Annotated in this window: 105 protein-coding genes (2 of these 105 running past the window's edge); 51 read left to right on the plus strand and 54 right to left on the minus strand. The window is 66.6% G+C overall.

Features of this window, described 5'->3' with window-relative positions:
- From AC3WMA_RS00270 to AC3WMA_RS00305, 8 genes are all read left to right on the plus strand, one after another.
- Nucleotides 1-583, plus strand: partial view of a DUF2232 domain-containing protein gene (locus AC3WMA_RS00270; protein WP_492283427.1) — the 3' portion only. The gene continues 365 nt to the left of window position 1, outside the view; only the last 583 of its 948 coding nucleotides appear in the window; the start codon falls outside the window, past its left edge; it ends in the stop codon at nt 581-583.
- 35 nt (nt 584-618) lie between these two features.
- A complete protein-coding gene (gene rplI, locus AC3WMA_RS00275; RefSeq protein WP_492283428.1) occupies nt 619-1,182 on the plus strand; it encodes a 50S ribosomal protein L9 in 564 nt (187 codons plus the stop codon).
- Nucleotides 1,183-1,399: 217 nt separating this feature from the next.
- Nucleotides 1,400-2,887, plus strand: a complete 1,488-nt coding sequence (locus AC3WMA_RS00280; protein WP_492283429.1) for a replicative DNA helicase — start codon at nt 1,400-1,402, stop codon at nt 2,885-2,887.
- A complete protein-coding gene (gene alr / locus AC3WMA_RS00285) occupies nt 2,887-4,014 on the plus strand; it encodes an alanine racemase (RefSeq protein ID WP_492284718.1) in 1,128 nt (375 codons plus the stop codon). Before AC3WMA_RS00280 ends, alr begins: the two co-directional genes overlap by 1 nt.
- The gene (gene radA, locus AC3WMA_RS00290) at nt 4,014-5,414 is read left to right on the plus strand and encodes a DNA repair protein RadA (RefSeq protein ID WP_492283430.1); all 1,401 of its coding nucleotides are present in this window, start codon (nt 4,014-4,016) and stop codon (nt 5,412-5,414) included. The genes alr and radA overlap by 1 nt, the downstream gene beginning before the upstream one ends.
- 107 nt (nt 5,415-5,521) lie before the next feature.
- A complete protein-coding gene (locus tag AC3WMA_RS00295; protein WP_492283431.1) occupies nt 5,522-6,136 on the plus strand; it encodes a CvpA family protein in 615 nt (204 codons plus the stop codon).
- Between the two features lie 45 nt (nt 6,137-6,181).
- On the plus strand, nt 6,182-7,654 hold the full coding sequence (gene purF / locus AC3WMA_RS00300) for an amidophosphoribosyltransferase (RefSeq protein WP_492283432.1): 1,473 nt from the start codon (nt 6,182-6,184) through the stop codon (nt 7,652-7,654).
- A gap of 159 nt (nt 7,655-7,813) precedes the next feature.
- Complete coding sequence (locus AC3WMA_RS00305) at nt 7,814-8,554, plus strand: SDR family NAD(P)-dependent oxidoreductase (RefSeq protein ID WP_492283433.1); 741 nt, start codon at nt 7,814-7,816, stop codon at nt 8,552-8,554.
- Nucleotides 8,555-8,560: 6 nt separating this feature from the next.
- On the opposite strand, the gene AC3WMA_RS00310 is transcribed toward AC3WMA_RS00305, so the two are convergent.
- The 30 genes from AC3WMA_RS00310 to AC3WMA_RS00455 all read right to left on the minus strand — a co-directional run bounded on the left by AC3WMA_RS00310 (nt 8,561) and on the right by AC3WMA_RS00455 (nt 36,664).
- Nucleotides 8,561-8,971 carry an NUDIX hydrolase gene (locus AC3WMA_RS00310; protein WP_492283434.1) on the minus strand — a complete coding sequence of 137 codons (411 nt, stop codon included), beginning with the start codon at nt 8,969-8,971 and terminating at the stop codon, nt 8,561-8,563.
- Nucleotides 8,972-8,988: 17 nt separating this feature from the next.
- On the minus strand, nt 8,989-10,086 hold the full coding sequence (locus tag AC3WMA_RS00315) for an NAD(P)/FAD-dependent oxidoreductase (protein WP_492283435.1): 1,098 nt from the start codon (nt 10,084-10,086) through the stop codon (nt 8,989-8,991).
- A gap of 13 nt (nt 10,087-10,099) precedes the next feature.
- Complete coding sequence (der, locus tag AC3WMA_RS00320; protein WP_492283436.1) at nt 10,100-11,500, minus strand: ribosome biogenesis GTPase Der; 1,401 nt, start codon at nt 11,498-11,500, stop codon at nt 10,100-10,102.
- 83 nt (nt 11,501-11,583) lie between these two features.
- A complete protein-coding gene (locus AC3WMA_RS00325; RefSeq protein WP_492283437.1) occupies nt 11,584-12,246 on the minus strand; it encodes a tetratricopeptide repeat protein in 663 nt (220 codons plus the stop codon).
- Nucleotides 12,247-12,316: 70 nt separating this feature from the next.
- Nucleotides 12,317-13,414, minus strand: coding sequence for a tRNA preQ1(34) S-adenosylmethionine ribosyltransferase-isomerase QueA (gene queA, locus AC3WMA_RS00330; protein ID WP_492283438.1), 1,098 nt, complete (start codon nt 13,412-13,414; stop codon nt 12,317-12,319).
- A gap of 101 nt (nt 13,415-13,515) precedes the next feature.
- Nucleotides 13,516-13,986: a peptidylprolyl isomerase gene (locus AC3WMA_RS00335; protein WP_293806363.1), complete on the minus strand. Its 471-nt coding sequence runs from the start codon at nt 13,984-13,986 to the stop codon at nt 13,516-13,518.
- Entirely contained in the window at nt 13,986-14,630 is a 645-nt protein-coding gene (locus AC3WMA_RS00340; protein ID WP_492283439.1) for a UCP034077 family protein, read from the minus strand. Before AC3WMA_RS00340 ends, AC3WMA_RS00335 begins: the two co-directional genes overlap by 1 nt.
- A 45-nt stretch (nt 14,631-14,675) precedes the next feature.
- Complete coding sequence (locus AC3WMA_RS00345; protein WP_492283440.1) at nt 14,676-15,227, minus strand: peptidylprolyl isomerase; 552 nt, start codon at nt 15,225-15,227, stop codon at nt 14,676-14,678.
- Nucleotides 15,228-15,686: 459 nt separating this feature from the next.
- Nucleotides 15,687-16,322, minus strand: a complete 636-nt coding sequence (locus AC3WMA_RS00350) for a DUF1062 domain-containing protein (protein ID WP_492283441.1) — start codon at nt 16,320-16,322, stop codon at nt 15,687-15,689.
- Nucleotides 16,323-16,709: 387 nt separating this feature from the next.
- Nucleotides 16,710-16,940 carry a DUF1467 family protein gene (locus tag AC3WMA_RS00355; protein WP_492283442.1) on the minus strand — a complete coding sequence of 77 codons (231 nt, stop codon included), beginning with the start codon at nt 16,938-16,940 and terminating at the stop codon, nt 16,710-16,712.
- Nucleotides 16,937-17,329, minus strand: coding sequence for a RidA family protein (locus AC3WMA_RS00360; protein ID WP_492283443.1), 393 nt, complete (start codon nt 17,327-17,329; stop codon nt 16,937-16,939). Before AC3WMA_RS00360 ends, AC3WMA_RS00355 begins: the two co-directional genes overlap by 4 nt.
- Before the next feature lie 5 nt (nt 17,330-17,334).
- The gene (mce, locus tag AC3WMA_RS00365; RefSeq protein WP_047575196.1) at nt 17,335-17,739 is read right to left on the minus strand and encodes a methylmalonyl-CoA epimerase; all 405 of its coding nucleotides are present in this window, start codon (nt 17,737-17,739) and stop codon (nt 17,335-17,337) included.
- Nucleotides 17,740-17,772: 33 nt separating this feature from the next.
- Entirely contained in the window at nt 17,773-19,443 is a 1,671-nt protein-coding gene (locus tag AC3WMA_RS00370; RefSeq protein ID WP_492283444.1) for a ribonuclease J, read from the minus strand.
- Nucleotides 19,444-19,554: 111 nt separating this feature from the next.
- On the minus strand, nt 19,555-20,313 hold the full coding sequence (locus AC3WMA_RS00375) for a biotin--[acetyl-CoA-carboxylase] ligase (RefSeq protein ID WP_492283445.1): 759 nt from the start codon (nt 20,311-20,313) through the stop codon (nt 19,555-19,557).
- A 112-nt stretch (nt 20,314-20,425) separates the two neighbouring features.
- Nucleotides 20,426-21,853 carry an NADH-quinone oxidoreductase subunit NuoN gene (gene nuoN / locus AC3WMA_RS00380; protein ID WP_492283446.1) on the minus strand — a complete coding sequence of 476 codons (1,428 nt, stop codon included), beginning with the start codon at nt 21,851-21,853 and terminating at the stop codon, nt 20,426-20,428.
- A gap of 9 nt (nt 21,854-21,862) precedes the next feature.
- A complete protein-coding gene (locus tag AC3WMA_RS00385; RefSeq protein ID WP_492284719.1) occupies nt 21,863-23,374 on the minus strand; it encodes an NADH-quinone oxidoreductase subunit M in 1,512 nt (503 codons plus the stop codon).
- Nucleotides 23,375-23,378: 4 nt separating this feature from the next.
- Nucleotides 23,379-25,409, minus strand: a complete 2,031-nt coding sequence (gene nuoL, locus AC3WMA_RS00390; protein WP_492283447.1) for an NADH-quinone oxidoreductase subunit L — start codon at nt 25,407-25,409, stop codon at nt 23,379-23,381.
- Between the two features lie 29 nt (nt 25,410-25,438).
- A complete protein-coding gene (gene nuoK / locus AC3WMA_RS00395) occupies nt 25,439-25,747 on the minus strand; it encodes an NADH-quinone oxidoreductase subunit NuoK (protein ID WP_336812933.1) in 309 nt (102 codons plus the stop codon).
- Entirely contained in the window at nt 25,747-26,370 is a 624-nt protein-coding gene (locus AC3WMA_RS00400; RefSeq protein ID WP_047575213.1) for an NADH-quinone oxidoreductase subunit J, read from the minus strand. Before AC3WMA_RS00400 ends, nuoK begins: the two co-directional genes overlap by 1 nt.
- 233 nt (nt 26,371-26,603) lie before the next feature.
- On the minus strand, nt 26,604-27,092 hold the full coding sequence (gene nuoI, locus AC3WMA_RS00405) for an NADH-quinone oxidoreductase subunit NuoI (RefSeq protein WP_038367698.1): 489 nt from the start codon (nt 27,090-27,092) through the stop codon (nt 26,604-26,606).
- Nucleotides 27,093-27,112: 20 nt separating this feature from the next.
- A complete protein-coding gene (locus AC3WMA_RS00410) occupies nt 27,113-27,349 on the minus strand; it encodes a hypothetical protein (RefSeq protein WP_492283448.1) in 237 nt (78 codons plus the stop codon).
- A complete protein-coding gene (nuoH, locus tag AC3WMA_RS00415) occupies nt 27,346-28,398 on the minus strand; it encodes an NADH-quinone oxidoreductase subunit NuoH (protein ID WP_454032797.1) in 1,053 nt (350 codons plus the stop codon). Before nuoH ends, AC3WMA_RS00410 begins: the two co-directional genes overlap by 4 nt.
- 6 nt (nt 28,399-28,404) lie before the next feature.
- Nucleotides 28,405-30,468, minus strand: coding sequence for an NADH-quinone oxidoreductase subunit NuoG (nuoG, locus tag AC3WMA_RS00420; RefSeq protein WP_492283449.1), 2,064 nt, complete (start codon nt 30,466-30,468; stop codon nt 28,405-28,407).
- A gap of 4 nt (nt 30,469-30,472) precedes the next feature.
- Nucleotides 30,473-31,777: an NADH-quinone oxidoreductase subunit NuoF gene (gene nuoF / locus AC3WMA_RS00425; protein WP_492283450.1), complete on the minus strand. Its 1,305-nt coding sequence runs from the start codon at nt 31,775-31,777 to the stop codon at nt 30,473-30,475.
- 11 nt (nt 31,778-31,788) lie between these two features.
- Complete coding sequence (gene nuoE, locus AC3WMA_RS00430; RefSeq protein ID WP_492283451.1) at nt 31,789-33,024, minus strand: NADH-quinone oxidoreductase subunit NuoE; 1,236 nt, start codon at nt 33,022-33,024, stop codon at nt 31,789-31,791.
- Between the two features lie 328 nt (nt 33,025-33,352).
- A complete protein-coding gene (locus AC3WMA_RS00435; protein WP_199092713.1) occupies nt 33,353-34,543 on the minus strand; it encodes an NADH-quinone oxidoreductase subunit D in 1,191 nt (396 codons plus the stop codon).
- A 2-nt stretch (nt 34,544-34,545) separates the two neighbouring features.
- Nucleotides 34,546-34,983, minus strand: coding sequence for a GFA family protein (locus AC3WMA_RS00440; protein ID WP_492283452.1), 438 nt, complete (start codon nt 34,981-34,983; stop codon nt 34,546-34,548).
- A 3-nt stretch (nt 34,984-34,986) separates the two neighbouring features.
- Nucleotides 34,987-35,592: an NADH-quinone oxidoreductase subunit C gene (locus AC3WMA_RS00445; RefSeq protein ID WP_492283453.1), complete on the minus strand. Its 606-nt coding sequence runs from the start codon at nt 35,590-35,592 to the stop codon at nt 34,987-34,989.
- A gap of 41 nt (nt 35,593-35,633) precedes the next feature.
- Nucleotides 35,634-36,218 carry a NuoB/complex I 20 kDa subunit family protein gene (locus AC3WMA_RS00450; RefSeq protein WP_173046135.1) on the minus strand — a complete coding sequence of 195 codons (585 nt, stop codon included), beginning with the start codon at nt 36,216-36,218 and terminating at the stop codon, nt 35,634-35,636.
- Between the two features lie 65 nt (nt 36,219-36,283).
- A complete protein-coding gene (locus AC3WMA_RS00455; RefSeq protein WP_374678812.1) occupies nt 36,284-36,664 on the minus strand; it encodes an NADH-quinone oxidoreductase subunit A in 381 nt (126 codons plus the stop codon).
- Nucleotides 36,665-37,005: 341 nt separating this feature from the next.
- Between AC3WMA_RS00455 and AC3WMA_RS00460 the strand changes: the two genes are divergently transcribed.
- The 9 genes from AC3WMA_RS00460 to AC3WMA_RS00500 all read left to right on the plus strand — a co-directional run bounded on the left by AC3WMA_RS00460 (nt 37,006) and on the right by AC3WMA_RS00500 (nt 44,764).
- Nucleotides 37,006-37,698 (plus strand): YcbK family protein, encoded by a 693-nt coding sequence (locus tag AC3WMA_RS00460; RefSeq protein ID WP_492283454.1) that lies wholly within the window; start codon nt 37,006-37,008, stop codon nt 37,696-37,698.
- Nucleotides 37,699-37,829: 131 nt separating this feature from the next.
- Nucleotides 37,830-38,483 (plus strand): TetR/AcrR family transcriptional regulator, encoded by a 654-nt coding sequence (locus AC3WMA_RS00465; RefSeq protein WP_492283455.1) that lies wholly within the window; start codon nt 37,830-37,832, stop codon nt 38,481-38,483.
- Nucleotides 38,480-39,244, plus strand: coding sequence for an ABC transporter ATP-binding protein (locus AC3WMA_RS00470; protein ID WP_492283456.1), 765 nt, complete (start codon nt 38,480-38,482; stop codon nt 39,242-39,244). Before AC3WMA_RS00465 ends, AC3WMA_RS00470 begins: the two co-directional genes overlap by 4 nt.
- On the plus strand, nt 39,241-39,963 hold the full coding sequence (locus AC3WMA_RS00475; RefSeq protein ID WP_492283457.1) for an ABC transporter ATP-binding protein: 723 nt from the start codon (nt 39,241-39,243) through the stop codon (nt 39,961-39,963). Before AC3WMA_RS00470 ends, AC3WMA_RS00475 begins: the two co-directional genes overlap by 4 nt.
- 44 nt (nt 39,964-40,007) lie before the next feature.
- Entirely contained in the window at nt 40,008-41,213 is a 1,206-nt protein-coding gene (locus AC3WMA_RS00480) for an ABC transporter substrate-binding protein (RefSeq protein WP_492283458.1), read from the plus strand.
- The gene (locus AC3WMA_RS00485) at nt 41,210-42,073 is read left to right on the plus strand and encodes a branched-chain amino acid ABC transporter permease (protein ID WP_492283459.1); all 864 of its coding nucleotides are present in this window, start codon (nt 41,210-41,212) and stop codon (nt 42,071-42,073) included. The genes AC3WMA_RS00480 and AC3WMA_RS00485 overlap by 4 nt, the downstream gene beginning before the upstream one ends.
- Nucleotides 42,073-42,984 carry a branched-chain amino acid ABC transporter permease gene (locus AC3WMA_RS00490; RefSeq protein WP_492283460.1) on the plus strand — a complete coding sequence of 304 codons (912 nt, stop codon included), beginning with the start codon at nt 42,073-42,075 and terminating at the stop codon, nt 42,982-42,984. Before AC3WMA_RS00485 ends, AC3WMA_RS00490 begins: the two co-directional genes overlap by 1 nt.
- Before the next feature lie 15 nt (nt 42,985-42,999).
- Nucleotides 43,000-43,488 (plus strand): GAF domain-containing protein, encoded by a 489-nt coding sequence (locus AC3WMA_RS00495; protein WP_492283461.1) that lies wholly within the window; start codon nt 43,000-43,002, stop codon nt 43,486-43,488.
- A gap of 40 nt (nt 43,489-43,528) precedes the next feature.
- Nucleotides 43,529-44,764 carry a metal-dependent hydrolase family protein gene (locus AC3WMA_RS00500; protein WP_492283462.1) on the plus strand — a complete coding sequence of 412 codons (1,236 nt, stop codon included), beginning with the start codon at nt 43,529-43,531 and terminating at the stop codon, nt 44,762-44,764.
- A 34-nt stretch (nt 44,765-44,798) separates the two neighbouring features.
- On the opposite strand, the gene AC3WMA_RS00505 is transcribed toward AC3WMA_RS00500, so the two are convergent.
- Nucleotides 44,799-45,707 (minus strand): LysR substrate-binding domain-containing protein, encoded by a 909-nt coding sequence (locus tag AC3WMA_RS00505; RefSeq protein WP_492283463.1) that lies wholly within the window; start codon nt 45,705-45,707, stop codon nt 44,799-44,801.
- A gap of 125 nt (nt 45,708-45,832) precedes the next feature.
- Between AC3WMA_RS00505 and AC3WMA_RS00510 the strand changes: the two genes are divergently transcribed.
- The 5 genes from AC3WMA_RS00510 (at nt 45,833) to AC3WMA_RS00530 (ending at nt 50,720) form a co-directional block, all read left to right on the plus strand.
- Nucleotides 45,833-46,927 (plus strand): ABC transporter ATP-binding protein, encoded by a 1,095-nt coding sequence (locus AC3WMA_RS00510; RefSeq protein ID WP_492283464.1) that lies wholly within the window; start codon nt 45,833-45,835, stop codon nt 46,925-46,927.
- A complete protein-coding gene (locus AC3WMA_RS00515) occupies nt 46,924-47,778 on the plus strand; it encodes an ABC transporter permease (RefSeq protein WP_492283465.1) in 855 nt (284 codons plus the stop codon). The genes AC3WMA_RS00510 and AC3WMA_RS00515 overlap by 4 nt, the downstream gene beginning before the upstream one ends.
- A gap of 2 nt (nt 47,779-47,780) precedes the next feature.
- Nucleotides 47,781-48,584, plus strand: coding sequence for an ABC transporter permease (locus AC3WMA_RS00520; RefSeq protein WP_492283466.1), 804 nt, complete (start codon nt 47,781-47,783; stop codon nt 48,582-48,584).
- Between the two features lie 19 nt (nt 48,585-48,603).
- Nucleotides 48,604-49,722, plus strand: a complete 1,119-nt coding sequence (locus AC3WMA_RS00525; RefSeq protein ID WP_492283467.1) for an ABC transporter substrate-binding protein — start codon at nt 48,604-48,606, stop codon at nt 49,720-49,722.
- 68 nt (nt 49,723-49,790) lie between these two features.
- On the plus strand, nt 49,791-50,720 hold the full coding sequence (locus AC3WMA_RS00530; protein ID WP_492283468.1) for an arginase family protein: 930 nt from the start codon (nt 49,791-49,793) through the stop codon (nt 50,718-50,720).
- A gap of 20 nt (nt 50,721-50,740) precedes the next feature.
- Here the strand turns inward: AC3WMA_RS00530 and AC3WMA_RS00535 are convergent, their stop codons facing one another.
- The 6 genes from AC3WMA_RS00535 to AC3WMA_RS00560 all read right to left on the minus strand — a co-directional run bounded on the left by AC3WMA_RS00535 (nt 50,741) and on the right by AC3WMA_RS00560 (nt 58,124).
- Complete coding sequence (locus tag AC3WMA_RS00535) at nt 50,741-51,823, minus strand: hypothetical protein (RefSeq protein ID WP_492283469.1); 1,083 nt, start codon at nt 51,821-51,823, stop codon at nt 50,741-50,743.
- Nucleotide 51,824: 1 nt separating this feature from the next.
- Entirely contained in the window at nt 51,825-53,354 is a 1,530-nt protein-coding gene (locus AC3WMA_RS00540; RefSeq protein ID WP_492283470.1) for a class I adenylate-forming enzyme family protein, read from the minus strand.
- A gap of 22 nt (nt 53,355-53,376) precedes the next feature.
- Nucleotides 53,377-55,137 carry an ABC transporter permease subunit gene (locus AC3WMA_RS00545; protein WP_492283471.1) on the minus strand — a complete coding sequence of 587 codons (1,761 nt, stop codon included), beginning with the start codon at nt 55,135-55,137 and terminating at the stop codon, nt 53,377-53,379.
- The gene (locus AC3WMA_RS00550) at nt 55,134-56,192 is read right to left on the minus strand and encodes an ABC transporter ATP-binding protein (protein ID WP_492283472.1); all 1,059 of its coding nucleotides are present in this window, start codon (nt 56,190-56,192) and stop codon (nt 55,134-55,136) included. The genes AC3WMA_RS00545 and AC3WMA_RS00550 overlap by 4 nt, the downstream gene beginning before the upstream one ends.
- A gap of 23 nt (nt 56,193-56,215) precedes the next feature.
- The gene (locus AC3WMA_RS00555) at nt 56,216-57,283 is read right to left on the minus strand and encodes an ABC transporter substrate-binding protein (protein ID WP_492283473.1); all 1,068 of its coding nucleotides are present in this window, start codon (nt 57,281-57,283) and stop codon (nt 56,216-56,218) included.
- 67 nt (nt 57,284-57,350) lie between these two features.
- A complete protein-coding gene (locus AC3WMA_RS00560) occupies nt 57,351-58,124 on the minus strand; it encodes an enoyl-CoA hydratase/isomerase family protein (RefSeq protein ID WP_492283474.1) in 774 nt (257 codons plus the stop codon).
- 120 nt (nt 58,125-58,244) lie between these two features.
- Between AC3WMA_RS00560 and AC3WMA_RS00565 the strand changes: the two genes are divergently transcribed.
- The 10 genes from AC3WMA_RS00565 (at nt 58,245) to AC3WMA_RS00610 (ending at nt 71,222) form a co-directional block, all read left to right on the plus strand.
- A complete protein-coding gene (locus AC3WMA_RS00565; RefSeq protein WP_492283475.1) occupies nt 58,245-59,069 on the plus strand; it encodes an IclR family transcriptional regulator in 825 nt (274 codons plus the stop codon).
- A 142-nt stretch (nt 59,070-59,211) separates the two neighbouring features.
- Nucleotides 59,212-59,472 (plus strand): (2Fe-2S)-binding protein, encoded by a 261-nt coding sequence (locus AC3WMA_RS00570; protein ID WP_492283476.1) that lies wholly within the window; start codon nt 59,212-59,214, stop codon nt 59,470-59,472.
- Nucleotides 59,465-60,829: an FAD/NAD(P)-dependent oxidoreductase gene (locus AC3WMA_RS00575; protein ID WP_492283477.1), complete on the plus strand. Its 1,365-nt coding sequence runs from the start codon at nt 59,465-59,467 to the stop codon at nt 60,827-60,829. Before AC3WMA_RS00570 ends, AC3WMA_RS00575 begins: the two co-directional genes overlap by 8 nt.
- Entirely contained in the window at nt 60,826-61,980 is a 1,155-nt protein-coding gene (locus tag AC3WMA_RS00580) for an NAD(P)/FAD-dependent oxidoreductase (protein ID WP_492283478.1), read from the plus strand. The genes AC3WMA_RS00575 and AC3WMA_RS00580 overlap by 4 nt, the downstream gene beginning before the upstream one ends.
- 47 nt (nt 61,981-62,027) lie before the next feature.
- Nucleotides 62,028-63,404, plus strand: a complete 1,377-nt coding sequence (locus AC3WMA_RS00585) for an ABC transporter substrate-binding protein (protein ID WP_492283479.1) — start codon at nt 62,028-62,030, stop codon at nt 63,402-63,404.
- Nucleotides 63,401-65,341, plus strand: a complete 1,941-nt coding sequence (locus AC3WMA_RS00590) for an ATP-binding protein (RefSeq protein WP_492283480.1) — start codon at nt 63,401-63,403, stop codon at nt 65,339-65,341. Before AC3WMA_RS00585 ends, AC3WMA_RS00590 begins: the two co-directional genes overlap by 4 nt.
- Nucleotides 65,338-66,693, plus strand: coding sequence for a sigma-54-dependent transcriptional regulator (locus tag AC3WMA_RS00595; RefSeq protein ID WP_492283481.1), 1,356 nt, complete (start codon nt 65,338-65,340; stop codon nt 66,691-66,693). The genes AC3WMA_RS00590 and AC3WMA_RS00595 overlap by 4 nt, the downstream gene beginning before the upstream one ends.
- 193 nt (nt 66,694-66,886) lie before the next feature.
- On the plus strand, nt 66,887-68,224 hold the full coding sequence (locus AC3WMA_RS00600) for an ABC transporter substrate-binding protein (protein ID WP_492283482.1): 1,338 nt from the start codon (nt 66,887-66,889) through the stop codon (nt 68,222-68,224).
- A 182-nt stretch (nt 68,225-68,406) separates the two neighbouring features.
- Nucleotides 68,407-70,122, plus strand: a complete 1,716-nt coding sequence (locus tag AC3WMA_RS00605; RefSeq protein WP_492283483.1) for an ABC transporter permease — start codon at nt 68,407-68,409, stop codon at nt 70,120-70,122.
- Between the two features lie 2 nt (nt 70,123-70,124).
- Complete coding sequence (locus tag AC3WMA_RS00610) at nt 70,125-71,222, plus strand: ABC transporter ATP-binding protein (protein ID WP_492283484.1); 1,098 nt, start codon at nt 70,125-70,127, stop codon at nt 71,220-71,222.
- Between the two features lie 175 nt (nt 71,223-71,397).
- Here AC3WMA_RS00610 and AC3WMA_RS00615 read toward each other — a convergent pair whose 3' ends face one another.
- From AC3WMA_RS00615 to AC3WMA_RS00630, 4 genes are read right to left on the minus strand one after another with little or no spacing between them, the layout of a single operon-like run.
- A complete protein-coding gene (locus AC3WMA_RS00615) occupies nt 71,398-73,002 on the minus strand; it encodes a hydantoinase B/oxoprolinase family protein (RefSeq protein ID WP_492283485.1) in 1,605 nt (534 codons plus the stop codon).
- Nucleotides 73,002-75,053, minus strand: a complete 2,052-nt coding sequence (locus AC3WMA_RS00620) for a hydantoinase/oxoprolinase family protein (protein ID WP_492283486.1) — start codon at nt 75,051-75,053, stop codon at nt 73,002-73,004. The genes AC3WMA_RS00615 and AC3WMA_RS00620 overlap by 1 nt, the downstream gene beginning before the upstream one ends.
- A gap of 15 nt (nt 75,054-75,068) precedes the next feature.
- Nucleotides 75,069-75,905 carry a PfkB family carbohydrate kinase gene (locus AC3WMA_RS00625; protein WP_492283487.1) on the minus strand — a complete coding sequence of 279 codons (837 nt, stop codon included), beginning with the start codon at nt 75,903-75,905 and terminating at the stop codon, nt 75,069-75,071.
- 17 nt (nt 75,906-75,922) lie between these two features.
- Entirely contained in the window at nt 75,923-76,936 is a 1,014-nt protein-coding gene (locus AC3WMA_RS00630; protein WP_492283488.1) for an SIS domain-containing protein, read from the minus strand.
- A 213-nt stretch (nt 76,937-77,149) separates the two neighbouring features.
- Here AC3WMA_RS00630 and AC3WMA_RS00635 point away from each other — a divergent pair, with 213 nt between their 5' ends.
- Nucleotides 77,150-77,896 (plus strand): GntR family transcriptional regulator, encoded by a 747-nt coding sequence (locus tag AC3WMA_RS00635; RefSeq protein WP_492283489.1) that lies wholly within the window; start codon nt 77,150-77,152, stop codon nt 77,894-77,896.
- Nucleotides 77,897-77,945: 49 nt separating this feature from the next.
- Entirely contained in the window at nt 77,946-79,271 is a 1,326-nt protein-coding gene (locus tag AC3WMA_RS00640; RefSeq protein ID WP_492284720.1) for an NAD(P)/FAD-dependent oxidoreductase, read from the plus strand.
- 143 nt (nt 79,272-79,414) lie between these two features.
- On the opposite strand, the gene AC3WMA_RS00645 is transcribed toward AC3WMA_RS00640, so the two are convergent.
- Entirely contained in the window at nt 79,415-80,941 is a 1,527-nt protein-coding gene (locus AC3WMA_RS00645; RefSeq protein WP_492283490.1) for an ABC transporter substrate-binding protein, read from the minus strand.
- 467 nt (nt 80,942-81,408) lie between these two features.
- On the opposite strand from AC3WMA_RS00645, the gene AC3WMA_RS00650 reads away from it, so the two are divergent.
- The 11 genes from AC3WMA_RS00650 to AC3WMA_RS00700 all read left to right on the plus strand — a co-directional run bounded on the left by AC3WMA_RS00650 (nt 81,409) and on the right by AC3WMA_RS00700 (nt 91,789).
- Nucleotides 81,409-82,281, plus strand: a complete 873-nt coding sequence (locus tag AC3WMA_RS00650; RefSeq protein WP_492283491.1) for a transporter substrate-binding domain-containing protein — start codon at nt 81,409-81,411, stop codon at nt 82,279-82,281.
- A gap of 75 nt (nt 82,282-82,356) precedes the next feature.
- Nucleotides 82,357-83,025, plus strand: a complete 669-nt coding sequence (locus AC3WMA_RS00655; protein WP_293806435.1) for an amino acid ABC transporter permease — start codon at nt 82,357-82,359, stop codon at nt 83,023-83,025.
- 4 nt (nt 83,026-83,029) lie between these two features.
- Complete coding sequence (locus AC3WMA_RS00660) at nt 83,030-83,665, plus strand: amino acid ABC transporter permease (RefSeq protein WP_492283492.1); 636 nt, start codon at nt 83,030-83,032, stop codon at nt 83,663-83,665.
- Nucleotides 83,666-83,677: 12 nt separating this feature from the next.
- Nucleotides 83,678-84,490 (plus strand): amino acid ABC transporter ATP-binding protein, encoded by an 813-nt coding sequence (locus AC3WMA_RS00665; RefSeq protein ID WP_492283493.1) that lies wholly within the window; start codon nt 83,678-83,680, stop codon nt 84,488-84,490.
- Between the two features lie 7 nt (nt 84,491-84,497).
- The gene (locus AC3WMA_RS00670) at nt 84,498-84,986 is read left to right on the plus strand and encodes a RidA family protein (protein ID WP_257731863.1); all 489 of its coding nucleotides are present in this window, start codon (nt 84,498-84,500) and stop codon (nt 84,984-84,986) included.
- A gap of 41 nt (nt 84,987-85,027) precedes the next feature.
- Nucleotides 85,028-86,227 (plus strand): aminotransferase class V-fold PLP-dependent enzyme, encoded by a 1,200-nt coding sequence (locus AC3WMA_RS00675; RefSeq protein ID WP_492283494.1) that lies wholly within the window; start codon nt 85,028-85,030, stop codon nt 86,225-86,227.
- An 83-nt stretch (nt 86,228-86,310) separates the two neighbouring features.
- Entirely contained in the window at nt 86,311-87,834 is a 1,524-nt protein-coding gene (locus AC3WMA_RS00680; RefSeq protein WP_492283495.1) for an ABC transporter substrate-binding protein, read from the plus strand.
- Between the two features lie 60 nt (nt 87,835-87,894).
- On the plus strand, nt 87,895-88,836 hold the full coding sequence (locus tag AC3WMA_RS00685) for an ABC transporter permease (protein WP_492283496.1): 942 nt from the start codon (nt 87,895-87,897) through the stop codon (nt 88,834-88,836).
- Entirely contained in the window at nt 88,836-89,708 is an 873-nt protein-coding gene (locus tag AC3WMA_RS00690; RefSeq protein ID WP_492283497.1) for an ABC transporter permease, read from the plus strand. Before AC3WMA_RS00685 ends, AC3WMA_RS00690 begins: the two co-directional genes overlap by 1 nt.
- A 1-nt stretch (nt 89,709) precedes the next feature.
- Entirely contained in the window at nt 89,710-90,915 is a 1,206-nt protein-coding gene (locus AC3WMA_RS00695) for an amidohydrolase/deacetylase family metallohydrolase (RefSeq protein WP_492283498.1), read from the plus strand.
- Nucleotides 90,916-90,946: 31 nt separating this feature from the next.
- Nucleotides 90,947-91,789 carry an IclR family transcriptional regulator gene (locus AC3WMA_RS00700; RefSeq protein WP_492283499.1) on the plus strand — a complete coding sequence of 281 codons (843 nt, stop codon included), beginning with the start codon at nt 90,947-90,949 and terminating at the stop codon, nt 91,787-91,789.
- A gap of 16 nt (nt 91,790-91,805) precedes the next feature.
- Here the strand turns inward: AC3WMA_RS00700 and urtE are convergent, their stop codons facing one another.
- The 10 genes from urtE to AC3WMA_RS00750 form a co-directional block, all read right to left on the minus strand.
- A complete protein-coding gene (urtE, locus tag AC3WMA_RS00705) occupies nt 91,806-92,501 on the minus strand; it encodes an urea ABC transporter ATP-binding subunit UrtE (RefSeq protein WP_492283500.1) in 696 nt (231 codons plus the stop codon).
- Between the two features lie 4 nt (nt 92,502-92,505).
- On the minus strand, nt 92,506-93,270 hold the full coding sequence (gene urtD, locus AC3WMA_RS00710; protein ID WP_492283501.1) for an urea ABC transporter ATP-binding protein UrtD: 765 nt from the start codon (nt 93,268-93,270) through the stop codon (nt 92,506-92,508).
- A 5-nt stretch (nt 93,271-93,275) separates the two neighbouring features.
- Complete coding sequence (gene urtC / locus AC3WMA_RS00715; RefSeq protein ID WP_492283502.1) at nt 93,276-94,415, minus strand: urea ABC transporter permease subunit UrtC; 1,140 nt, start codon at nt 94,413-94,415, stop codon at nt 93,276-93,278.
- Entirely contained in the window at nt 94,412-96,013 is a 1,602-nt protein-coding gene (gene urtB / locus AC3WMA_RS00720) for an urea ABC transporter permease subunit UrtB (protein ID WP_492283503.1), read from the minus strand. The genes urtC and urtB overlap by 4 nt, the downstream gene beginning before the upstream one ends.
- A gap of 109 nt (nt 96,014-96,122) precedes the next feature.
- The gene (urtA, locus tag AC3WMA_RS00725) at nt 96,123-97,418 is read right to left on the minus strand and encodes an urea ABC transporter substrate-binding protein (protein WP_492283504.1); all 1,296 of its coding nucleotides are present in this window, start codon (nt 97,416-97,418) and stop codon (nt 96,123-96,125) included.
- A 451-nt stretch (nt 97,419-97,869) separates the two neighbouring features.
- Nucleotides 97,870-99,210 carry an HlyD family type I secretion periplasmic adaptor subunit gene (locus AC3WMA_RS00730; protein WP_492283505.1) on the minus strand — a complete coding sequence of 447 codons (1,341 nt, stop codon included), beginning with the start codon at nt 99,208-99,210 and terminating at the stop codon, nt 97,870-97,872.
- Between the two features lie 22 nt (nt 99,211-99,232).
- Nucleotides 99,233-101,317, minus strand: a complete 2,085-nt coding sequence (locus tag AC3WMA_RS00735) for a type I secretion system permease/ATPase (protein WP_492283506.1) — start codon at nt 101,315-101,317, stop codon at nt 99,233-99,235.
- A 27-nt stretch (nt 101,318-101,344) separates the two neighbouring features.
- The gene (locus AC3WMA_RS00740) at nt 101,345-102,451 is read right to left on the minus strand and encodes a hypothetical protein (RefSeq protein WP_492283507.1); all 1,107 of its coding nucleotides are present in this window, start codon (nt 102,449-102,451) and stop codon (nt 101,345-101,347) included.
- Nucleotides 102,432-103,349: a hypothetical protein gene (locus AC3WMA_RS00745; protein WP_492283508.1), complete on the minus strand. Its 918-nt coding sequence runs from the start codon at nt 103,347-103,349 to the stop codon at nt 102,432-102,434. The genes AC3WMA_RS00740 and AC3WMA_RS00745 overlap by 20 nt, the downstream gene beginning before the upstream one ends.
- A gap of 133 nt (nt 103,350-103,482) precedes the next feature.
- The gene (locus AC3WMA_RS00750) at nt 103,483-104,316 is read right to left on the minus strand and encodes a hypothetical protein (protein ID WP_492283509.1); all 834 of its coding nucleotides are present in this window, start codon (nt 104,314-104,316) and stop codon (nt 103,483-103,485) included.
- 581 nt (nt 104,317-104,897) lie between these two features.
- On the opposite strand from AC3WMA_RS00750, the gene AC3WMA_RS00755 reads away from it, so the two are divergent.
- Nucleotides 104,898-105,584 carry a transposase gene (locus AC3WMA_RS00755; RefSeq protein WP_492283510.1) on the plus strand — a complete coding sequence of 229 codons (687 nt, stop codon included), beginning with the start codon at nt 104,898-104,900 and terminating at the stop codon, nt 105,582-105,584.
- A 79-nt stretch (nt 105,585-105,663) separates the two neighbouring features.
- Here the strand turns inward: AC3WMA_RS00755 and AC3WMA_RS00760 are convergent, their stop codons facing one another.
- Nucleotides 105,664-106,113, minus strand: a complete 450-nt coding sequence (locus tag AC3WMA_RS00760; protein WP_492283511.1) for a hypothetical protein — start codon at nt 106,111-106,113, stop codon at nt 105,664-105,666.
- Between AC3WMA_RS00760 and AC3WMA_RS00765 the strand changes: the two genes are divergently transcribed.
- Nucleotides 106,112-106,741, plus strand: a complete 630-nt coding sequence (locus tag AC3WMA_RS00765; RefSeq protein WP_492283512.1) for a hypothetical protein — start codon at nt 106,112-106,114, stop codon at nt 106,739-106,741. The genes AC3WMA_RS00760 and AC3WMA_RS00765 overlap by 2 nt on opposite strands.
- A gap of 21 nt (nt 106,742-106,762) precedes the next feature.
- Here AC3WMA_RS00765 and AC3WMA_RS00770 read toward each other — a convergent pair whose 3' ends face one another.
- Entirely contained in the window at nt 106,763-107,713 is a 951-nt protein-coding gene (locus AC3WMA_RS00770) for a carbohydrate kinase family protein (RefSeq protein ID WP_492283513.1), read from the minus strand.
- Between the two features lie 195 nt (nt 107,714-107,908).
- On the opposite strand from AC3WMA_RS00770, the gene AC3WMA_RS00775 reads away from it, so the two are divergent.
- The 4 genes from AC3WMA_RS00775 to purU all read left to right on the plus strand — a co-directional run.
- Entirely contained in the window at nt 107,909-109,369 is a 1,461-nt protein-coding gene (locus AC3WMA_RS00775) for an NAD-dependent succinate-semialdehyde dehydrogenase (protein WP_492283514.1), read from the plus strand.
- Between the two features lie 14 nt (nt 109,370-109,383).
- Complete coding sequence (locus tag AC3WMA_RS00780; protein ID WP_492283515.1) at nt 109,384-110,151, plus strand: DeoR/GlpR family DNA-binding transcription regulator; 768 nt, start codon at nt 109,384-109,386, stop codon at nt 110,149-110,151.
- A gap of 77 nt (nt 110,152-110,228) precedes the next feature.
- Complete coding sequence (locus tag AC3WMA_RS00785) at nt 110,229-112,649, plus strand: GcvT family protein (RefSeq protein ID WP_492283516.1); 2,421 nt, start codon at nt 110,229-110,231, stop codon at nt 112,647-112,649.
- Between the two features lie 115 nt (nt 112,650-112,764).
- A protein-coding gene (gene purU / locus AC3WMA_RS00790; RefSeq protein ID WP_492283517.1) for a formyltetrahydrofolate deformylase crosses the window boundary here: on the plus strand, nt 112,765-112,928 show its start. Its footprint extends 742 nt past the window's final position; the window shows 164 of its 906 coding nt (coding positions 1-164); the start codon lies at nt 112,765-112,767; the stop codon falls past the right edge of the window.

Raw genomic sequence — 112,928 nt, forward strand, 5'->3', positions numbered from 1 at the left:
CGCGCTGGTCATGACCACCGATTACGAGACCTATCGCTCAGTGATCGCGCGCATGATCGAGAACCTGCTGAACGAGATGGTGCGCGGCAAGCTGATCGCCCTGCCCGGCGACGTCCAGGTCAAGGAACTGGCGCAGAGCCTTGCTCCGGCCGTGCCGCTCGGCATCGGCGCCTCCTTCGTCACCACCATCACCGCCAATCTCTGGCTCGCGGCCCGCACCGTGAAGATGTCGGATCGTCTGCCGCGGCCCTGGCCCTTCATCCCGTCGACCACGCTGCCGCGCCAGGCGCTGCTGCTGCTGGTCGCCACGGGCTTCGTCGCAACGACGGGCGGCTTCATCGGCGTCGCCGCCATGGCCATGGCTGGCGCGCTGCTCGCCGCCTTCATGTTCAGCGGGCTCGCAACCCTGCACGACATCTCGCGTGGCCGCGCCTGGCGGCTGCCGATGCTGATCTCGATCTATGTCGCCCTCGTCGTGATGCAGGCCGTGCTGACGCCGCTGCTCGCGATCGCGGGTGTCATCGACACGCTGCTCGGCCTGCGCAAGCGGGCCGCGCTGCCGCCTCCGCCTAACCGTTCCTGACAACCTCGTCTGAAGACATAACAAGGAGAAGACCCATGGAAGTGATCCTGCTCGAACGCGTCGCCAAGCTCGGCCAGATGGGCGACATCGTGAAGGTTCGCGACGGCTTCGGCCGCAACTACCTGCTCGCCCGCGGCAAGGCGCTGCGCGCCACCGAGGACAACAAGAAGCGCTTCGAGAGCCAGAAGCTCGAGCTCGAGACCCGCAACCTCGAGCTGAAGTCGGAAGCCGACGCCGTCGCCGAGCGCCTGAACGGCCAGAGCGTCACCATCCTGCGCCAGTCGGGCGAGTCCGGCGTGCTCTACGGTTCGGTCTCGACCCGCGACATCGCCGAGGCCCTGACCAAGGACGGCTTCAACGTCTCGCGCGGCCAGGTGACGCTGAACACCCCGATCAAGACGCTCGGCCTGCACACCGTTCCGGTCGTGCTGCACCCGGAAGTCTCGGTCACGATCACCGTCAACATCGCCCGCTCGGCTGAAGAGGCTCATCGCCAGGCCGCCGGCGAGAACGTCACGGCCCAGGAGAAGTTCGATCTCGACGATCTCGGCCTCGAGGTCGGTGCGGCGCTGGCCGAGGCCGGCGACGTCGAGCTCTGAGCCTTATCGCTCCCGAATCGAGTCAAGGGCGCCGTGGCAACACGGCGCCTTTTTCATTTTGGAGCCTGTGCAAAGGCGTGGATGGAACCGGGAGATGCTGGCACCGATTGTCAGAATGTTAAGGTAGTTCTCTGCCCGAATCAGCTTCGCCAAGCCGCAAGCCTGCGCGGCTGATTGTCGGCTTGAATTCACCCAGCATTGATTTATCGGGACGGCCATGGCCACCGCTACAGCTCTCGTCGCCCGCCTCGACAACCGCGAGGCGGAATTCCGCGTCCAGCCTCACAATATCGAGGCCGAGCAGGCACTGCTGGGCGCGATCCTGGTCAATAACGACGCGTTCTATCGCGTCTCCGACTTCCTGCAGCCGGACCATTTCTTCGAGCCGATCCATCAGCGCATCTACGAGCTGGCGTCGAGCATGATCCGGGCCGGCAAGATCGCGACGCCGATCACGCTCAAGACCTTCGTCAACGACCTCGATCTCGGCGACATCACGCCGAGCCAATACCTCGCCCGCCTCGCGGCCGAGGCGACGACCGTCATCAACGCCGCCGATTACGGCCGGACGGTCTACGATCTCGCGATCCGCCGTCAGCTCATCGGCGTCGGCGAGGACCTCGTCAACGTCGCCTATGACGCGCCGGTCGAGATGGCGCCGCGCGAGCAGATCGAGGATGCCGAGCGCAAGCTCTACGAACTCGCGGAAAAGGGCCGCTACGAGGGCGGCTTCCAGAAATTCGACGGGGCGCTGCGCCTCGCCATCGACATGGCGGCGAGCGCCTATCAGCGTGCCGGTGGCCTCTCCGGCATCTCGACCGGCCTGCGCGACGTCGACCAGCGCATGGGCGGCCTGCAGCGCTCGGACCTGCTCGTGCTCGCCGGGCGCCCCGCCATGGGCAAGACCTCGCTTGCCACCAACATCGCCTTCAACATCGCCAAGGCCTGGCGCGGCGAGCGGCAGGAAGACGGCTCGATCAAGAGCGTCGATGGCGGCATCGTCGGGTTCTTCTCACTCGAAATGTCGGCCGACCAGCTCGCGACCCGTATCGTCGCCGAGCAGTCGAGCATCTCCTCCTACAAGATCAGGCAGGGCCGCATCACCGAAGGCGATTTCGCCCGATTGACCGATGTCGCCGCCCAGATCGAGAAATTGCCGCTCTATATCGACCAGACCGGCGGCATCTCGATCGCGCAATTGATGGCCCGCGCGCGCCGCCTGAAGCGCCAGAAGGGTCTCGACGTCCTGTTCATCGACTACCTCCAGCTGCTCTCCGGCTCGTCCAAGAACAGCCAGAACCGCGTGCAGGAGCTGACCGAGATCACGACCAGCCTGAAGGCGCTGGCCAAGGAGCTCAACGTCCCGATCATCGCGCTCTCGCAGCTCTCGCGTCAGGTCGAGAATCGCGACGACAAGCGCCCGCAGCTCTCGGACCTGCGCGAATCCGGCTCGATCGAGCAGGACGCCGACGTAGTGATGTTCGTCTATCGCGAGGAATATTACCTCAAGGGCAAGGAACCGCGCCCCGGCACCGAAGAGCACAACAAGTGGCAGATCGAGATGGAGGCCATGCACGGCGTCGCCGAACTGATCATCGGCAAGCAGCGCCACGGCCCCACCGGCGCGGTGGCCTTGCAGTTCGACGCGGATGTGACACGCTTCTCCGACCGCGCCGATGAGATGCGCCTGCCGGACCGTGAATGATGCCTGCCGACCTGCCAGATTCCGCCGCTTACGGCGCGACGCTCACCATCGACCTCGACGCGCTGGTCTCGAACTGGCGCCTGCTCGGCAAGCGCGCCGGCACTGAAGCCGGGGCCGTGGTTAAGGCGGACGCCTATGGCATCGGCATCGAGCCGGCCGTCACCGCGCTCGCCAAGGCCGGCTGCAAGAGCTTCTTCGTCGCGCATGTCTCGGAGGCCATCCGCGCCCGCAAGGTCGCGCCCGATGCGACGATCTACGTGCTGAACGGCCTGCTGCCCGGCGCCGCCGAAACCTTCGCCGCGCATGGCCTGTCGCCGGTGCTGGGCTCGCATGAGGAATTGCTGGAATGGGCCTCGTTCCGGCAGACGGGCGCGCAGGTCCGGCCGGCGGCGCTGCATGTCGACACGGCGATGAACCGGCTCGGCCTCTGGCCCGGCGAGGGTCTCAACCTCGCCCGCGAGCGCTCGGGCGTGATCGCGGCGGCGGGAATCGGGCTGGTGATGAGCCATTTCGCTTCGTCGGAGGACGAGACCGACCCGGCCAATGCCCGCCAGATCGCAGCCTTTGCCGAGATCGCGGCGGCCCTGCCCGAAGTGCCGGCCTCGCTCAAGAATTCGTCCGGGCATTTCCTCAAGGGCTGCCCGTCCTACCAGCTCACCCGGCCGGGCTATGCGCTCTATGGCGGCAACCCGACGCCGGGGCAGCCGAACCCGATGAAGCCGGTCGTGGGCCTGGAGGCGACGATCATCCAGACCCGCGAGGTCGAGGACGGCACGCAGGTCGGCTATAACGGGCGCTGGACCGCCAAGGGCAAGCGCAAGCTCGCGACGATCTGCCTCGGTTATGCCGACGGCTATCCACGCAACGGAAGCTGGACCGACAGCACGACCGGCGGCTCCGTGTTGATCGAGGGCGTCTCCTGCCCCTTCGTCGGCTCCGTCTCGATGGACCTGATCATCATCGACGTGACCAATGCCCCGGCCGATGCGGCCAAGCGTGGCGCGAGCGTCACCCTGATCGGCGGCCCACTCGATCTGGAGACCGTCGGCGGCGGCGCCAAGACGATCGGCTACGAGATCCTGACCAGCCTCGGCCGCCGCTATCACCGGCGTTATATCGGCGGCTGATGGCCAAACGCGGTCCGACCTATCACTGCCAAGCCTGCGGCGCGGTCTATCACCGCTGGCAGGGCAAGTGCGACGCCTGCGGGACATGGTCCTCGCTGGTCGAGGATGCGCAGGCTGCGCCCGTTCCCGGCGGCGGCCGGCCCGCATCCGGTGGACGCCCGCGCGGCCGTGTCTTCGCGCTGGAGACGCTGAAGGGCGACACACAGGATGCCCCTCGCATCGTCTCCGGCATCGGGGAACTGGACCGCGTCACCGGCGGCGGCTTCGTGCCGGGCTCGGTGCTGCTGATCGGCGGCGATCCCGGCATCGGCAAGTCGACGCTGCTGATGCAGGCCTGCGCGGCGCTGGCGATGGGCGGTCGCCGCGTCGTCTATGTCTCGGGCGAGGAATCGACGGGCCAAGTGCGGCTCCGGGCCGAGCGCATGGGATTGGCCGAGGCGCCGGTCGATCTCGCGGCCGAAACCAATGTCGAGGACATCGTCGCGACGCTGGGCCAGGGCGAGCGCCCTGCCCTCGTCGTGATCGATTCGATCCAGACGATGTGGTCGGGCGAGGTCGAGAGCGCGCCGGGCACGGTGACACAGGTGCGCGGCTCGGCCCAGGCGCTGATCCGCTATGCCAAGACATCAGGCGTCTGCCTGATCCTCGTCGGGCACGTCACCAAGGACGGGCAGATCGCCGGCCCGCGCGTGGTCGAGCACATGGTCGATGCCGTGCTCTCCTTCGAAGGCGAAGGCGCGCATTCCTTCCGCATCCTGCGCGGCCAGAAGAACCGCTTCGGCGCGACCGACGAGATCGGCGTGTTCGAGATGACCGGCAAGGGCCTGTCGGAGGTCACCAACCCCTCGGCGCTCTTCCTCGCCGGCCGCGACCAGCCGGCGCCGGGCGCGGCCGTCTTCGCGGGCATGGAAGGTACGCGGCCGGTTCTGGTCGAGATCCAGGCATTGGTCGCGCCTACAGCGCTCGGCACGCCGCGGCGCGCCGTCGTCGGCTGGGAGAACAGCCGGCTCGCGATGGTGCTGGCCGTGCTTGAAACGCATGGCGGCCTCAGGCTCGGCCAGCATGACGTGTATCTCAATGTCGCCGGTGGCCTGCGCGTCAACGAGCCTGCGGCCGATGTCGCGGTCGCCGCGGCACTGGTCTCGTCGCTGAGCGGGGCGACCTTGCCGCAGGAAGCGGTCTATTTCGGCGAGATCGCCCTGTCCGGCGCGATTCGGCCGGTTGCGGTCGCGGCAGCGCGCCTCCGGGAAGCGGCCAAGCTCGGCTTCGAGGCCGCGCTGATGCCGGCCGGCGGTGCCGATCATGGCGATGGCAACGGCCTGAACCTGCGCCGTTTCGGCCATGTCACGGAACTCGTTGCCGATATCGCCGCGCGGGCACCTCGCAGAGATGTGAAATGACTTCGCCCGAAGGGTGACTGAAAGCCCCGGAACGCGTATAGCAAAGCCGAAACGGCCGCCCTGCCTCCGGCCGGTCGGCACCTGACCACAGCAAAGCGGCCCTCCCAATGCCTGTTACCATTCTCGATCTCGTCGTCATCGGCGTGGTTCTGATCTCGGCTTTGCTCGCAGCCGTGCGCGGCTTCACGCGCGAAGTGCTGGCGATCGCCTCGTGGATCGCCGCGGCGGCCGTGGCCTGGGTGTTCCACCCGCAGCTCGTGCCCTTCATCAAGCAGTATGTTCCGGCAAGCTCGGCGCAGGACACGATCGCGCTGGTCGCTGCTATCGCGGCGCTTTTCCTGGGCACTTTGATCGTCGTCTCGCTGATCACGGCCCGTATCTCCGATTTCGTGCTGGATTCGCGCATCGGCGCGCTGGATCGCACGCTCGGCTTCGTCTTCGGCGCGGCGCGCGGCCTTTTGCTGGCGGTGATCGGCTATCTGTTCTTCACCGCGCTGGTCGGCAACGAGAAGCTGCCGGCCTGGGCCAAGGACGCCAAGGCCACACCGATCCTCGAAGAAACCGGCCGCTCGCTGCAAGCGATGCTGCCGCAGGACTTGAATGTCATCGTCAACAACGTGCTCAAGAAGCGGAAGCCGGAGGAAGGCACTGAGGCCCCGGCGGAGGAGCCGCGCAGCCCCGCGACGCCGGCACCGGTTGCACCTGCCCCAGCCCGTCCCTAATTAGCGCGTAGAACGACAGCTCAAGCCCCGTGTGTGGAGCGCGACATGATCTCGCAAACCGGACGTGACGACGCCTTCGACCCCAATGCCGACCGGCTGCGGGAGGAATGCGGCGTCTTCGGCATCTACGGCCATGCCGATGCCGCGGCGCTGACCGCGCTCGGCCTGCATGCGCTGCAGCATCGCGGCCAGGAGGCGGCGGGCATCGTCTCCTTCGACGGCAAGCGCTTCCATTCGGAGCGCCGGCTCGGGCTCGTCGGCGACGCCTTCTCGGAAGCGAGCGTCATCGACAAGCTCAAGGGCAAGCAGTCGATCGGCCATGTCCGCTATTCGACGACCGGCGAGACGATCCTGCGCAATGTCCAGCCGCTCTTCGCCGAATTGCATGGCGGCGGCTTCGCCGTCGCCCATAACGGCAACCTGACCAACGGGCTGACGCTGCGCCGCAACCTCGTCCGCGACGGTGCGATCTACCAGTCGACTTCGGATACCGAGGTGCTGCTGCATCTCGTCGCCCGCAGCCGCAAGCAGAACTTCGTCGATCGCTTCATCGAGGCGATCCGCCAGATCGAGGGCGCCTATGCCTTCGTCGGCATCACCAACAAGAAGCTGATCGGCGCCCGCGACCCGCTCGGCATCCGCCCGCTCGTGCTCGGCGAGCTCGATGGCTGCCCGATCCTGACCTCCGAGACCTGCGCGCTCGACATCATCGGTGCCAAGTTCATCCGCGAGGTCGAGAACGGCGAGGTCGTGATCATCTCCGAAGCCGGGATCGAGAGCCACAAGCCGTTCCCGCCAGTGGCCGAACGGCCCTGCATCTTCGAGTACATCTATTTCGCCCGCCCCGATTCCATCGTGAAGGGCCGCAGCATCTATGAGCGCCGCAAGGCGATGGGCGCGGTGCTGGCTCAGGAAGCGCCGACAGAGGCCGACGTCGTCGTGCCCGTGCCGGATTCCGGCGTGCCGGCGGCGCTGGGCTATGCTCAGGCCAGCGGCATACCGTTCGAGCTCGGCATCATCCGCAACCACTATGTCGGCCGCACCTTCATCGAGCCGACGCAGAAGGTCCGCGAGCTCGGCGTCAAGCTGAAGCACTCGGCCAACCGCTCGGTGGTCGAGGGCAAGCGCATCATCCTGGTCGACGATTCGATCGTGCGCGGCACGACCTCGTTCAAGATCGTGAAGATGATGCGGGAAGCCGGCGCCAAGGAGGTGCATTTCCGCATCTCCTCGCCGCCGATCACCCATCCCGACTATTACGGCATCGACACGCCCGACCGCGAGAAGCTGCTCGCCGCGACCCATTCGCTGGAGGAGATGCGCCAGTTCGTCGGTGCGGATTCGCTGGCCTTCATCTCGGTGGACGGGCTCTACCGCGCCATGGGGCATGAGCGACGCGACCCGGCCCGGCCGCAGTTCACCGACCATTGCTTCACCGGCGACTACCCGACCTCGCTGACCGACATGGTCGGCGAGAGTGCCAAGCAGCAGATTTCGCTGCTGGCCGAAGCCGGCTGATCTTTTCACGAACGGGCTGTCATCCCGGGCAAGCGCAGCGCCGACCCGGGATCCATGCCTGAACCTTCATCGGCAGCGCTCCGGAATGGATCCCGGATCGGCGCCGCTATCGCGGCTTGTCCGGGATGACGGCGTAGGGGAAGCGGGGCAACTCTCACCATGACCCAACTGCTCAAGGGGCGCGTCGCGCTCGTCACCGGCGCGTCGCGCGGCATCGGCCGTGCTGCGGCGCTGGCCTTCGCCGAAGCGGGCGCGCATGTCATTGCGCTTGCCCGCACCGCCGGCGCGCTGGAGGAACTCGACGACGAGATCGTCGCGATCGGCGGCAGCGCGACCCTCGTTCCGCTCGACCTCGCCGATGCCGGCGGGCTGGAGAAGCTCGGCCATGCCGTGACGGAGCGCTGGGGCAAGCTCGACATCCTGCTCGCCAATGCGGGCGTGCTCGGCTCGCTGAGCCCGCTTGACCATGTCACCGAGAAGGACTGGGCCCGGGTCTTCGACATCAACGTCACCGCCAACTGGCGCCTGCTCAAGGCGCTCGATCCGGCGCTGCGCGCCTCCGATGCCGGCCGCGTGCTGCTGATGACCTCGGGCGCCGCGCATAAGTGCACGGCCTATTGGGGCCCCTACTCGGTCTCCAAGGCCGCCGTGGAGGCTCTGGGACGCACCTATGCGGCCGAGACGGCGACGACGCCGGTCAAGCTCATGCTGGTCAATCCGGGGCCGCTGCGCACCAAGATGCGGGCTGAGGCGATGCCGGGCGAAGACCCGGAGACGCTGAAGACACCGGAGGAGCTGGCGCCGCATCTGGTGAAGCTCGCCTCGCCGGACTGGAGCGAGAGCGGCAAGATCTTCGACTTCCCGCAGGGCAAGGTGCTGACCCCGCAATTGCCGATCTGAGGCCATTCAGCCACGCGCCAGCGCGGCCTGCACCAGCGTGATCAGATCGGGAATGGTGAGGTTCGGCAGGGCCGCCATCTCGTCCAGGCAGAACCAGCGGATCTCGTCGTGTTCGTCGACGAGATTGACGGCCGCTCCGCCTTCCCAGGCGCTGACGACATAGATGTGATGCAGCGCAGCGCCGTAGCGTTCGGGAAAGCGCTCGGCTTCCGACAGCACCAGCTCATAGCGTGTCGGCACCAGCCCGACCTCTTCGCGGCATTCGCGCAGCAGGGCCTGTTCCAGCGCCTCGCCGGGCTCGACCCGGCCGCCGATCGCGTCCCAATGGCCGGGCCAGGCCTGCTTCCAGACGGCGCGCAGGCCGAGCAGAACCTTTTGATCGGCATCGACGAAGAGCGCGCTGACGGTTTCGAGCATGCGCGCGCCCGCGATCGCTATTCGGCCCTGAGCCAGCGCAGCAGGCCGGCCTGATCGCCGCTCTCGACCGCAGCCGCCACGCGCCGGCCGACGGCCGCGCCGAATTTATAGCCATGGCCGGAGCAGGCCGAGACCGCCGTTACGCGCCCGATCTCCCGCGACAGGAACTTGCGGTCCGCCGTGAAGGTATAGGCGCAGGTAACGACGCGCTCGACGCGGTACTCGCCGATGCGCGCGAAGGGCGGCGCAAAATAATCGCGGATCTGCTCGCCCTCGCCCGCCCGCGGCTCGCGCTCCTCGTCGGGCTGGCGCGGACGCTTGTGCACGCCGGCGCCGACCTTGAGGCCGGTGCCATCGACCGGCGGCAGGACATAGCCATCGACCGAGCCGCCGACATCGACGATGACCGGGGCGGCCTCCCAGGCGGCCTTCAAGTCCGAAGGCGGATCAAGATAAGCGACGGCCGTGCGATAGGTCGTCAGGACGTCCGCAAGCTCCGGCAGGAGCTTCAGAACCCAGGCGCCGGAGCTGACGACGATACGGTCGAAGCTCGCCGCCTCGCCATCGGCCAGGGCAACGCGGCCGCTCTCGGCGTCGATCGCAGTGACCGCCGCGCCCTCGCGCAAGGTGACGCCGCGCTCGCGCAGCAGGCGCACCATGTCGGCGGCGATGCGGGCCGGGAAGAGCGCGCCGCCCTCGGGGCTGAGATAGGCGTAGCGGATCGTGGCCGCATCGATGAAGGGGTAGCGCTTGGCAGTCTCGGCAGCGTCGTAGAGCTCGTAGGGCGAGGCCATGCGGTCGAGGCCTTCGCGGTAGTCCTCGCCCTCGTCGCCCTCGGTCTGGGAGATGCCGAGCACGCCGCAAGGCGCGTAATGCTGCTTGCCGAGATCGGCCCAGAGTTCGCCCCAGGCCTCGAAGGCCTCGGTGATGGTGCGGGCATAGCCGTCAGCGCCGCCATAGGCCCGGCGGATGATCCGGTGCTGGTCACCCGAGGCCGCATAGGGGTTGGGGATCTGCGGTGCCTGCTCGAACAGCGTCACCTCATGCCCGCGCTTGTTCAGCGACCAGGCGGCGGAAAGCCCGGCGATACCGGCGCCGACGACCGCAATCCTCATGCCCCTTGCCTCATCAACCCTTGCGCTCCTTGTCATAGGGATTGGCGCCGCCGCGGCGATGCAGGCGGATCGGCGTGCCCGGAAGCTCGAAAGCGTCCCGGAGATTGTTTACGAGATAGCGGGTGTAGGAGACCGGCAGATGATCGAGCTGGTTGCCGAACAGCGCGAAGGTCGGCGGCCGGGCCTTGGCCTGCGTCATGTAGCGGATCTTGATGCGTCGGCCGGCCACGGCCGGGGGCGGATGGGCCGAGAGCACGCCTTCGAGCCAGCGGTTGATCCGCGCGGTCGAGACGCGGCGGTTCCAGACGCCGTAAGCCGAGAACACGCCCTGCATCAGCTTGTCGATACCCTCGCCGGCCAGCCCCGAGAGCGGGATGATCGGCACGCCGCGCACCTGCGCCAGCAAGTGGTTGGCCTTCTCCTTGAGCTCGGCCAGGAGGCCCTGCTTGTCGGCGACGAGGTCCCATTTGTTGAGGCCGATCACGACGGAGCGTCCCTCGCGCTCGGTCAGGTCGACCAGCGTCAGGTCCTGCTTCTCGAAGGGGATGGTCGCGTCGAGCAGCACGACCACGACCTCGGCGAAGCGGATCGCGCGCAGCGAATCGGCAACCGAGAGCTTCTCCAGCTTCTCCTCGATGCGGGCGCGCTTGCGCATGCCAGCGGTGTCGAAGAGCTTGACCTTGCGGCCGCGCCATTCCCAGTCGACCGAGATGGTGTCGCGGGTGATGCCGGCCTCCGGGCCGGTCAGCATCCGCTCCTCGCCGATCATGCGGTTGACCAGCGTCGACTTGCCGGCGTTCGGGCGGCCGATGATCGTGACGCGCAAGGGCCGATCGGGATCGATCTCCTCCTCGTCATCCGAATCGGCGGCGGGAACGTCGGCCCAGGCCGTCTCGTCCTCGTCTTCATCCTCGGATTCGTCGGGGATGAAGGGCATCAGCGCCTCGAGCAAATCAGACGTGCCCTCGCCATGCTCAGCCGAGAACGGCACGGGATCGCCGAGGCCGAGCCCATAGGACTCGATGATGCCGTCGGTGCCCTTCTTCCCCTCGGCCTTGTTGGCGAGCAGGATCACCGGCTTGCCGGAGCGGCGCACCAGATCGGCAAAGGGCTGGTCCATCGGCGTAATGCCGAGGCGAGCGTCGATCATGAAGAGCACGACATCGGCCTGCGCGATGGCGGTCTCGGTCTGGGCGCGCATGCGGCCGGCGAGCGAATCCTTGTCGGCCTCTTCGAGGCCGGCGGTGTCGATCACCTTGAAGCGGAGATGGCCGAGGGTGGCGTCACCCTCGCGGCGGTCACGCGTCACGCCGGGCCGGTCATCGACCAGCGCGAGCTTCTTGCCAACCAGCCGGTTGAACAGCGTCGACTTGCCGACATTGGGGCGCCCGATCAGGGCGACGATGGCTGTCATCAGATTTCACACATTTTCGCCGTCGTCCCGGTTCGCCGAAGCGAGGAGCCGGGGCGGCGGCGCCATTGGAGCGAGGCTCCGGTTCAGTTCTTCACCGTGACGGGGCCGCCACGGACCAGAGCGAGATAGAGTTCGACGCGCTGGCGCAGGGCCTGCGGCGCCTGCGGATCGGTGATCGCGGCATCGAACCAGCGTCCGGCATCCTCGAAGAGATTGGCCTTGAGCGCGGCGATGCCAAGGAATTCACGCGCCGTGTGGCGCCAGACGCCCTGCGCGGTCGCGAGCGGCTCCAGCGCCGCCTTGACCTCCGCATAGGGGGAAAGATCGACGCGCAGGATGCCGGCACGCAGCTTGGCGAGGTCGCGAGAGGTCTGGTCGAGCGAGGCGTCCTTGGCGAGCGCATCGAAGGCGGCAACGCCGGCGGCCGGATCGCGCTTGGCGATCTCGGCGGCGAGGCGGAAGCGGGCGATCAGGCGATAGCCGGCAGGCGCCGTAGCCGAGAGCTCCTTCAGGATGGTCTCGGCCTGGGTCGCGTCACCATCGCGCGAGGATTTCAGCGCGGCTTCAAGACGCGCGCCAACAGCCTGCGAGGCCTGATTCTCGCGATGCAGCCAGTACTGCCAGCCCGCAACAGCGAGCACCGCCAGCACGGCGAGGCTGGAAATCACCCAGCCATATTTCTTCCAGAGTTCCGCTGCCTTGTCGCGGCGGACTTCCTCATCGATCTCGCGAAAAATATCGGCCATTTGACTGTCAAAATCCCTGTTGGGAGCCCGGTAGCATTTTCAAGCCGGGAATGCGAGCCGGATCGGCATCTCAGGCCTTCGCCGGAGCCGCCCGAAACAGCAAGCTGCCGTCGCCATAGGAATAAAAGCGGTAATTCGCCGCGATCGCATGGACATAGGCCCGTTTCATCATGTCGAGCCCGCAGAAGGCGGAGACGAGCATGAACAGCGTCGAACGCGGCAGGTGGAAATTCGTCATCAGGAGGTCGACCGCGCGGAAACGATAGCCCGGCGTGATGAAGATCGCGGTGTCGCCCGAGAAGGGCCGGATCGTGCCATCCTCGACTGCTGCGCTCTCGATCAGGCGCAGCGAGGTCGTGCCGACGCAGACGATGCGCCCGCCCTTCGCCTTGACGGCGTTGAGCGCGGCAGCGGTCTCGGGCGAGACCGTGCCCCATTCCGCGTGCATGCGGTGGTCGTCGGTATCATCAGCCTTCACCGGCAGGAAGGTGCCCGCGCCGACATGGAGCGTGACGAAATGCCGGCTGACGCCGCGCGCGTCCAATGCCGCCAACAGCTCCGGCGTGAAGTGCAGCCCTGCGGTCGGGGCGGCGACGGCGCCGTCCTTCCGGGCGAAATTGGTCTGGTAGTCGGCGGTGTCGGCGCTATCGGTCGGGCGCTTGCCGGCGATATAGGGCGGCAGCGGCAATTCTCCGAGCCGCGCGATCGCCTCGTCGAGATAGGCGCCCGTCAGGCTGAACTGTAGCTCGACCTCGCCGCCCTCGCCCTTGGCGATGACCTCGGCCTGCAGGCGGCCAAGCTCGCAGGCATTGCTGGCGGCTTCCGAATCGAAAACCACGCGCTCGCCAAGTGCCAGCTTCTTGGCTGGCCGGGCGAAGGCGAGCCAGCGATCCTCGCTCTCGCGCTTGTGCAGCATGATCTCGACGCGGGCCGAATCCGCGCCGCGATAGCGCCGCCCGCGCAGGCGGGACGGGATGACGCGGGTATCGTTGAGGACGAGCGCGTCACCGGGCTGAAGCAGCGAGACGAGGTCGCGGATGCCGCGATCTTCCAGCGGCTCGGTCGCGTCCGGGCGCACCACGAGCAACCGCGCCGCATCGCGCGGGCTCGCGGGCCGCAGCGCGATACGATCCTCGGGCAGGTCGAAATCGAAGAGATCGACATCCACGGCCGGAACGTCCTTCCCGCAAAACGCAACGAGCCCTCACCCGACGGGCCGCGAGCGCCGCTCGCGTCCCGGGATGAGGGCTCGCCTCAAACTATCGAAGGTCAGGCCGCGTCGGCCATCACCTTCATCGAGACGATCGAGTCGGGGTCGCGCACCGGCTCGCCGCGCTTGATCTTGTCGACATTGTCCATGCCTTCAACGACCTCGCCCCAGACGGTGTACTGCTTGTCGAGGAAGCGGGCATCGTCGAACACGATGAAGAACTGGCTATTGGCCGAGTTCGGGTTCTGGGCGCGGGCCATCGAGCAGATGCCGCGGACATGCGGCTCGGCGTTGAATTCCTGCTTCAGGTCCGGATAGCTTGAGCCGCCGGTGCCGGTGCCGTGCGGGCAGCCGACCTGGGCCATGAAGCCGTCGATGACGCGGTGGAAGACGATGCCGTCATAGAAGCCCTCGCGGGCGAGCAGCTTGATGCGCTCGACATGGCCCGGCGCAAGATCGGGACGCAGCTTGATCACCACCTTGCCCTTGGTGGTTTCCATGACGATGGTGTTCTCGGGATCCAGCGACATCAGGTCTGCCTTTCATTGAGCCGCGTGCGGCCGTGGAAGCGTATGGTGAAGGGTCGCCCCGCGATACTCGCTCCGAGGCCCGCCGACAACCTCATCGGCGTGCAGGAGCGGATGGCGGCGACGGCGGAGTCGCTGAAGCGCTGCTGGAACTCGGCATCGCCGCGCTTGGTCTCCCAGGTGACGCGGGGCTGGCCGAAGAGGCTGCCGTCGCGGCGCAGGCTGAAGCGGAGCGAGACCATCGCGCCCGTCAGGTCGCCAGGCAATGGCGGCGGGTTCCAGCAGCGCTGGATGGCCGGGGCGATCTCGTCGAGCCGATCGACCGTTTCGGTTCCGTCTCGCGGGCTATCGGGCGTGATCGACCCGATCAGGCCGATCTCGCCGCCACCGCGCAGCGGGCGCGGCGCACCGAGCCCACGCTGATCGAGGCCGGGAATGTCGCCGCCCGTGAAGGGGCCGCCAATCCCGGGATTGTAGCGCTGGCCGCTCTGCGGCGGCAGGATCGGGTTCTGCGAGCCCGAAGGCGGGGGCAGGACCGGATTCTGCGAGCCGGAGGGCGGCGGCAGGCCGAGATCGCGCGTATCCTGCGCGAGCGCTCCGGTGAGTCCTAGCGCCAGGGCGATCCCGATCAGGGCCGTCCGAACCATCGCCCCACCCTCCCCGGCTCGCCCCGCGCGCAAGCGCGCCGGCTCTTACTTTGCGTCGGCCTGCATGCGCATGCGGACGATCTTGTCGGGGCCGCTGACCTGGCCGTTATTGGCGCTGGAGCCCTTCTTGATCTTGCGCACGGCGTCCATGCCCGAGACGACCTCGCCGAACAGCGTGTACTGGCCGGTCAGGGAGCCGCAGCCCTCGTAGCAGATGAAGAACTGCGAATTGGCCGAATCCGGCGAGGACGAACGGGCCATGCCGAGCGAGCCGGCCTTGTAGGGCGTCGGGGTGAATTCGGCCGGCAGGTTCGGCAGGTCGGACTTGCCGGTGCCGGTGCCGGTCGGATCGCCGGTCTGCGCCATGAAGCCGTCGATGACGCGGTGGAAGACGATGCCGTCATAGAAGCCGCGCTTCACCAGCGCCTTGATCTGGGCGACATGCTTCGGCGCCAGATCCGGCCGCAGGCGGATCGTCACCGGGCCGTCCTTGGTCTCGAGGATGACGGTGTTCTCGGGATCGGGCTTCGGCGTCTGGGCCTGGGCGAAACCGAGCGAGGCAACGACGGCAAGGGCGGCGAGCGAGCTGCGCAGCATGAAAATCTCCATGGCCGCCGGCGAGCCCGGCGGATGCCGGTCGATAGCCCTATCCTTTGGCCGGAACAAGGCACCAAGTCGGCCAGCCTGCTGCCCTTGCTGCACTGCACAAGTGCAATGGAGACTAATCTTGCAAAAATTCCAGGCTGACGCTGCCTAAACTGATGACAGCGCCGTCACAATCGGCTAATCCTTCCGGCGCTGGGAGCGCCTCGCCAGTCGAAGCGCTGCGGACCAGGTCTTGGGAGGAACAAACGCCCGCCTTGCAAAATGAGTCGCACGCTTTCTGAGACGTGTGCCGGTGCAGCGGTAAAAGCGGACTACCAAAGGCAAGGCATCGGCCTTGCCTTTTTTCTTGGGCGGTACCTTGAGCCGCTACTTTGAACACTCCCCGCTGTAAGCCGAGATGAAGCTCGGCCATGGAACCACGGAGGCGCGAACCAGCCCCCGTGATCATCTTCAACATGCAATCCCTGCTGCCCTAGACCGCCAGAGTTGCTCCCTTCCGGCCTCCGCCGTCAGGTCGAGCACGACAAGGCTGCCGGCTTTGACCCGTCGCCGCAGGCTGTCGGCGTGCCCCGAAGCAATGCGAAGCCCGCCCTGCTCGTGGAGCACGCGAAGCTGCGTGCGCGACAATTCCAGTTCGGAGGCCAGCAAGCGGTCGAGGCGCACGCTCGACGGAAGCGGAACCTTCAGTTCGATCTCCAGATGCGTCCAGTCGCGCGTTTCGCAGAGGATATCCTTGGCGATATCGCATTCCCGGAACTCGTCGATCCGCTGCGCCTTGCGCCGCAAGGCGTCGAGATTGAACGCCTCCGCCTGCAGCCAGAGCGGGTCGTTGGACTGAAGCGCCGCGAGAATGCGGGGCTCGATGTCGCGGATGTTCCGCCGCTCGAAGATCGGACGGTTCCAGGTCTTGTCGCAATCGATGCATTTGTAGATCAGCCAGGCATCGAGACTGCGGCCATTGGCGTTGAGCCTCGCCTTTCCGCTGGCGCGGAAGGCTCTCGGCCCGCCGCAGCCATTACAGGTGATCCAGGGTTGGGGAGGGATTTGCGGCGTGATGGTCCATCGGACCCGAAGTTTCGCGCACATAGCAGTCTTGGTCTTCCATGCGGAAGTTCACCAAGATGGCGCGTGAGAACCCCTTGTCGGGCGCGGTGTGGCGGTGCTTCAGGTGGTCGAAGAGCAGAGACAGCGGAGGCTGCACTGGCACGGTGGAACAATGCCAAACCGGTCTCTCGCCACCACCCGACGAACGTATTGATACGCCGACGGCAGGCCGCCATCGGCAGTACGGGTGAACTGGATTGAGACCGGACTTACTTAGGCAAAGCCTACCTCGACGCGCCAATGCTCTTCGACGCCAGCCATAGCAGGCGATCCGCTTCGGCGGGAGCCCTGCGCGGCCCGAAGGGGGAAGAACCGCGACATGGGATAATTCTGCAACGTCGCGCTGAACCAACCCTGCGTGAGGCGGCTTCAGATGTCGTAGGTCACCCAGACATACCAGACGCCGGCGAAGATCACCGCCGCGATCAGCGAGGTGATGACGGCCTTCTTCAGCAGGCCCGGCAGCACGGGCGCGCCCGGCTCCGTGCCGGCCACGACATCACCCGCCTCCTCCTGGCTGCGGATGCCGAACGGCAGCACCGCGAAGAGCGTGATCCACCAGATCACGAAATAGAGGGCGAGGCCACCGACGACGTTCATGCCGCCTTCCCTGCGAGCGCAATGCAGGAGAAGGCAACCTTCGCCTCGGTCGGCACGCCGAAGCGCGCGGTATGGCGGGCCGGCAGGCCGCCGGGGAAATGCTTCACGTATTCGGCGTTGCAGGCGGCGTAGTCGGCGGGGTCAGTGATCAGCATCGTCATCTGGACGACGCGATCGAGCGAACTCCCGGCCTCGGCCAGAATCTCGGCAACACGCCCGAGCGCATTGCGGACTTCCTCGGCGGGCGTCTCGCCACGATGGATGCCGCGCGCCGGGTCATGCGGCGCCGAATGGCCGGAGACGAAGACGAGCCCGCCCGCGACGGTGGCGGCGCTGAAGGGACGCGGCGAGCCGGCTTCCGGCTGGCCGAGAAATGCGATGTCGGTCATCGTCGTCAGGCCTGTTCAAGCTCGACCAGCGTGCCCAGGAAATCCTTGGGGTGCAGGAACAGCACCGGCTTGCCATGGGCGCCGATGCGCGGCTCGCCGGAGCCGAGCACGCGCGCGCCTTGCGCCTTCAGACGATCACGCGCCGCGAGGATATCGTCGACCTCGTAGCAGATGTGGTGGATGCCACCGTCGGCATTGCGTTCCAGGAACTTCGCGATCGGCGAGTCGGCGCCGAGCGGCTCCAGCAACTCGATCTTGGTGTTGGGCAGTTCGACGAAGACGACGGTGACGCCGTGCTCCGGCTCGGCCTGCGGCTGGGAAACGCGTGCGCCCAGCGTGTCGCGATAGAGCGCCGTCGAGGCTTCCAAGTCCTTCACCGCAATGGCGACGTGGTTCAGGCGTCCGATCATCTTCATCCTCTCCGGCGTGGCCGTATGGCCGTTCTACACCTCGACCACCAGCGCATGCACCAGCGGCTTCTTGCCCCACTCCTCGTTGACCGCACTGCGGACGCCGCGCTCCAGCGCATTGCGCAGCGCCTCGGGGTCGCGGCGGCGGGCCTTGGGGATATTGTCGAGGAGGTCTCCGACCGTATCGGCGACGAATTCGTCGAAATCGATGCCGCCGAGGGTACGCGGCGGCAGGCCGAGCACGGCGATCTCCGGCTCGCCGGCAATGCCGCCCTTCTCGTCGATGGCAACCGCGATCGAGACGATGCCGGCGAAGGACAGGCGGCGGCGCTCCTGGATCGTCTTCTCCAGCGCGTTCACCAGCAGGGAGCCGTCCTGGTAGAGCCGGCCATGCTGGACCTCGTCGACCTTGCGGGCGCCCTCGGCCGAAATCGCGACGACGTCGCCATTGCCGGCGCGCAGGACATGTTTCACGCCGAGGCTGCGGGCGAAGGTTTCGTGCTCGGCCAGATGCAGGTCCTCGCCATGGGCGGGGATCGCGATCTGCGGCTTCAGCCAGCCATAGAGCCGGGCCATCTCCTCGCGGCGCGGATGGCCGGAGACATGGACCAGATGGGTCCGGTCCGTGATGATCTCGATCTTATCGCGGGCCAGCGCGTTCAGGATGTTGCCGACAGCCTTCTCGTTGCCGGGAATGGTGCGCGACGAGAAAATCACGCGGTCGCCGGGCGAGAGCGCGATCTCGGGATGGTCGTCCGAGGCGATGCGTGACAGCGCGGCGCGCGGCTCGCCCTGGCTGCCGGTGACCAGCGCGACAACCTTGTCGCGCGGCAGGTAGCCATAGGCATCGACCGGGCGGAAACCGGGAATGCCGTCGAGATAGCCGCATTCGCGCGCGACATCGATGACGCGGTCCATGGCGCGGCCGACGACCACGACCTCGCGGTCGTTGGCCATCGCGGCTTCCGCGACGGCGCGCAGGCGCGCAACATTGGAGGCGAAGGTGGTGACGGCGACGCGCCCCGGCGCCGAGGCGACCAGTTCCTTCATCTTGGCGGCGACATCGGCCTCGCTCGGACTCGTGCCGTCGCGCATGACATTGGTCGAATCGCAGACCAGCGCCAGCACTCCCTCGTCGCCGAGTTCACGCAGGCGCTTCTCGTCGGTGGGGAGACCGACGCGCGGGGTCGGGTCGATCTTCCAGTCGCCGGTATGGACGACGAGACCGGCCGGCGTACGGATCGCGAGCGCGTTCGATTCCGGGATCGAATGCGCCACCGGCACGAACTCGATGTCGAAGGGGCCGAGCGTGATCGCCCCGCCCTGCGGCACGACATTGAGCTCGACACTCGGCGCGCCGGGTTCGGAGAGGCGGCGCGTCGCGAGGAGGCCAGCGGCGAAGCGTGTGCAGTAGACCGGCGCGCGCAGGGACGGCCAGAGCGCGGCGAGCGCGCCGATATGGTCCTCATGGGCATGGGTGATGACGATGCCCAGCAGGTTCGCCCGCTCCTCGATGATGTAGCGCAGGTCGGGCAGGACGATATCGACGCCCGGCGCCTCCGGCCCGGCAAAGGACAGGCCGCAATCGACCAGGATCCACTTTCGTCGCCCCTCGGGCCCGAAGCCATAGAGAGCGGCGTTCATGCCGATCTCGCCGAGGCCGCCGAGGGGAACGAAGACGAGCTGGTCGCTGGAGCGGGTCACTGGCAATCCTGATTCTGGCAATGGCTTGATCTATGCCGCGTGATGGCAACGAGCCCTAGCATGCCCAAAGGGCCGCCTCCAGATCGACGGAGGTCGAGCGGGGTCGCACGATCAGGCGGGCGGGCCGAAGAAGAGGTCGCCGGCATCGATGATGCGGCGGCCGGCTTCTGTTTCGAGTTCGAGGCGCCCGGTCGGGTCGAGACCGATGAAGATGCCGGTGAGCGGCCCTTCGGGCAGGCGGATGGTGATGGTCTCGCCAAGGAAGGCGGCGCGTTCCAGCCAGGCGGCGCGGGTCGGGCCGAAGCCGCCGGGCTGCGACCAGACGGCGAAGCGCTGGGCGAAGGCGTCGCTCAGGCCCGTCAGCATGGCCTCGACATTGGCCTGCGGCGCCACAGCCTTCAGGAAGGTCGCCGGATAGGGCGTATCCGTCGGACAGGAGGCGATGTTGACCCCGCAGCCGACGATGACGTTGAAGCGCCCTGCCCGGCTCTCGCCCTCCAGCAGCAGGCCCGAGGTCTTGGCGCGGTCGAGCAGCAGGTCGTTCGGCCATTTCAGCCTGAGGCCGGAGGCGGCCGGGCCGAGCAGCTTCGCGGCGGCATCGTGCAGGGCGAGCCCCACGACGAAGCCGAGCTGCGGCGCCAGGGCCGGCTCGCACGGATCGGTGAGCAACAGGCTGGCGTAGAGATTGCCGGGCGGCGAGCCCCATTGCCGGCCGTGGCGGCCGCGGCCGGAATTCTGGCTGCGGGCGACGATCCAGAGCCTGCCCGGCTCGCCCTGATCGAGCGCGCGACGGGCCTCCTCCATGGTGGAGCCGACCTCGTCGCGGACGATCAGACGATAGCCCGCGGCGCGGGCGGCCTCACCGAGCATGGTAACACCCAGTCGGACGCAAGCCGTCATTCTCGGGCGGAGCGCAGCGCAGACCCAAGAATCTCTGGCAGGAGATGCTCGGGTCAAGCCCGGGCATGACGGAGCTTTTCACTTAGAACAGCGACTTCGCCGCGGCGGCCGCCGAGTCGAACAGCGGGGCCGGCACCAGCGAGAGCACCAGCACGAAGAGCGCCGAGATCAGCAGCACGGTGCGCACGCCGAGATCGGCCTTCTCAAAAGCCGGCTTCGGCTCGTCGAAATACATCACCTTGACGAGGCGCAGATAATAGTAGGCGCCGACCACGCTGGTCAGGACGCCGATGACGGCGAGCACATAGAGCTTCGCGTTGATCGCGGCGAGGAAGACGTACCACTTGGCCCAGAATCCGGCGAGCGGCGGGATGCCGGCGAGCGAGAACATCATCATCGCCATCGCGAAGGCCATCCAGCCATTGGTGCGGGACAGGCCGGCCAGCTCCGAGATGTCCTCGACCAGCTTGCCGTCGCGACGCATCATCAGCACGCAGGCGAAGGCGGCGAGCGTCGTGGCGAGATAGATCGCCATATAGGTCATCACGCCCTGCACGCCCTCGGCCGTGCCGGCCGCGAGGCCGACCAGCGCATAGCCCATATTCGCGATCGAGGAATAGGCGAGCAGGCGCTTGATGTTGGTCTGGCCGATCGCGGCGAAGGCGCCAAGGCCCATCGAGGCGATCGAGATGAAGACGATGATCTGGCGCCAGTCATGGATCGCGCCCGGGAAGGCGCCGATGAAGACGCGGATCACCATCGCCATGGCGGCCATCTTCGGCGCCGAGGCGAAGAAGGCGGCGACCGGGGTCGGCGCGCCCTCGTAGACGTCCGGCGTCCACATGTGGAACGGCACGGCCGAGATCTTGAAGGCGACGCCGGCCGCGATGAAGACGATGCCGAAGATCAGGCCGATGCCGGCATGGCCGCCGGCCGTCGCGGCCGCGATGCCCGGGAAGGTGACGGTGCCGGTGAAGCCATAGACCAGCGAGCCGCCATAGAGCAGCATGCCCGACGAGAGCGCGCCGAGCACGAAGTACTTCAGGCCGGCCTCGGTCGACTTGGCGTTGTCGCGGTCGAAGGCAGCGACGACGTAGAGCGCCAGCGACTGCAGCTCCAGACCGACATAGAGGCTGATGAGATCGTTGGCCGAGATCATCATCATCATGCCGATGGTCGAGAGCACGACGAGGATCGGGAACTCGAAACGCATCGTGCCCTGGCGGCGAAGCGTATCGGCCGAGAGCAGAATGGCCGCACCGGCGCCAAGCAGCGTCAGAACCTTCATGAAGCGGGCGAAGCCGTCGACGATGAAGCCGTTATTGAAGGTCAGCATCTTGCCGGTGCCCGACACGACCAGCACCAGCGCGACCGCGAGCAGTGCCAGCGCCAGCCCTTCGAGCAGGCGCGTCGAGCGCTCGCCCTGGATCGCGCCGACCAGCACCATCGCGATGGCGCCGAGGGCGAGGATGATTTCCGGCAGGGCCGGGCCGAGAGCGGGCAGAGCCATGACGAGACCTTACTGCGCGGCCGCCAGAGCCGTCTTCGCGACGGCGAGGGCTGCCTGATAGTTCTTGATGAGCGCTTCGGTCGGCGCCGCGAAGGCGTCGAGGATCGTATGCGGCTGGATGCCGTACCAGATCGTCAGCAGCACGAGCGGGACCAGCGTCACGTACTCGCGGACGTTCAGGTCCTTGATGTCCTTCAGCTCGGGCTTGACCAGCTCGCCGAACACGACCCGGCGATAGAGCCAGAGCGCGTAGGCCGCCGAGAGGATGACGCCGGAGGTCGCGAAGAACGCCACCCAGGGATTGGCGCGGAAGGCGCCGAGCAGCGTCAGGAACTCGCCGACGAAGCCGGCCGTGCCGGGCAGCCCGACATTGGCCATGGTGAAGACCATGAAGACGACGGCATAGGCAGGCATCCGGTTCACGAGGCCGCCATAGGCCGCGATCTCGCGGGTATGCATGCGATCGTAGATCACGCCGACGCAGAGGAAGAGCGCGCCCGAGACCAGCCCGTGGCTGACCATCTGGAACATCGCGCCCTGGATGCCCTGCGGCGTCAGGGTGAAGAGGCCCATCGTCACGAAGCCCATATGGGCGACCGAGGAATAGGCGATCAGCTTCTTCATGTCCTCCTGCATCAGCGCCACCAGCGAGGTGTAGACGATGGCGACGACCGAGAGGGCGAAGACCAGCGGCGCGAACAGCGCCGAGGCTTCCGGGAACATCGGGATCGAGAAGCGGATGAAGCCGTAGCCGCCCATCTTCAGCAGGATCGCCGCCAGGACGACGGAGCCGGCCGTCGGCGCCTCGACGTGCGCGTCGGGCAGCCAGGTGTGGACCGGCCACATCGGCATCTTCACGGCGAAGGAGGCGAAGAAGGCCAGCCACAGCCAGGGCTGCATCTGCGACGGGAACTTGTGCGCCAGCAGCGTCGGGATGTCGGTGGTGCCGGCGTTCCAGTACATCGCCATCACGGCCAGCAGCATCAGCACCGAGCCGAGCAGCGTGTAGAGGAAGAACTTGTAGGAGGCGTAGACGCGCCGCTTGCCGCCCCAGATGCCGATGATCAGGAACATCGGGATCAGGCCTGCCTCGAAGAACAGGTAGAACAGCACGAGGTCGAGCGCCGCGAAGACGCCGATCATCAGCGCTTCCAGCACGAGGAACGCGATCATGTATTCGCGCACCCGCTTCTCGACCGAAGTCCAGGACGCGACGATGCAGAACGGCATCAGGAAGGCCGTCAGCACGATGAAGGGGAAGGAGAAGCCGTCGACGCCGAGCTTGAACTTGATGGCGTCCGAGACCCAAGCGTGGGTCTCGACCAGCTGGAAGCCGGGATTGGCGATGTCGAAGCGATACCAGGCGACACAGGCGAGCAGGAAGGTCAGGCCCGTGGTGAACAGGGCGATCCAGCGCGCATTGGAATCGACGGCCGACTGATCGCCACGCTGCACCAGGATCAGGGCAGCGCCGACCAGCGGCAGGATCAAAAGACCGGTGAGGATACCGAAACCCAACATCATCTCACCCGCGCGCCACGAGATACCAGGTCACGAGCCCAGCGACGCCGATCAGCATGGCGAAGGCATAGTGATAGAGATAGCCGGTCTGCAGCCGGACCACCCGATTGGTGACGTCGACCACACGGGCCGAGACGCCGTCCGGGCCGAAGCCGTCGATGACCAGGCCATCGCCCTTCTTCCAGAGGAAGCGGCCGAGCCATTTCGACGGACGCACGAACAGGAAGTCGTAGAGCTCGTCGAAATACCACTTATTGAGCAGGAATTTGTAGAGCGCGGGATTGGCGGTCGCCAGCTTGCCCGGGATTTCCGGCCAGCGGACATACATCAGATAGGCCAGCACGAAGCCGATCACCATCGCCACGAAGGGCGACCAGACGACCCATTTCGGCACTTCATGCATGGCGTGCAGGATGTGGTTGTCCTTGCCCATGAACAGGGCCGCCTTCCAGAACTTCTCGAAGTCGTGGCCGATGAAGGCTTCCTTGAAGACGAAGCCGGCCGCGACCGCACCGACCGAAAGCACGGCGAGCGGGATCAGCATCACCCAGGGGCTCTCATGCGGCGTATGGTCATGACCGTGGCCGTGGTCGTCATGGCCATGCGCATGATCGTCGTGACCGTGTGCGGCATGCGCGTGGTCGTCATGGCCGTGACCATGCGAGTCATGCCCATGCCCCCAGCGCGGCGCGCCCTCGAAGGTCATGAAATAGAGCCGCCAGGAGTAGAACGAGGTCATGCAGGCCGCGACGACCAGCAGCACGAAGGCATAGGACGAGGCGAAGCCGCCATGCGCCACCGAGGCATAGGCGCTCTCGATGATCGCGTCCTTCGAGAAATAACCGGCGAAGAACGGGAAGCCGGTCAGAGCCAGCGTGCCGATCGTCATCGCGGCGGCAGTGATCGGGATATGCTTCCTGAGGCCGCCCATGTGGCGCATGTCCTGCTCATGATGCATCGCGTGGATGACCGAGCCGGCGCCCAGGAAGAGCAGCGCCTTGAAGAAGGCGTGGGTGAAGAGGTGGAAGATGCCGGCGCCGTAATTGCCGACGCCGAGCGCGACGAACATGTAGCCGAGCTGCGAGCAGGTCGAATAGGCGATGACGCGCTTGATGTCGTTCTGCACGAGGCCGACCGTCGCCGCGAAGAAGGCGGTGGTGGCGCCGATGACGACGACGACAGTGAGCGCGACCGGCGCGTATTCGAAGACCGGCGACAGGCGCGCCAGCATGAAGACGCCGGCGGTCACCATCGTCGCGGCATGGATGAGGGCCGAGACCGGGGTCGGGCCTTCCATCGCGTCCGGCAGCCAGGTGTGCAGCAGGAACTGCGCCGACTTGCCCATCGCGCCCATGAAGAGCAGCAGGCAGGTCAGCGTCATCGCGTTCCAGTCATAGCCGAGGAAGCGAAAGCTCTGGCTGGCCAGCTCACCGGCGCGCGGGAAGATCGCGTCGAAGCCGACCGAGCCGAACAGCACGAAGACGAGGAAGATGCCGAGCGAGAAGCCGAAATCGCCGACGCGGTTGACGATGAAGGCCTTCATCGCCGCGGCATTGGCCGAGGGCTTCTGGTACCAGAAGCCGATCAGGAGATAGGAGGCGAGGCCGACGCCTTCCCAGCCGAAGAACATCTGGACGAGGTTGTCCGACGTCACCAGCATCAACATGGCGAAGGTGAAGAGCGAGAGATAGGCGAAGAAGCGCGAGCGGTGCTCGTCCTCGTGCATGTAGCCGATCGAATAGAGGTGCACGAGGCTGGAGACCGTGTTGACCACGACCAGCATCACCACTGTCAGCGTATCGACGCGGAAGGCCCAGTCGACCTGGAGCTGGCCCGACGAAATCCAGCTCGCGATCTGCACGCGGGTCGTGCCGGAGCCGAAGCCGACATTGAAGAAGGCGACCCAGGACAGCAGGGCGGAGACGATCAGCAGCGAGGTCGTGACGATCTCGGAGCCGCGCGCGCCGATCAGCCGGCCGAACAGCCCGGCGATCAGGAAGCCGATGAGAGGGAGGAAGACGATCGCGTGATACATGGCAGTGAGGTCCAGGCGCGGGGGCGCGCTCAGCCTTTCATCATGTTGATGTCTTCCACCGCGATCGTGCCGCGGTTGCGGAAGTAGACGACGAGAATGGCGAGGCCGATCGCGGCCTCAGCCGCCGCCACCGTGAGCACGAGCAGCGCGAAGACCTGGCCGACGATGTCATTCAGGAAGCTCGAGAAGGCTACGAAGTTCAGGTTGACCGAGAGCAGGATGAGCTCGACCGACATCAGGATGACGATGATGTTCTTGCGGTTGACGAAGATGCCGAGCACGCCAAGCGTGAACAGGATGGCGCTGACGGCGAGATAATGGCCCAGTCCGATCGTCATCACGCCATCTCCTCGGGAACCCCGGCGCGCGAAGGCACCTGCTTGACCGCCATCGCCGCGTCCTTGGTGCGGGCGTTCTGGGTCGGGACGTGCTGGCGCTTGATGCCGGGACGGTCGCGCAGCGTCAGCACGATCGCGCCGATCATGGCGACGAGCAGCACGAGGCCGGCCGCCTGGAAGTAATAGACATACTGGGTGTAGAGCACGCGGCCGAGCGCCTCGGTGTTCGAGATGCCCGCCGGGATCGCGGCGACCGGCGCCTTGACGATCTGCGGATCGATGACCCAGGCGCCGACGACCAGCAGCAGCTCGACGGCGAAGATGAAGCCGATCAGCGCGCCGATCGGCAGGTAGTTCAGGAAGCCCTGGCGGAACTCGGCGAAATCGACGTCGAGCATCATCACCACGAAGAGGAAGAGCACCGCGACCGCGCCGACATAGACGACGACCAGCAGCATCGCGAGGAACTCGGCGCCAAGCAGCATGAACAATCCGGCCGCGTTGACGAAGGCCAGGATGAGGTAAAGCACCGAATGCACGGGATTGCGCGAGGTCACCACCATGAAGGCGGATGCCACGGTCACCCCTGCGAAGAGATAGAAGAAAGCCGCTGCGGCATTCATCTCGGCCAGCCCTTCCCGCCCCTTTTCGGCGCGGTCCTCGTTTGGTTCGTGCTCCGGGACTCAAAGACCCCGAGCAATTTGGAGCGTCTATAATCAGGCCCGCCGGGCGGGACAACCGCGCGGCGGGTCTGGTCTCGTTCTAGGAGCGTCATTCTCGGGCGGAGCGAAGCGCAGACCCGAGAATCTCCGGCAAGAGATGCTCGGGTCAAGCCCGAGCATGACGGCCTCATCAACTACCGATAGGGCGCGTCCATCGCGATGTTGCGCGCGATCTCGCGTTCCCAGCGCGCGCCGTTCGCGAGCAGCTTGTCCTTGTCGTAGAACAGCTCCTCGCGGGTCTCGGTCGCGAACTCGAAATTCGGCCCCTCGACGATGGCATCGACCGGGCAGGCTTCCTGGCAGAAACCGCAGTAGATGCACTTGGTCATGTCGATGTCGTAACGTGTCGTGCGGCGCGTGCCGTCGTTGCGGCGCGGGCCGGCCTCGATGGTGATGGCCTGCGCCGGGCAGATCGCCTCGCAGAGCTTGCACGCGATGCAGCGCTCCTCGCCGTTCGGATAGCGGCGCAAGGCATGCTCGCCACGGAAGCGCGGCGAGAGCTGGCCCTTCTCGAACGGGTAGTTCAGCGTCGCCTTCGGCTTGAAGAAATAGCGCATCGACAGGCCGATAGCCCCGACGAACTCCTTCAGCAGCAGGCCCCTTGCGGCTTGCGCGAGTGACATCGCCTTCGTCCTTTACATCCTCAGCCGAACAACGCCCGGCCGATCACGAAACCCAGGATCGGCATCAAGCCGATCGTCATCACAACCAGCACCGCTCGCAGGATGCGGATACGGCGCTCGTAATCGTCTTTCTCCGCCTGCGTCTGCGAGCGATCCGTGCGCCGGAGCGCCCCAATCACCACGGCCGACATCAGCCGGTATTCCAGCAGGCCGAGCCCGAAGCCGATCAGGGCACCGAGCGGGCCGGCCCAACTCATCCCGCGACCGGGCCCCAGCCGGTCAACTGCAGCACCAGCGCCACGATCACCACGCAAGCGAGCGAGAGCGGCAGGAAGACCTTCCAGCCCAGGCGCATCAGCTGGTCGTAGCGGTAGCGCGGCACGAAGGCCTTCACCAGCGCGAACATGAAGAACACGAAGCAAACCTTGAGCGCGAACCAGAACACGCCCGGCAGCCAGGTGAAGGGCGGCAGCGCGACCGGGGGAGCCCAGCCACCGAGGAACAGGATCGTGGTCAGCGAGCACATGGTCATGATCGCCACGTATTCGCCGAGCATGAACAGCAGGTACGGGGTCGAGGAATACTCGACCATGAAGCCCGCCACGAGCTCCGACTCGGCTTCAGCCAGATCGAAGGGCGGCCGGTTCGTCTCGGCCAGCGCCGAGATGAAGAAGACCACGAACATCGGGAAAAGCGGGATGAAATACCAGTTCAGGATCGAGAGCCACGGCACGCCCAGAGCATGCGCCAGACCGCGGTTCTGCTGCGCCTCAACCACGGCCGAGAGGTTCAGCGAACCGACGCAGAGCAGCACGGTGATGATGACGAAGCCGATCGAGACCTCATAGGACACCATCTGCGCCGCCGAGCGGAGCGCGCTCATGAACGGGTATTTCGAGTTCGAAGCCCAGCCGGCCATGATGATGCCGTAGACGCCGAGCGAGGAGATCGCGAGGATGTAGAGCACGCCGACATTGATGTCGGCGATCGCCCAGCCTTCCGCCACCGGGATCACTGCCCAGGCGCCGAGCGCCAAGAGGCAGGAGATGAAGGGCGCCAGCAGGAAGATGCCCTTGTTGGCGCCGGACGGGATGATCGGCTCCTTGAGCGCGAACTTGATCAGGTCCGCGAAGCTCTGGAACAGGCCCCAGGGTCCGACCACGTTCGGGCCGCGGCGAAGCTGCACCGCCGCCCAGACCTTGCGGTCGGCCAGCAGGATGTAAGCGATGAAGACCAGCAGGCAGACCAGCAGCAGCAGGCTCTTGCCGAGGATGATCGCGATATCGAGGACGAGGTCCCAGTTCATGGCCGCTTACTCCGCCGCCTGCTGATGCCGGCCGGAGGCCAGCGCCGAGCATTCCGCCATGATGGCGGAGGCACGCGCGATCGGGTTGGTCTGATAGAAATCGGCGACGACGGGCGCGAAGCCCGCCTTGTCGGTCTTGCCGCCGAGCCCGGCAAGCTTGCCGATCTCCGAGGCGTCGTTGGCCGGCAGGTCGTCGAGCGCCGCGAAATGCGGATGCGCCTCATAGAGCGCCTTGCGCAGGCCGGACAGCGAGTCGAAGGGCAGCGTCTTGCCCAGCGTCGCCGAGAGCGCGCGCAGGATCGCCCAGTCCTCGCGGGCATCGCCCGGCGGGAAGGTGGCGCGGTCGCCCATCTGCACACGGCCTTCCGTGTTCACATAGGTGCCGGACTTCTCGGTATAGGCCGCGCCGGGCAGGATGACGTCGGCGCGATGGGCGCCCTTGTCGCCATGCGTGCCCTGGTAGACGACGAACGCGCCTTCCGGCACGTCGATCTCGTCGGCGCCGAGCAGGAAGAGCAGGTCGAGCGCACCCGGCTTGACCATCGCGGCGGCATCGAGACCACCCTCGCCCGGCACGAAGCCGAGATCGAGCGCGCCGACGCGGGCGGCGGCGGTGTGGATCACGCCGAAGCCGTTCCAGCCTTCGGTGACGGCGCCGAGCGCCTGCGCCGCCTTGGCGGCGAGCGAGAGCACAGCCTCGCCGTCAGTGCGAGCAAGAGCGCCCTGCCCAACCAGCACCATCGGCTTGCCGCCGGCGGCCTGGGCCGACTTCACGACCTCGGCCAGCGTCTCCGGGCCGGCGCCGAGATAATCATAGGTGTAGGTGAGGTCGGCCTTCTCGCCGATGACGGAGACCTTGAGATCGCCACGCAGCCAGCGCTTGCGGATGCGGGCGTTCAGGATCGGCGCCTCGCGGCGCGGGTTCGAGCCGATGATCAGCAGCGAAGTCGCATCCTCGATGCCGGCGATGCCGGCGTTGAGGACATAAGCCGCACGGCCGAATTTCGGATGCAGCTTGGTGCCATCCTGACGGGCGTCGAGATTGGCGGAGCCGAGCGAGGCGATCAGGCTCTTCAGCGCGAACATGTCCTCGACCGCGGCGAGATCGCCGGCGATGGCGCCGATCTTCTCAGGCCCGGCGGCCTTCACCTTGGCGGCGATGGCGGCGAAAGCCTCGTTCCAGCTCGCGGGACGGAGACGGCCGTTCTCGCGGATATAGGGCCGGTCGAGACGCTGGGTCTTGAGGCCGTCGGCGACATGGCGGGTCTTGTCGGAGATCCACTCCTCGTTCACCGCCTCGTTGAGACGGGGCAGGATGCGCATCACTTCCTTGCCGCGCGAGTCGACGCGGATGGCCGAGCCGACGGCGTCCATCACGTCGATGCTCTCGGTCTTGGAGAGCTCCCAGGGACGGGCCTTGTTCTGGTAGGGCTTCGAGGTCAGCGCGCCGACCGGGCAGAGATCGACGACATTGCTCTGGAGCTCCGACGACATCGCCTGCTCGAGATAGGTCGTGATCTCCATGTCCTCGCCACGGCCGATGGCGCCGAGATCGGAGGCGCCGGCAACCTCGGTGGTGAAGCGGACGCAGCGCGTGCACTGGATGCAGCGCGTCATCGTCGTCTTGACCAGCGGGCCGATGTACTTGTCCTCGACCGCGCGCTTGTTCTCGGCATAGCGCGAGGTATCCGCACCATAGGCCATCGCCTGGTCCTGCAGATCGCATTCGCCGCCCTGGTCGCAGATCGGGCAATCGAGCGGATGGTTGATGAGCAGGAACTCCATCACCCCTTCGCGGGCCTTCTTGACCATCGGCGACTTGGTCAGGACGACCGGCGGCTCGCCGTTCGGGCCGGCGCGCAGGTCGCGCACGCCGATGGCGCAGGAGGCCTGCGGCTTCGGCGGGCCACCCTTCACCTCGACGAGGCACATGCGGCAGTTGCCGGCGATCGAGAGGCGCTCGTGGAAGCAGAAGCGCGGCACTTCGACACCCGCAGCCTCGCAGGCCTGGAGCACCGTGTACTCGGCGGGTACGTCGACCTCAATACCGTCGATGAGGAGTTTCGTCATGGTCTCACTCCGCCGCCATCAGGCGCACAGGCTCGCTGTGCGGGTTGGCGGCATAGTCGTCGATGCGCTGCTCGATCTCGTGACGGAAATGCGCGATCAGGCCCTGGATCGGCCAGGCAGCGGCGTCGCCGAGCGCGCAGATGGTGTGGCCTTCGATCTGCTTGGTGACGTCGAGCAGCATGTCGATCTCGCGCTTCTGGGCGCGGCCCTCAGCCATGCGCTCCATGACGCGCCACATCCAGCCCGTGCCCTCGCGGCAGGGCGTGCACTGGCCGCAGCTCTCGTGCTTGTAGAAATGGCTGATGCGGGCAATGGCGCGGACGATGTCGGTCGACTTGTCCATCACAATCACCGCCGCCGTGCCGAGGCCAGAACGCAGCTTCGAGAGCGAATCGAAATCCATCGGCGTGTCGATGATCTGCTCGGCCGGGACCATGCGCACCGAGGAGCCGCCGGGGATGACCGCCTTGAGATTGTCCCAGCCGCCGCGGATGCCGCCGCAATGCTTGTCGATCAATTCACGGAACGGAATGCCCATCGCCTCTTCGACGTTGCAGGGCTTGTTCACATGGCCCGAGACGCAGAAGAGCTTGGTGCCGACATTGTTCGGCGTGCCGAGCGAGGAGAACCAGGCCGCGCCGCGGCGCAGGATGGTCGGGGCGACCGCGATCGACTCGACGTTGTTCACCGTGGTCGGGCAGCCATAGAGGCCCATATTGGCCGGGAATGGCGGCTTCAGCCGCGGCATGCCCTTCTTGCCCTCGAGGCTCTCCAGCAGCGCCGTCTCTTCGCCGCAGATATAGGCGCCGGCGCCGTGATGCACATAAAGATCAAAGGGATAGCCGTGGACGTTGTCCTTGCCGATCAACTTGGCCGCATAGGCCTCGTCAACGGCGCGCTGCAGCGCCTCGCGCTCCCGGACATATTCGCCGCGGATATAGATATAGGCCGCATGCGCGCCCATCGCGAAGGAGGCGATCAGGCAGCCCTCGACCAGCGTATGCGGGTCGTTGCGCATGATCTCGCGATCCTTGCAGGTACCCGGCTCCGACTCGTCGGCATTGACGACAAGATAATGCGGGCGCCCGTCGCTCTGCTTGGGCATGAACGACCATTTCAGCCCGGTTGGGAAGCCGGCGCCGCCACGGCCGCGCAGGCCGGACTTCTTCATCTCGTCGATGATCCAGTCCCGGCCCTGCTCCAGGATGAACTTGGTGCCATCCCAGGCACCGCGCTGGATCGCACCCTTCAGGGTACGGTCATGCAGGCCGTAGAGATTGGTGAAGATGCGATCGCGATCTGCGAGCATGTCCTAGTGCCTCACTCTGCCGGCTTGTCGCCAAGCTTCGACTCCGGGCGCCAGCCCGTCGCAAGCTTCTTCGACTGAGCAATCCAGTCGTCACGCAGCGCCCGGCCCTTGAAGCCGGTCAGCCGCGCATCGACCCAGGCGAGCTCCGCCGGTGTCCATTTGGCGATCTGGTCGTAATGCCAGACCCCCATCTCGTTGAGCATCTTGCCGAGCTTCGGCCCGACGCCCCAGATCAGTTCGAGATCGTCGCCCTTGCCGCCGCGCGCAGCGCTGAGCAGTTCGGGCTTGCTCTCGGCAGCAGCAGCCGGCGCCGGCTCGGCCTTCCCCGCAGAAGGAGCGGCAGGCTTGGCAGCCTCGGCGACGTCCTTCTTCTCGACCTTGCCATTGGCGGCCGGAGTATCCTTGGCCGCATTGGACGGCTGAGCCGGGGCCGAGGGCTGCGGACGGCCGGCTGCGGCCGTCTCGGTGGCGGGCTTCTCGGCGACGGCGGCCGGGGTCGCCTCGGCCTTCCTGGCTTCGGCTTCGGCTGCCTTCTTGGCTTCCGCCTCGGCGGCGGCCTTGGCGGCGGCGGCCTCAGTCGCGGCCTTGCGCTGCTCGGCGATGCGCTTCTGCCAATCGCCGGCGCCGATCATCGAGCCGTCATAGAGGGCCTTGTCGGTCAGCGTCTGCGGGCCGCCTTCCGGCTCCGAGCCGGTGCGGCCGTTCTGCGGGCCGGGCTTGGTGGCGCGGCCGTTGCGGAGATCGTCGAGGAGCTGGCGGAAATTCGCCGGCGTCAGATCCTCGTAATAGTCGACATTGATCTGTGCCATCGGCGCGTTGCAGCAGGCGCCGAGGCATTCGACTTCGAGCCAGGAGAGCTTGCCGTCGGCGGTCACGGTCGATTGCGGCCCGATCACGTCCTCGCAAACCTTCTTCAGCGCTTCCGCGCCGCGGAGCGCGCAGGGCGTCGTGCCGCAGAGCTGGACGAAATACTCGCCGACCGGCTGCAGGTTGAACATGGTGTAGAAGGTCGCGACCTCCAGCACCCGCATCGGCGCCATGCCGAGACGCTTGGCGACGGTCTCGATCACGGCGCGCGAGACCCAGCCCTCCTGCTCCTGCGCCTTCCACAGAAGCGGGATGACGGCGGACGCCTGGCGGCCTTCCGGATACTTGGCGATCTGCTGGTCGATCCAGTTCTCGTTCGCCGCGGTGAAGGCGAAGGAGGAGGGCTGGACCGGATCAGGGGCGAGACGACGGACGGACATCAGATTACCCTAAGTGTCATCTATTGATCAGCGCGGCCGCGAGAAGCGGCCATGAACTTCGAAAAAGTCGTCCATAAAGCCACTGCAACACCATAAAGGGGCGCGTAGCTAAAAGCCGATCGAACGACACCTCCATAAAAGTTCGAAACAGACGACGATTTGCCTTGAAGCAAATCTTCGCCCCACATCGCGACTGGAAGAAAAACACTCATAGCCAAGAAAAATAACACGCTAGAGCCGACGAACTGGCCCGCAAAATAGCGATATGGACTGACATCCATCCAATCCAATGCCGATTTCGGCCATATGCGTCGGGCAAGTCCTTGCCTCACCGATCGACCTCCCCGAACACGATGTCGAGGGAGCCGAGGATCGCGGAGACGTCGGCGAGCATGTGCTTGCGGCACATGAAATCCATAGCCTGGAGATGGGCGAAGCCCGGGGCCTTGATCTTGCAGCGATAGGGCTTGTTGGTGCCGTCGGAGACCAGATAGACGCCGAACTCGCCCTTCGGCGCCTCGACCGCTGCATAGACCTCACCGGCCGGCACCTTGTAGCCCTCGGTATAGAGCTTGAAATGGTGGATCAGCGCTTCCATCGAGCGCTTCATCTCGCCGCGCTTGGGCGGCACCATCTTGCCGTCGAGCGAGGAGACCGGACCGCCGCCATCAGGCGCCAGCAGCTTGTCGCAGCACTGCTTCATGATGCGCACCGACTGGCGCATCTCTTCCATGCGGATGTGGTAGCGGTCGAAGCAGTCGCCGTTCTTGCCGACGGGGATGTCGAATTCCATCTCCTCGTAGCACTCGTAGGGCTGCGACTTGCGCAGGTCCCACGGCGCGCCTGAGCCGCGCACCATCACGCCCGAGAAGCCCCATTTCCAGCAGGTTTCGAGATCGACCACGCCGATATCGACGTTGCGCTGCTTGAAGATGCGGTTGTCGCTGAGCAGGCCTTCGAGGTCGTCGCAGACCTTGAGGAACGGATCACACCATTCGGCGATGTCGTGGATCAGCGAGACCGGAATGTCCTGGTGCACGCCGCCGGGACGCACATAGGCCGCGTGCATGCGCGCGCCGCAGGCCCGCTCATAGAAGATCATCAGCTTCTCGCGCTCCTCGAAACCCCAGAGCGGAGGCGTCAGCGCGCCGACGTCCATCGCCTGCGTGGTGACGTTCAGCAGATGCGAGAGGATGCGGCCGATCTCGGAATAGAGCACGCGGATGAGCTGGCCGCGGCGCGGCACGGTCACGCCGACGAGGCGCTCGACCGCGAGCGCATAGGCATGCTCCTGGTTCATAGGCGCGACATAGTCGAGCCGGTCGAAATAGGGCACGGCCTGGAGATAGGTCTTGGCCTCGATCAGCTTTTCGGTGCCGCGGTGCAGCAGGCCGATATGCGGATCGACACGCTCGACGATCTCGCCATCGAGCTCCAGCACCAGGCGCAACACGCCGTGCGCCGCCGGGTGCTGCGGCCCGAAATTGATCGAGAAGTTGCGGATATTGTGCTCGGTCATGCTCAGTCCGCCTGTTTTTCGGCGAATTCGGCGATCACCTGCGCGCCGGTCTTGCGGCGCCGCTCGCCCGCAAAGGCGTAGAGGGCAGGCTTCTCGTCGATGAAGATCTCTTCGGCGAAGGTGAAGGACGATTGATCGTCGAGGCTCTGGAAGGCCACCGCGACATGGCCGTCACCGCCTTCGCGCAGGCGCCAGAACAGGCTCGTGCCGCAGGTCTTGCAGAAGACCCGCTCGGCCCAGTCGGAGGACGGGTAGACGCCGAGCGCCTGCTCATCCGCAACCGACACATCGGTGCAGGGCACCGCCATGAAGACGCCGCCGCTCCATTTCCGGCACATGCCGCAATGGCAGACATCCATCTCGGCCTTCTCTGGCATGGCGGTGAAGCGCACCGCGCCGCAGAGACAGCCGCCGGACTGGGTTTGGAGGCCCACCGCCATCGATCAGGCTCCCTTCGCCTTCTCGTCGCCCGGCAGCACGTAATCCGTGCCTTCCCAGGGCGAGAGGAAATCGAAGTTGCGGAATTCCTGGTTGAGCTTCACCGGCTCGTAGACGACGCGCTTCTGCTCGTCGTCGTAGCGGACCTCGACGAAGCCGGTCAGCGGGAAGTCCTTGCGCAGCGGATAACCCTCGAAGCCGTAGTCGGTGAGGATGCGGCGCAGGTCCGGGTGGCCGGAGAACAGGATGCCGTAGAAGTCGTAGGCCTCGCGCTCGAACCAGTTCGCCGCCGGGAAGACCTCGATCACGGAGGGGACGGGTGTCGCCTCGTCGGTCTGCACCTTCACGCGGATGCGGCGGTTATGGTGCGGCGCCAGCATATGATAGACGACGTCGAAGCGCTTCTCGCGGCCGGGATAGTCGGCACCGGCGAGGTCGGTGAAGTTCACGAAGCGGAAGCGCGGATCACTGTAGAGCGTGCGCAGAACCGTGACGATCGAAGCCGCCTCGGCATGGATCGTGAGCTCCTCGAAGGCGACGACGGCCTCCGTCACCGCGCCGGGCAGCGCGGCCTTGATCTCTTCGCCGAGTTGTACGAGCGCTTCGCTCATCGTCTCACCTTCATCGCCTGCAGCATCGACCGACGGAGCGCTCAGCGCTCGATCGTGCCGGTGCGGCGGATCTTCTTCTGCAGCAGCAGGACGCCGTAAAGCAGCGCCTCGGCCGTCGGCGGGCAGCCCGGGACATAGATGTCGATCGGGACGATGCGGTCGCAGCCGCGCACCACCGAGTAGCTGTAGTGGTAGTAGCCGCCGCCATTGGCGCAGGAGCCCATCGAGATGACGTAGCGCGGCTCCGGCATCTGGTCGTAGACCTTGCGCAAAGCCGGGGCCATCTTGTTGGTCAGCGTGCCCGCGACGATCATCACGTCAGACTGGCGCGGTGAGGCGCGCGGCGCGAAACCGAAGCGCTCGACATCGTAGCGCGGCATCGAGAGTTGCATCATCTCGACGGCGCAGCACGCAAGACCGAAGGTCATCCACATCAGCGAGCCCGTGCGGGCCCAGTTGATCAGGTCGTCGGTCGCGGTGACGAGGAAGCCCTTGTCGGCGAGCTCATTGTTGATCTCGACGAAAAACGGGTCACGCGCCCCCAACGGCTTGCCGTCGGGACCGAGCAAACCCCTCGGCGCCTGCGCGACGAGCGGATCACCACGATCGATCGCTGTGACTGCCATGACCTATTCCTCGTGAACCTTTGCCTGCCGGATCGAATGCGAAACGCCGCCTCGCAACCCGACAGTCAGTCCCACTCCAGCGCGCCCTTGCGCCACTCGTAGATGAAACCCACGGTGAGCACGCCGAGAAAGACCATCATCGACCAGAAACCATACCAGCCGAGCCCGCCGAAGGCGACGGCCCAGGGAAACAGGAACGCGACCTCGAGATCGAAGATGATGAAGAGAATCGCGACCAGATAGAAGCGGACGTCGAACTTCATGCGGGCATCGTCGAAGGCGTTGAAGCCGCACTCGTAAGCCGAGAGCTTTTCCGCATCCGGCTTGGAATAGGCGATCGCGAAGGGCGCGATCAGCAGGGCCAGGCCGATCACCGCCGAGACGCCGATGAACAGCACCAGCGGCAGGTAGTCGCTCAGGATGGAAGGCACCGTGGCAGCTTGCATGGTCGAACTCATTTCAGGCGGCCGTGGCGCGGCTCGCTGTCCCAGTCGCTTAGACCCTCGATTAGAATGAAGCAAGACTCCGCCGCGCCGCACAATCGCCGCATCCGGGTTGAACCCAGCGCAGATTGCGGCAAAATCCGGCCACGTCTCGCCGCAGCCCTGCCATGCATCGGCGAAAAATCGACAAAACCGCGTGCTTTCGGCATGCGGCAGCGGCAGCAATCCGTTCACCGTGCCGAATCGTTGCCGGCTGCGCGAGCGCTTTATCCCGAAAGGCCTTCGATGTTTCGTGATCCCCGCCCCGCTCGCCAGCCATTCTTGTGTGGGCGCCCGGCCGCGCAATGAGCCCGGCCCGCCTCCCGCGCGTGCTGGCCATGCCGGCGCTCGCCCTGCTGCTCTCGACGACCGCGATCTGCGCCCAGGAGGGCGAGCCGATGCGCGCGCCGCTGCCGCCGCAGCGCCCGTTCGACCTCGACCTGGAAGGCACGCCCAAGCTGCCGCCGATCGTGGTGCCGCCGCCGACGCCGCGCGCCTCTGCTCCGGATACGCCGGTGCCGGCCTCCTCGCAGGCGACGCCTGCTGCGACCCCGGCTCCGGAAACCCCGGCCGCCGAGGCCACTCCGCCCCAACCTGGCGAGCCGGATGACGACGAGGGCGTTGAATGGCCGAAGCTGACGCCCGGCCAGAAGGCCGGCGCCGAGCCCGATTTCGATCCGAACGAGAAGCCGGAGCGGCCGGGCATCTCGACGGACCCCGGCACCTCGATCGCCTGCCTGCCGCAGGAGCTGAAACAGATTCTCGGCAAGATCTCCGACAAATACGGGGCGGTGAAGGTGACCTCGACCTGGCGGCCGCCTTGGCGTGCCCGACGCGGCTCCTATCACAAGGGCTGCCAGGCGATGGATTTCCGCGTCCCCGGCGTCAGGCCGCGCCTGGTGCTGGAATGGGTGCGCGCCCTGCCCGAGGTTGGCGGCAACCATGTCTACTGGAACGGCCTGATCCATATCGATACCGGGCCGCGCCGACCCTGGTGACCGTGAGCCGCGCGGGCTTTGCCAGCGCCGCCCGCAGCAGCCTGCTCTTTCCTTGGTCATCAAAAAACAGGCTTGACTGTTTGTAAATTGAGTCGCACCGTTTCCCCATCGTCAAGGGGAGCGAGGTCGGGATGAGCGGTACCGGCAAGCGGCGATCGCAGAAGGAGCGCAGCGCGGAGACATCCGCGCGGCTGATGAACGCGACCATCGACCTGCTGCACGACCAGGGGCTGGCCCGAACCACGACCCCGGAAATCGCGCGCATGGCCGGCGTGTCCCGCGGTGCGCTGACCCATCATTTCGCCAGCCGCGAGGCCATCATCACCGCCTCGGTCGCCGACCTGCTCGGCAAGTCGACCCGCGACCTGCACCGCTTCGCCGAGGATTTCGTCGAACGTGGCGGCTCCAGCGACGAGATCGTCGACTACATCTGGCGGATGATGGACGACCGACTGTTCTACGTGACCATGGAATATCTGCCGGAAGCCCGCCATAACCCGGCTTTCCGCGCTGACCTGATCCCGCTGGTCAAGGAATTCCATGCCGGGCTCGACGCGATCTGGACCGCGCTTGCGGCCCGCGCCTGCACTGATCCCGACCATACCCGCACGGTGATGAACGCGACGATGTGCCTGTTCCGGGGCATGATCAGCCAGACCGTGCTGCGCCCCAACGACCCCGCCTATTACGAAGGGATGCAGCGCTTCTGGAAGCAGCAGGTGCGCCAGCATTTCCCGATGAAACCAGCCGCCGTGCCCGGCGCGCGCAAGACGGCGACGGCATGACGGCTGCACTGACCATCCAAGGGCTGAAGCTCGGCTTCTACGGCGTGCAGGTGCTGCGCGGCGTCGATTTCGCGGTGCCGCAGGGCTCCTTCACCGGCCTGATCGGCCCGAACGGCGCCGGCAAATCGACCCTGTTCAATGCGGTCTCCGGGCTCTACCGACCGCAAGCCGGTTCCGTCAGGCTCGGCGCGACCGAGACGGCCGGGATGCCGCCCGAGAAGCTCGTCGCGGCGGGGCTGGTGCGCTCCTTCCAGCTTGCGCGCGGCTTTCCCAAGCTCAGCGTCTTCCAGCACCTGATGCTCTACGGCGCCGACCAACCGGGCGAGGGCCTGCTGGCCGGATTGATCGGCACGGGCGGGGCCAAACGGCGCGAGGCGGAATTGTCCGAGCGCGCCTTCGGCATCGCCCGAAGGTTGAAGCTCGACCATGTGCTCGACAATCCCGTCACCGCCCTCTCCGGCGGCCAGAAGAAGCTGGTCGAGATCGGCCGCGCGCTGATGGCCGAGCCGAAGCTGCTGCTGCTCGACGAGCCGATGGCGGGCGTCAATCCAAGCCTGACCGAGCAGATCGCCGAACACCTCGTCGCGCTCAACCGCGACGGGCTGACGATCTGCCTGATCGAGCACGACATGGGGCTGATCAGGAAGCTCTGCGCGCCCGTCATCGTCATGGCCGAGGGCAAGACGCTGACCCAAGGCACGTTCGACGAGGTCGCCACTGACACCCGCGTGCAGGAAGCCTATCTCGGGAGGCGTCATTGAGCGCGGCACAGGGCGAATTGCTCGCCGTCGACGGCGTCGTCGCCGGCTATGGCGCGGCCGAGCAGATCCTGAAGGGCACCTCGCTCAGGGTCGCGCCCGGCGAGATCGTCTCGATCATTGGCCCCAACGGCGCCGGCAAGTCGACATTGCTCAAAACCATCGCGGGCCTCGTCCAGGCGCGCGACGGCACGATCCGGCTCAAGGGCGGCGACGTCACCCGCGAGAGCGCGCTCGGCCGGGCCAAAGCCGGCATCGGCTTCGTGCCGCAGGAGCGCAATGTCTTCGGCGCGATGACGGTCGCCGAGAATCTCGAGATCAGCGGCTTTCAGGAGCCGGGCAAGGTCGGAGAGCGAGCTGAGCAAATGTATGCGCGCTACCCGATGCTGGCCGAGAAGCGCAAGGCGCTGGCGCGCACGCTATCGGGCGGCCAGCGCCAAATCCTCGCCATGGCCATGGGGCTGATGAACGCCCCTGCCCTGCTCCTGCTCGACGAGCCGACGGCCGGGCTCTCGCCCAAGGCCGCCGACGAGTTGTTCGACGCCATCGTCGCGCTCAACAAGGGCGGCCTGCCGATCCTGATGGTCGAGCAGCACGCGCTTGAAGCGCTGCAGATCTCGACGCGCGGCTATGTGCTGGTTTCCGGCCGCAACAGCCGCGAGGGGGCGGGGCCTGCGCTCGCCACCGACCCCGAAATCCGCCGCCTCTTCCTCGGCGGCTAGGACGACGACAAGACAGCAAACCAACAAGACAATAGGGGAACAGCATGACCGAGTTCACGACCGACCGCCGCACGCTTCTGGCAGGCGCCGCCGCGCTTGCCGGCCTCTCCGCCCTGCCCGGCCGCGCGCTCGCCCAGGGCGCTCCGATAAGAATCGGTACGCTGACGCCGCTCACCGGCGCCGGCGGCCCCTATGGCCCTGTCATGGTCAAGGCGGTGAAGGCTGTGATCGACGAGGTCAATGCCGCCGGCGGCGTGCTCGGCCGCAAGGTCGAGCTGATCTCGGAAGACGACCAGACCAACCCGGAAGCCGGCGTGCGCGCCGCCCGCAAGCTGATCGATGTCGACAAGGTCTCGGCCATCCTCGGCACATGGTCGTCGGCGGTTACCACGGCCGTGGCGCCGCTGTGCTGGGAATCGCAGACCTTCCTCGCGACCGTCTCCGGCGCCGATTCGATCACGCAGCTGCCGCATCAGGGCTACCTGATCCGCACTCAGCCGAACACGACGCTGCAGGGCCGCAAGTTCGGCGAGTTCTGCGTCGCCGAGAAGGCTAAGCGCGTCTTCTTCCTCTCCCCGCAGACGCCCTTCGCCAAGAGCCAGTTCGACAACATCACCGAGGCCGTGAAGAAGGCAGGCGGCGAGACCGGTTCGCTTATCTATGACGACAAGAAGCCGGCCTATCGCAGCGAGATCGACGAGGTGCTGCGCTTCAAGCCCGACGCGATCATCTTCGGCGGCTACACGCCCGATACCGCCGTCATGCTCAAGGACGCCTATCGCGCCGGCTACGGCGGCCTGAAGGTCGCCTTCGGTTATGCGGTCAACCAGAAGCTGGTCGAGAGCGTGCCGGCCGAGGTGGTCGACAAGACCTTCACCATCGCGCCCTCGCCGGCCGAAGGCTCGAAGGCCTATGCAAGGCTGGTCAAGATGATCGGCGTCGCCTCGCCCGATCCCTACACCACTCAGGTCTACGACCAGATCAACCTGATCCTGATGGCGATCGCCATCGCCGGCGACACCTCGGGCACCGCGATCAAGGATGCGGTCCGCAAGGTCAGCCAGGCGCAGGGCGGCGCCAAGGTCGACAACGCCATCGACGGGCTCAAGGCGATCGCCGCCAAGCAGCCGGTCGACTATGACGGCGCCAGCGGCCCCTGCGACTTCACCGAGACCGGCGACATCGCCGATTGCCAGTTCCGCTACGAGCAGGTCCAGGGCGGCAAGCTGACGCTGGTGAAGATCGCGTGAGCCAGTTGTTGCAGGCGCTCGTCAACGGGGTGATGAGCGGGACGCTGATCGCCGTCCCGGCCATCGGCTTCTCCGCCATCTTCGCGGTGCTGCGATATCCGAACTTCGCCATCGCGGCATACGCGACCATCGGCGCCTTCGCGGCCTGGTGGGCGAATGTCGCGATGGGGTTGCCGGTGCCGGCCGCGCTCCTCGTCGCCTTCGCGGTGACGGGGATCGTCGGCGTGGTCGCGGAAGAGACCTCGCTGAAGCGCCTGCGCAATAACGGCGCGCTGATCGTGGCCATCGCCTCGATCGCGCTCAACCTCGTGCTGGAGAACATCGTCCGCTTCATCTTCGGCAACGAGATGCGCGGCTACGACCTGCCGATCGCGCGCGACATGCGCTTCGGCGACCTGCGTATCGGCCCGCAGCAGCTCCAGAGCCTGCTGCTCGCCGTCGCGATCATGGCGGCGATGTTCCTGTTCCTGCGCTATACCCGCTTCGGCAAGGCGATGCGCGCCGTCGCCGACAATCCCGACCTCGCCCGGCTCAAGGGCATCGACCCCGCCAAGATCGCGATCGTCACGCTGTTTTTGGGTGCCGGGCTGACCGGCGTCGGGGGGGTGTTGATCGGCCTCGACACCTCGATCGATCCGCTCACCGGCTATCGCGTGCTGCTCTCGGTCTTCGCCGCCGCCGTGCTCGGCGGGCTCGGCTCGATCCCCGGCGCGGTTGCCGGTGCACTGATGCTGGGGATCGCCGAGGAGCTGGCACTGCTCGTCGTGCCCGCGACCTATCGAACCGGCGTCGGCTTCGTCGCGATCCTGCTGATGCTCACCTTCCGGCCGCGCGGCCTTCTCGGGGAAAGGGCCGCCTGATGCTGTCCTATCTGATCTTCACCCTGACGCTCTGCGCGATCTACGGCTTGCTCGCACTCAGCCTGAACCTGATCTGGGGCAGCGCCGGCCTCGTCAATCTCGGCCTCGCCGGCTTCTTCGCGGTCGGTGCCTATGCCTCGGCGCTGGCGACAGGTGCCGGCGCGCCGGTCCTGATCGGCTGGGGCGCCGCACTCGTCGTCGGTGCCGCGGTCGGGCTCGTCGTCACCTTCGCGACACTGCGCCTGCGCGACGACTATCTCGCCATCGTCACGCTCGGCTTCGCCGAAGTCATCCGCCTCGTGGCGCTGAACGAGCGCTGGCTGACCAACGGCTCGGACGGCATCTCCGGCATCAAGGCGCCGCTCAAGGCCGAGCTCGGCACGCAGAACTTCGCGTATTTCTATCTCGGCCTCGCGACGCTGGTGCTGGTCATCGTCTGGGCGCTACTGCGCCGGCTCGACGCCTCGCCCTATGGAAGGGCGCTCAAGGCGATCCGCGAGGACCAGCAGCTCGCGTCTTTCGCCGGCAAGCCGGTGCTGCGCTTCAAGCTCCAGGCCTTCGCGCTCTCGGCCGCGATCGCGGCGCTGGCGGGCGCGCTCTACGCCCATTTCCAGTCCTATGTCTCGCCCGACCATTTCCAGCCACTGATCACGATCTACATCTTCCTCGCGGTCACGGCCGGCGGGGTCGGGCGCCCGAGCGGGGCCGTGCTCGGCGCCTATCTCGTCGTGATCTTCCTGGAGGCGACGCGCTTCGTCACCGAATGGGTGCCGGGCCTGCAGCCGGTCCAGCTCGCCGCCACGCGCGAGATGCTGATCGGCATAGCCCTCATCCTCGTCCTGCATCTCAAGCCGCAAGGCATCCTGCCCGAGCGCATCCCAAAGGCGCCTGTCCCTCCGACCACCGCCTAACCCGAAGGCCTGCCCATGTCCGACGATCTCTCCACCCTCTCCGCCCTCATCAAGGAGCCCGGCCAGCCCGACACGGTGTTCAAGGCTTTCGAGGAGATCACCCACCGCCTCGTCGGCCATGAATTATTCACGCTGCTCTATGTCGACGGGCAGGAGGTCGCGCGCATCTATTCCAACCGGCCGGACGAGTACCCGGTCTCCGGCCGCAAGACGATGGGCCCGACGCCCTGGGGCAAGCATGTGCTCGACGGCCGCCAGCCCTATCTCGGCAAGGACAAGGCCGGCATCCGATGGGCCTTCTTCGATCATGAATTGATCGAGAGCATGGGGCTCGGCTCCGTCATCAACATCCCCGCGATCTATGACGGCAAGGTGGTCGGCACGATCAACCTGCTCGCGCCCGAGCATCACTATCGCGAGGAGCATGTCGCGCCGGTCGAGCGGCTCGCGCCGCTGCTGGTGCCGGCCTTCCTCGCCGCGCGCGCTGCCAACAAAGCCGCCTGATCCCGTTTACCCGACGCATCCTGACCGAAGGAACATGCAAGTGGCTTCCACCCTCTTCACCAATGCCCGCATCGTCGACGGCTCGGCGCCGGAAGCGGGCGCGCCCGTCAGCGTCCTCGTCGAGGGCGGCACCATCCGCGAAGTCGGCAAGGCCGTGACCTCGGCCAAGGCCAAGGTCATCGACCTCAAGGGCAAGACGCTGATGCCCGGCCTGATCGACGCCCATGTCCATGTCGTCGCCGGTGTCGCCGATCTCGGCGCGAATGCCCGCCTGCCGGATTCGCTGGTCACCGCCCGCTCCTTCGGCATCATGCGGGCGATGCTGATGCGCGGCTTCACCACGGTGCGCGATGTCGGCGGCGCCGATTTCGGCCTGAAGCAGGCGACGGAGGAAGGCGATTTCCCGACGCCGCGCCTCGTCATCTCCGGCAAGGCGCTGAGCCAGACCGGCGGCCATGCCGATTTCCGCGGCCGCTATGACGACCGCCCGAGCGTGATCGAGCGCCATCGCCTTGGCGCGCTCGGCCGCATCTGCGACGGCGTCGACAATGTGCGCCGTGCCGCGCGCGAGGAGCTCAAGGGCGGCGCCGACTTCATCAAGATCATGGCCAATGGCGGCTGCGCCTCACCGACCGACCCGATCCATTTCCTCGGCTTCTCGGTGAGCGAGCTGGAGGCCGTGGTCGAGGAAGCCCGGATGGCCGGCACCTATGTCTCGGCCCATGTCTACACGGACGATGCCATCCGCCGCTGCGTCGAGGCCGGCGTGCATTCGCTGGAGCATTGCAACCTGATCAAGGCCGAGACGGCAAAGCTCGCCGCTTCGAAGGGCGCCGTCGCCGTGCCGACGCTGGTGACCTATGACAAGCTGGTCTCTGACGGGCCGAAGCTCGGCTTCCCGCCGGATTCGGTCGCCAAGGTCGATGTCGTGCGCTCGGCCGGCATGGAATCGCTCGCGATCATGAAGAAGGCCGGCCTGACCATGGCCTATGGCAGCGACCTGCTCGGCGAGATGCACAAGTATCAGTCGGAGGAGTTCGTAATCCGCGGCCGCGCGCTGCCGGCGCATGAGGTCATCGCCTCGGCGACCCATGTCGCGGCCAGGCTCCTGAAGATGGAAGGCCTGATCGGCACGGTCTCGGCCGGCGCCCATGCCGACCTGATCGTCGTCGATGGCGACCCGCTGAAGGACCTCTCGCTGTTGACCCGCCAGGGCCGGCATATCCCGCTGATCATGAAGGGCGGCGCCTTCATGAAGCGCGCCAGCCTGAACTGATCATCGGAAGCCGGCGGGGATATCCTCGCCGGCTTCAATCCTCGTAGGGGCTGTGCTCGCGGATCAGCGCCGCATTGTGCTCGCGGAAGGCCTCGACGAATTCGCGGGCGATGCGCGAGAGCGGCCGCGGCGCCGGCTGGAACATCGCATACCGATAGGACAGGCGCGGCGCGAAGGGCCGCGCGACCAGCCCGACCTTCCGGAAATGCAGGCTGGTGACGACGTCGACGATGGTCACGCCGACGCCCTCCATCACCAAGGCGCAGGCCGTGCCGAAGAACTCGACATGCACCGCCATGCGCAGCCGCGCCGATTGCTCGGCGAAGGCGCGCTCGATCGCCTCATGCAGGAAATGGTCGGCATAGAGCGAGATGAAGGGCGCATCATCGAGATGGACCGGCGTGATGACCGGCTCGGCCGCCAGCGGATGATCGGCCGGCAGCATGCAGACGCAAGGCACCTCGATCGTCTCGATGATCGAGGCCGGGCTCTCGATCGGATGCTCGGCGAAGCCGATATCGAAGGCCTCGATCCGGCCGAGATCGCGCACGGTCGGCGATGAGCGGGTGATGAAGCGCACCGTGCCGTCCGGCCAGCGCGTCAAGAGACGGGCGATGATCGGCGGCAAGGCATAGGTGGCGAGGCCGGGCTGGCTTGCCAGCGAGAGCGTTCCTGAGCGCAGCCCCTTGAGGTCGCGCGCGACCTGCCGGGTGCGTTCGAGCACGCCGAGCGTGCGCCGCGCCTCCTCGTAGAACAGCATCGCCTCGGGCGTGACCTGCAGCCTGCCCTTCTTCCGCTCGAACAGTGAGACGCCAAGCTCGTCCTCCAGCCGCGTGATCAGGTTGCTGATCGCCGGCTGCGACTTCGCCAGCAGGGTTGCAGCAGCGCTCATCGAGCCGGTCTCGATGACGGCGCGAAAGGCTTCCAGATGCCGCGTGTCCAAGCTCTGTTTCGCTCAAAAGATATAACTCAGATTTATACCTTTTATCTCATTTCGTTTTTGACGTAAGCCGCGAAAACGGGACCATGGACCCAAGCCTGAAAGGCATGGGGAATGGGACCGCATCGGTGAAAGACTCGCTTGTCCTCGACAAGGTTGGTAAGCGCTATGGCGATTTCGTCGCGCTCGAACCGACCGATCTGACGATCAAGGCCGGCGAGTTCATCACGCTGCTCGGCCCTTCCGGCTCGGGCAAGACGACGATCCTGATGAGCATCGCCGGCTTCGTCGCGCCCAGCAGCGGGCGCATGCTGCTCGACGGCCGCGACGTGACCGGGCTGCCGCCGGAGCGGCGCAATTTCGGCGTGGTCTTCCAGGGCTATGCGCTGTTCCCGCATCTCACCGTCTACGACAACGTCGCCTTCCCCTTGAGGGCGCGCGGCGTCACCGGCGACGCCGCCCGGCCGAAGATCATGGCCGCGCTGGAGATGGCCAAACTCCAGGCCTTCGCCCATCGCTATCCCCGCCAGTTGTCGGGCGGGCAGCAGCAGCGCGTCGCGCTTGCCCGCTCGCTCGTCTTCGCGCCGGAATTGCTGCTGCTCGACGAGCCGCTGAGCGCGCTCGACAAGGCCTTGCGCAAGGAATTCCAGACCGAGTTCCGCTCGATCCACCGCGAGGTCGGCTCGACCTTCATCTATGTCACGCATGATCAGGAGGAGGCGCTGACGATGTCGGACCGCATCGTCATCCTCGATCGCGGCCGCATTCTCCAGATCGCCCCGCCGGCCGAGCTCTACGAGCGGCCGGCCACCGAGTTCGTCGCGGGCTTCCTCGGCAAGAGCAATTTCCTGCGCGGCAAGGTCGCCGCGACCAGCGGCGGGCAGGTCGAGATCCATATGCCCGGCTTTGCCGCGACGGCTAACGGGAACGGCATCGCGGCGCAGGCAGGACAAGCGGCCGTCGCCGCGCTCCGGCCGGAGAAGGTCAGGCTGACGGCGCCTGTGCCTGGAACGGCTGCAGCGCCTTGTCAGGTCACCGGCCACGTTGCCGATATCACCTACCTAGGCTCGTCGATCGAGGTCGAGGTCAGGCTGGCAGATGGCGAGACGCTGCTGGCGACGGTTCCGGCCGGGCAGCGCAGCTTCGCGGAGGGCGAGGAGATCGTCGCCTCCTGGGCGCAGGATGCCGCGATCCTCGTGCGCGGCAACGAGGCCTCGCCGTGAGCGCGGCGGCCGCCACCAGCACCCGTGGAAGCGAGCGGCTCTACTGGCTGATGCTGCTGGCGCCTTGCGCCTTCCTGGCGCTGTTCTACCTCGTGCCGGTGCTCAACGTGCTGGTGCTGAGCTTCACCGTGCCGAAGCCCGGTGTCGCGAACTATGCCGAACTGGTCAATAACGGCGCCGTGCAGCGCGTGCTCTGGACGACGCTCAGGATCGGGGCGATCACCACGGTTCTCGCATTGGGGATCGGCTATGTCGTCGCCTATGCCTTGCTGCAATGCGGGCCGCGCGAGCGCCAGATCCTGCTTGGCATCGTGGTGGCGAGCTTCTGGATCAGCGCGCTGATCCGCGCCTTCGCCTGGGTCGCGCTGCTGCAGTCGAAGGGGGTGGTCAATTCGATCCTGATGTCGACCGGGCTGATCGAGAGCCCGCTCAGCCTCGTGCGCAACGAGCTCGGCGTGATCATCGGCATGGTCCACTACATGCTGCCCTATGCGATCCTGCCGCTCTATACGAGCCTGCGCGGCATCGACGACCGGCTGGTGCCGGCGGCGCGGGCGCTCGGCGCGACGCCGGGGCAGGCCTTCCGCTGGGTCTTCCTGCCGCTCAGCCTGCCCGGCCTGATCGGCGCGGGCGTGATCGTGATGATCTTCTCGCTCGGCTTCTACATCACCCCGGCCATCCTCGGCGGCGGACGCACGATCATGGTGGCCGAATTCATCAGCGTGCAGATCTCCGAGACGCTGCGCTGGGGGCTGGCGGCGATGCTGGCGACCGTGCTGCTCGGTGCCGTGCTGCTGCTCGTGATGTGGCTCAGCCGCTTCATGGATGTCGAACAGGCGCTGAGGAAATAGCCATGGCAGCGCTCAGCGTCCCCTCGACCCGCAATGCACCCTCGCTCAACCGGATCGTCGCCTGGCTCGCGGCCTCGTTCCTGCTGCTGCCGATCCTCGTCATCATCCCGATCTCACTGACGCCGGAGCGCTATCTCTCGCTGCCGACCAGCGCGATCTCGTTTCGTCATTACAACAGCCTCGTGACCGACGGCCGCTGGACGAAGAGCATCGTCGATAGCCTCGTCGTCGGCATCGGCGCGACCGTGCTCGCGACCGTGCTCGGCGTCGCCTTCGCGGTCGGGGCCTGGCGTCTCGGAGCGCCGCTAGCAAAGCGCCTGCGCCTTTTGCTGCTGGCGCCGATCATCGTGCCGCCTATCGTGCATGCGGTCGCCTTCTACCGCGCCTGGGGGACGCTCGGCCTGCTCGACACCTATCTCGGGCTGATCCTGATCCACGCGATGAAAGGGCTGCCTTTCGTCGTGCTGACCGTCGCCGGCACGCTCGCCAATGTCGATCCGCGATTGGAGCAGGCGGCGCGCAGCCTCGGCGCCAATCCGCGGCAGGCGATGGGCTGGGTCGTGCTGCCGCAGATCAAGGCCGGCATCGTCGCCGGCGCCGCCTTCGCCTTCATCACCTCCTGGGACGAGACCATCGTCGCGCTCTTCGTCACCAGCCGGGCGGTCACCACCCTGCCCCGCCGAATCTGGGAGGGGCTCGCCGACAATATCGACCCGGCCATCGCCGCGCTCGGCACGGTGATGATCGTCCTGACCTTTGCCGCCGTCGCGATCTCGACGCTGCGCAGCACCTCCGCAAAAGCCTGACAACAAAGGGGAGACCAGCATGACCAGAGAGCATCAGGAGTTCCGTGACGACTGCCTCGCGATCCTGCGTGTGCAGACCGAAGGCAAGCGCGTGCATCGCCGTCGCTTCCTCCAGGCCCTGGCGATGCTGGGCGCGATCCCGGCCGGCCTGCGGCTGACGCCGGCCCATGCACAAACCAGTGAGGTCGTCGTCGTGAACTGGGGCGGCGATGCCGTGCCGGCCTATGACGCGATCTGGGCCCAGCCCTTCAACGCCGCCAATCCCGGCGCAAAGGCGCTGATCAACGGCTCGGGGCCGAGCTCCGGCAAGATCAAGGCGATGGTCGAGAGCGGCGCCGTCACCTGGGACGTCTGCGACCGCACGGTGCCGGCCTCGATCGAACTCGGCCGCCAGAACCTGCTGGAGAAGGTCGACTGGTCGATCGTGGCGCAGGACAAGGTCCGCGCCGCGCATCGTTCCGACTGGGGCGTCGGCGCCTATCTCTATTCCTTCGTGCTGACCTACGACGCCAAGGCGTTGAAGGGACCGGCGCCGAAGAGCTGGAAGGATTTCTGGAACGTCAAGGAATTCCCGGGCAAGCGCACGCTCCGCAACAATATCGAGGGCATGCTGGAAGCCGCGCTGCTCGCCGACGGCGTCAGCCGCGACAAGATCTACCCGATCGATGTCGACCGGGCGCTGGCCAAGATCAAGGAGATCAAGCAGCACACGATCTTCTGGACCACCGGCGCGGAGAGCCAGCAGCTCTTCCGCAACCAGGAGGTCGTGATGGGGAACCTGTGGCACACGCGCTCGATGCTGCTCGCCAAGGAGGTCGGCGACCACATCAAGTTCACCTTCGAGGACGGCATCCTGTTCCCCGGCGCCTGGATCGTGCCGAAGGGCAACCCGGCCAAGGCCGGCGCCTGGAAGTTCATCGCCTCGGCGCAGGACCCGAAGAGCCAGGTCGAACTGTTCAAGCGCGTCGGCAACGGGCCGGTGAACCCGGCCGCCGCCGGGCTGGTGCCGGCCGAGATGAAGGCGCTGGACTGCGGCTCGCCGGAGAATTTCGCGCGCCAGGTCGCCGTCGACAACGAGTGGTACGCGCAGCACTACGCCACGATCCTCGCCCGCTACATGGACGCGATCGCGTCCTGAGCCTCGACCCTGACGGGCGGCAACGTGCCGCCCGTCCCTGCTTCTCCGACCAAGACACAGGACTATCGATGACAACGGCGCCGTTTTCGCTCGCCCAGACCTTCATGGGCGTCCCGCACCGCACCGAGATCGGCGACGCCAAGGCGGTGGTCCTCGGCCTGCCCTTTGATTGCGGCACGCATCCGCAGCGCGTCGGGTCGCGGCTCGGGCCGTCCTCGATCCGCGAGCAGTCGCTGCTGCTGCGCGCCTTCGACTTCGTCAACGGCATCAACCCGCTGGAGGCGCTCGGCGTGGTCGATGTCGGCGATGCCAAGGTCAGCCCCGGCGATCTCGAAGCCTCCTATGTCGCTATCGAGGCGGCCGTCGGCGCCATTGCCGAGACGCGGGCCGTGGCGGTGACGCTCGGTGGCGACGGGGCGATCGCGCTGCCGGAAATGCGGGCGCTGCACCGGGTCTATCCCGATCTCGTCACCATCCATATCGACGCCCATACCGACGCCTATCCGATCGAGGGCTACAATACCGCGACCGCCTTCGGCCGCGCCGCCGAGGAAGGGCTGGTCGACGCCACCCGCTCCTACCAGGTCGGCATGCGCGGCACGACGATGCTGCCCGGCGTCGGCGAATATGGCCGCAGCCTCGGCTACAACGTGATCCCGCTCGCCGAATTACTGGAGCGCGGCATCGCCAAGGTCTTCGCCGAGATTCGCGCCCATATCGGCGACCGGCCGGTCTATCTCTCCTACGACATGGATTTCTTCGACCCCTCGGTCGCGCCGGGCGTCTGCACGCCGACCTGGGGCGGGGCGACCTCGCGCGAGGGCCTCGCGGTGCTGGAAGCCTGCGCCGGGCTCAATCTCGTCGGCGTCAACATCAACACGGTCAGCCCGCCTCACGATGTCGGCGGCATGTCGGCGCTGCTCGCGGCCCAGGTGACGCTGAACGCGCTCAACCTGATCGCGCGGCAGCATCAGTCGAAGGCGGCCAGTCAATCATAAGAGCCGCCGCGGGGCGCAGATCATGCGCTTCGCATCAAGGTCTCGCGCAAGCCGAGCAGCGTCTCGCACACGGCTTCAAGATCGCGGACGTCGAACCCATCCCGCAGCTCCGGGATGTGGCCGGCGATCCTGCCGCCGAGAAGCCCCGTGAAGCTCGCCCTGCCCTCCGGCGAGACGACGAGGCCGTTGGCCGCTTCGAAAGAGGCGTTCCAGGCGATGGCCTCCTCGCGGGCCAATCCAGCGGGCAGGTCGAGTTCGAGCCTGCCTCCGACAAGTTTGACCGGATAGCCGCCGGGCAGGCCATCGGGGCCGGGTACATGACCCTGCCAGGGCTTGCCTGCCGCCATGGCGAGCAGCATCGGCACGCCGCTCGCGCCGGAAATCTCGATCACCGGCTCGGGCGTGAGCTGAATGTCGGCAAAGCGGGCGTAGACATCCGCCACCTCCTTGCCGTCCAGCCAGACGCGCGGCGCGCGCCCGCCACGCTCCTCCGGGCGACGACGCCAGGCGGCGAGGTTCTGGTAATGGGCGAGCACCTTGACCTCGGCCCCGGCGGGTGTCGCGGCCGAGCCGGCAAAGACGTTGGACAGGATCGCGACATTGCCCATGCCGCAGGAGACGCCATGGCCGAGTGCGGCGATGACGCCGTTGACCACGTCGGGGAAGCTGCAATTGACCAGCGTCACCGACTTGCCGGCGCGCGTGATCGCCGCGGCGACGCGGGCGCTGATCAGCGCCTGAAAGACGGCGGTCGCGCTCAAGCCGCCTTCGGCAACCAGGCGCGTCCAGGCATTGCCGCTCTGGGCGATGACCTGCGAGGTCTGGATCGAAGCGGCCTGCACCACGATACGCGGGCTGGTGGCAGCCAACAGCGCGTCGGAGGCATCCGGCGCCAGCAGATCGATGGCGTGGGTGGTGAAGCGCGCCTTCGCTCCGAACAGCGCGGCGCGGGCATTGGCGGCGGTGCGCAGCCAGTTCAGCCGTTCGAGATTGCGCCCGGCGATGATCACCTCGACCGGCTCGCGGGCGGTCGCCGCGATATCGAAAGCGATGCGCGCGGCGAAGCCGCCGGTGCCGGAGATCAGGATATCGCAGCCGGCCATGTCAGCGCCCCGTCGCGGCCCTGTCCCAGCAATCGTCAAGCCGGGGCGAGAGTTTGTGCTTCATGATGCGCTGGCTCGCCGTTCGCTCGAACTCGTCGACGAGGGCGATGTAGCGCGGGTTCTGGTAGGGTGCGAGGCGCTGGCCGAGCCAGCCGGACAGGGCCTGCGGATCGATGATCGCGCCATGACGCGGCTTGACGAAGAGCTTGATGTCCTGCTCGCCGATATCGGCGGCGACGCCGATCATCGCGCAATCCTCGACCGCGTCATGCTCGGCCGCGACATGCTCGACCTCCCAGGCCGAGACGTTCTCGCCGCGGCAGCGCACGCTGTCGGTCATGCGGCCATGAAAATAGAGATTGCCGTCCGCATCGAAGGAGCCGAGATCGCCGGTATGGAGGGCGCTGTTGCGCAGGGCCTTCGCCGTCGCCTCGGGATTGTCGAGATAGCCGGGGAAGATCGCGCCGGGGATGCTGGTCTCGACCACGATCTCGCCGCGCTCGCCGGCCGCGACCGGCTTGCCCTCGCCGTCGAGCAGCCTGACGGTGAACCAGGGCATCGGCCGCCCGACCGAGCCGACCACGCCACTGGTGTTGCAGGTGGTCAGGCTGGAGGCTTCGGTCATGCCGTAGCATTCGCGGATCTCGACGCCGAAGCGGTCGCGAAACTGCGTCCAGATATCGGCCGGGCAGCCGCCGCCCCAGGCGATGCGCACGCCATGCTCGCGATCTCCAGCGGAAGGCGGTTGCTTCAGCAGGATCTGCAGGATGCCGCCGAGATAATGGATATGGGTCGCGCCCTCCTCGCGGACCTGCGCCCAGAAGCGGCTGGCGCTGAAGCGCTCGACCATGGCCAGCGTCACGTCGCGGATCATCGGCAGCGGCAGGAGCTGGGCCCCGCCGATATGATAGAGCGGCTCCCAGACGAAGAAGACCTCGCCGGGCTTGGCATCCGACAGGTAGAGCACGCTCTCGGCTGCCAGCCTCAGCATGCGGTGCGAGACGATGACGCCCTTCGGCCGCCCGGTCGTGCCGGAGGTGTACATGATCGCGAAGACGGCATCCGCGGAAGGCGCCGGCTCGTCGAAGCGGGCGGGCGCGGCAAGCACGGCATCGAGGTCGCCGCCCGGCACATGCAGCAGCACCGGCAGGGTCGAATCCGGGCCCATCGCCTCGGCGATCTGCGGCGCGAGCTCGGTATCCGCGACGACGAGGCGCGGGCTTGAATGGGTCAGGAGATAGTTCAGCCCCTCGCCGCGCTGCTGGGCATTGACCGGCACCCAAGCGACGCCGGCCCGCGCGAGCCCAAACACCACGGCGATGGTGGCGATGGAATTGCGCATCATCACAGCGACGCGCTCGCCCGCGACGATGCCCCGCGCCCGCAGATACAAGGCGAAGGCGGCCGAGCGCCGTTCGAGTTCGCCATAGCTCAGCGGCTCGCCATTGAAGCGGGCATAGACGCGGTCCGGCTCGGCGGCGGCGCGCGCGGTCAGAAGGCCAACGAAGCCGTCTTTGTCAGGAGAGGTCATGGTTGCGCTTCGGTCGTCAGGATCAGGAAGAAGAGGAGGAGCGGAAGCGTTCGGCCAGCAGCAGCATCACCGTCACCACCACGAAGACGACGACCGAGACCGCGGCCAGCGTCGGGTTGAGCTGCAGGATCATGTCGTCCCACATCTGCTTCGGCAGGGTCGTCTTGACGCCGCCCGAGACGAAGATCGCGATGGTGAGCTCGTCGAAGGAGGTGATGAAGGCGAAGAGGAAGGCCGCGACGAGGCCACCCTTCACCAGCGGGATCGTCACGCCGGTGAGGGTACGGACGCGGTTGGCGCCCAGTGTCGCCGCCGCCTGGTCGAGCCGCTGGTCATAGGTCTTGAGCACAGCCGCGACGGTGACGAGCGTGAACGGGATCGCCAGCACGGTATGGCCGATGATCAGGCCGAGATCGGTCGCGATCAGGCCCATCCGGGCGAAGAGGTAGAACAGCCCGACCGCGATGACGATGCGCGGCACGATCATCGGCGCGAGGAAGAAGGCGAAGATCAGCCCGCCCCAGCGCGTGCGGCTATGGGCCAGCGCCAGCGCCGCGAAGCCGCCGATCGCGGTCGCAGCCAGCGCCGTGACGAAGGCGACGCCAAAGGAGCGCAGCGTTGCCTGCAGCCAGAGTGGGGATTCGAAATAGGTGCGGAACCAGTTGAGACCGTAGCCCGGCGGCGGAAATTCGAGGAACTGCGAGGAGGTGAAGGCGAGCGGGATCACCAGCAGCGTCGGCAGCACGAGGAAGCCGATGACGAGCCAGCAGAAGCCCGGCAGCAGCGCAGCGCAGATACGCTTGCCCAGTAGGCGCTGCGCTACGGCGGCGGCGCGCCCGGCGATGTCGCCGACAAGGCCGAGGATGGCGATGCCGAGATCGCGGATGCGCCCGCCCCCGACCTGAGCCGAGCCGCCGGCAATGGTCGAGATGCCGAAGAGCCGGTCGTAGATCCAGCAGGAGACCAGTGCCGCTGCCAGCATCATGGCCGCGAGCGCCCCGGCGAAGGACCAGTTCAGCAACTCCTGCACCTGGGTGATGATGAGCTGGGCGAGCATCGTCTCCTGCCGTCCGCCAAGGAAGGCCGGCACGATGAAGAAGCCGAGCGAGGAGATGAAGACGAGCAGCCCCGCCGCCGCGACGCCCGGGAGCGAGAGCTTGAAATAGACCAGCCAGAAGGCCCGCGCCGGGGCGGCACCGAGCGTCTGCGCGGCCTGGACGAGGCGGCGGTCGATGCCGGTCATCACCGGCAGCATGGTCATAACCGCGAGCGGGACCATCGCATGGACCATGCCGACCATGACGCCGAACATGTTGTGCAGCAGCGGCAGGGGCTGATCGACCAGCCCGGAGCCGGTCGCCAGCGAATTGATGATGCCGCTGCGGCCGAGCACGATCATCCAGGCAAAGGTCTTGACGAGATAGCTCGTCCAGAACGGCACCATGACGAAGAGCAGCATCCGGCCGCGGAACATATCGGGCAGGCGCGCCAGCCAATAGGCCAGCGGGTAGCCGATCAGCAGCGACCAGAACGCCGTCCAGCCGGCGATGCGGAAGGTGATGCCGAGCACGCGCAGATAGACATCGGTCGCGGCGATGCGCTGATAGGCGCCGCCCGAGAAGCTGCCGGTCTCGGGATCGACGAGACTGAGGCCGAGCAGTTGCGCCACGGGCCAAGCAAAGAAGACCGCGAGGAACGCGAGGCCGGGCACCGCCAGCCAGAGCGGACCGAACTTCAGTTTGCTCCGGCGCACCGGAGCCGTGCCTGCCGCGACCGCGCTCATGCGACCAGCACCGCCTTGTCGCGGGCCCAGCCGGCGACGATGGCCTGATCGATGGCGGGCACCGGATCGTCCGGGCCGAGCCGCAGCACGAGCGGGCTGCCGTCGCCGAGCGCGGCGATGACGCGCGTCTCGGAGCCGGCATAGACGATCTCGCTGACCCGGCCGCGGACGGCGTTGCCGTCGCGTTCGCCGAGATGGAGGTTCTCCGGCCGGATGACGAGGGCCGCGTCCTTGCTCTGGCAATTGGCGCCGCTCGGCAGGGCGAAGCGGCCATGCGGCGTGTCGAGCGCGCCGTTGCCGTCCCATTGGCCGCGGAAGATGTTGGAGATGCCGATGAAATCGGCGGCGAAGGCCGTGCGCGGGCGTTCGTAGATCTCGCGCGGCGTGCCGAGCTGCTCGATCTTCGCATGGTTCATCAGGCAAATGCGGTCGGACATCGCGAGCGCTTCCTCCTGGTCGTGCGTGACGTAGACGATGGTCGCGCCACTCTCGCGGTGCAGACGCTTGATCTCGATCTGCATGTGCTCGCGCAGCTTCTTGTCGAGGGCGCCGAGCGGCTCGTCCATCAGGATGATCGAGGGCTGGTAGACGAAGCAGCGCGCCAGCGCGACGCGCTGCTGTTGGCCGCCGGACAATTCGCGCGGGAAGCGCCCGGCGAGATGGCCGAGATGAACCATGTCGAGCGTGGACGCGACCCGGCCGGCGATCTCGGCCGAGGGGCGCCCGCGCATCTTGAGCGGAAAGGCGATGTTCTCCGCCACCGTCAGGTGCGGGAAGAGCGCATAATGCTGGAAGACGAGGCCGATATCGCGCTGGTGGACCGGCATGTTCGACTGGTCGCGCCCGTCGATCACCACCCTGCCCTCGCTGGCCTCGACCAGACCGCAGATGAGCTGGAGCAGCGTCGTCTTGCCGGAGCCCGAAGGCCCCAGCAAGGTGAGGAATTCGCCCTCGGCGACGCTGAGCGAGCTCGGCTCGAGGGCCGTGGTCGCGCCATAGCGCTTACACAGGCCTTCTACGACGAGCTTGGCCGATTTCGGCTGGATCGCGGTCATTCCGGCACCCGTCCCCATCGCCGTCAGGTCAGGAGCCAGGCGTTGAAGCGCTCGGAGACCTTAGCGCGGTTGGCGCTCCACCAGTCCTCGTTGGCGATCGCCATCTGCTTCAGGTTCTCCGGCGAGGTCGGCAGCACCTTGGCGCGCTCTGCGGGGATGGTCTGATAGGCGTCGAGATTGGTCGGGCCATAGGCCAGCGCCTCGGTGAAGACGGCCTGCGCCTTCGGATCGGAGCAGAAGCGCACGAACTGGCGGGCGACATCCGCCTTCGGTCCGCCCTTGGGCAGGCCCCAGCCCTCGATCGAGTAGAGCCCCTGGTTCCAGACGATCCTGGCCGGGGTGCCGCCGTCGATCGCCGCCTGCAGGCGGGCGTTCCAGCCCGGCAGCATGTCGACCTCGCCGCTCTGCAGGAGCTGCGTCGACTGGGCACCGCCGGTCCACCAGACCGCGACATGCGGCTTGATCTTGTCGAGCACCTTGAAGGCGCGATCGACATCGAGCGGATAGAGCTTGTCGAGCGGCACGCCGTCGGCGAGCAGCGCCTGCTCGATCGTGTCGATCGGGTTCTTGCGCAGCGCGCGGCGGCCGGGGAACTTCTCGACATTGAAGAAGTCGGCCCAGCTCGCCGGCGCGTTCTTCACGCGGTCGGTGCGATAGGCGAAGACGGTCGAATAGACATCCGTGCCCATGAATTCGGGCGAGATCGCCTGCGGCATCAGCTTCGGCACGTCGGCATGCGCGAAGCCGATCGGATCGAGCAGGCCCTGCGCCTTCAGGATGTCGCGGGCCGAGAGCGTCAGCGTGCAGACGTCCCAGGTATAGGACTTGGTCTCGACCATCGCCTTGAACTGGGCGGTGGGCTCGGCCTCGCGGGCTACGTTGACGACCTTGTTGCCGGTCGCTTTCTCGAAGGGATCGTAGAACGCCTTGCGGAAGGCCGGGCCGAACGGGCCGCCGGGATCGGCGACCGTGATCTGGGTCGCAGCGCGCGCCGTGCCCGTCAGATAGGGCGCGGCGACCGCGCCGGCAGCGACGCCGCCAGCGAGTTGCAGCAGGGTGCGCCGGGTCGGCTTCATGGTCAGGTTCGTCATCGTCTACTCCCCTTTCAAGCGGTTTTCCGCATTTCCCCGTGGGTGATCGGATGGTCAGGTATCGTGGTCAGGCCGTCTTTCGCGCCGCGCGCTTGGCGAGGAAGGCTTCCATCATCCGCGCCGGCTCGCCGGTGGCGTAGGCGGCGCGCTGGTTGCGGATGCCGGCAGTGAGGCATTCGCGGAAGCTCGCCTCGGTGACCTCGCGGAAGCGGGCCTTGTTGAGGCGCATGGCGACCGGCGGCTTGCCGGCGAGTTCCTCGGCCAGCGCGAGCGAAGCCTGCATCACCTGCTCCTTCGGCACGATCCGGTTGATCAGGCCGATGCGGAAGCACTCGTCGGCATCCATCATCCGGCCGGTCAGGGTCAGGTCGATGGTGCGGGCGATCCCGATCATCTCCTTCATGATCCAGGGACCGGTGACGGAAGCGATGCCGGAATTGATCTCGGGCTGGCCCATGGTGACGCCGGCATGGCCGACGCGCAGGTCGCAGAGCAGCGCGACCTGGAAGGCGGACCCCGCCGCGACGCCATTCAGCGCGGCGATCAGCGGCTTCGAGAGCGAGCGCATGCGGTCATAGAGCCGCTCCCACTCGCCCATCCACAATTCGGCGCGGTCCGGATCGAAGGTCTTGGTCTCGTTGAGGTCCTGGCCGGCGCCGAAGGCGCGCTCGCCGGCACCCGTCAGGATGATGGCGCGAACCGCCTCGTTCGCCTCCATCTCGTCAAAGCAGGCGACCAGCCGCTCACGCATCGGCGCGTTCCAGGCGTTCAGAATCTCGGGGCGGTTGAGGGTGATGATGCCGACCGCGCCACGCACTTCAGCCAGAACAGAGTCCTTCATAGCGCCCTCCGATGGGTATTTATTACAATGCAATAACTTCTATTGCAAATAATACGTAAACGGCTCACCTTGTCAAGATCGCCCGCCGCAGCCATTGATCGCGCCGAGGAGAGCAGGCCGATGACGATGCCCGAAGAGACACAGCCCGGCCGCAAGCGAGCGGCTGCTTCAGCCGACCAAGCCGGCCGCAAGGACGACGCGCTGATGGTCAATTCGGTGGAGAAGGCGTTCCGCGTGCTCTCGGCCTTCGGCCGCCAGCATCAGACGCTGAACCTGTCGCAGGTCGCCTCGGAAACCGGGATGGATGTTAGCGCGGCGCAGCGCTTCACCCATACGCTCACCAAGCTGGGCTATCTCCGCAAGGACGCGCAGACCAAACGCTTCGAGCTGACGGCGAAGACGCTCGATCTCGGCTATCATTTCGTCCGCAGCAGCCGCCTGCTCGACCGCGCGATGCCCTATCTCATGCATCTCAGCAAGGAGACCGAGGAGACGGTGAACCTCACCGTGCGCGAGGAGACCGAGATCATCTTCGTCTCGCGCTTCCTCAGCCGGCACGTCCTCAATACGGACGTCATCATCGGCACGCGGATGCCGGCCTATGCCACGGCACCGGGCATCGCGATGCTGTCGCGCCTGCCGGAGGACGAGGCAATGGCGATCATCGATGCCTCCGACCGGCGGGCGCATACGCCATCGACGACATGGCAGCGCGAGGCGTTGCGCGAGAAGCTGCGTCAGTCGGCGGCTCAGGGCTACGCCACCGCCTTCGAGGAGGTCTATATCGGCGACGCCTCGATCGCCGCGCCGGTCGTCGACCACCAGGGCCGGCCGGAAGCGGCCGTCAATATCGCGACCTCGACTTCGCGCTACAGCCATGAGGAGGTCGTCTCGCGCTTCTCCTCGCTGGTGATCGCCGCCGCCCACGCCATCTCGCGCGTCTGAGAAAACGGGGCATGTGGCCTTGACAGGGAGCAATTTGATTTATCAAAATCCACATACTTCTATCGCATTGAAATAAATTCGAGGCAGAATGGAACGCTCGCAGGCGCAGTTCCGCCGTGTGGCTCGCCGTATTGGAACGGCGGTGACCCTCAGCTTCGATGGCAGGCCTATCAACGCGACCGCAGGCGACAGTATTCTCGCCGCGCTTCTGGAGAACGGTGCGTTCGTCCGCCGGCTTGAATTCGGGGGCGAGCTGCGCGCCGGCTTCTGCCTGATGGGCGCCTGCCAGGATTGCTGGGTCTGGAGCGCGACTGGCGGCCGGATTAGGGCCTGCACCACGCCCGTCAGCGATGGGCTGGAGCTCTTCGGCGAACCGCAGGGCATGGCACCTGCCCATGGCTGAGATTGTTATCATCGGTGCCGGCCCGGCCGGAATAAGCGCCGCCGAATTGCTGGTCGCCAACGGGCTGAAACCCATCCTGATCGACGAAGGCGCCCGCGCCGGCGGACAGGGCTATCGCCGCCCAGCCGACGACCTCGCCCTCGACATGAACCGGCTGATGGGCTCGGAGGCCGGTCGATACGCGGCCCTGCACGCTCGTTTTGCCGCTTTGCATCCGCATATCGATTACCGGCCCCAGACATTGGTCTGGGCGATCGACGGCCAGCGCCTGCACCTGCTGCGTGACGGCCGCGCCGAGACGCTCGAATGCGACAAGCTGTTGATCGCCAGCGGCGCCATGGACCGGATCGCACCCTTTCCGGGCTGGACGACGCCCGGTGTCTTCACGCTCGGCGGGGCACAGGTCGCGCTCAAGGATCAGGGCTGCCTGATCGGCAGCCGCGTCGCCTTCCTCGGCTCCTCGCCATTGCTGACGCTGGCAGCGAAGCAGTATCGCGCGATGGGCGCCGAGATCGCGGTGATCGCCGATACGACGCCATTCTCCGCCAAGCTCGCCGCGATGCCCGCCCTGCTCGGGGCGCCACGCACGCTGCTGCGCGGGCTCTGGTACATGGCGGCGGCTTTGCGCGCGGGTGTTCCGATGCTGCACGGCGTGACGCCGGTCACGGTGGAAGGAGATGGCCGCGTCGAGGCTCTCGTCCTGCGCGACGGCAGCGGGCGCGAGCGGCGCTTCGCCTGCGATGCGATCGCGCTGGGTTATGGCCTGAAGCCCGAGACGCAGCTTGCCGACCTCGCCGGGGCGGACTTCGCCTACGATCCGGATTTCCGTTTGTTCCTGCCGAAGATCGACGGTTTCGGCCGGGCTCGGCCGGGGCTCTACCTCGCCGGTGACGGGGTGCGGATCGGTGGCGCTGATGCGGCGGAGGCCAGCGGGGCGCTCGCCGCCCATGCCATCCTCACTGATCTCGGGCGAACACAGGATATCGCGGCGATCAGGCCGCTGGCGCGGCGGGCTGCGCGGCTGCGTAGCTTCCAGCGCGGGCTGGCGCGGGCCTTCGCCTGGCCGAGGGAGCAGATTGCCGCCCTGCCCGATCCGGTCACGCTCTGCCGCTGCGAGAACGTCACCGTCGGCGAAGTGCGCTCCGCGATGGCGAAGGCGCTCGGCCCGGTCGAGGTCAACCGCGTCAAGGCGATGACCCGCTGCGGCATGGGGCGCTGCCAGGGCCGCGTCTGCGGGCCGGCCTTGCAGGAGATCGTAGCGGCCGGAACCGGAAAAGGCGGCGAAGCCGCCGGCCGTTTGCGCGGTCAGGCTCCGGTCAAGCCGATCGCGCTCGCAGCGGCGAAAGAGCCGGCATGAGCACGCGAACGACAGATGTCGCGATCGTCGGCGGCGGCCTGATCGGTGTCTGGACCGCCTTCTTCCTCGCAAGGCGCGGCCAGCGCGTGACGCTTATCGAAAAGGGCGTCGTCGGAGAGCAGTCGAGCGGCGTCAATTTCGGAAACCTGCGCCTGCAAGGCCGCTTTCCTGGCCAGTACCCGCTGTCGCTGCGCTCGCAGGCGCTTTGGGAGGATTTCGACGCGCTGATCGGCGAAGACTGCGAATTCGAGCAGACCGGCCATCTCTACCTCGCCTATGACGACGAGGAGCACGCCAAGCTCGAAGGCTATGCGGAGGTTTCCGAATCCTACGGGCTCGCGATCGAGCGGGTCGGCCCCGCCGATCTGCGCCGGCGCTGGCCCTGGCTGGGCGAGCGCGCCGTGGCGGCGACCTTCTCCGCACGCGACGCCACCGCCAATCCGCGGCTGGCGACACCAGCGGTGGCGCGGGCCGCTGCAAGGCAGGGCGCCACTATCCTGGAGAATACGCGCGTCACCGCCGTTGACCGCGAGGGCGACGGCTTCTCGCTGACGCTTGCCGATGGCAGCCGGATAAGCTGTGGCGCGCTGGTCAATTGCGCCGGGGCCTGGGCGCTGGAGATCGCGGAGCGCTTCGGCGAGAGCGCGCCGGTCTTCCCGGCCGGGCCGCCGCAATTCGTGACCGAGCCTTTTCCTTATCGGATCGAGCCCTCGGTGCAGGCGATCGACGGCTCGGTGATCTTCCGCCAGATCCCGCGCGGCAACATCATCCTCGCCGGTTATCCGCGCACGGCCGCCGATCCGCAGGCCAACCGCGCGCCGGTACCGCCCGCCAAGACGCTTGCCGCGATGCGCGCTCTTGCCCGTGTCGCGCCGATGCTAGCGCAATGCCATGTCATCCGGGTCTGGTCCGGCATCGAGGCCTATCTGCCGGACATGATCCCGGTGATCGGCCCGAGCGGCACGACACCCGGCCTGTTCCACGCCTTCGGCTTCTGCGGCCATGGCTTCCAGATCGGGCCGGGCGTCGGCTTATGCCTCAGCGAGATGATCCTCGACGGCGAAACACCGACGCCGCTGGAGCCGTTCGCGATTACGCGCTTCCGCACGGCCGCGACCGTCAGCGAGAAATTCAAGAAGGAATTCGACTGAGACGCGGCAGCCTAGCCGGACCCGCAAGCCGGCTATATGACGGCTTTATGGGTCGTTCCGCCGTCACGCTCAGGCTTGTCCTCCTCGCCTTGCTGGCTCTCGGCTGGCCCGCCAGCGGCTTGGCCGAGGGTCGGCGCGTCCAGATCATCACATCCTTCCCGCCATCCTTCTTCGAGCCCTTCCGCAATACCTTCCGCAAGAAGCATCCCGACATCGCAGTTGAGGTGGTGCAGCGGAAGACGACGGCCGCCGTCATCGACATCCGCGCTCAGAAGCGGCCGGAGGCCGACCTGTTCTGGGCCTCGGCGCCTGACGCCTTCGAATTGCTGAAACGCGCGAACCTGCTGGCGCCGGTACAGCCGCGCCAGACCGGCGCGCCCGAGACCATCGCCGGCTACCCGGTGAACGATCCCGATGGGCGCTATCTCGGCTTCGCCGTCTCGGGCTACGGGCTGGTCTACAATCCGGCCTATCTGGCGGGGCGCGGCCTGCCGGTGCCGCGCAACTGGGCCGATCTCGCAGCACCCGTCTATGCCGGGCATATCGGCCTGACCTCACCCGCTCGCTCCGGCACCACGCATCTGATGGTCGAGGCTCTCCTGCAATCGCTGGGCTGGGAACGCGGCTGGGCGCTCTGGTCGGCGATCGGCGGCAATCTCGCGACGATCACGGCGCGCAGCTTCGGCGTGAATGCCGGCGTCGCCCGCGGCCGCTTCGGCATCGGCATCTCCATCGATTTCCTGACGGAGGCCAATACGGCCGAGGGCGAAGGCAATCGCTTCGTGCTGCCCGGCGAGACGCTGTTCGCGCCCGCCAGCATCGCGAGGCTCGCGACCTCCCCCAATCCGAAGGAGGCCGAGATCTTCATCGATTTCGTGCTCTCGCCCGAAGGCCAGGCGATGCTGCGCGAGCCCCGGATCGGGCGCCTCGCCGTTTCGCCCTCGGCCTATGGGCCGGACGAGGCGCCGCCCCATCTCTCGGCGACGGAAGGCATCTTCAACCGGACGGCTTTCGATGCCGGGCTCTCGGCCGGGCGCTACGAGCTGGTCAACCTGATCTTCGACGAATGGATCACCTTCCGCCGCACCGAGCATGCAAGGCTGTGGCGCAGCCTGCAGGCGATGGAGGCGGCACTGCTCACGCGCCCCGACGAGCAGACAGCCACGCTGCTGACACAGGCACGCGCTGCGCTGACGCAACCGCCGGTCTCGGCCGCGGAGCTGGAGAAGACGAAGCGTTTCCAGAATATCGTCCGGGTGCCGCGCGGCCTTCCCGTCCCTGACGAACAGGCGCGGATCGAGGCCGATATCCGCAATGCGATCGTGGCTCGTGCGTCGGAAGCCGGCGACAGCCTGCAGCAAGCGGCTGAGCGGCTGGCGGCTTTGGGCTGGCGCGAAGATAATCTGACCGGGGCGCGGCCATGACGCCTGCCCTGCCCAAAAGACGATTCGGCATCGGCGGGCGTCTCATTGCGGCCTTCCTCGGCGTCGGCCTCTTCGCGGTCGGCGCCGGCATCGTCGGCGTCATCTCCTATGAGAGGCTCAGCAAGGAACTGGCGGCGATTGCCCGTGAGCATCTGCCCGGCCTTGCCTCCGCCGCCCGTCTTGCCGAGGCCAGTGCTCGCGTCATCGCCGGCATGCCGGAACTCGCCAACGCAGAGCGGCGTGACGGCTACGATCGCGGCAGGCGCGTGGTGGGAGAGCGCTTGAGCGAGCTGGACAAGGTTCTGTCCGAGCGGACCGGCAGCGGCTTCGATGCGCCGCAGCTGACAGCCGTGGCGGCAGAGATCCGCCGCAACCTCAACGCCATCGACGACGTTTCGGGACGCCGTTTCACGCTGGCCGAGCGCATCCGCGGCGTCAGCGAGGAATTGCGCTGGCTGCAGGCCGACCTCATCGACGAGATCGAGCCGCTGACCGACGATGCCCGCTTCAACATCGATACCGCGCTCGGCCAGATCGGCAGCGAGGCCTCTTCGGGCAAGCCGAACACGATCCGCGAGGAGACCCGCAAGAGCGAAGCGTTGATGACGCTCAACGCCCAGGCCAACCTGATCGTCGGCCTGTTCGGGCGGCTCGGCACGGTGCAGACCCGCGAGGACATGGAGCAGACCGGCCATGTCATCGGCGAGGCCGTCGACCAGCTCGAGGTCGAGGCCAAGGCGCTCGCCGGCTGGGCGGACACGATCACGGTCCGGCAGATCACGCAGCGCCTGATCGGGCTCGCCGACACCACAACCGGCCTGCCCGGCCTCAAGCGTGCGGAACTCGCCGCGCTGGCCGACGCGCAGCGCCTAATCTCGGAAAGCCGCCGGCTCGTCACGGAGCTCGGCACGCTGGTCTCGCAGGAGGTGAAGCGCACGGAAACCGTGGCGAAGGAGGCTGCCGACCGCTCGGCCGAGGCGATCCGGCTCGGACGCAACCTGCTGCTCGCCATCGCGGCGGCCTCGCTCATCGGCGCGCTATTGATCGGCTGGTTCTATGTCCGGCGCCATCTCGTGGCGCGCCTGCGCGTCCTGACCGAGGCGGCAACCAGCATCGCCAGCGGCCAGTCCTCGGCGCTGCTGCCGAAGGCGGGCAATGACGAACTCGGCGACCTTGCCCGTGCTCTCGCCGTCTTCCGACAGACGCGCGACGACCTGATCCAGGCCGCCAAGCTCGCCGCGCTCGGACAGATGGCTGCGGGCTTGAGCCACGAGCTCAACCAGCCGCTCGCCGCGATCCGCTCCCATGCCCATAACGGCGCGCTGCTGCTGGAACGCGGGCGACCGGAGGAAGCGCGGAAGGCCATCGGCCGCATCCAGGCGCTGACGACCCGCGCGGCAGACCTGATCGCGCATCTCAGGCGCTTCGCCCGCAAGCCCGGCGTGGTGCTCAGCCCCGTCCCTGTCGGCGACACCATCGAAACGGCGCTATCGCTGTTCGAGCCGCGTTTCGAAGCCGAGCGCGTGACGCTCACGCGGGAGCTGCCGGCCGGGCGCCTCCATGTCCATGCCGAGGAGATCCGGCTGGAGCAGGTGCTGGTCAATCTCGTCGCCAACGCGCTCGACGCCGTCGCGGGCATGGAGGATGCGACGATCGCAATCGGCGCACGCCGTACCGGGCACAAGGTCGAGATCTGGGTCGCGGATAGCGGCCCCGGCATCGACCGGGCGCATCTGGAGCGCATCTTCGACCCGTTCTTCACGACCAAGCCGGTCGGCTCGGGGCTCGGCCTCGGCCTCTCGCTGTCCTACAACATCATCAAGGATCTCGGCGGCACGCTCGCGGTGGCCGAGACCGGCCCCGCCGGCACCCGCTTCCTGATCACCCTCGAAGGGACGACTGCCCACGTCATGGCCCCGCTGGAAATCGACGCATGAGCGCTCCCAAGGTCGTCCTGGTCGATGACGATGCCGAGGTGCTCGAAGCCTGGCGCCTGACGCTGGAGCTGGAAGGGTTTGCGGTTATCGCCAAGCGCTCGGGCGATGCGGCGCTGGCCGAGCTCGGCCGCGAGGCTTGCGTCGTCCTGGTCAGCGATGTCCGCATGCCCGGCCGCGACGGTTTCGGGCTGCTCGCGGCCGTGACGGCGATCGATTCGGAGATCCCCGTCGTGCTGATCACCGGCCATGCCGATGTTCCCATGGCGGTGAAGGCGATCCGCGAAGGGGCCTGGGATTTCGTCGAAAAGCCGGCCGACCCCGTCCGCCTGATCGAGACGATCCGGCGCGCCAGCGAATACCGCCGGCTGATTATCGAGAACCGCTCGCTCAAGGCCGGTTCCCATCCCGAAGACCCGTGGGCGGCGCGCGTCGTCGGCCATTCGCCGGCCGTCGCGCGCCTGCGCAGCCGGCTCGCCCTGCTGGCCGATGCCGATACCGACGTGCTGCTCTTCGGCGAGACGGGGACGGGCAAGGAGGTTGCGGCCCGCGCACTGCACGATCTCGGCAATCGCCGCGCCGGGCGCTTCGTCGCGGTGAATTGCGGGGCGATCCCCGAAACCATGATCGAGAGCGAATTGTTCGGCCACGAGGCCGGCGCCTTCACCGGGGCGCGCGAACGGCGGATCGGCAAGATCGAGCATGCCAGCGGCGGTACGCTTTTCCTGGACGAGATCGAGTCGATGCCGATGGCGGCGCAGGTGCGCTTGCTGCGCGCCTTGCAGGAGCGGCGGATCGAGCGCCTCGGTTCCAACAAGGAGATCGCCGTCGATATCCGCATCGTCGCGGCGACCAAGACCGATCTCGCCGCGCTGGCCAAGGCCGGCGGCTTCCGCGAGGATCTGGTCTACCGGCTCAATGTCGTGACCTTGCGCCTGCCACCCTTGCGCGACCGGCGCGAGGATATCCCATTGCTGTTCCAGCACTTCCTCGCGCTCGCCGCCGCGCGCGTCGGCCGCTCCACGCCGCCGCTCGGGCGCGACCTGCTGCAACGGCTCGCGCGGCAGGATTGGCCGGGCAATGTCCGCGAATTGCGCAATGCCGCCGAGCGCAGCCTGCTCGGCATGGACGAGGATTTCGAGGATGCGGATGCCGGCGCGGCTGCTTCCAACGGGGCGGAACGCACGCTGGAAGAACTGGTTGCGGTCGCCGAGGCGGAGGGAATCGGCGCCGCGCTGAAACGCCATAACGGGCGCATCGGCGTCACGGCCGCGGCGCTCGGCATCACCCGCAAGACGCTCTACCTCAAGATGCGCCGATACGGTTTGAGCGGGACGGCTGCGCTCGCGGACTGAGCGGCGATGTTACCGCAATGACCCATCAGAGGCATCGGCAGGTTACCGCCATGCCCCCGAAACCGGGTATCTGAAGACCCCTCCTCCCGAATTCCGCAACGAAATCAAGACCACTGGCACTTGGCATCGCCGTTGCTGAGAAGAAGCCATCGACCTCGACGTCGACCACAAAAATTCGCTTCGGGAGGAAGCCATGTTGAATCGTCGGACTGCGCTCGCGGCCACCCTCGGCCTGTCGCTGAGCGCCTCGTTTATCACCATCGCGCTGGCGCAGACGCCGGCCGGCAAGGTCACGGTGGTCACCTCCTTCTCCAAGGACGTCACCGATCCCATCAAGAAGGCCTTCGAGAAGGCGGTTCCGGGCGTCACGCTCGAAGTGCAGAACCGCAACACCAATGCCGGCGTAAAATATGTCGAGGAGACCAAAGCCAACAACCAGGTCGACCTGTTCTGGGCCTCGGCGCCCGACGCCTTCGAGGTGCTCAAGGGCAAGAAGCTGCTCACCGCCTACAAGCCCAAGGCGACCGGCATCCCCGAGAAGATCGGCTCCTATCCGATCAACGATCCGCAGGGCTTCTATTTCGGCTTCGCGGCCTCCGGCTACGGCATCATGTGGAACGACCGCTACGCCAAGGCCAACAAGCTGCCCGAGCCGAAGGAATGGCAGGACCTCGCCAAGCCGATCTTCTACGACCATGTCGCGATCGCGGCGCCGTCGCGCTCGGGCACGACGCATCTGACGATCGAGACGATCCTGCAGGGCGAGGGCTGGGACAAGGGCTGGCGCACCATCAAGGAGATGGCCGGCAATTTCCGCTCGATCAACGAGCGCTCCTTCGGCGTGCCGGAGCAAGTCAATTCCGGACAGGTCGGCGTCGGCGTCGTCATCGACTTCTTCGCCTTCTCGGCACAGGCCTCGGGCTTCCCGGTCAAGTTCGTCTATCCGAGCGTGACGACCGTAGTCCCGGCCAATGTCGGCATCATCGCCAACCCGCCAAACAAGGCCGCGGCCGAAGCCTTCGTCGAGTTCTTGCTCTCGCCCGCCGGCCAGGAAGTGCTGCTCGAGCCCGGCATCCGCCGCCTGCCGGTCAACCCAGCCGTCTATGCCAAGGCCGGCGCCGACTACCCCAACCCCTTCACCGATCCGCGCTTCCAGAAGATGATCGGCTTCGACGTCGACAAGTCGGAAGGCCGCACGGCGGTCGTCGACACGCTGTTCGACCAGATCATCTCCTTCCAGCTCGACGCGCTGAAGGGCGTCAACAAGGTGCTGCACGAGGTCGATGCGGCGCTCGCCAAGAAGCCGAACGACAAGGCCAAGGCACTGGCCGAGGAAGCCCGCGTGCTGCTCGCCGCCATGCCCGTCACCGAGGCGCAGGCCGCGAGCGCGGAGCTGCGCGGCGCTTTCACCGGCGGCAAGGAAAAGGGTGCCCGCCAGGCCGAGGTCGAGGCGCAATGGGCGAGCTTCGCCCGCGACAACTACGCCAAGGCCAAGGCCAAGGCGGAAGAAGCGCTCAAGGCGGCGAAGTAGGCTCGCTCGCGCGTGTCTTCGTAGTTTCGCGTGTCTTCCCGTGCGCGCTGCAGCGTGAAACGCTGCGGCGCGGACACGGGACCGCGCGACCAGCAGGCGCCTTTTCCTGACAACGGTCCCGTGTCTGCGCAGCGGCATTTGCATGCCGCAGCGCGCACGGGATGACAGCCCGGCCGCATCTCATGACAGCCATTCCGACTTCGGCACCCCGCCCACGCCGCATCGCCGGCACGCCTGGCCAGATCGCGCTGGCGCTGGCGATCGCCGCCTTCCTCCTGATGTTCCTGGTGCTGCCGGTGGCGACGGTGATCTATGTCGCCTTCACCGAGAAGGGCACCTCGACCTTCACGCTGGTGAACTTCTACGATTTCGTCCGCACCGAGCTGTTCATGCGCTCGTTGTGGAACTCGTTCTATGTCTCTGCGATGTCGGTGGTCTGGGCCTCGGTCTTCGCCCTGCCGCTGGCCTATCTCACGACGCGCTTCGTCTTCCGCGGCGCCGCCATCGTTCAAACGCTCGGCTTCCTGCCGCTGATCATGCCGCCCTTCGTCGGCGCGGTGGCGATGCAGCTGTTCTTCGGCCGCAACGGCTCGATCAACCTGCTACTCGACGACTGGTTCGGCTTCAAGATCGACTTCATGGAAGGGCTGAACGGGGTCATCTTCGTCCAATCCGTCCATTATTTCCCGTTCATCCTGATCAACCTCTCGGCGGCGCTCCGCAATGTCGACCGCGCCATGGAAGAGGCCGCGCAGAACCTCGGCTCCTCCGGCTTCCGGCTGTTCCGGCGCATCGTCTTCCCGCTCGCCATGCCCGGCTATCTCGCCGGTGCCTCGCTCGTCTTCGTCAAGGTCTTCGACGACCTCGCGACGCCGCTCCTGCTCAACGTCAAGGACATGCTGGCGCCGCAGGCCTACCTCCGGGTCACCTCGATCGGCATCGCCGACCCGATGGGCTATGTCATCTCGGTCGTACTGATCATCGCCTCTGTGCTGGCGATGTGGCTCTCGGCGCGGGCGCTGAAGGGGCGCGACTACGCCACGACGCAGCGCGGCGGCGGCGGGCTCGCCAAGCGGGTGATGACGCCGATGGAGGCTGTGTTCGGCTACGGCATCGTCATCCTGATTCTGGCGCTGGTGCTGGCGCCACATCTGGGCCTGCTACTGCTCTCCTTCGCGACGATCTGGTCGTATTCGCCACTGCCCGACGCCTTCACGACGGCGCATTACGCCCGCGTCTTCGGTGAGAGTTCGGTCTACATCAAGAACACGCTGATCTACGCGACGATCGCGGGCGGCATCGACGTCGTGCTCGGCGTCGCCATCGCCTATCTCGTGTTGCGGACCAAGCTCGTCGGCCGCGAATGGCTCGACTGGATGGCGACCGCCGCGCTCGCCATCCCCGGCGTGGTGCTCGGCATCGGCTATCTCAGGACCTTCTACGGCATCACCCTGCCGGACGGGACGCCGCTAGCGACGCTTTGGATCACGATCGTCATGGCGCTGGCGATCCGGCGCCTGCCCTATGCGCTGCGCGCCTGCTATGCGGCGCTCCAGCAGATTTCGGTCTCGCTGGAGGAAGCGGCCGAGAACCTGGGCGCCACGAAGGCGCGCACGGTCAGGCGCATCGTCGTGCCCCTGATGGCGGGCGGCATCCTTGCCGGCTTCGTCACCTCGTTCTCGACGGCCGCTGTCGAGCTCTCGGCGACATTGATGCTGGTGCAGTCCAACTCGGACGCGCCGCTGGCCTACGGCCTCTATGTCTTCATGCAGTCGGCGGCGGGGCGCGGCCCCGGTGCCGCGCTCGGCGTCGTCGCGGTGATCCTCGTCGCGGCCTGCACCTTCCTCTCCCACCTCATCATCGAACGCAGCCAGAAGGCCAAGGGAATGGGCCACTGATCATGAACGCGACCGTCTCCCTGACCACGCCCGCCGTCGCCGTCGATATCGAAGGCGTCAACCTGTCCTACGGCACCAACCATGTGCTGAAGGACGTCAACCTGGCGATCAAGCCCGGCGAGTTCTTCGCCTTCCTTGGCCCGTCCGGCTGCGGCAAGACCACGCTGCTGCGCCTGATCGCCGGCTTCCACCACGCCGATACCGGCGAGGTCCGGATCGGCGGCAAGCCGATCACCGACCTGCCGCCGTGGAAGCGCGATGTCGGCATGGTCTTCCAGTCCTATGCGCTCTGGCCGCATATGACGGTGCGCCGCAACGTCGCCTTCGGGCTGGAGGAGCGCGGCGTCAAGCGCGCCGAGGTCGAGCGGCGCGTCGAGGCGGCTTTGGGCCTCGTCGGCCTCGGCCATCTCGCCGAGCGGCGGCCCTCGCAGCTCTCGGGCGGCCAGCAGCAGCGCGTCGCGGTGGCCCGCACCGTCGCGGTCGAGCCCAAGGTGCTGCTGCTCGACGAGCCGCTCTCCAATCTCGACGCCAAGATGCGCGTGCAGGTGCGCCGCGAGTTGCGCGACCTGCAGCAGCGGCTCGGGCTGACCACGATCTTCGTCACCCATGACCAGGAGGAGGCGAACACGATCTGCGACCGGATCGCCGTGATGAATGACGGCATCGTCCAGCAGGTCGGCACGCCGATGGAGCTCTACGAGCGCCCGGCGAACCTGTTCGTCGCCGGCTTCCTCGGTACCGCCAATATCCTTGGGGGCAAGCTCACCGGCAGCGGAGCGGATCGCATCTTCGAGATCGAGGGCGGGACGCGCGTGCCGGTCCTGGCCGAGGCGCAGGTGCCGGAGGGCGCCAAGCTCGTCTTCAGGCCGCAGCATGCCAGTCTCGGTGATACGGGCCCGGCCGGCGATGGGATGCTCGCGCTACCCTGCACCGTCGCCAATCGCGAGTTCCTCGGCGCGAGCGTCCGATACGGGGTCCGCATCGGCACGACGGAAGTGGCGGTGGACGTGCCGTTCCAGTCCGGCAGCGGCTTGTTCGAGGTCGGCAGCACGGCAACGCTCAGGCTGTCGCCGCACGCGCTGTTGTGGTTGGCGGCTTAAGGGACACCCCTTGTCATTCCGGGGCGCGCCGCAGGCGCGAACCCGGAACCCGCGACTGGGTGGGACATTTGATGCGCGGTTGTCGGCGGCTCGCCCGGTCGTGGGTTCCGGGTTCTTCGCTGCGCGAAGCCCCGGAATGACAAGCGTCTGCGCCTAGCCGAGCAACATCGCTAGCTCACCCCCGCTGCTCGGCCTTGTCTCGCGCCCGCGCCTCGGCGCTGCGCTCCGTGGCCGGGCCGTAGCCGCCGGCTCCGGGCGTGATGATCTCGACGATCTGACCCTTTTCGAGCGCACCGTCGCCCTTGAAGAAGGGCACGACGCCTTCGCTGAAGACGAAGGAGCCGCCCTGCCCCTCGCCGCCGCCGGCGAGGCCCCAGGGTCGCGAGGTCAGGCGCGAATTATCGACGTTGAGCCGGCACGGCGCTTCCGCCCGGTAGACGCGGCGCAGACCCATGCCGCCGCGCTGGCGCCCGTCCCCACCCGAACCGTCGACCAGCTCGTAGCGCAGCAGGGTCAATGGATATTCGAGCTCCAGCGCCTCGACCGGCAGGTTCGAGGTGTTGGTCATGTGGACATGGACGCCGTGGAGCCCGTCCTTGTTGGTGCGGGCGCCGGATCCGCCGCCGATCGTCTCCAGATAGACCCAGAGTTCGCCGCTCCCGGGCTGCTCGCCGGCAAAGGTCGCCGAGGCGACCGCGCCCGAACAGGCCGCGATGACGCGGTCCGGCACGGCCTGCGCCAGAGCGCCATGGATCAGGTCCACCACGCGCTGGCAGGCGGCGATGCGGCCGTTGACGGCGGCCGGATGCACGCAGTTCAGCACCGTGCCTTCGGTCGCGGTGACTGTGAGCGGTCGCGCCAGCCCCGCATTGGGCGGGATGGTCGGGTCGGCAACGGTCTTGACCGCGTAATACACGGTCGAGAGCAGCGCGGTGTAGACCATGTTGAAGCCAGCGCGCATCTGCGGCGGCGAGTCGAAGGCGAGCGTCATCTCCTCGCCCGCGACGGTGATCGCGACCGAGAAGGTCAGGGCCTCGTCGATCTCGGGATTGTCGAAGGAATCGGAGAAGCGATAGGTCCCGTCGGGGATCGAGGCGATGCCGGCGCGCATCTTGCGCTCGGCATAGTCCTGCAAGGCCTTGCCGGCAGCGAGCACCGTGTCGCGGCCGTATTTGTCGCAGAGCGCGCGCAGCCGTTCGACGCCGAGGCGGTTCGCGGCCATTTGGGCGCGCAAATCCGAGAGACGCTCGCGCGGCACCTGACAGTTGAGCAGGATCAGCTCCTGCACATCCTTCATCAGCACGCCGCCGTCATAGAGGCGGATCGGCGGGATGCGCAGGCCCTCCTGGTAGATATGGGCGTGGCCGCGATCGGCGAAATCCGAGTGATGCGCGGTATTCACCGCCCAGGCGATCATCACGCCCTCATGGAACACCGGTTCGGCCAGGACGATATCGGGCAGATGGGTACCGCCGCCCTCATAGGCGTCGTTGCCGATGAAGACATCGCCCGGCTTCATATCCGCAACCGAATGACGCTTCAGGATATGCGGGATGATGCCGATGAAGGAGCCGAGATGCATCGGGATATGCTCGGCCTGACAGAGCGTCTGCCCCTCGACGTCGAAGAGCGCGGTCGAGCAGTCGCGGCGCTCCTTGATATTGGTCGAGTAGCTCGCCTTGACCAGGGCCTCGCCCATCTCCTCAGCGATGGAGGCGAAGGAGGAGCCGATGACCTCGACGGTGATCGGGTCGACGCTGACGGATGCGGAAGAGGTCATCACGGCATCTCCAGGATCAGGTTGAGATAGGGCTCGACCGTCGCGGTCATGCCCGGCAGCAGCACGGTCGTCGAATCCATCTGCTCGACGATGGCCGGGCCGATGAAGTGGTTGCCGGATTTGAGCTTGTCGCGGTCATAGATCGGGCAAGCGACGAAGCCGCCGGCCTCGGGGAACCAGACCTCGCGGCTGCCGACGACGGCATGGGAGGCGTCCGGCCCAGCATCGGGCTCCGGCCGGAAGGCCGCCTTGGGCACGAGGCCGACCGCCTCGACACGGTAGGTCACGACCTGCACCGCCTCGCCTTCGGCGACGAAGCCGTAGAGGCGCTTATGGGCGGCGGCGAAGCCCTCGGCCAGCGCCATGATGGTCGCGGGCGTGATCGGCCCGTCCGGAACGTCGATGGCGAGCTCGTAGTTCTGGCCGTGATAGCGCAGGTCGGCGGTGCGCTTCAGCCGGCGATCGGCCGAGGTGACGCCCTCCTCCGTGAACCAGTGATCCGCCTGTTCCTGCAGGGCGACGAAGATCTCCGCCATGTCCGGGACCAATGCTTCGGACAGTGTCGCGAGCCGCGTCGTGGCGAAGTTCGCGCGCAGGTCGGTGAGCAGGAGGCCGAGCGCGCAGCCGATGCCGGGATTGCGAGGCACGACGATGCGCTTCATGTCGAGTTCGCGGGCGAGCCTTGCCGCATGCAGCGGTCCGGCCCCGCCGAAGGCGACCAGCGCATAATCGCGCGGATCATGGCCGCGCTGGACGCTGATGACGCGGATCGCCTTGGCCATATTGGCGGTGACGACCGAGATGATGCCCTGTGCCGTCGCCATCAGGTCGAGGCCGAGCTCCTCCGCCAATCGACCGATCGCCTGTTTCGACAGGCTCTGGTCGATCGGCATGCGGCCGCCGAGCAGGTGCGTCGGGTTCAGGGTCTGGAGCACGACATTGGCATCGGTGACGGCGGGCTCGGTCGCGCCGCGTCCATAGCAGACCGGGCCTGGATCGGCGCCGGCCGAGCGGGGCCCGACCTTGAGAAGGCCGCCGGAATCGATCGCAGCGAGCGAGCCGCCGCCAGCGCCGACCGTGTGGATGTCGAGCATCGGCGCCTTGATCGGATAGCCATGGACATTGGCTTCGGAAGCCAGCTTCGCCTCGCCGTTGCTGAGCAGGGCGACGTCCGAGGAGGTGCCGCCCATGTCGAAGGTGATGAGGCTGGGAATGCCGATCATGGCGCCGATCGCCTGCGCCGCGACGACGCCGGTCGAGGGACCGGAGAGCACCGTGCGTACCGGCAGCCGCGCCGCCATGTCGAAACCGATGACGCCGCCATTGGACTGGGTCAGATGCGGCGTCGCCTTGAGGCCGAGTTCCTTCAGGCGGTCGGCGAGGCGGCGGATGTAGCCCTGCATGACCGGGCCGAGATAGGCGTTGACCACGGCGGTCGAGATGCGCTCGTACTCGCGGAATTCGGGCGCGACCTCATGCGAGGCGCAGATGAAGGCCTCGGGGAATTCCTCGGTGACGATCCGCTTGGCGGCCTCCTCGTGCTCTGGCCGGACGAAGCCGTAGAGGAAGCCGATGGCGATTGCCTTGACGCCCTCCGCCTTCAGCGCCCGCGCCGCCTGCCTGACAGCCTCCTCGTCGAGCGGCGTCTCGACCGACCCGTCATGGCGGACGCGTTCGGCAACGCCGAAGCGCAGGTCGCGGGTGACGAGCGGCGGCGCCTTGTCGGCCTGGAGATCGTAGAGATCGGGCCGCTTCTGCCGGCCGATCTCGATCAGATCGCGGAAGCCTTCGGTGGTGACGAGGCCGGTCTTGACGCCGCGATGCTGGATCAGCGCGTTGGTGCCGACCGTGGTGCCATGGCCGAAATAGGCGATGTCGGCTGGGCTGGCGCCGACGCGCTCGACGCCTTCCTGCGTGCCGCGCGCAATGGCGCGGGAGGGGTCGTCAGGCGTCGACGGCACCTTCCAGACCGCGACCATGCCGGTCGCATCCTCGAACAGGCAGACATCGGTGAATGTGCCCCCGGAATCGATCCCGATCCGCCACGCCATCTTTGTCTTCCTCCCTTACGGTACGGCGACCTCGGTCGGTTTCCACGCCACGCCATGGCCGAAGCCGCCCTGATAACCGCAGACCTGCGCCGCCTGCTTCGCTCCCGCAGCCAGCGCCGCTGGAATGCCGGCTCCATCCAGTATGGCCAGCAGGCAAGCGGCGATGAAACCGTCGCCGGCGCCGAGTGTATCCACCACCGATGCAGGGTTGGCCGCCTGCTCATGGAAACGGCCCGCGGCCAGCGCCATCGCGCCCTTCGCGCCGCGCGTCGCCACGACCATGCCTGCGCCCCAGCCGATGCAGCGCTCGAGCAGGGCGCGGCAGTCTTCGTCCGAGGCGGAAGGATGCGACAGGAACGCGATATCGATGGCCGGCAGCGTCGCCGCGAGGTTTTCGTCGGTCCAGCGTTCGGAGAAGTCGTAGGACAGGCGCCGGGCCGCGCCGCGGACCAACGGCAATGCGTCGCCGAGTTCGCTGTAGATGCTGGAATGAACGAGGTCGTAGCCGGCGATATAGGCGCGGTCGGCAGCGTCGAAGGCGCCCCATTCGCCCCGCACCCCGCGCTGGGAGCGCAGGAAGCGCCGATCCTGTCCGTCATGCCCAATAAAGGCGCGGGCGTTCGGGCCGGGCCTGATGCGGCAGCGCGTGGTATCGACACCTTCCTGTGCCAGGGCAACGCTCAGGAGCCTGCCGGCCTCATCCGAGCCGAGGCAACCGAGATAGCCTGTTTCCGCCCCCAGCCGCCTTGCCTGCACCGCGACATTGACCGCGTTGCCGCCGGGAAACTGGAGGCGACGGTCGACATAAGTGTCGACCGTGTTGTCCCCCAACCCCAGCAGCCTTTGCGGCATCACGGCAACACCTCGGATCAGTAGGCCACTTTCCACATGTAGCGGCGGGTCGTCAGCGGCTGGTTGCGCAGCACCGAGAGATGCGCGGAGAAGCGCTTGAGCGCCGCCTGCAGGACATAAGGCGCGACGATCGGGCGGATCTCCGGGTCGATGCCCTTCATCGCGAAGGCGCGGGAATCGTAGTTCATCACCCGCCCGGCATAGATGTCGCAGAACTTGACGACACGCTCCATCAGGGGCCGGCTCGGGTCTTCGCCGGTGATCAGGATCATCGGCGTCTGCTTGTCGACGATCTCGAAGGGGCCGTGGAAGAACTCGGCCGCCTCGATCGGATAGCTGTGCAGCCAGAGCATCTCCATGAGGATGCAGACGCCGAAAACGTAGGCCGTGGTGAAGCCGGGCCCGGAGGCGACGTGGTAGATGCGATCGTCACCCGCATAGGCCTCGGCATCGGCGGCGGCGCGTGTTTCGTTCTGCTCAGCCGCATCGCACATCGCCACTGGCAGCGCGTCGAGCGAAGCCAGGAGCTTCTCGCCGAGCGGCCAGCCTTCCTTGGCCGACATCAGGCCGCCGATCAGCGCCTGCATCAGCATGAACATGGCAGCGAAGGATTCGCTGGTGTCGCCGACGAGGAAATGCCGCGGCACCACCTGCGCCAGCGGCTTCTCGCCATACTGGCTGAAGGCGACGACCTGGCAGGGCCTATCCTTGAGGAAATGCGCGGCGGCGACCGTCTCCGGCGTCGTGCCGGATTTCGAGGCCAGCAGGACCAGCGTCCGCTCGTTCAAGCGCGGCGGGTCGATCGCCATGAACTCGGCCGGGAAATAGCGCCTGACCTCGATGCCGGGAGAATAGCGCTCCAGCCAGTACTGGATGCCGAGCATCGCGCGGTTCGCCGAGCCGCAAGCGACGAGATAGATGCGGTCGATCCCGGGAGCCATTTCCTGCCCCAGCGTATAGGCTTTCGGCAGCGCGGCGCGCGTCGGCTCCAGGCCGGACAGGACGGCGTCACGGTCGAAAGCGATGGACATGATGGGCTCCCGGACGGGCTTTCAAAGAGGCAGCAGAATTGGTATACACCAATTCCATATACCAACCCCTGTCAAGCCTGTTCCATGAGCTCCAAACGCCCCTCCCGACCAGTAGCGCTCCGCGACCGTTTCGCCTTAAAGACGAAGAAGGCGCCGCGCCTCGGATTCCGACAGCTGCGCACGTCGAAAGGCATGGGGACCGAGACGCAAGGCATGTCGAACCCGCTGAAGGGCGTCAAACCGATCTATGTCGAGGTGCAGGACTATCTCCTCGACCTCATCGGCGGGCCGGATTACGGCCCCGGCGACCGGATTCCGTCCGAGCGGACGCTGGCCGATGCGCTCGGCATCAACCGCATGACCGTGCGCAAGGCGATCGACCGGCTGGTCGAGCGCAATGTGCTGGAGCGCAATGGCACCAGCGGCACGCGCGTTCCGCTGGTCCAGGTCTCGCGGCCGATCGATGCGTCGGCTTCGCTCGGCATCGCCCGCATCATCCGCAATGCCGGCGGCGAGCCCGGCAGCAAGCTGCTGCATTTCGGCGAGGAAGCGGCGAGCGAGAGCATCGCGCAGCGCCTCGAACTGGCACCGGGCAGCACGCTGATCATGGCGCGGCGCCTGCGCAGCGTGAACGACGAGGCCTTCTGCATCGAGACGAGCTATCTGCCGGCCGGCAGCGTGCCCGGCCTGTCGGCCGAGGACCTGCTCTCCGGCCAATCGCTCTACGAGTTGCTGCGGCAGCGCTACGGCATCGAGATCAGCATCCGCGACCGCGAGATCAGCGTCGGCACGGCGACGGAGCGGGAAGCGCAACTGCTCGCATTGGCGCCGGGATCGCCGACATTGGTGCTGCGGATCGTGGCGCGGGACGGCGAGGGCCGGCCGGTCGAGTACATGCGCTCGGTCAACCACCCCCATCACGTCGTCTTCCGCAGCTCGACGCCCCCTGCCCGCGGCTGAGCGGCGTAAGCGATCTTCCTCTTCCTCTCCTTCCGCCGCCGGAGCCTCCCTGATGGGCATCACCATCGAAACCATCGAGCCGGACGCATCCCTGCCCGCTTCCAGCGATGTCGTCGTCATCGGCGGCGGCATCATCGGCATCACGACCGCGCTCTTCCTGGCGCGCGAGGGCATCTCGGTCACCGTCTGCGAGAAAGGCGAGGTCGGGCATGAGCAGTCCGGGCGCAACTGGGGCTGGGTCCGCGTCATGGGGCGCGATCCCGGCGAGATTCCGCTCGGGCTCGAAAGCATGCGGCTCTGGGAGGACATGGATCGGCTCGTTGGCGGCGATACCGGCTTCACCCGCTCCGGCATCGTCTATGTCGCCGACACCCCGGCCAAGCTCGCCGAGCACGAAGCCTGGCTGGAACACGCCAAGACCTACCAGCTCGACTCGCGCCTGCTCAGCACACGCGAGATCGACGCCGTCATCCCCGGAGGAAAACGCGCCTTTGCGGGTGCGATGTTCACGCCGAGCGATGCCCGCGCCGAACCGCAGAAGGCCGTCCCGGCGATGGCACGGGCGCTGCGCCGCCATGGCGGCACCGTGCTGACGCGCTGCGCCGTGCGCGGCATCGAGACGACTGGGGGACGCGTCAGCGCCGTCGTCACCGAGCGCGGCCGGATCGCCTGCCAGCGTGTCGTGCTGGCGGGCGGTGCCTGGTCACGGCTGTTCCTCGGCAATCTCGGCATCGACCTGCCGGCGCTTAAGGTGCTGGGCTCGGTGTTCCGGACCGAGCCGCTCGACGGGCCGCCGACCCATGCCGTCGGCGCCTCCGACTTCGCCTTCCGCAAGCGACAGGATGGCGGCTACACCGTCGCCCATCGCGGCGCGAGCGTGGCCGAGATCGTGCCGGACAGCTTCCGGCTCCTCTTCGATTTCCTGCCGTCCTTCGGCCGGCAGCGCCACGAATTACGGCTCAGGATCGGTGGGCGCTTCATCGAGGAGGCCCGCCGGAGGACCCGTTGGTCGCTCGACGACAAGACGCCGTTCGAGCAGACGCGCATCCTCGATCCGAAGCCGTCCGCGGCCATCCTGGAAGAGGCCAAGCGCAACCTGATCGCGGCCTTCCCCGCCTTCGCCAATCTAAGGATCAAGGAAAGCTGGGGCGGGCTGATCGATGCGACGCCCGATGCCGTGCCTGTTATCGGCGAGGTGCCGCGCCTGCCTGGCTTCTTCCTTGCCACCGGCTTCTCGGGCCATGGCTTCGGAATCGGCCCCGGCGCCGGACGCCTGATCGCCGATCTCGTCAGCGGCCGCACGCCGATGATCGATCCCAAGCCCTTCCGGCTGGAGCGTTTTTCGCGGCTGGAGCGGACGACGCGGGCGGGGTGAGTGTCAGGTTGAACTGCGACGCCGCCGTCATGCTCGGGCTTGACCCGAGCATCTCATGACATGGAGGCTCTCGCGCCTCCTCCTGCAAGAGATTCTCGGGTCTCCCTTCGGTCGCCCGAGAATGACGAAAGTATCGAGGCCGCTCAGGCGAGCGCCGCCTCGTCGAGCGAGTAGGCGGAGAAGAAGTTCGTTCCGCCCGGGTAGCACTTGAAGCCGCTGAGGCCTTTGACCATCGCATAGCCCTGCGAGCGCCAGGCGAGACCGACGAGCGGCGCCTGTTCCAAAGCGGATTTCTCCAGTTCGGCATAGATCGCCTTGCGCTTGGCCGGATCGAACTCGGCGCGGCCCTTGGCGAAGAGCGCATGGATCTCGGGCGTCGGGATCTGCCAGCTGCGTGCCATGTTGGCGGGTAGATCGCCATCGAGCAGCGGGGCGAGGCCGTCGGGGTCGTTATTGTCCGCCGTCGTGCCCTGGACCATGAAATCGTAACGACCCTTGCCGGCGAGATCGACGCGGGCGGCCCAATCCGGCAGGTTCAGCGTCGCCTGGATGCCGATCTCGGCGAGATTGGCCTGCACGACTTCGGCGGTGGACTTGTGCATGCCGTATTGCGCGGTCGAAAGCAGCGTGCAGGTGAAGCCGTTCGGCACGCCGGCCTCGGCCATCAGCTTCTTCGCCTTGGCCGGATCGTAGTTCCAGAAACCGGAGCGTCCCTTGTCGAAATAGGGGCTGCTCGAAGGGATCGGGATGCCCTCGAGCTTGCTCCCTCGCCCGAAGAAGGCGGCCTGCACGATATCCTCGCGGCGGATGGCATGAGCCACCGCCTGGCGCAGACGAACGTCCTTGAACGGCCCCGCGCCGCCATTGAAGTTCAGGCCCATGAAGGGGCCATCGACCGCGACAAGCCGCAGGCGGGAATCCTTCTCGATCGTGCCCATCGACTGCCAAGGCACGTATTCGATCAGGTCGATATCGCCGGCCTGGAGCGCGGCGACGCGCAGGTTCTCGTCGGCATAGGCGACGAGCCTGATGCCGTCGAGCTTGGGCAGGCCGGGTTTGTAGTACTTGTCGAACTTGGCGACCTCGATCGAGGCGCCGCGCTCCTGCCCTTTCAGCACGAAGGGGCCGGCGCCGACGCCGAGCCCCGCCCGGCCCTCGATCGAGTCCTTGGCGATGATCGGCATATGCGGGCTTGCGAGCCAGATCGGCAGCGTCACGGTCGGCTGCTTCATGACGATGCGGACGGTACGGGCATCGGGCGTCTCGATGCGCTCGACGCCGCCGAACTCGGCCTTCATGAAGGCTGTCGAATGGGGCGCGGCGACCTGCTCAAGCGTCCATTTCACGTCTTCGGACGTGACCGGCTTGCCGTTCTGGAACGTCGCCTGGCGGAGCTTGAAGACCCAGGTGGTTTCGCCCTCGCGCTCCCAGGATTCGGCGAGTTCCGGCCTGACCTCGCCCTTCTCGTCGAAGCCGGTCAGGCCGCGGAAGATCAGGAGCTTCACCGTCAGGGCAGCCGTCCCGGTATGGAGCCAGGGTTGGAGGCTGGGCGGGAAACTCGACAGGCCGAAGCGGAGGATTTTGCCCCCGGCTTGAGCATGAGCCCGCAGGCCCAGGAGAGGCAGGGCTGCACCGGCGGCGAGCACAGAGCGGCGAGAGATCGGCTGCATCGAATACCCCTCTCTATTGTATGGCGGCCTGAAAGGCCGAGAGGCAGAATGATTTGGTGTATACCAGATTGTCAATGCTTCTCCGGATCACAATGCCGGCGCTCTGACCAAAGGGCAGCTTCCGCCACCACGCATGGCAGAATGACACGCGTCAGGTGCGCACCTGCTGATACCGCAACGCAAAATGAGCCGCTTGCGCCCTCCTCCTCGGCTCGCCTCACGCATGGCATTGCCCCCGGAATCGGCGCTCGGCCAGCATCTTGACGGCGGGACCGCACCTTCAATGGTATATACCAAAACCGCGGTCAGCCGGTGTCGGCGCGCTACGAGCGCACCTCCTCGTGAGAGCCGTTCATCCGGGCAGATTGCGCTGACGCTTGACTTCCCGGCGAAAGCCTCACTAGCATCCCTTACTACAAGATATATTCTGCAATTATGGATTAATCTTGCAAAGAGGGGTATCGCCAATGAGCGAGACAGATGAAGGCAAAAGGCTTCTGCTGAAGGGTGGACTGATCGGCGGCCTCGCACTGGCCGCAGCGGCGAGTACGGCGCGGGAGGCGGCGGCGCAATCCGCGCCGAACAGCCTGCTGCGCACGGTGCTGGATCGCGGCAAGCTGATCGTCGGCACAGGCTCCACCAACGCGCCCTGGCATTTCGAGGACGAGAAGGGCCAGCTCGTCGGCATGGACATCACCATGGGCCGGATCCTGGCCAAGGGGCTGTTCGACGACGCGAGTAAGGTCGAGTTCGTCCGGCAGGACGCGGCCCAGCGCATCCCCAACATCAATACCGGCAAGGTCGACATCGTCATCCAGTTCATGACCATGTCTCCGGCGCGGGCGCAGCTCATCGCCTTCTCGCGCCCCTACTATGTCGAGGGCATCGCGCTCCTGACCCGACCGGACAGCGACAAGAAGAGCTTCGACGCGCTGCTCAAGGCGGGCTCCTCCGCCCGCGTCTCGATCCTGCAGAATGTCGATGCCGAGGCCTCGGTGAAGAAGGTGCTGCCGCAGGCGACCGTGATGCAGATCGACAGCCAGGCCAACGTCATCCTGGCGCTCGACTCGAAGCGTGTCGACGCTGCCGCCGTCGACCTTTCCACCGTCGGTTGGCTCGCCAAGCGCCATCCCGACAAATATGCCGATGCCGGCAAGTCCTGGAACACGATGCTCTACGGTGCCGGCATGAAGCAGGGCGACCCCGACTGGGTGCGCTTCGTCAACACCACCTTCGACATCGCGATCTTCGGGCATCAGAACGAGCTCTACGACGCGGCGGCGAAGGATTATTTCGGCGCGGAGCCGCCGCAGCGCCAGCCCGGCCTGCCGCGCTTCTGACCGTCCCACGCTTCGCACAAGGAAGGGCGTCCCTCACGCCCTTCCGCCCCCGATGCCCGGCTGACCTTCGGGACCATGGCGAACTATCACTTCAACTTCGCGATCGTCTGGCGCTATGCCGGCAAGCTGTTCGAGGGGCTCCTGCTCAGCCTCGAACTCGCGGCGGCGAGCATCGCGATCGGCATGGCGATCGGCCTCGTGCTGGCGCTGATCAGCCTGGACGGCCCGAAATGGGCGCGCCCACTGATCGCGGCCTATGTCGAATTCGTCCGCAACGTGCCGCTGCTGCTGCTGGTCTATCTCGTCTTCTACGGCATCCCCAGCGCCATCGACCTGCAATATGACGCCGTGACCTCCTTCGTCGCGACGCTCTCGATCTATTCCGGCGCCTATCTGGTCGAGGTGATGCGCGCGGGCCTCGAAGCCGTGCCGCGCGGGCTCATCGAGGCCGGCAAGGCGATCGGGCTCACCCCGATGAAGGTGCTCTGGCATGTGCGCCTGCCGACCGCGATGCGCATCGCCCTGCCCTCGCTGTCCAACACCTATGTCTCGCTGTTCAAGGACACCTCGATCGCCTCGGCCATCGCCGTGCCCGAGCTCGCCTATGGCATGCGCTGGATCGAGACGCAGACCTTCCGCACGGTCGAGGTCTATCTCCTGGCGACTCCGATCTACCTGATCACCAGCTACGCCATCCTGCTGCTGCTGCGCCTCGCCGAGCGGCGCTATTCGATCGCTCGGTGACGGCATGGCGATGCTGATCCAGACTCTGCCCTTCCTCGTCGACGGCCTGCTGACGACCCTGCTGGTCTCGGCCTGTGTGATCGTGCTGTCGCTGATCGTCGGTTTGCCACTCGGCTGCGTGCTCGCCTTCGGGCCGCTCTGGGCGCGCGTGCCGATCCGGCTCTATGCCGATTTCGTGCGCGGCGTGCCGATCCTCGTCCTGCTCTATTTCGTCTATTATGGCCTGCCGGCGATCAAGGTGAACCTGCCGAGCCTGCTCGCCGCGATCGTGGCGCTGACGGCGTTCAAGTCGGCGCAGATCATCGAGATCACGCGCGGTTCCTTCCAGTCGATCCCGGCCGGCCAGACCGAGGCCGCCAAGGCGATCGGGCTCACCCTGTTCGACCGCTTCGTGCATGTGCTGGCGCCGCAGGCCGTACGCCGCTTCCTGCCGCCCTTCGTCAACAGCGTCGTCGACACCGTGAAGGGCTCCTCGCTGGTCTCGCTGCTCGGGATCGTCGACCTGATGCTGTCGCTGCAGCAGGTGATCGGGCGCACCCATGTGGCGCTGCCGCTCTATCTCATCGGCGCGCTGATGTATTTCGCCATCAACTTCCCGCTCTCGGCGCTCAGCCGCCGGCTCGAGAAGCGCTTCGTCTGAAAGGAGGCATCCATGGCCGAAACGGATGCCCGTGCTTCCGCCGGAACACCGGTGATCGCGATCGAGGGCCTGACCAAGTCCTTCGGCGCCAATCAGGTGCTGAAGGGCGTCGACCTCCGCGTCGGCAAGGGCGAGGTCGTCGCGATCATCGGCCCCTCCGGCAGCGGCAAGACCACGCTGCTGCGCTGCATCAACTTCCTCGAAGAATATGACGGCGGCTCGATCCGGATCGACGGGACCGAGGTCGGCTATCGCGAAGGCTCGGGCGCCCGCAAGCGCCGCAGCGACCGGGAGCTGGCCGCGATCCGCGTCGATGCCGCCATGGTGTTCCAGCAGTTCAACCTGTTCCCGCATCTCACCGCCGCTGAGAACATCATGCTCGGCCTGATGAAGTCGCGCGGTCGGCCCAAGGCCGAGGCACGCGCCATCGCCGAGAAATGGCTCGCCCGCGTCGGGCTCGCCGCCAAGGTCGATGCCCTGCCCTCGCAGATGTCCGGCGGCCAGCAGCAGCGCGTCGGCATCGCCCGGGCCGTGGCGATGGAGCCGAAGGTACTGCTGCTCGACGAGATCACCTCCGCGCTCGACCCCGAACTGGTCGGCGAGGTGCTCGCCGTGGTGCAGGAACTCGCCGCCGAGGGGCGCACCATGATCCTCGTCACCCACGAAATGGCCTTCGCGCAGGAGGTGGCGGACCGCGTCGTCTTCACCGACCAAGGCCGGATCGTGATCGATGCCCCGCCCGCGCAGGTCTTCGGCGAGCAGCCGCATGAACGGCTGCGCTCCTTCCTGTCGCGCTTCGTCGGCTTCCGCCCCAATCCGGCGTGAGGACACCATGAACGCAGTGCTTTCGACCTTTCCCGACACGACGCCCTACCGGCGGCTGGCTGAACTCGGCCTGACGCTGCCCGAATTGCCGAAGCCGATCGGCAATTTCGCCACCCATGTCCAGGAAGGCGGCCTGATCTATCTCTCCGGCCAGGGGCCGACGCATGAGGACGGCCGGCTTCATACCGGCAAGGTCGGCCGCGATGTCAGCGTCGCCGAGGCCTATGACCATGCCCGGCTGACCGGCCTCAACCTGCTCGCCGTGCTGCACGAGGCGCTGGGCGATCTCGGCCGGGTGCGCCGGGTCGTCAAGCTGCTCGGCATGGTCAATGCCGAGCCGGATTTCAGCGACCACCCGGCCGTCATCAACGGCTGCTCCGACCTCTTCGTCGCCGTGTTCGGCGAGGCCGGAAAACATGCCCGCTCGGCGGTCGGCTTCGGCTCGCTGCCCAGACAGATCACCGTCGAGATCGAGGCGATCGTCGCCATCTCATGACCGGGGCGAACGCCCCGCCGCCTGCCGTCCAGGAGAATGCCATGTCTGCTTCCGACATCCGTCCGTCGCTGGGCCTGCGCCCCGTCATCAACGTCTCGGGGACGATGACGGCGCTCGGCGCCTCGATCGTGGTGCCTGAAGCGGTCGCGGCGATGACGGCGATCCTGCCGCAATTCGTCGAGGTCGACGACCTCCAGCGCAAGGCCAGCGCCGTGATCGCGCGGCTCTGCGGCAGCGAGGCCGGCTTCGTCACCGCCTCCTGCTCGGCCGGGATCACGCTCGCGATCGCGGGCGCCATGACGGGCGACGATCTCTATGCCGTCGAGCAATTGCCGGACGCCAGCGGCCTCAAGGATGAGGTCGTGGTGATGATGGGGCATATGGTCGGGTATGGCGCGCCTGTCGACCAGGCGATCCGGCTCGCGGGGGCAACGCCGATCGTCGTCGGGCAGGCCACCAGCGCCCGCGCCTATCAGCTCGCGGGGGCGATTTCCGAGCACACTGCGGCAGCCCTCTATGTCGTCTCGCACCATACGGTGCAGTACGGCCTGCTCCCGCTCGATGAGTTCGCAGCGATCTGCCACGAGCGCGGCGTGCCGGTTATCGTCGATGCGGCCTCCGAATACGACCTGCGCGGCTTCCTCGCTGCCGGCGCCGACATCGTGCTCTATTCCTCGCACAAGTTCCTGGGTGGACCGACCGGCGGCATCGTCGCCGGCCGCAAGGCCCTCGTCCGGGCCGCCTTCATCCAGAATGGCGGCATCGGCCGCGGCATGAAGATCGGCAAGGAAAGCGTGCTCGGCACGATGGCGGCGCTGGAGGCGTGGGAGAAGCGCGACCATGCCGGCATCAGGGCGCGCGAGCAGCGTGCGCTCGACCTCTGGCTCGCCCGCTTCAGCGACCGCCCCGGCGTGACGGCTGTGATCGAGCCCGACCCGACGAACAACCCACTCGACCGGATGAAGCTCTCGGTCGATCCCGAGCAGGCGCATATCACCGCCTGGGACCTGGCCGACGCGCTGGCGCGTGGCACGCCGCCCGTGATCGTCAGGGACCACGAGGTCGAGCACGGCCATTTCTACCTCGACCCCTGCAACCTGCACCCGGACCAGGAGGAGATCGTCGCCGAGCGCATCGTCGCCGAGCTGGAGACGGCGCGGCGCAGCAACACGATCATCGCGTCTCCGCTGATCGAACGCCGCAACCGGCGTGCCGCCTCGCTGGCGAAATGGCCGGATTGAGGACCGGTGCGCGTTGACAATCGCCGCGCGCCGATATTCTGTTATTGAGCATAATACTACATAATAAAAGAATGTGAGGGACCATGAAACGCCTGCTCGGATGCCTCCTCGCCTGCAGCCTGCTCACCGCCCCGTCCCTCGCTCCCGCTCAGGAGGCGGGCGGGATCGCGACCGTCGCGACCGTCGGCGAACCGCCGACCCTGGATCCGATGGTCTCGACCGCGGACCTCGTCGGGACGATCTCCCAGCATATCTTCGAGACGCTCTACACCTTCGACAAGAGCTGGAAGGTGACCCCGCTGCTCGCCGACGCGCTGCCCACGGTCAGCGCCGACGGCAAGAAGTACACGATCGCGCTGCGACCGGGCGTGAAGTTCCATGACGGCTCGGACCTCACCGCCGAGGATGCCGTCGCCTCGCTGAAGCGCTGGATGAAGCTCGCCTCGCGCGGCAAGCAGGCGGCGGGCTTCATCGAGAGCGTCGAGGCGGCGGGTCCGGCCTCGGTCGTCATCACGCTGAAGGAGCCTTACGCGCCGCTGCTCTCGCTGCTCGCCTTCAACAACTCCGCGGCGATCATCATCCCCGCGAAGAAGCAGGACGAGCCGATGAAGGAGTTCATCGGCACCGGCCCCTACATGCTGAAGGAGCGCAAGGCCGACCAGTATATCCAGCTCGCCCGCTTCGCCGGCTACAAGCCGCGTGACGGCGCCGGCGATGGTTATGGCGGGGCACGGCGCCCGCTGCTGGACGAGGTCCGCTTCGTGCCGGTTCCGGATGCCAATACCCGCGTCGAGTCGGCCGTCTCCGGCCAGTATTCCTATGTCGATGCGATTCCCGTGGAATCCTTCGACCGGCTGAAGGGCGCGGCCTCGCAGCCCGTCGTGCTGAAGCCCTTCGGCTATCCCGTCTTCGTCATGAACACTGCCGAGGGCGCGGCCAAGAACCTCGCCGTGCGCAAGGCGATCCGCACGGCGCTCAACATGGAAGACATGCTGGCGGCGGCGTTCGGAACCAAGGAGTTCTACGCGCTCGACGGCAATATCTATCCGCCCGGCTATGTCTGGAACACGGATGCCGGCGTGGCCGGGAACTACAATGTCGGCGACGCCGACAAGGCGAAGGCCGCGGCCAAGGCCGCCGGCTACAAGGGCGAGCCGATCCGCATCCTGACCAGCCGCCAGTACGAGTTCCACTACAAGATGGCGCAGGTCGCCGCCGAATACCTTAAGCTCGCTGGCTTTACCGTCGATCTGCAGGTGGTCGACTGGGCGACGCTGACCCAGCGGCGCACCGACAAGGCGCTCTGGGAGATCTACATCACCCATAGCCCCTTCCTGCCGGAACCGGCGCTGATCGGCTCGCTCTCGACCAGCTCGCCCGGCTGGTGGGACACCCCGGCCCGCAAGGCCGCCGTCGACGCCTTCACCTCGGAGGCCGACCCGGCCAAGCGCGCCGCGCTCTGGGCCAACGTTCAGAAGACGATCTATGACGAGGTGCCCTTCATCAAGATCGGCGACTTCAACGCCCTCTCCGCGAAATCCGCCAAGCTCGACGGCGTCGTCCCGGCGCCCTGGCCGTATTTCTGGAACGTCACCCTCAAGAAGTGATCCCCCTCGCCGTCCGGCCGCGTGATCGCTGCCGGACGGCGAGCAACGAGAGGTCGCGCCATGGTCGGCTACATCCTTCAACGCCTATCCGGCATGATCGCGGTCATGCTGCTCGTCGTCACGATCGTCTTCGTGATCGTGCGCGTCACGCCGGGCGATCCCGCCGCGGTGATGCTCGGCCCCGACGCCACGGCGCAGGACGTCGCCGACCTGCGCACAAGGCTCGGCCTCGATCGCTCGATCCTGTCGCAATACGTGATCTATGTCGGGCAGTTGCTGCGCGGCGATCTCGGCCAGTCGATCTTCCTGAACATGCCGGTGACCTCGGCGCTGATGGAGCGGGCGGAGCCGACCTTCTTCCTGACGCTGCTCTCGCTGGCGATCGCGAGCACCATCGCCCTGCCGGTCGGCATCTATGCCGCCTACCGGCGCGGCTCCTTCCTCGACCAGGCGGCGACGACGCTCGCCATGCTCGGCGCCAGCATCCCCGGCTTCTGGCTGGGGCTGATCCTGATGCAGGTCTTCGCGGTGCGTCTCGGCATCCTGCCGGTCTCCGGCTATGGCGGCCCCGATACCAGCCTGCTGGAGCGCATCAAGCACCTGATCCTGCCGGCGGTCGCGCTCGGGCTCGTCTCCTCGGCGCTGATCATGCGCTTCACCCGCGCCTCGATGCTCGACGTGCTCGGCGACGACTATATCCGCACCGCCCGCGCCAAGGGGCTGGGCGAGCAGAAGGTCGTCCTGACCCATGCGCTGAAGAACGCGCTGATCCCGATCCTGACCGTGCTCGGCCTCACCGCCGCCGTGCTGATCTCCGGCGCGGTGGTAACCGAGACCGTGTTCGGCCTGCCGGGCGTCGGCAATCTCGTGGTCTCCGCCGTGCTCAGGCGCGACTATCCCGTCATCCAGGGCGCCCTGCTCGTCATCGCCGGCCTCTACGTCCTGATCAATTTCGCGATCGACATGCTCTATCTGCTGGTCGATCCGAGGGTGCGCTACTGATGACCGATCTCGCTCCCGACGCACCGGCACCGAACCGCGGCCGGACATTCCTCCGCCATCTGCTGAAGCGCCGCATGGTGGCGTTCGGCCTCGCGATCCTGATCGTCTTCGTGCTGCTGGCGGCCCTTGCGCCGCTGCTCGCACCGTATGCGCCGGGCCGGCTCTCGATCGTCAACCGGCTGAAGCCGCCCTCAGGCATCTACTGGTTCGGCACGGACGAGTTCGGCCGGGATATCTTCTCGCGCATGCTCTATGCGGGCCGGCTGTCGCTTTCGGTCGGCGCGGCCGTCGTCGTGCTGTCCTCGCTGATCGGCGTGACGCTCGGGCTGCTCGCCGGGTTCTTCAAGCGGCTGGATACGCCGATCGCGCGCCTGATCGACGCGATGATGGCCTTCCCCGACATCCTGCTCGCGATCGCGCTCGTCGCGGCGCTCGGCCCCTCGCTGATGACGGTGATCATCGCGCTCTCGATCGTCTATGCGCCCAGGCTCGCGCGCATCGTACGGGCCGCGACGCTGGTGATCCGCGAGTTGCCCTATGTCGAGGCGGCGCGCGCCTTCGGCAACCCGACCCTGCGGATCATGTTCCGGCATGTCCTGCCGAACATCGTCTCGCCGATCACGGTGCAGGCCACCTTCATCTTCGCCAGCGCCATGCTGGCCGAGGCTGGGCTCTCCTTCCTCGGGCTCGGCGTCAGCCCGGACATCCCGACCTGGGGCACGATGATCTCGTCGGGCCGGCAATATATCGGCCAGGCCGACTGGATGACCTATTTCCCCGGCCTCGCCATCGTGCTCGCCGTGCTCTCCCTGCAGATGGTGGGCGACGGCCTGCGCGACCTGCTCGATCCGCGCCTGCGGAAGGACCTCTGATATGACACCTGCCACGCGGCAGCCGCTACTCATCGCCAATGTGAAGCCGGTCGCCTTCGGACCGGCGATCCCTGCCGCGGCCACCGACATCCTGGTCGGTGGCGACGGCAGGATCGCGGCGATCGGTGCAGGGCTGGCGGCGCCGGCCGATGCGCAGCGGATCGACGGCAAGGGCGCCTTCGTCTCGCCGGGCTGGATCGATCTCCATGTCCATGTCTGGCATGGCGGCACCGACATCTCGCTCCGGCCGAGCGATTGCGGGGCCGAGCGCGGCGTCACCACGATGGTCGATGCGGGTTCGGCCGGCGAAGCCAATTTCCACGGCTTCCGCGAATATGTCATCGAGCCGGCGCGCGAGCGGATCAAGGCCTTCCTCAATCTCGGCTCGATCGGCCTCGTCGCCTGCAACCGCGTGCCGGAGCTCCGCGACATCAAGGATATCGACCTCGACCGCATCATCGAATGCTATGCCGAGAACAGCGAGCATATCGTCGGCCTCAAGGTGCGCGCGAGCCATGTCATCACCGGCTCCTGGGGGGTAACGCCGGTCAAGCTCGGCAAGAAGATCGCCAAGATCCTGAAGCTGCCGATGATGGTCCATGTCGGCGAGCCGCCGGCCCTCTATGACGAGGTGCTGGAGATTCTCGGACCGGGCGACGTCGTCACCCATTGCTTCAACGGCAAGGCGGGTTCGAGCATCCTGGAGGACGAGGACCTGTTCAAGCTGGCCGAGCGCTGCGCGGCCGAGGGCGTGCGGCTCGATATCGGCCATGGCGGCGCCTCCTTCTCCTTCAAGGTGGCGGAGGCCGCGATCCAGCGCGGATTGATGCCGTTCTCGATCTCGACCGACCTGCATAATCGCTGCATGAACTTCCCGGTCTGGGACCTCGCGACGACGATGTCGAAGCTGCTCTCAGTCGGCATGCCCTTCGACGCCATCATCCAGGCGGTGACCCATGCCCCTGCCTCGGTGATCAAGCTCGACATGACGGACCGGCTGACCGTGGGCCAGCGCGCCGATTTCACGATCTTCGACATCGTCGACAGCGATCTGGAAGCGACCGATTCCAATGGCGACGTCTCGCAGCTGACGCGGCTGTTCGAGCCGCGCCATGCCGTGATCGGCACTGATGCGATCACGGCCAGCCGCTATGTGCCGCGTCCGCGCCGGCTCGTCCGGCATAGCCATGGTCTGTCCTGGCGTTGACTTGGCGAGCAAGAGGGATGAAAGCGCAGGTATGAGCAAGGTCCCGACGACGCAGGATAGCGAAAGCGCACCGGAAGCAACCGGGCAGCGGCGCTCGCGCGTCAGCGGCATCGATCGCGCCGTGCAGATCCTCGACCATCTCCAGCAGGAAGGGCGGGCGCTGACCGCCTATGAGATCGCCCGTGCCATCGGCGCGCCGCTCTCGACCGTCTATGCCATCGTCGAGGATCTGCTCGAAAAGAGCCTGCTGGCCCGCGCCGGCGACGGCGGCGTCTGGCTGGGACCGAGGCTCTACCATTACGGCCTCGCCTATGCGCGCGATCTCCAGGTCATCAATGTCGCGACGCATGAGATGCATGTGCTCTCGCGCGAGGTCGGCGAAACCGTGCAGATCTGCGGCCGCGACGGCGGCATGATGGTGGTCGAGGCCATGGCCGAAGGGCCCGGCCATTTCGTCATCACCTCGCGCGTCGGAACGCGCGTGCCGTTGAACTGGACGGCCTCGGGCCGGCTGCTGGTGGCCGGGCTCGACGAGGCGGAGCGGGCTGCCCTCTTCCGCAAGAGCGCCAAGGCCTCGCCGACGGGCCGCGCCGTCACCGACCCCTCCACCCTGCTCGCCCAGTCGCGCGACGCCCTGACCGCAGGCGTATCGATCCAGGCCGGAGAGTCGGATTACGCCGTCGCCTGCATCGCGGCGCCGGTACTGGACGAGGCCGGCACCTGCCCGATCACGGTCTCGATCGTGCTGCCCGAGTTCCGGGTGAACGAGGAGCACGCGAATTTCGTCGAGGCGGTGAAGGCCGCGGCCCGGCGGATCGAGGAAAAGCTCGGCTGGCGCATGGGCTCCTTCGCCGCCGGGCGCAAGTTCGGCTGAAGCGCGCCTTTAGGCCCTAGACCTGGATCAGGCGCTGGACCTGGGCGCCGTCGAGCTCATTCATCGGGCCGGATAGCACGACCTCGCCGCGATCCATCACGAACATCGTGTCGGCGAGATCGCGGGCGAAGTCGTAATATTGCTCGACCAGCACGATCGCCATGCCGCCCTTCTGGCGCAGATAGTCGATGGCGCGGCCGATATCCTTGATGATCGAAGGCTGGATGCCCTCGGTCGGCTCGTCCAGCACCAGCAGCCTGGGTCGGGTGACCAGCGCCCGCGCAATCGCGAGTTGCTGCTGCTGGCCACCCGAGAGGTCTCCGCCGCGCCGGCCCAGCATGGTCTTCAGCACGGGGAACAGGTCGAAGAGTTCATCCGGGACGAAGCGCTCGCGGCGCTTCAGCGGCGCGAAGCCGGTCTCCAGATTCTCCTTCACCGTCAGCAGCGGGAAGATCTCCCGCCCCTGCGGCACATAGGCGATGCCGGCCCGCGCGCGATCCTCGCTGCGCAGGGCCGAGATGTCCTCTCCGTCGAGGCGGATATGGCCCCCGGAAATCGGCTGATGGCCGACGATGGCGCGCATCAGCGAGGTCTTGCCGACGCCGTTGCGGCCCATCACGCACGTGACCTTTCCGGTCTCGGCGGCGACGGAGACGCGACGCAGCGCCTGGGCGGCGCCGTAATGCAGGTTGATGGCGTTGACATCGAGCATGCGGTCACCGCCCCAGATAGACTTCGACGACGCGCTCATTGGCGCTGACATGATCGAGCGGACCTTCCGCCAGTACCGAGCCCTCGTGCAGCACCGTGACCTTCACGCCGAGCTCGCGGATGAAGCCCATGTCGTGCTCGACGACGATGACAGAATGATCCCGCGCGATCTCCTTGAGCAGCACGGCCGTCTGCGCGGTCTCGCCATCGGTCATGCCGGCGGCCGGCTCGTCGATGAGCAGGAGCTTGGGGTCCTGGGCCAGCAGCATGCCGATCTCCAGCCACTGCTTCTGGCCATGCGAGAGCGAGCCCGCCAGCCGCTCGCGACGATCGGCGAGGCGGATGATGCCGAGGATCTCGTCGATGCGCTTCTGCTGCGGAGCCTCCGTCTTCCAGAACAGCGTCTTGCCGACCGTGCGCTTCGATTTCAGCGCGAGCAGGATATTGTCCTCGATGGTGTGGAAGTCGAAGACGGTCGGCTTCTGGAACTTGCGGCCGATGCCGAGATTGGCGATGGCGGCCTCGTCGAGCTTCGTCAGATCGACGCTGCCGCCGAACATCACGGTGCCGACATCGGGCTTCGTCTTGCCAGTGATGATGTCCATCATCGTGGTCTTGCCGGCGCCGTTTGGACCGATGATCGCGCGCATCTCGCCGGGCTCGATGGTCAGCGACAGGCCGCGGATGGCCTTGAAGCCGTCGAAAGAGACGCTGACGCCGTCGAGATAGAGCAGCGAGGAGGTGAGAGCGCCGGGCACCGGAGCGTTCATGACCGCTACTCCGCCGGGGCCGGCTCGGCGGCCGGGGTTCCATCCGGCTTGCGGCGGCGCGCCCAGAGCGCCTCGGCCGTGCCGAGAATGCCCTTGGGCAGGAAGAGCGTGACGACCACGAAGAGGCCGCCGAGCGCGAAGAGCCAGTAGGGCGCCATGAAGCCGGAGGTGAACATCGTCTTGGCCCAGTTGACCACGACCGCGCCCAAGGCCGCGCCGACCAGCGTGCCGCGCCCGCCGACCGCGACCCAGATCACGGTCTCGATCGAGTTGGCCGGGGCGAATTCGCTGGGGTTGATGATGCCGACCTGCGGCACGTAGAGCGCGCCCGCGACGCCCGCCATGCAGGCCGAGACGGTGAAGACGAAGAGCTTGAAGCGATCGACGCGGTAGCCAAGGAAGCGCGTGCGGGACTCGGCGTCGCGGATCGCGATCACGACCTTGCCGAGCTTCGAGACGACAATGCCGCGCGCGATCAGGAAGCCGGCCGCCAGCATGACGCAGGTCATGGAAAACAGAGCGGCGCGAGTCGCTTGCGCCTGGATGTTGAAGCCGAGAATGTCCTTGAAATCGGTCAGGCCGTTATTGCCGCCGAAGCCCATGTCATTGCGGAAGAAGGCGAGCAGCAGCGCATAGGTCAGCGCCTGCGTGATGATCGAGAGATAGACGCCCGTAACGCGCGAGCGGAAGGCGAACCAGCCGAAGACGAAGGCGAGCAGGCCGGGCACGGCCAGCACCATCAGCATGGCGAAGGGGAAGGAGGAGAAGCCCCACCAGTACCAGGGCAGTTCCTGCCAGTTCAGGAAGACCATGAAATCCGGCAGGATCGGATTGCCGTAGACGCCGCGCGAGCCGATCTGGCGCATCAGGTAGAGGCCCATGGCGTAGCCGCCGAGTGCGAAGAAGGCGCCGTGGCCCAGGCTCAGGATGCCGCAATAGCCCCAGACGAGATCGAGCGAGACCGCGAGCAGCGCGTAGCAGAGGTACTTGCCCCAGAGCGACATGGTCGAGGTCGGGACATGGAAGGGCGAGGATGCCGGCAGCAGCAGGTTCGAAAGCGGCACCAGCACCGCCAATGCCAGCAGCACGGCGAGGAAGATGCCGCCGCGCCGGTCCATGTTCTGGAGGAGGAAGCGGGTAATCATGCTTCCACCGCCCGGCCCTTGAGCGCGAACAGGCCGCGGGGGCGCTTCTGGATGAAGAGGATGATGCAGATGAGCAGCGCGATCTTGCCGAGCACGGCGCCGGCATAGGGCTCGAGCAGCTTGTTGGCGACGCCGAGCGTCATCGCGCCGACCAGCGTACCCCACAAATTGCCGACGCCGCCGAAGACCACGACCATGAAACTGTCGATGATGTAGCTCTGGCCGAGATTGGGGCTGACATTGTCGATCTGCGAGAGCGCGACGCCGGCCAAGCCCGCGACGCCCGAGCCGAGCCCGAAGGTCAGCGCATCGATACGGCCGGTGCGGATGCCCATGGCGGAAGCCATGCGCCGGTTCTGGGTGACGGCGCGCATCTGCAGGCCCATCGGCGTGAGCTTGAGGATGGCGAGCAATGTGCCGAAGACCAGAGCCGCAAAGACGATGATCCAGAGTCGGTTATAGGTGACTGCTAAACCACCGAGCTCAAAGGCGCCCGACATGAAGGACGGCGCGCCGACCTCGCGATTGGTCGGGCCGAAGGCGGTCCGGACCGCCTGCTGCAGGATCAGGCTGATGCCCCAGGTCGCGAGCAGCGTCTCCAGTGGGCGGCCGTAAAGGAAGCGGATGACGCCGCGCTCGATGGCAATGCCGACCGCGCCGGCAACGATGAAGGCCGCCGGCAGCGCGATGGCGAGCGACCAGTCGAAGAGCCAGGGCGCATGGTTACGGATCAGCTCCTGCACCACGAAGGTCGTATAGGCGCCGAGCATGACCATCTCGCCATGGGCCATGTTGATGACGCCCATGACGCCGAAGGTGATGGCGAGGCCGATGGCAGCGAGCAGCAGGACCGAACCGAGCGAGAGCCCGTACCAGAGGTTCTGCGCGGCGGCCCAGAGCTTCAACCGGCCTTCGATGGCAGTGATCGCCTTGGCCTGCGCGTCCTTGAGAGCCGGCGTCGCGTCGCCCGGCAGAGCGCGCAGCGTCGCCAGCGCGTCCTGATCGCCACGCTCGCGCAGAACCTCGATCGCCGCGAACCGGTCCAGCGGCTGTACGTCGGGCTTGGCGATGAGGATCGCGGCCTGGGCCTGGCGCAGGGCTGCGAGCGCGCGCGGGTTGGTTTCCTTGCCGATGGCCGCCTCGACGATCGGCAGCAGGCCGGCATCGCGGGACTTGAATACCGCTTCGGCCGCAGCGGCGCGCTTCGCCGGATCAGGATTGAGCAGACCGAGGCCACCGAGCGCGGCTTGCACCGCGCGGCGCACGGCATTGTTGAGACGGACGGGCTTCACGTCGGCGGGAGAGGCTGCGAGCGCGGCGCCCGTTTTCGCATCGACGAAGCTACCGGTAACCGTCTTCACGGCGACACCGCCGGGCCCGGCGAGCAGGCGCCCGTCGCTCAGGGCCTCGACGACCAGCGCCGCATTGGGGTGAGCCGTCGAAACGAGAATCTCGATCGCGCGGGAGGTGTCGGAATAGCTGTCGGCGGCCAGCCGCGTGAAGGCTTCGTCGGCGGTCTGCGCGAAGGACGCGACCGAGGCCGCGACCAGCGCGACGAGGATAACGAGCGCATGCTTCAGGCGGTGGAAGATCGGCATCGATCCGGTTCGCATGTCCGCTGGGGAGTACCTTGGAAAAGCCGTGCCGTTGGGCGGCGAATGAAGGGCGGCCGGGATTTTTCCCGTGCCGCCCTTCCCCCTCATGATCTCAGACGCCGCCGCACTTGCCGGTCTTGACGTTGAAATTGCCGCATTTCTTCTCGACCCAGTCGCCGACGAGGTCCTTCGAACCGTCGAGCTCCTTCGACCAGGCATCGCCGGGGACGAGGCCGGAGGTCTTCCAGACCACGTCGAACTGGCCGTCATCCTTGATCTCGCCGATGAAGACCGGCTTGGTGATGTGGTGGTTCGGGAGCATCTTGGAGATGCCGCCGGTGAGGTTCGGCGCCTCGATGCCGGGCAGCGCGTCGATGACCTTGTCGGGATCGACAGTCCCCGCCTTCTGAACCGCCTTCACCCACATGGCGAAGCCGACGACATGGGCTTCCATCGGGTCGTTGGTGACGCGCTTCGGGTTCTTGGTGAAGGCCTGCCACTGCTTGATGAAAGCGTCGTTCTCCGGGGTCTTGATCGACTGGAAGTAGTTCCAGGCGGCGAGGTGGCCGAGCAGCGGCTTGGTGTCGATGCCGGCCAGCTCCTCCTCGCCGACCGAGAAGGCGACGACCGGGATGTCGGTCGCCTTGATGCCCTGGTTGCCGAGTTCCTTGTAGAACGGCACGTTGGCATCGCCGTTGATGGTCGAGACCACGGCGGTCTTCTTGCCGGCCGAGCCGAACTTCTTGATGTCGGAGACGATGGTCTGCCAGTCGGAATGGCCGAAGGGCGTGTAGTTGATCATGATGTCTTCGGGCTTCACGCCCTTGGACTTGAGATAGGCTTCGAGGATCTTGTTGGTCGTGCGCGGATAGACATAGTCGGTGCCGGCCAGCACCCAGCGCTCGACCTTCTCCTCCTTGGCGAGATAGTCGACGGCGGGGATCGCCTGCTGGTTCGGCGCCGCGCCGGTGTAGAAGACGTTGCGCTCGCTCTCCTCGCCCTCGTACTGGACGGGGTAGAACAGGATGTTGTTGAGCTCCTTGAAGACCGGCAGCACCGACTTGCGCGAGACCGAGGTCCAGCAGCCGAAGGTGGCCGCGACCTTGTCCTTGGTGATAAGTTCGCGCGCCTTCTCGGCGAAGAGCGGCCAATTCGAGGCGGGATCGACAACGACGGCCTCCAGCTTCTTGCCGAGGAGACCGCCCTTCTTGTTCTGCTCCTCAATGAGCATGAGCATGACGTCCTTCAGCGTCGTCTCGGAGATAGCCATCGTGCCCGAGAGCGAGTGAAGGATGCCGACCTTGATGGTCTCCTGCTGCGCCGCCGCCGGCAGGTAGGACGATCCGAGGAAAGCGGCACCCGCCAGAGCGGTGCCGAGAAATTCGCGACGGTTGCTGTTCACGGCCATCTCCCGAAGGAATGTTGTTGACGGCGCCCCCTCGACGCCGACGGGCCGTGCGGCCCATGAACAATCCAACGCAAGCGATGTGCCAACAGCCGAAAGACCGGTTCTCCCTAGGGAAACCTCCGATTCCACGCGGTTCTCTGGTCAGTCCCCGATCTCTACGGAATGATGCGCAAGCCCGTCGCAACCTATCCGATCATGGCTATTTTATGAGCAAACTAATTCCAATCAGGAGGCATGTCTTATTTTTAGGCAGAATCTGATTTTGGGGCCACCTGCCGTCTCGGCTCGCCAGGATTGGCGGCTGCCGCGTCGACTTGCGCACACGCGACGTGCGTCATGCTTGCCTGCAGGGAGGAGGATGCGAACAAACACAGTTTCCCCGGCGCAATGCACCAGGGAAACCGCCGGCCCGACCAGCGAAGGGCGATCCCGCCGGTCGATGCTGAAGCTGTCAGGTCTCGCGGAAGGCCCGAGCCATGCTGTCCTTCAACGGCTGCATCAGATACTCGAAGAAGGTGCGCTCGGTCGTCTTGATATAGACATCCGCCGGCATTCCCGGCGTCGGCTGGAAGTCGTGAATGCCAGCGACGCTCTCGGGGTCGAGCCGGGCCCGGACGACATAGAGATCCGGCACGGAGGGGTAGGCGCGCTGCTTCTCGTCGGGCAGCGCGTCCGCCGAGATATAGATCACCTTGCCGGTGACCATGGGCGTGATGCGCTGGTTGAGCGCGGTCAGGCGCACGCTGGCGAGCTGGCTGTGCTTGATCTTGTCGATGTCCTGCGGCCGCACGCGCGCCTCGATGATGAGCTCGTCCTGCAGCGAGACGATTTCCATGATGTTCTTGCCGGCTTCGATGACGCCGCCTGAGGTGTGATAGCGCAGCTTGACCACCGTGCCCTTGACCGGGGCGGTGATGTTCGAGCGGTCGAGCACGCCCTTCACGGTGTGGATGCGCTCACGCACGTCGTTGAGATCGGCGCTGATCTCCTGGAGCTGGTCGGAGGCGATTTTCTGGGCGTTCTTGCGCACGCCGTCGATCTGCTCGACCGAACGGGCGATCCGCTCGCGGGAATCGCCGATATCGCCGGTGATACGGCCGGCCTCGCCGGTCAGGTTGGCGGCAAGGCGCTGGAGCGAGAGCACTTCCGGCTTGCGGATATAGCCGCGCTGCAGCAGGGCCTGCTTGCCCTCCAGCTCCTCCTTCAGCAATTGCGACTGCCGCTCGACGCCGGCGAGCTGCACCTTGCTGCCGGAGACCTTCTCCTCCAGGGCGTCGATACTCTTCTGATGGGCGGCGATCTCGCTGGCCATGTTGCTCCGCCGGGCACGGAAGGCGGTTTGCTGGGCTGTGAACAACGCGGCGATATCGGGGTCGCTACGCCTGTCGAACAGATGCGACGGCCCGGTGAACTCATCCAGACCGACAACTTCGGCCCTGAGCCGGCTCTCGATCATCTCGAGGCGGTAGAGCTTGAGCTCGTGGCGCCGTAACTCGGCGCGGGCCGAGGTGTCGTCCAGCTTGACCAGCGGCTGGCCGGGCACGACGACGTCGCCCTCGCGGACGAGGATCTCACGGATCACACCGCCTTCCAGATGCTGGATCGTCTTGTTCTGGCCGGTGGTGACGAAGACGCCGGTGGCAATGACCGCGCCTGCGATCGGCGCGGTGTTGCCCCAGACGCCGAAGCCCATCACGGTCACGGCTACGATGACGGCGCCGCCGATCGTCGCAGATCGCGTGCTGCGCGGCACATCGGCATACCAGGGTTGCGACATCGGCTGAACGCTCATGTGTCCACTCCCTGAGTTCAAGCTATTGCGGCCGCGGCGCGCTGCCGTCGATGCTGCGCTGGCCGACGATCATCGGCAGGATCTCGTCGCGGGCGCCGATGGCCTGCACCGCGCCGTCCTTGATCATCATGATCTTGTCGACGCTGCGCAGCAGGGCCGGCCGCTGCGTCACGGCAATTACGGTCATGCCGCGATCCTTCGCGCGCGCGAAGGCACGGGCGAGAGCCGCTTCGCCGAGCACGTCGAGATTGGAGTTCGGCTCGTCGAGCACGACCAGCCGGGGATTGCCGTAGAAGGCCCGCGCGAGGCCCAGCCGCTGCTTCTGCCCACCGGAGAGCGGCGCGCCGTCGATGCCGATCTGCGTCTCGTAGCCATGGGTGAACTGGGCGATCATCTCATGGATATCGGCGATCTCGGCCGCCTCGAAGACATCGGCATCGGAGGCGTCGTCGCGCATACGGGCGATATTGGCCTTGATCGAGGCCGGGAAGAGCTGCACGTCCTGCGGGAGATAGCCGACATTCTCGCCGAACTGGCGCGGATCCCAGTTGCGCTGCTCCATCCGGTCAAGCCGCACGGTGCCGGCGGTCGGCGAGATCGAGCCGACGAGCATGCGGGCAAGCGTCGACTTCCCGCAGCCGGAGGCACCGACGATGGCGAGCGAGTCGCCAGGCTCGAGGCTGAAGCTGATGCCGTTCAGGATGACCTTCTTGTTGGGCGGCGGCACATAGAGGATGCGCTCGACATCGAGGCGGCCCTTCGGGCTCGGCAGCTTCAGCCGGTCGAGATTGAGCGGGGAAGCCTGCAGCAGCGCCTTGACGCGCTGGAAGGCGGCGCGCGCATGGATGAAGCTGCGCCAGCCCTCGATCGTGCCTTCCATCGGCGCCAGAGCGCGGCCGGCGACGACCGAGGAGGCGATGACCATGCCGCCGGTCAGGTGACCTTCGAGCGAAAGCATCGCACCCCAGCCGAGCATCGCGACCTGCGTGCCCAGGCGGAAGAATTTGGAGACACCGGTCATCAGGATGTTGCGATCCTGCGCGCTGACCTGCGCCTTCAGGGATTCCGCCGTCTCGCGCCCCCACATCAGCACGCCTTCGGGGATCATGCCCATGGCATTGATCACCTGAGCATTGCGGGACATGGCCTCCGATTGGAGGTTCGCGCGCGTGGTGAAGGCGCTCGACCGGGCGAAGGGCACGGCCGTGATCTGCTGGTTGAAATAGGCGATGACGAAGAGAATGACCGCAGCGACAGTGACGATGTAGCCGAGATGCGGGTGGATCAGGAAGACTGCCAGCAGGTAGATCGGCGCCGTCGGCGCATCGAGCATCGTCAGGATCACCGGGCCGGTGAGGAAGCTGCGGATCTGCTGGAGATCGGCCAGCGTCTGGAACTCGCGATTGGAACCGCTCTGAGCCGCCTTGGCGGCGGCTGCGAGCACCGGACCGCCAAGCCGGCTTTCGACATCCACCGCCACACGCATCAGCATGAAGCGGCGCACCATGTCGAGCAGGACATGGGCGCCGATCGCGACCATGACGATGAGCGACAGCATGATGAGCGTATCGAGGCTGCGGCTGGTCAGCACGCGATCCGACATCTGGAAAAGATAGATCGGCACGGCGAGCACCAGCGTGTTCACCACGACGGAAAAGATCGCCACGATCACCAGGTTGTGCCGGGCGCCCGAGAGCCCCTGACCCAGGACCTGCTTGAAATCCCGATCGCCCAGGCGCTGCTCGATCGGCGCACCGCGCCCCGAACCGCCGCCACCACCGCCGCCGTTACCGCCGCCGCCATTGCCCTTGCCGCCGCGATCGCCGTCCTCGGCCATCTTCGGCGCATCGTTGTCCGGCTTCGGCCGCAGCAGGACGGGTTCGACGGCCGGTTGGCCGTCGCCACGCGCGTCGGCGCGCGGGCTGTCGGCTTTCGGCGGCTCCGCAGCTTCGACTGGGGAGAGAGCGACGCGGCTATTGCTGTTGGCCGTGCTGTCCGGCCTGATGCCTGCCAATCCGATCGCCGGCGGCAGGCCGAGCACATGAACCGGAGCCGGGCCAACCTGAAGCGGTTTGGCCGGCGGTGTTGCCTCGCTCTTGTCGCTCATGCCCCGTCCCCGTCCTCTTGCTTCGCCTCAAACCATGATGCTCGACGTCAGATGGTCCTGCTGGTGATCGACGGTCTGCGCGGGCGGACAGTCGGGCTCCGGCTCCTGCGCCGCATGTTCGGCGAAGGCGATGAGCTCCGGCACCAGCGTGCTCGTGTCGTGGATCGTCACGGTGTCGCTGTCGGTGACGATGTTGACCTGGATCAGCACGGCCTCCTCATAGGCCTCGCCGCCAAGATAGTTTGAGGTCGAGAGCAGGCCGCCATCGACGATGTAGGCCTCGTTGAGCGCGCTGTTCGCGCCCGCTGCCACGCCCTGCTCGGTGCCCGCATTGGCGCTGGCCTGAATGCTCTGGTCGCCATCGACCAGGACGTTCACCTGCGTGATGACGTTGATGTCGTAGTAATCGCCGGGAACGTAGAGGATCTTGAGGGTACCGGAGGCGCTGCCATAGAGCTGCCAGTCGGCATTGGGGATGAGGATCGTCGTACCGTCGGCAAGAAGCCCGACCAGATCGTGATGGACGTCGAGCATCGGCTTGAAGGCCGGGGCGTCGTAGCCCTCGATCGTCGCCTGGTTGATCAGGCTGTTGAAGCCTGTGGTGACGGTCGTCTCGCTGTCCTCTCCGCCGGTGCCGTAGAGCGTGGCGTAGTCGGGATCGAGCACGATGTTGTACTGGTAGATCCAATCCGCGCGGTGATAGTTGCCGCCGATGATGATGATATCGTAGCTGTCGACCCCGAAAATCTTGGTCAGATTGACTTGCAGGTTCTCGCCGGTGCCGAGGTCGAAATAGGTCCCTGACTCTGCCTGAACCGTCCGGTCATTGTCGTCGAGCCCGTTGAACTGGACGATCGACTTCACGTCGTAGAAATCACCCGGCATGACATCGACCACCCAATGCGGGGTCGCCGACGCGCCGCGAACGCTGATCGTCGATTCATGCGTGATGAAGTCGGCGATGTTGTGGGCCTCGTTCCCGGCCGTCTTCACGATCGGCGCGAGGTCGCCGGCGACAGCGATATCGACATGGTCGTTGTCGACCAGGATGTTCACCTGAACGATGCCGCGGGAATAGAAATAGTCGCCGCCGACCATCATCGAGCCGACGGCCTCATTGGCGTCGAAGATCACCGCGGCGTTGATCTGGGTATTGAGGCCGACCTCGGCCAGTGTCGCGACGCCCCCCGGTCGGGCTAGCGAGATCCAACGTCACTTCCACGGAGGTTTCGACCGGCTTGCCAGCTCCTTCCTCGTCTTCGGAGGGCCGCCAGGGCGCGAAATCCGCCGATGTCGGAGCGTAAGGATCCGGCGCGCCCGCGACGCCGTCGACGATACGTCCTTCCGGCGCAGCCGTCGTCGGCCGGCCGTCGGAATAGGGGCTGCCGGTTTCGGCCCAGGCCGCATCGCGATCCGCAATCATCGCGACGGCGCTCTCGGTCCCGAACTGGAGGGCCGTCGCCATCTCGGGAATGCCTTCAGGCGCCACCTCGTTCGCCTGTTCGAGCAGTGCCGCCAGATGACCGCCGAGCTCGAGCTCCACGGGAACGACGGGCGTCCCGTCGGCATTGAGGATGTCGTCCGAGGTGATGAGATCGCGGTCGTTCTGGATATTGATCTGCCTGATCTGGATCAGGTTCTCCAGACCGCCGTCCCGGTACTCGACCGTAATGACGCGGGGGCCAGTCTGCATGGCGAAGCCATGATCGACACTCTGGAATGGAATGGGCTTCAGCGGCGAGAGGAATGACGGCAAGGGCCGCCCCAGCCCGCTCAAACCTGCGGGCGACAGGTCGTATTCAGGGTTATCCGACGCACGCGGCGCGAGGGGCTCCTGGATCGATATCGGAACCGAGACGAGCTCGTCGAAGGCTAGGCCGCGGAGCGGCTCGAACGGGAGGTCACGGTATTCCGGGGGGATCGGGGCCTGCGGGTCGCCCTCGTAGAGGACGGACGCGCGCGCCACCGAATCGGCGAGATGCAGATAGCCGATGAAGTGCCAGATGGTCTCAGTGAAGCCGCCGGCATGCATGGCACAATCCTCCACTGCGTCCGGCTCGCACCGGGCGGGAAGAGTCCACGCGCATCTCGCGCATGATGGGAGAGCAATCCAGAGCGAAAACCGCGCGGGGAAAGCCCGCGCGGTCCTCTGGTCTGGTCAGGTCTTACAGGGAGTCGAGAGCGTCCCCGCTGCCCACCGTCATCTCGACAGAGTTGAACTGGATGTTCGCACCCTGGACGATCGACTGGGTGAAGGCTTCCTGGTTGACGGATGCCGCAGCCGAAGCGGCGCCGGAGCCGCCGAAGTCGCCGTCGTCGCCGCTGAGGGAGCCGATATAGGCACTGGCCGTGCCGCCCGCCGCGCTGGCGCTCATGGTGAAGTCGCCGACCGAGTTGGCATCGCTACCGCACGGATCCCAGCAGCAGGCATCGGCCAGGCCGCCAGCGTTGTAGCTCACATTCGGGTTCGACAGCGTGTCATTGTCGGTCAGGTTGTTGACCTGGTCGAGATTGAACGCGTTGCCGGTCGAAACCGACTGATAGACGACATCCGGCATGATGATCGAGTTGTTGATGCCGGAGATGGAATCGATATCGATCGAGTCGGGATCGATCGGGCCGGCCGGTGTCGGGGGCTCACACGACTCGGCATCGACATTGACCTTCACATTCACGTCGACGCAGGTGTTGACGTGATTGTTGATGTCGTTGGTGACCTCATTGTAGTTGACGTTGCCGTTGGCATTGAGGTTGCCGTTACCGTTCAGGTTGCCGTTGCCGTTGAGATTACCGTTGGCATTCCAGACGTCGGTCTCGACGGCCTGCCCGGCATACTGGTACTGACCCTGGCCCTGGCCCTGGCCCTGGCCCTGGCCCTGGCCTTGTCCCTGACCCTGCAACTGAGCCTGAAGCTCGGCCTGGCCCTGAAGCTGGCCCTGAGCCTGATCCTGGGAGGGATCGTTGTGCTTCGGCGGGGGGTTATGCTGCGGCTGACCCATGATACGCTCCTGTTGTTCAGGAGACATCGCTGCTTTTCGGTCCCGCGCCTCTCTTCTGCGCTGCGCGTGCCGTTACAAACGATGTCGATTGAATGAAAACGCCGTGATTTTCGGGCTTTCGCTTCGCCAGTTCAGCGAAGCGTCCTCCCAATTCCGGGCCTGAAGCCCGCGTGCACGCGTTGCTAAATCATCGGCCTGCCTCCTGAGTGACGGTTGCGGAATATTCATTCCGATCGAGGCGCTATGCGTTATTGTTATTCTGAAAATCCTCTTCGGAATAAATAGCAAACCCATAGAACTCATGTCATATACATGAGTTAACTTTCATTAATGTTTGAAACTCCCAAACACAAACCCTTCGCGACCAAGATTGATCGCGTATAAAATATCATAACGAATTCGCGATTTCAGAGCTTAACCTCGGCCGCCTTCGGTGATTTTTATTCCCTCGAAGGCAATCCGTTGCTATAAAGAGCCATGACGCACCCCAAGCGTCAACGTGCTGAATAATTACCCTGCGTTAACCGATTGTTGACTTTTGGCGACCCAAGGATTGTCCCACTCCGCACCGGAGGCTGGCCATGCCGTCTGCCGTCCGCCTGCACGACGAACGATCCGCCTTTCTCTCGCTTGAGGCGCTGGTCTGGCGGGATGGGCCGGTTTGCCCCCATTGCCAGGAAAGATCACGGATCGGCCGGCTCAGCGGGCTGAGCAGCTCGGTCGGCACCTGGAAGTGCTACGCTTGCCGCAAGCCCTTCACGGTGAGGCACGGCACGATCTTCCAGAACAGTCACGTCCCGCTGCATGTCTGGCTGCAGGGTCTCTACCTGCTCATGTCGAGCCGCCAGCGCCTGAGTTCGCAGAAGCTGGGGCAGATTCTCGGCATATCCGTCAGGACGGCCTGGCACCTGAAAGGCAAGATCACGGCGGGGATGGCGGCAAGCGAGGACTATGCGGAGCCCCTTCCCCGCGAAGCCCGCCCGCCCATCGAAATCCGGGCGCCGCTTCCGGAGGCCACATCGCCGCCCCAACCCGGACAAGCGGTCTATCGGGCACGATACGAGCGCTTCCTCGGCGCTCTCGACAATCTGGCATCACCCTGCAGCGACGGCGCATTCCTCGACGCACTGCATCGCCTGCTGTCGCGTCCCTCTGGTGCGTTGCCTCAAAGCCATGAGAGCCCCGGCGAGCAACAGCTCCAGCTGAGCCTGTTCGACGAGCCGGAACAACCACTGGAACGCTGCCGGCAGAACGATGCCCGGCTCTAGCCTATCCGTTAGGAAGCCGCGCGCTGCCGCGCCTACTGCCTCAGCCCCTCGCCAATCTCTTCCCTTTCACGGAAGAGCTCTAGAGCCTGCCCTGCGAACGCACGAGCAGGTGCCCGACATGCTCGTCCCAGATCAGGATCAATGTCGCGTCAACCGCTTCGGTAGCGTCCGGTTCGCCAACGCCCGACATCGCTTCCAGAAAAGCGGCTGCGCCGACCACGCCGGCAGCGAAGGCAAGGTCGCCACGGCTGCTCCACAGGCAGATCTCTTCCCCGATCAGTTCCGGGCCGATGCCCGTCACGGCATTGAGAACATCCGACTGCACCGCCGCGAGCGTGTGGTCGCGCATCGGGCCGCAGGCGCGCTGCGCGAGCAGCGTGACAAGCGTCGCAAGGAAGCCGATGATCTGCGGATGAAGCCAGTCGCCCGCCTGCAAGCCGTCGCTGTCGCTCGCGCCCCTGTGCAGGAACGGTTCAAGCGTGGCGTGAGCCAGTCGCCTTGCCCTGCGCATCTTGACCAGCTCGAACATGGCGGCCCCGCCCGATCCGAAATCTTGCCGTAAAATGGGGGAGCTTATGCGCAGGCCCGCAAAGGGATCCTCGGTCCTGCCACCCCGCCCGGATTTCGACGCGCTGACCATCGTCTCGGCGCGGCGCTCCTCCGAACGCAGGCTAGCCTTCATGAACCTGGTAGGCGACCTGAATCTTGCGTGGTCGAACGACGAGAGCCTGTTCATCTACCTGCTGATGCTGCTGCTCGGCACGGACGAGCGCGCTGCCGCCATCGTCTTCGCCACGTTGAACACGACACGCGCCCGCCTCGACCTCGTGCAGCGCCTCGCCAAGATCGCACCGCTCGACAAGGCGCTGCGCAACGAGATCAACGACATCGTCGAGCGGTTCTCTGCCGCGACGCGGCTGCGCAACGATCTGAGTCACGCCACCTTCGTCATCGATGCCGATGGCGACATCACCCATACGCAGCACATGAAGGTGGAGGAGAGCCGCGGGAATCTGCGCTTCGGCATCCGCAAGGCCGTCGATGACGCCCGGCTGGAGGAGATCGCGCACACGATCCAGGACCTTCACGCGCTCAACCGCCGGATCTGGGACGTGATGCCGCTTCTGGACGCTGCCATGGCCCCGCCGGACAAGTAGCCGCCGCTTCCGGCAGCCTCGCTAGCGAAGCGCCGCCTCGACCTCGGCGGCCGTCGGGAGATCGGCTCCTCGCCGCGTCACCGTGATCGCCGCAGCGGCCGTGGCATAGGCGAGCAGCCCCGCGAGCGCCTCCCGGTCGAGGGCTGCGATCGCCTCCGGTTCCAGCCGATTGGTACTGGCCAAGCGCGCCAACAGCGCGGCATGGAAGGTATCGCCCGCGCCCACGGCGTCCTGCACGGCGACCTGATGACCGGGCACAGCAACCAGGCCGGCTGCGGAATAGGCCGTGGCGCCCTGCCCGCCTTGCGTAACGACGACGAGCTGCGCGCCCAGGTCGAGCCAATAGGCGGCGGCCTCGGCGATCGTGAGCTGCCCGTCCCAGGCTATGCGGATATCCTCGTCGCTGGCCTTGATCAGCGTCGCCGCGCGATAGAAGCGCTCGGCGGCGCCATGCCAGCGCGCCATGTCCCCGATCACCGTGGGGCGCAGATTGGGATCGACGCTGATGACGCGCCGGCCGCGTTCCCGCTCGGCCAGCGCCGCGAAGGTGGAGCCGACCGGCTCCACCGCCATGGTGTAGGAGCCGAAGGTCAGGGCCCGGATCGTATCGGGCAGGGCCGGTGGCAGATCGGCAGGAACGAGCGCGCGATCGGCCGCGCCTTCGCCGTGGAAGGAATAGCCGGGATGGCCGTCCTTGCCGGTCGCCACGACCGAGATCGTGGAGAGCCGGTCCGTCCGGACGAGATAGCGGCCATCGACCCCCTCGCGCGCCAGCAGGTCGGCGAGCATGCTGCCGAAACCGTCCCGCGAGACGCCCCCGAGGAAAGCCGATTCGACGCCAAGGCGTGCCAGCCCAATCGCGACATTGAAGGGCGAGCCCCCGGCCACGATCCGTGCCGGCCTCTCGCTGCCCTCGCCGGCTCCGGCGAACAGATCGACCAGCGCCTCACCACAGACCAGAATCATGCCCATCGGCCTTCGCTCATCGTCATCACGCGCCTATTCAACAGCAGGCCGTAACGGCGGGGAAGCGCGGCTGTTCACACGGCGCCGGTCGCAGACTAGAAAGAGCTGGTGACGTCCTGTCCGCAGAACCTCGTTGATCCAAGCCTTGTTCACAGCAAAGGCGCGAGGCTGTGCCTGCCCGCATTTCCGAAAGGCTGAATCATGTCCCAGTGGAGCGATTTCAAGCGCGACGCGATCTTCGTCGGCGGGAGCTGGCTGGACAAGGCGTCGGGCGGGACGATTCCCGTGATCGACCCGGCTACCGGCAAAACGATGGGTTCGGTTCCCTCGGCCGGCGTCGAGGAAACGCGCGCCGCGATCGAGGCCGCGCATGCCGCCTTCCCGGCCTGGGCCGCCAAGACCGCGCAGGAGCGCGCGGCCCTGCTGCGCAAGCTCGCCGACGAAATCCTCAAAGCTCAGGACGCGCTCGCCGAGCTTCTGACACGCGAACAGGGCAAGCCGCTGGCCGAGGCCAAGGGCGAGGTCGGCATGAGCGCAGCCTATGTGCTGTGGTTCGCCGAGGAGGCGCGGCGCGTCTATGGCGACGTCATCCCCTCGCCCTGGGCCGACCGGCGCATCATCGTGACGAAGCAGCCGCTCGGCGTGGTTGGCGCGATCACGCCCTGGAACTTCCCCTCCTCGATGCTGGCCCGCAAGATCGGCCCGGCTCTGGCCGCCGGCTGCACCGTCGTCGCGAAGCCTGCATCGCAGACGCCCTATTCGGCGCTGGCCTGGGGCATCCTCGCCGAGAAGGCCGGCATCCCGGCCGGCGTCGTCAATGTCGTGACCGGTGACGCCCGCACCGTCGGCGGTGAACTCACCGGCAATCCGCTCGTGCGCAAGATCACCTTCACCGGCTCGACTCCAGTCGGCAAGGTGCTGCTCAAGCAGGCGGCCGAGACGGTGAAGAAGGTCTCGATGGAACTCGGCGGCAACGCGCCCTTCATCGTCTTCGACGATGCCGATCTCGACCGCGCGGTCGAAGGCGCGATCGCCGCCAAGTTCCGCAATTCCGGCCAGACCTGCGTCTGCACCAACCGTTTCTATGCGCAGGCCGGCATCTACGACGCCTTCGTCGAGAAACTGGCGGCCGCAGCCCGCAAGCTCAAGCTCGGCTCGGGCCTCGAGGCCGGCGTGACGCAGGGCCCGCTGATCGACGACAAGGCACTGGTCAAGGTCGAGGAGATGGTGGCGGACGCCAGGGCCAAGGGCGGCACCGTCGCGACCGGCGGCAAGCGCTCGGAGCTCGGCTTGAGCTTCTACGAGCCGACCGTGATCGCGGGTGCGACCGGCGCCATGCAGTTCGCGCGCGAGGAGATCTTCGGGCCGGTCGCTCCAGTCTTCCGCTTCGAGACCGAGGCGGAGGCGATCCGGCTCGCCAACGACACCGAATACGGGCTCGCCTGCTATTTCTACACGCGCGATCTCGGCCGCACCTTCCGCGTCTCGGAAGCGCTGCAATACGGCATCGTCGGCGTGAACGAAGGTCTCGTCACCACCGAAGTCGCGCCCTTCGGCGGCGTCAAGGAATCGGGACTGGGTTCGGAAGGCTCGAAATACGGCCTGCAGGACTATCTCGATGTGAAGTACACCTGCATCGGCGGGATCGAGGCCACGGCCTAGCCGGCCCCGCTGCCATGACACGCGATATCGCAGCGCGGCGGCACAACGCCATCCTGGCGAAGCTCGACGAGACGGGCTCCGTCACGGTGGAGGAGCTGGCACAGGCGCTCGACGTCTCGCGCGAGACGGTCCGGCGCGATCTCAAGGCGTTGTCGGCCGGCAGCCTGCTCGCCATCGTTCATGGCGGCGCGATCCGCAACGAACGCTCGGAAGCCTCTTTCGCCAGCCGCCGCACCGTGAACCGCGCCGGCAAGGAGGCGATCGCCGATCTCGCGGTCTCGCTGATCGGCGACGGCATGACCATCCTGCTCGATTCCGGCACGACGACCGAGGCGCTTGCACGCGCCCTGGCCCGGTCGGACCGCAAGCGCCTGATCGTGCACACGACCTCGCTGGAGAATGCGCGGCTCGTCAGCCGGTTGGCCGGCGCCCGCGTCTTCCTGATCGGCGGCGAATTCGACCGCAACGAGGATGCGACCGCCGGCCCGGAGACGCCTCGGGCGATCGCGCGGCTCTCGGCCGATTTCGCCTTCGTCAGCGTCGGCGGCGTCGACCCGGACGGGCACCTCACCGACTATACCCGTGCCGGCGCCGCGACCCGGACGGCCCTGCTGAATGCTGCCGAGCAAGGCTTCCTGATGGCCGACAGCAGCAAGTTCGGGCTCGTCCTGCCCAGCCGCATCGCTGGCGACAAGCCTTGCGCCGGGCTTCTGGTCGACCACGCTCCGCCAGCGCCGCTCGCCGCGAAACTGGCCGAGCGAGGGGTTCAGATTCACGCCTGATAATTTGACTGTTTTTGTGGTTTTTTGTTGTTTTCTGAATTAACGCCGTTAAGCTGCCTTCCATCGCGGAGGCGCTCATGTCCATTCCCACCCAATCCCGTGTCGTCATCATCGGCGGCGGCATCATCGGCTGCTCGGTCGCCTATCACCTGACCAAGCTCGGCTGGCGCGACGTATTGCTGCTGGAACAGGGGCGCCTCTCCTCGGGCACGACCTGGCACGCGGCCGGCCTCGTCGGACAGCTCCGCAGCCAGTCCAGCATGACGCGCCTGATCCGCTATTCGACGGAGCTCTACGCCTCGCTGGAGAACGAGACCGGGCTCGCGACCGGCTGGAAGCGCTGCGGCTCGGTCTCGGTCGCCCGCACCGAGGAGCGCATGACGCAATTGCGCCGGACGATCTCGGCGGCGCGCGCGCAGGGCGTCAAGATCGAGGAGCTGAGCCCACAGGAGGCCGGTGACAAATGGCCGGTGATGCGCACCGACGATCTCGTCGGCGGCGTCTGGCTGCCCGGCGACGGCAAGGCGAACCCCTCCGACATCACCCAGGCGCTGGCGCGCGGCGCCCGCAGCGGCGGCGCGACCGTGCGCGAGGGCATCCGCGTCACCGGGATCGAGACCGAGAAGGGCCGGGTCAAGGCGGTCCAGACCGACCGGGGCCGAGTCGAATGCGAGGTGTTGGTCATCTGCGCCGGGCAGTGGTCGCGGACCATCGGCCAGATGTGCGGCGTCTCGGTACCCCTGCATTCGGCCGAGCACATGTATATCGTCACCGGCAAGATCGCCGGGGTCTCGCCGGACCTGCCGGTGATGCGCGATCCCGACGGCTATATCTATTTCAAGGAGGAGGTCGGCGGGCTCGTGATGGGCGGCTTCGAGCCGGACGCCAAGCCCTGGGGCATGGACGGCATCCCCCATCCGTTCGAATTCCAGCTCCTGCCCGACGACTGGGACCAGTTCGGCATCCTGATGGAGAACGCGCTACAGCGCGTGCCGGCGCTGGAGACGGCCGAGATCAAGACCTTCCTCAACGGCCCCGAGAGTTTCACACCGGACAACAACTTCCTGCTCGGCGAGGCGCCGGAGGTGGCCGGCGTCTATGTCGGCGCCGGCTTCAACTCGATGGGCATCGCGTCAGCCGGCGGCGCCGGGCGGGCGCTGGCCGAATGGATCGTCGAAGGCGAGGCGACGAGCGATCTCTGGCCGGTCGACATCCGCCGCTTCGCCGATTTCAACAACAATCCGGCCTGGCTGAAGGACCGCATCAAGGAGACGCTCGGGCTGCATTACGCCATGCCCTGGCCGAACCGCGAGCTCGACACCGCCCGCCCCTTCCGGCGCTCGCCGCTCTATGACCGGCTCGCGGCCAAGGGCGCCGTCTTCGGCTCGAAGATGGGCTGGGAACGCGCCAACTATTTCGCCCGCACGGAGGCGGAGCGCACAATCGGCTATTCTTTCGGCCCGCAGAACTGGTTCGAGACGGTCGCGGCTGAGCATCGCGCCTGCCGCGAAGCGGCGGGCCTCGTCGATATGTCGAGCTTCGCCAAGTTCCTGCTGCAGGGGCCGCAGGCCGAGGCCGCCCTGCAGCGCCTCGCCGCCAACGACGTCGCCGTGCCGGTCGGCACCTCCGTCTATACGGCGCTGCTCAATGCCCGAGGTACGTTCGAGAGCGATCTCACCGCCGCCCGCATCGCGCCCGATACCTATCTCCTGCTCACCGGCACCGCGCAGGCGACGCGCGACGCGCATTGGATCAGGCGCCAGCTCCCCGAGGGGGTGACGCTGACGGACGTGACCTCGTCATATGCCGTGCTCTCGCTCGCCGGGCCGAAGGTGCCACAGATCCTGGCCCGGCTCTCGCCGACCTCCTTCGACCTCGCAGATTTCCCGGCCAATGCCATCCGCAAGATCACGATCGGCTATGCCACGACCTGGGCCTGCCGCCGTTCCTATCTGGGCGACGGCTTCGAGCTCTATGCGCCCGTCGAATTCACCGCCGCGATCTATGACGCGCTGCACGAGGCCGGGGCGGATCTCGGATTGGTCGATGCCGGCTATTACGCCGTCGACTCGCTGCGCATCGAGAAGAGCTTCCGCGCCTGGGGCCGCGAACTGACGCCGGACGTCAATCCTTACGAAGCTGGCCTCGGCTTCGCGGTGAAGCTCCGCAAGGGCGACTTCCTCGGCCGCGAGGCGCTCATCGCAGCCAAGGCCGCGCCGCGCACGAAACGCCTGATTGCCCTTGTCGGGCCACGCCCGAACGGGCAAATGGCCTGGGGCGGCGAAGCGATCCTGGCGGATGGCAAGCCGGTCGGCGAAATCACCTCGGCCGCGTTCGGCGCGAGCCTGGATGGGATCGTCGCGCTGGGCTGGGCCTCGAGCGATCAACCGATCGACCAGGCTTGGCTCGATGCTCGCGACTGGTCTATCGACCTCGCCGGCACCACGGTTCCGGTCAGCGCCAGCCTCGCGGCGCCGCTCGACCGCAAGGCGCAATAGATCATCGCGCGTCCTATAGGACGCGATAACGATGATCTATCTCATTGGCATTGCATCGGATTTATCCGAAAAATGGATTCCACTTTTCGGTCCGATGCACTAGAGAAACGAGACTATGACTGAGGCCCATTCCGCGCATGCCCCCGCCCTCGGGCGGGACTTCAAGGTGCAGAAACCCGACCGCATCCTGACTTTGTCCTGCGAGGACCGGCCGGGCATCGTCCATGCCGTCAGCGGCGTGCTCTACCGCCATGGCTGCAACATCCTGGAGAGCGCGCA

This window comes from Allobosea sp. FW305-C-101 (assembly GCF_058783685.1).

Bases quoted from the DNA above. Each gene is read 5' to 3' on its own strand.
- rplI (WP_492283428.1), top strand. From the start codon at position 619: ATGGAAGTGATCCTGCTCGAACGCGTCGCCAAGCTCGGCCAGATGGGC.
- AC3WMA_RS00280 (WP_492283429.1), top strand. From the start codon at position 1,400: ATGGCCACCGCTACAGCTCTCGTCGCCCGCCTCGACAACCGCGAGGCG.
- alr (WP_492284718.1), top strand. From the start codon at position 2,887: ATGCCTGCCGACCTGCCAGATTCCGCCGCTTACGGCGCGACGCTCACC.
- radA (WP_492283430.1), top strand. From the start codon at position 4,014: ATGGCCAAACGCGGTCCGACCTATCACTGCCAAGCCTGCGGCGCGGTC.
- AC3WMA_RS00295 (WP_492283431.1), top strand. From the start codon at position 5,522: ATGCCTGTTACCATTCTCGATCTCGTCGTCATCGGCGTGGTTCTGATC.
- purF (WP_492283432.1), top strand. From the start codon at position 6,182: ATGATCTCGCAAACCGGACGTGACGACGCCTTCGACCCCAATGCCGAC.
- AC3WMA_RS00305 (WP_492283433.1), top strand. From the start codon at position 7,814: ATGACCCAACTGCTCAAGGGGCGCGTCGCGCTCGTCACCGGCGCGTCG.
- AC3WMA_RS00310 (WP_492283434.1), bottom strand. From the start codon at position 8,971: ATGCTCGAAACCGTCAGCGCGCTCTTCGTCGATGCCGATCAAAAGGTT.
- AC3WMA_RS00315 (WP_492283435.1), bottom strand. From the start codon at position 10,086: ATGAGGATTGCGGTCGTCGGCGCCGGTATCGCCGGGCTTTCCGCCGCC.
- der (WP_492283436.1), bottom strand. From the start codon at position 11,500: ATGACAGCCATCGTCGCCCTGATCGGGCGCCCCAATGTCGGCAAGTCG.
- AC3WMA_RS00325 (WP_492283437.1), bottom strand. From the start codon at position 12,246: ATGGCCGATATTTTTCGCGAGATCGATGAGGAAGTCCGCCGCGACAAG.
- AC3WMA_RS00335 (WP_293806363.1), bottom strand. From the start codon at position 13,986: ATGTCGCTGGATCCCGAGAACACCATCGTCATGGAAACCACCAAGGGC.
- AC3WMA_RS00340 (WP_492283439.1), bottom strand. From the start codon at position 14,630: ATGGTTCGGACGGCCCTGATCGGGATCGCCCTGGCGCTAGGACTCACC.
- AC3WMA_RS00345 (WP_492283440.1), bottom strand. From the start codon at position 15,227: ATGCTGCGCAGCTCGCTCGCCGCCCTTGCCGTCGTTGCCTCGCTCGGT.
- AC3WMA_RS00350 (WP_492283441.1), bottom strand. From the start codon at position 16,322: ATGTGCGCGAAACTTCGGGTCCGATGGACCATCACGCCGCAAATCCCT.
- AC3WMA_RS00355 (WP_492283442.1), bottom strand. From the start codon at position 16,940: ATGAACGTCGTCGGTGGCCTCGCCCTCTATTTCGTGATCTGGTGGATC.
- AC3WMA_RS00360 (WP_492283443.1), bottom strand. From the start codon at position 17,329: ATGACCGACATCGCATTTCTCGGCCAGCCGGAAGCCGGCTCGCCGCGT.
- mce (WP_047575196.1), bottom strand. From the start codon at position 17,739: ATGATCGGACGCCTGAACCACGTCGCCATTGCGGTGAAGGACTTGGAA.
- AC3WMA_RS00375 (WP_492283445.1), bottom strand. From the start codon at position 20,313: ATGCTCGGTGAGGCCGCCCGCGCCGCGGGCTATCGTCTGATCGTCCGC.
- nuoN (WP_492283446.1), bottom strand. From the start codon at position 21,853: ATGGCTCTGCCCGCTCTCGGCCCGGCCCTGCCGGAAATCATCCTCGCC.
- AC3WMA_RS00385 (WP_492284719.1), bottom strand. From the start codon at position 23,374: ATGTTGGGTTTCGGTATCCTCACCGGTCTTTTGATCCTGCCGCTGGTC.
- nuoL (WP_492283447.1), bottom strand. From the start codon at position 25,409: ATGTATCACGCGATCGTCTTCCTCCCTCTCATCGGCTTCCTGATCGCC.
- nuoK (WP_336812933.1), bottom strand. From the start codon at position 25,747: ATGACGATCGGACTGGGCCATTATCTCGCCGTCAGCGCCATCCTGTTC.
- AC3WMA_RS00400 (WP_047575213.1), bottom strand. From the start codon at position 26,370: ATGAATGCCGCAGCGGCTTTCTTCTATCTCTTCGCAGGGGTGACCGTG.
- nuoI (WP_038367698.1), bottom strand. From the start codon at position 27,092: ATGTCACTCGCGCAAGCCGCAAGGGGCCTGCTGCTGAAGGAGTTCGTC.
- AC3WMA_RS00410 (WP_492283448.1), bottom strand. From the start codon at position 27,349: ATGAGTTGGGCCGGCCCGCTCGGTGCCCTGATCGGCTTCGGGCTCGGC.
- nuoH (WP_454032797.1), bottom strand. From the start codon at position 28,398: ATGAACTGGGACCTCGTCCTCGATATCGCGATCATCCTCGGCAAGAGC.
- nuoG (WP_492283449.1), bottom strand. From the start codon at position 30,468: ATGACGAAACTCCTCATCGACGGTATTGAGGTCGACGTACCCGCCGAG.
- nuoF (WP_492283450.1), bottom strand. From the start codon at position 31,777: ATGCTCGCAGATCGCGATCGCATCTTCACCAATCTCTACGGCCTGCAT.
- nuoE (WP_492283451.1), bottom strand. From the start codon at position 33,024: ATGTCCGTCCGTCGTCTCGCCCCTGATCCGGTCCAGCCCTCCTCCTTC.
- AC3WMA_RS00435 (WP_199092713.1), bottom strand. From the start codon at position 34,543: ATGACCGAGCACAATATCCGCAACTTCTCGATCAATTTCGGGCCGCAG.
- AC3WMA_RS00440 (WP_492283452.1), bottom strand. From the start codon at position 34,983: ATGGCGGTGGGCCTCCAAACCCAGTCCGGCGGCTGTCTCTGCGGCGCG.
- AC3WMA_RS00445 (WP_492283453.1), bottom strand. From the start codon at position 35,592: ATGAGCGAAGCGCTCGTACAACTCGGCGAAGAGATCAAGGCCGCGCTG.
- AC3WMA_RS00450 (WP_173046135.1), bottom strand. From the start codon at position 36,218: ATGGCAGTCACAGCGATCGATCGTGGTGATCCGCTCGTCGCGCAGGCG.
- AC3WMA_RS00455 (WP_374678812.1), bottom strand. From the start codon at position 36,664: ATGCAAGCTGCCACGGTGCCTTCCATCCTGAGCGACTACCTGCCGCTG.
- AC3WMA_RS00460 (WP_492283454.1), top strand. From the start codon at position 37,006: ATGAGCCCGGCCCGCCTCCCGCGCGTGCTGGCCATGCCGGCGCTCGCC.
- AC3WMA_RS00465 (WP_492283455.1), top strand. From the start codon at position 37,830: ATGAGCGGTACCGGCAAGCGGCGATCGCAGAAGGAGCGCAGCGCGGAG.
- AC3WMA_RS00470 (WP_492283456.1), top strand. From the start codon at position 38,480: ATGACGGCTGCACTGACCATCCAAGGGCTGAAGCTCGGCTTCTACGGC.
- AC3WMA_RS00480 (WP_492283458.1), top strand. From the start codon at position 40,008: ATGACCGAGTTCACGACCGACCGCCGCACGCTTCTGGCAGGCGCCGCC.
- AC3WMA_RS00490 (WP_492283460.1), top strand. From the start codon at position 42,073: ATGCTGTCCTATCTGATCTTCACCCTGACGCTCTGCGCGATCTACGGC.
- AC3WMA_RS00495 (WP_492283461.1), top strand. From the start codon at position 43,000: ATGTCCGACGATCTCTCCACCCTCTCCGCCCTCATCAAGGAGCCCGGC.
- AC3WMA_RS00520 (WP_492283466.1), top strand. From the start codon at position 47,781: ATGGCAGCGCTCAGCGTCCCCTCGACCCGCAATGCACCCTCGCTCAAC.
- AC3WMA_RS00525 (WP_492283467.1), top strand. From the start codon at position 48,604: ATGACCAGAGAGCATCAGGAGTTCCGTGACGACTGCCTCGCGATCCTG.
- AC3WMA_RS00530 (WP_492283468.1), top strand. From the start codon at position 49,791: ATGACAACGGCGCCGTTTTCGCTCGCCCAGACCTTCATGGGCGTCCCG.
- AC3WMA_RS00535 (WP_492283469.1), bottom strand. From the start codon at position 51,823: ATGGCCGGCTGCGATATCCTGATCTCCGGCACCGGCGGCTTCGCCGCG.
- AC3WMA_RS00540 (WP_492283470.1), bottom strand. From the start codon at position 53,354: ATGACCTCTCCTGACAAAGACGGCTTCGTTGGCCTTCTGACCGCGCGC.
- AC3WMA_RS00545 (WP_492283471.1), bottom strand. From the start codon at position 55,137: ATGAGCGCGGTCGCGGCAGGCACGGCTCCGGTGCGCCGGAGCAAACTG.
- AC3WMA_RS00550 (WP_492283472.1), bottom strand. From the start codon at position 56,192: ATGACCGCGATCCAGCCGAAATCGGCCAAGCTCGTCGTAGAAGGCCTG.
- AC3WMA_RS00555 (WP_492283473.1), bottom strand. From the start codon at position 57,283: ATGACGAACCTGACCATGAAGCCGACCCGGCGCACCCTGCTGCAACTC.
- AC3WMA_RS00560 (WP_492283474.1), bottom strand. From the start codon at position 58,124: ATGAAGGACTCTGTTCTGGCTGAAGTGCGTGGCGCGGTCGGCATCATC.
- AC3WMA_RS00565 (WP_492283475.1), top strand. From the start codon at position 58,245: ATGACGATGCCCGAAGAGACACAGCCCGGCCGCAAGCGAGCGGCTGCT.
- AC3WMA_RS00575 (WP_492283477.1), top strand. From the start codon at position 59,465: ATGGCTGAGATTGTTATCATCGGTGCCGGCCCGGCCGGAATAAGCGCC.
- AC3WMA_RS00580 (WP_492283478.1), top strand. From the start codon at position 60,826: ATGAGCACGCGAACGACAGATGTCGCGATCGTCGGCGGCGGCCTGATC.
- AC3WMA_RS00585 (WP_492283479.1), top strand. From the start codon at position 62,028: ATGGGTCGTTCCGCCGTCACGCTCAGGCTTGTCCTCCTCGCCTTGCTG.
- AC3WMA_RS00590 (WP_492283480.1), top strand. From the start codon at position 63,401: ATGACGCCTGCCCTGCCCAAAAGACGATTCGGCATCGGCGGGCGTCTC.
- AC3WMA_RS00595 (WP_492283481.1), top strand. From the start codon at position 65,338: ATGAGCGCTCCCAAGGTCGTCCTGGTCGATGACGATGCCGAGGTGCTC.
- AC3WMA_RS00600 (WP_492283482.1), top strand. From the start codon at position 66,887: ATGTTGAATCGTCGGACTGCGCTCGCGGCCACCCTCGGCCTGTCGCTG.
- AC3WMA_RS00605 (WP_492283483.1), top strand. From the start codon at position 68,407: ATGACAGCCATTCCGACTTCGGCACCCCGCCCACGCCGCATCGCCGGC.
- AC3WMA_RS00610 (WP_492283484.1), top strand. From the start codon at position 70,125: ATGAACGCGACCGTCTCCCTGACCACGCCCGCCGTCGCCGTCGATATC.
- AC3WMA_RS00615 (WP_492283485.1), bottom strand. From the start codon at position 73,002: ATGACCTCTTCCGCATCCGTCAGCGTCGACCCGATCACCGTCGAGGTC.
- AC3WMA_RS00620 (WP_492283486.1), bottom strand. From the start codon at position 75,053: ATGGCGTGGCGGATCGGGATCGATTCCGGGGGCACATTCACCGATGTC.
- AC3WMA_RS00625 (WP_492283487.1), bottom strand. From the start codon at position 75,905: ATGCCGCAAAGGCTGCTGGGGTTGGGGGACAACACGGTCGACACTTAT.
- AC3WMA_RS00630 (WP_492283488.1), bottom strand. From the start codon at position 76,936: ATGTCCATCGCTTTCGACCGTGACGCCGTCCTGTCCGGCCTGGAGCCG.
- AC3WMA_RS00635 (WP_492283489.1), top strand. From the start codon at position 77,150: ATGTCGAACCCGCTGAAGGGCGTCAAACCGATCTATGTCGAGGTGCAG.
- AC3WMA_RS00645 (WP_492283490.1), bottom strand. From the start codon at position 80,941: ATGCAGCCGATCTCTCGCCGCTCTGTGCTCGCCGCCGGTGCAGCCCTG.
- AC3WMA_RS00650 (WP_492283491.1), top strand. From the start codon at position 81,409: ATGAGCGAGACAGATGAAGGCAAAAGGCTTCTGCTGAAGGGTGGACTG.
- AC3WMA_RS00655 (WP_293806435.1), top strand. From the start codon at position 82,357: ATGGCGAACTATCACTTCAACTTCGCGATCGTCTGGCGCTATGCCGGC.
- AC3WMA_RS00660 (WP_492283492.1), top strand. From the start codon at position 83,030: ATGGCGATGCTGATCCAGACTCTGCCCTTCCTCGTCGACGGCCTGCTG.
- AC3WMA_RS00665 (WP_492283493.1), top strand. From the start codon at position 83,678: ATGGCCGAAACGGATGCCCGTGCTTCCGCCGGAACACCGGTGATCGCG.
- AC3WMA_RS00670 (WP_257731863.1), top strand. From the start codon at position 84,498: ATGAACGCAGTGCTTTCGACCTTTCCCGACACGACGCCCTACCGGCGG.
- AC3WMA_RS00675 (WP_492283494.1), top strand. From the start codon at position 85,028: ATGTCTGCTTCCGACATCCGTCCGTCGCTGGGCCTGCGCCCCGTCATC.
- AC3WMA_RS00680 (WP_492283495.1), top strand. From the start codon at position 86,311: ATGAAACGCCTGCTCGGATGCCTCCTCGCCTGCAGCCTGCTCACCGCC.
- AC3WMA_RS00685 (WP_492283496.1), top strand. From the start codon at position 87,895: ATGGTCGGCTACATCCTTCAACGCCTATCCGGCATGATCGCGGTCATG.
- AC3WMA_RS00690 (WP_492283497.1), top strand. From the start codon at position 88,836: ATGACCGATCTCGCTCCCGACGCACCGGCACCGAACCGCGGCCGGACA.
- AC3WMA_RS00695 (WP_492283498.1), top strand. From the start codon at position 89,710: ATGACACCTGCCACGCGGCAGCCGCTACTCATCGCCAATGTGAAGCCG.
- AC3WMA_RS00700 (WP_492283499.1), top strand. From the start codon at position 90,947: ATGAGCAAGGTCCCGACGACGCAGGATAGCGAAAGCGCACCGGAAGCA.
- urtE (WP_492283500.1), bottom strand. From the start codon at position 92,501: ATGCTCGATGTCAACGCCATCAACCTGCATTACGGCGCCGCCCAGGCG.
- urtD (WP_492283501.1), bottom strand. From the start codon at position 93,270: ATGAACGCTCCGGTGCCCGGCGCTCTCACCTCCTCGCTGCTCTATCTC.
- urtC (WP_492283502.1), bottom strand. From the start codon at position 94,415: ATGATTACCCGCTTCCTCCTCCAGAACATGGACCGGCGCGGCGGCATC.
- urtB (WP_492283503.1), bottom strand. From the start codon at position 96,013: ATGCCGATCTTCCACCGCCTGAAGCATGCGCTCGTTATCCTCGTCGCG.
- urtA (WP_492283504.1), bottom strand. From the start codon at position 97,418: ATGGCCGTGAACAGCAACCGTCGCGAATTTCTCGGCACCGCTCTGGCG.
- AC3WMA_RS00730 (WP_492283505.1), bottom strand. From the start codon at position 99,210: ATGAGCGTTCAGCCGATGTCGCAACCCTGGTATGCCGATGTGCCGCGC.
- AC3WMA_RS00735 (WP_492283506.1), bottom strand. From the start codon at position 101,317: ATGAGCGACAAGAGCGAGGCAACACCGCCGGCCAAACCGCTTCAGGTT.
- AC3WMA_RS00745 (WP_492283508.1), bottom strand. From the start codon at position 103,349: ATGCATGCCGGCGGCTTCACTGAGACCATCTGGCACTTCATCGGCTAT.
- AC3WMA_RS00750 (WP_492283509.1), bottom strand. From the start codon at position 104,316: ATGGGTCAGCCGCAGCATAACCCCCCGCCGAAGCACAACGATCCCTCC.
- AC3WMA_RS00755 (WP_492283510.1), top strand. From the start codon at position 104,898: ATGCCGTCTGCCGTCCGCCTGCACGACGAACGATCCGCCTTTCTCTCG.
- AC3WMA_RS00765 (WP_492283512.1), top strand. From the start codon at position 106,112: ATGGCGGCCCCGCCCGATCCGAAATCTTGCCGTAAAATGGGGGAGCTT.
- AC3WMA_RS00760 (WP_492283511.1), bottom strand. From the start codon at position 106,113: ATGTTCGAGCTGGTCAAGATGCGCAGGGCAAGGCGACTGGCTCACGCC.
- AC3WMA_RS00770 (WP_492283513.1), bottom strand. From the start codon at position 107,713: ATGGGCATGATTCTGGTCTGTGGTGAGGCGCTGGTCGATCTGTTCGCC.
- AC3WMA_RS00775 (WP_492283514.1), top strand. From the start codon at position 107,909: ATGTCCCAGTGGAGCGATTTCAAGCGCGACGCGATCTTCGTCGGCGGG.
- AC3WMA_RS00780 (WP_492283515.1), top strand. From the start codon at position 109,384: ATGACACGCGATATCGCAGCGCGGCGGCACAACGCCATCCTGGCGAAG.
- AC3WMA_RS00785 (WP_492283516.1), top strand. From the start codon at position 110,229: ATGTCCATTCCCACCCAATCCCGTGTCGTCATCATCGGCGGCGGCATC.